Here is a 113022-nt window from a genome sequence, read left to right as displayed (position 1 = left end):
CAAAGCTGGGTCGCCGCCACCGGGCACAAGATCGTCATCATCTTCGAGGGGCGCGATGCCGCCGGCAAGGGCGGCGTGATCAAGCGCATCACCCAGCGCCTGAACCCGCGCGTCTGCCGCGTGGCGGCGCTGCCCGCGCCCAACGACCGCGAGCGCACCCAGTGGTACTTCCAGCGCTACGTGGCGCAACTGCCCGCCGCCGGCGAGATCGTGCTGTTCGATCGCAGCTGGTACAACCGCGCCGGCGTCGAGCGCGTGATGGGCTTCTGCTCCGACGAGCAGTACGAAGAGTTCTTCCGCTCCGTGCCCGAGTTCGAAAAGATGCTGGTGCGCTCCGGCATCCAGGTCATCAAGTACTGGTTCTCGATCACCCACGACGAGCAGCGCCTGCGCTTCCTCAGCCGCATCCACGATCCGCTCAAGCAGTGGAAGCTCAGCCCGATGGACCTGGAGTCGCAGCGCCGCTGGGAGGATTACACCAAGGCCAAGGAGACCATGCTCGAGCGCACCCACATAGCCGAGGCGCCGTGGTGGGTGGTGCAGGCCGACGACAAGAAGCGCGCGCGGCTGAACTGCATCCACCACCTGCTCACCCAGGTGCCCTATGCCGAAGTGGAGGCACCCACGGTGGTGCTGCCCGGCCGCGAACGGCATGAGGACTACGTGCGGCAGCCGGTGCCGAAGGAGATGATCGTGCCGGAGGTGTACTGAGAGGCGAGGGCCTGAACAGGCCCGTAACAACTGCGCACTGGCGCTTGCGGTGCCAGGCCGCAGCGCGTTTTGGCCTTGGCGATCACTCGCAAGACCGCATCCTGGTAACCAGGCGCCACGGTATAACGGCTCGGTGCGCGTACGCCGTCGGTGAGCGATAGCTTCCAACTCTTCTCGCCCAGTTCGAAGGCCATATACAGTTGACCGATGACTGCCCTATCCTGTCCTTGAAGGGCTGTGTCAGGCGCATTCATTTGCAGGCTCCTTTCATAAAACGGGTTCGTGAGGCTTCGTTTTACTTCAGGGGGCTTATCTGTCCAGCCCTTCCATAGTATCTAGGGTATCCACGGGGTGCGCCATCGGCCCCCTGGGGCAGACGGCTACCTATAATGAAAACGGCCACCTGAAAATACAAGAGTGGTCGTTATCGTGGAACTGCTAGTTTTCTGGGCGGCCATGCTAGCCGCCTATCTCCTGATGAAGCATGCCGGCTGCTTCAGCCAACCGGTGCTTTATCCCGACCTTGACCATCCCTTCCGCTACTGGTGGGCGCAACGGCTGGGGAGCCGGCCGCTACCGCCGGTTTTGCCGGATCACGGGCAACAAAAACCCCGGAGAGCCTGACGCTCTCGTCTACCCCTGAGCGTGTGATGCTTTTGCTACGATTGCCAAACATTGGCAAGGCGCCGTCAAGCCCGGAAGGGAGGGCAGTCGACGACATACCTGTCGGCCTGATGAGGCAATCGGCCTGAGGCTGCTCGACTTGTGATTTCCCCGACCTGCCGGTGAGTATCTAAAATACAAAGCGGATCTTCATTCTGTCAGGAGGTCATCATGCTCGCAGCATTCATCTTGGCGGCCGCGATTATTGCCCTGTACATTCTCGCCATCAGGGCTGAGTTTTTTCACAAGTCACCGCTTTACCCTGAACATGCGCATCCGCTTCACTACTGGTGGGACCGCCTGGCCCACCACAAGAAGTAGGCAGCCAGCCCGCCACCCGGCGGGCTTTTTGTTGCCCTCACTTCTTGAGCGATGCTATTGCCCGCTCGTTCCCTGAAGGAGGTCTGTATGTCGACGATCCGCGCATCCCTGATCCATGAACTCCACCCGACCCAACTCACGGTGGGCATGATTGAAGTGAATGACAAGAGGAAGCATCTGGCCTCGCTGAAGCCCGGGGAACAGCAAGCGTTCATGCAAGCCCATCCCATCCCGGCGGTCGACGGGCCAGGCGGCAAATTGTACATCACCGATCACCACCATCTCGGACGGGCTGCGCTTGAGGCCGGCGTCACAACCGGCTATTTCACGGTGGAGTCGGACCTGTCAGCCTGCGGGCCTGATGAATTCTGGGAAGAGATGGACAAGAACCTGTGGGTTCATCCCCTGGACGAGAACGGCATGCGGCACTATTACTCGAGCATTCCGCATCATCTGGAAAAACTGGTCGATGATCCCTATCGGTCCTTGGCTGGATATGTGCGCGATGCCGGCGGGTATGACAAGACGCCTACTGCTTTTGCCGAGTTCGTCTGGGCCGACTTCTTTCGTCGCTCCATTGCTGTCGAGGACTTGAAGGCTGACTTCCACGCGGCGGTGCAGCGCGCCGTGACGCTGGCCAGGGGCAAGCTGGCCATTGGTCTGCCGGGCTTTAAGGCGAAGTAGGCGATGGTTGAGTCAAAGACAAGCGAGGGAGCGGATGCCTGAAGAGTTCGAGGTGCGTGGCGCCCATGATGACGCGCTTGACCATGCTGCCGAGTCTGGGTCCTCCGACCAGTTCGCCGGCAGGATCGCGGTGATGACAGCAATTTTGTCGACTGTTGGGGCGGTGTTCGGGTATGAGGGCGGAGCGACCCAGAATGAGGCGCTGCTATTGAAGAACGAAGCCGCCATCCACAAGACCGAAGCGGCCAATCAATGGGCGTATTACCAGGCGAAGGGGCAGAAGGAAGCGATTGCCGAACTGGCCGCGCAGTTGCCCGGCGTCGATCGCGACAGGGCTATGCAGGACGCGCGGCGCTATGCAACGGAAAAGGAGCAGAGCCGCCTGAAGGCGGAAACACAAGAGAAGGCTGCGAAGGAAGCGGATGATGCCAGCGAGAGGACAGTGCACCGCCATCACCGGTGGGCGCAGGCATTGGTGGCCATGCAGATGGCAATTGCGATGGCGGCGATTACGATTCTCACTCGGCGCAGGTGGGCGCAAATGGCGTCGTATGGCATCGGCGTAGCTGGCCTGGTGCTTGGCCTGCTCGCCGTCCTTCGTGTATAGCTGCGATGCGCCTTTGCACGGGATCGGCGCCCAGGCGGTGCCCGTCATCCGATCAGGCGCGGCAGGCTAGTTGCCTTCGCAGACGATCGCCGTCAGGAACGGCGCCGCGCGCTCGACGCTGGCCCTGCTGCCGGCGGCCCTGAGCGATTTTCTGACCGAATCCATGCCTGCCACCACCACCACGCCGTAGAGTGGCTTGTCCGAGGGGGAACCGTCACCTGGCTTGAACAACGGCTCACCTCGCTGGTAGCCGAAGACGGCAAACACATCGTGATTGAATGCGGTCAGGCTGACATCGTGCGCTGGCCAGAAGGCATTGACCGAGTTGGGTTCGACATGCATCGGACTCGCTTCGATGAGGTGTTGTGCGCGCAACATCGAGAAAAACTGGCGGGGGGATTCGCCGCACGAGAGTGCCGAGTCGAGTGGCGCAGCGTGGGTGAGCGCCGGAATTGCCGCCAGCAAGATGCCAAGGACAGAATTTTTCATGGCGGCACTTTACCCGACTTGGCGCGCCGCCGCCGGGGGGGTCTTTCGCACGTGGCCATTTGGTTGGCGGGGCGCAGGTGGGGGGCTTTCCGCTCGCTTCGCATGCCCCTTGCCTGTGTTGACCGGAATTCCCGAAAAAAACCTACAGGGCGCCAGAAAAGCGAAAGGGGCTACAGGCTGGCGCGCTGTAACCCCTTGATATTCCTGGTGCCGAAGAGAGGAATCGAACCCCCGACCTTCTCATTACGAATGAGCTGCTCTACCGACTGAGCTACTTCGGCAACACGTTCCGGTGAACTGGAACAGCCCGCAATAGTAGCAGCGTTTTTTCGCCTTGTGAAGCCCTTTTGTGTCGCCCATGCCATCCGGCCGGGGCTCAAAGAGAACGGGGCGCTACCTGGGCGCCCCGTCTCATTGCCGTGCGGCCGGAATCAGGCCTTGCCTTCGGCTTCCAAGTGGTAGCGCGTGACCCGCTCCACTTCGTTCTTCGAGCCCAGGATCACTGAGACGCGCTGGTGCAGCTTTTCGGGCTGCACGTCCATGATGCGCTGGTGGCCGTTGGTGGCGGCGCCGCCGGCCTGTTCGACCAGCATGGCCATCGGGTTGGCTTCGTACATCAGGCGCAGCTTGCCGGGTTTTTCCGGCTCGCGTTTGTCCCACGGGTACATGAATACGCCGCCGCGGGTCAGGATGCGGTGCACGTCGGCGACCATCGAGGCGACCCAGCGCATGTTGAAGTTCTTGCCGCGCGGGCCTTCCTCGCCGGCCAGGCATTCGTCGATGTAGCGGCGCACGGGCGGGGCCCAGTGGCGCATGTTCGACATGTTGATAGCGAACTCCTTGGTGTCTTCCGGGATCGTCACATTGGAGTGCGTCAGCACGAAGCTGCCGGCCTCGCGGTCCAGCGTGAACATGTGCACGCCGTTGCCGACGGTCAGCACCAGGGTGGTCTGCGGGCCGTAGACGGCGTAGCCGGCGGCGACCTGGTGGGTGCCGGGCTGCATGAAGTCGGCGTCGGTCACGGTCTGGCCCGGCTTGGGCATGTGCAGCACCGAGAAGATGGTGCCGATCGAGACGTTGACGTCAATGTTCGACGAGCCGTCCAGCGGGTCGAACATCAGCAGGTACTCGCCCTTCGGGTAGCGGTTGGGAATCTCGTAGAACGATTCCATTTCTTCCGACGCCATGGCGGCAAGGTGGCCGCCCCATTCGTTGGCGTCGAGCAGCACTTCATTGGCGATCACGTCCAGCTTCTGCTGGGTTTCGCCCTGCACGTTGCCGGTGCCGGCCGAGCCCAGCACGCCGGCGAGGGCGCCCTTGCTGACGGCGTTGGAAATGGCCTTGCAGGCGCGCGCGACCACTTCGATCAGCAGCCGCAGTTCGGGCTGGATCGTGTTGTGCTTGCGCTGCTCCTCGACCAGGTAGCGGGTGAGGCTGATGCGAGTCATGGTTGGTTCTCCTTGGATGGCCGCAATTCTACATGCCCGGCCCCGCGGGGCCGGGCAAAGGGGGCGTTGGCGGGCCTCCCCTTGTGTCATGTCCGGCGCTCAGGCGGCCAGCGCCTTGCCGACGATCTCGCGCACGTCGCGCGACAGCGTGCTGCTGGCGCCCACGCGCTCCAGTTCGGCGCGCATGCGGTCACGCAGCGTCAGTTCGTATTTCTGCCAGCGGTCCATCACGCGCGCCAGGCGCGCGGCCACCTGCGGGTTGATGGCGTCGAGCGCCAGCACCTGGTCGGCCCAGAAGCGGTAGCCCGAGCCGTCCTCGGCGTGGAACTGCGCCGGGTTGCCGGAGCAGAAGCTGAAGATCAGCGAGCGCGCGCGGTTGGGGTTGCGCAGGTTGAAGGCGGGGTGCTCCATCAGCGCACGCACGGTGTCGATGGTGCGCTTGCCGGCGTGCGGGCCCACCTCGCCGCGCTGCATGCCTTGCAGCGAGAACCACTTGTCGATCACCAGAGGGTCGTCCTCGAAGCGCTCGTAGAAGTCCGTCAGCGCGTGCTCGCGGCCGGGGGCGAAGCTGTTGACCAGCGCCGACAGCGCGGCGAAGCGGTCGGTCATGTTGTCGGCGGCCTGGTATTGCTGCTCGGCCAGCGCCTGCATGGCGGCGTCGCCGCTGTCGGCCAGGTAGCCGAGCGCGAGGTTGCGCAACGCGCGTTTCGCGGCCGAGGTGGCGTCTGGCGAGTACGGCCCCGGCGTGGCATTGGCCTCGTAGGCGGCAAGCCAGTCGGCCTGCAGCGCGCGCGCCAGGCCTTCGCGCATGAACTGGCGCGCGCGGTGGATGGCGGCGGGATCGGCCACGCCCATGCGTTCGGCCAGGTAGGCCTCGGCCGGCAGCACCAGCGCCTGTTCGCGGAAGGCGGGGTTGAGCGTGTCGTCGGTCAGCACCGCGCGCATGGCCTGCGCCAGCGCGGGCTCGAGCTTGAGTTCGCGCCCGGCCTGCACGTCGGCCACCAGTTGCAGCAGCGCGCGCGTGGCCAGGCGCTGGCCGGCTTCCCAGCGGTTGAAGGCGTCGCTGTCGTGCGACAGCTGGAAGGTCAGCTGCGCGTCGGTGTATTCGGCATCGACGATCACCGGCGCCGAGAAATTGCGCAGCAGCGAGGGCAGCGGCGCCTCGGCGCCGCGCGGCAGGTTGATGAAGCGGAAGCTCTGCTCGGCCCGCGTGAAGTCAAGCACGCGCGTGGTCGCGCCAGGCGCGCTTTCGCCTTCAAGCTGCAGCGGCTGGTCCTTGCCATCCGCGCCAAGCAGGCCCACCGCGAACGGAATATGGAAGGGCTGCTTCTCGGGCGTGCCGGCGCGGGTCTCGATGCCGACCTTGGGGCAGCGCTGTGACAGCGTCAGCGTCAGGCTGCCGTCGTCGCCGTTCCAGTCCGTGCGCGCGCTCACCACCGGCGTGCCGGCTTGGCTGTACCAGAGCCCGAACTGGCTCAGGTCGCGGCCGTTGGCGTCGGCCATGGCCGCGCGGAAGTCGTCGCAGGCAACGGCCTGGCCGTCATGGCGCTGGAAGTACAGGTCCATGCCCTTGCGGAAGCCGTCGCGGCCGAGCAGGGTCTGGTACATGCGCACGACCTCGGCGCCTTTCTCGTACACGGTGACCGTGTAGAAGTTGTTGATCTCTTCATAGCTGTCGGGGCGCACCGGGTGCGCCATCGGGCCGGCGTCCTCGGGGAACTGCACCTGGCGCAGCACGCGCACGTCCTCGATGCGCTTGACCGCGCGGCCGGATTCCGAGCCCATCATGTCGGCCGAGAACTCCTGGTCGCGGAACACCGTCAGGCCTTCCTTGAGCGAGAGCTGGAACCAGTCGCGGCAGGTCACGCGGTTGCCGGTCCAGTTGTGGAAGTACTCGTGGCCGACCACGGCCTCGATATTGGCGAAGTCGGTGTCGGTGGCGGTCTGCGCGTTGGCCAGCACGTACTTCGTATTGAAGATGTTCAGGCCCTTGTTCTCCATCGCGCCCATGTTGAAGTCGCCCACGGCGACGATCATGAAGCGGTCCAGGTCCAGCTCCAGCCCGAAGCGGCGCTCGTCCCAGCGGATTGAATGGATCAGCGAATCCATGGCATGGCGGGTCTTGTCGAGGTCGCGCGGCTCGACCCAGACCTGCAGCAGCTTGTCCTTGCCGGAAGCGGACTGGATCCGTTCCTCGATGCATTCCAGCTTGCCCGCCACTAGTGCGAACAGGTAGGACGGCTTGCGGAACGGGTCTTCCCACACGGCTTCATGGCGGCCGCCGGGCAGGTCGCGCTGGCTCACCAGGTTGCCGTTGGACAGCAGCACCGGATACGCGGCGCGGTCGGCGCGCAGCGTGACGCGGTAGGTCGCCATCACGTCGGGGCGGTCCAGGAAGTAGGTGATGCGGCGAAAGCCTTCGGCCTCGCACTGGGTGAAGAAATTGCCGTTGGACACATACAGGCCCGACAGCGTGGTGTTGGCCGCGGGCTGGCACGCGGTGGTGATCTCCAGCGTGCCTTGCGCCGGCAGGCCGGGGACGGTCAGCGTGCCGCCGTCCTGGGTGGCGTTGGCGACCGGCTTGCCGTCCAGGCTGACGCCGATCAGTTCAAGCTCCTCGCCGACCAGCACCAGCGGTGCGTCGGGCGCGCCGGCCTGGCGCGCGAAGCGCAGCGTGCTGGTGACCACTGTGCGCTGGGGATCGAGCTCCAGCACCAGCTCGGCATGGTCGATGGCGAACGGCGGCGGGGTATAGTCCTTGCGATAGACGGTAACGGGCGTGTCGGTGCGCAGCATGGAAGGATCCTGTCTTCGGAAGACCGTTAGGAAAGAGGAGCGGCCAGGCGCGTGCAAGCGAAGCATGGCGCTGAAGTCCTCATTGTAGCCAAGGGGTCGAGGCACGGTCTGGCGGGGAGCGCACCAACGCGGCACGGGGAATTCCGCGCCGTCGGCGTGGTCTCAGAGACACGCAGGGTTTCAGTGGACAGAGAAAAGCGAGGTAGGTCTATGTGGCAGCGCGCAGGCGGTGTCGGCAAGGCAGGGGCGGCAGGCATTTGGCCGGGGCCGCGCGGGTGGTGGTGGGCGATGGCGCTGCTGGCGGCGCTGCTGCTGTCGGGATGCGCCAGCACCGTGACGACCGATGTCACGGCGTTCAGCCAGGCGGGCTGGCAGAACGATGCGCCGCGCACGTACAGCTTCGAGCGCAGCGCCGAGCAGGCGGCGCAACTGGACCGGCAGACCTATGAGCAGTGGCTGGCCACGGCGCTGACGGGGCTCGGTTTCGAGCAGGTGCCGGCCAAACAGGCGCGCTACCGCGTCAGTATGGACTATGACACCGCGCCCGGCCTCGTGCGCGTGGCCGAGACGGTCTACCCCGATTACGGCCCATGGGGCCCATATTGGGGGCCTGGCTACTACCGCCCGTGGGGGCCCTGGGGTCCGTGGGGCCCTTGGGGGCCGGGCTACTGGCCGCCGCAGACCGTGGTGCGCGATGTGCCGGTGACGTTCTCCAGCCTGCAGGTTTATTTCAAGGATGCGGCCAGCGGCAAGCGGGTCTACCAGGTCACCGCGCAGAACCAGGCCGAGAACGGCAGCCTGCCGGCGGTGATGCCCTACCTGATCCGCAGTGCCTTTACCGACTTCCCGGCCGAGAGCGGCCGTCCGCGCCGGGTGACGCTGGAGGTCGAAAAGAACGCAAAGTAGGGTCGCATTGCCTGGCCGCCACGGACCGGGCCAGGCGATGCGTGCGGATGCATGCAAAGGCATGCTTCTGCACCGGCATTGCATACCCAATGGTAAAAGCTGTTTAACTTGACCAATGGGTCCAAAAAATCCGCCTGCAGGGGGCGCCGGTGCTACTTTGCGCGGACGCGTGGGCTAGAATATCTGCTCGATTTTTCCGGCCTGTCTGCCGGAACCGTCAGTTTCGCTGCCAGACGTTGTCCTTCGCTGCGGGCCGCAAGTCTTGATGCGGGTGGAGGCGAATCATGGCGGGAGAGTGGCGCTTCCGGTCCGGGCCATTTTCCGGACGAGCCAATGAGCAGCAAGACCAGCGGTGATGCACCGCAACATGCCCCGAACAGTCCTGAAGCGCAACTGCGCCTCGCTGCGCTGGAGTATCACCGCAGCCCCACCAAGGGAAAGATCCAGGTAACCGCGACCAAGGCGCTGTCCAACCAGCGCGACCTGTCGCTGGCCTACTCGCCGGGCGTGGCCTATGCCTGCGAGGAAATCGCCAGGGACCCGGCCACCGCTGCTGAGTACACCTCGCGCGCCAACCTGGTGGCCGTGGTCACCAACGGTACCGCTGTGCTGGGCCTGGGCGACATCGGCCCGCTGGCCGGCAAGCCGGTAATGGAGGGCAAGGGCTGCCTGTTCAAGAAGTTCGCCGGCATCGACGTGTTCGACATCGAGCTCGACGCGCGCGACCCGGACAAGATCGTCGAGATCGTTGCCGCGCTGGAGCCCACGCTGGGCGGCGTGAACCTGGAAGACATCAAGGCGCCGGAGTGCTTCTATATCGAGCAGAAGCTGCGCGAGCGCATGAACATCCCCGTCTTCCACGACGACCAGCACGGCACGGCCATCATTTCGGGCGCGGCGCTGCTCAATGGGCTGAAGGTAGTTGGCAAGGATATCGGCAAGGTGAAACTGGCCGTGTCCGGCGCCGGCGCGGCGGCCATTGCGTGCCTGGACACCATGGTCGGCCTCGGCGTGAAGCGCGAGAACATCTCGGTGGTTGACTCCAAGGGCGTGATCTACGTTGGGCGCGACGCCAACATGGAAGCCAACAAGGCTCGCTACGCGCAGGACACCTCGGCGCGCACGCTGGCTGACATCGTCAACGGCGCCGACGTCTTCCTGGGCTGCTCTACCGCCGGCGTGCTGACCGCCGAGATGGTCAAGACCATGGCCGACAAGCCCATTATCCTGGCGCTGGCCAATCCCGAGCCCGAGATCCGCCCGGAAGTGGCCAAGGCCGCGCGTCCGGACTGCATCATCGCCACCGGCCGTTCGGACTACCCGAACCAGGTCAACAACGTGCTGTGCTTCCCGTATATCTTCCGCGGCGCGCTGGACTGCGGCGCCACCAAGATCACGGAAGCGATGAAGCTGGCCTGCGTCAAGGCCATCGCCGACCTGGCCGAGGCCGAGCTGAACGACGCCGTCGCCGCCGCCTACGGTGGCCGCGAGCTGAAGTTCGGCCCGGACTACATCATCCCGACACCGTTCGACCAGCGCCTGATCGAGAAGATCGCGCCGGCGGTGGCCAAGGCGGCCGAAGAGTCCGGCGTGGCCACGCGCCCGATCAAGGACCTGGAAGCCTATCGCCAGCAACTGACCCAGTACGTCTACCACACCGGCATGATCATGAAGCCGGTGTTCTCGGCCGCCAAGGCCGCGCCCAAGCGCGTGGCCTATGCCGAGGGCGAGGAAGAGCGCGTGCTGCGCGCGGTGCAGACCGTGGTCGACGAAGGCCTGGCCCGTCCGATCCTGATCGGCCGCCCGCACGTGATCCAGATGCGCATCGAGAAGGCTGGCCTGCGCCTGAAGCCGGGCGTGGACTTCGAGCTGATCAACCCCGAGGACGATCCGCGCTACCGTGCCTACCACGAGGCCTACCACGCACTGCGCGGCCGCGACGGCGTGACGCCTGACATGGCCAAGGTGGCGCTGCGACGCTCGAACACCCTGATCGGCACGATGCTGATGCACATGGGCGATGCCGACGCGCTGCTGTGCGGCACGGTGGGCCGCTTCGAGGCGCACCTTGAGCATGTGCGCGACGTCATCGGCCTGGCGCCGGGCGCGCATGTGTTTGCCGCGATGAACGCGCTGATGCTGGAAAAGCATACGCTGTTCATCACCGACACCTTCGTCAACGACGACCCGAGCGCGGAACAGCTGGCGGCCATTACCCAGCTGGCAGCCGAGGAAATCGCGCGCTTCGGCCTGCACCCGAAGGTGGCGCTGATGTCGCACTCGATGTTCGGCTCCTCTACCCGTCCGTCGGCGCGCAAGATGCGCGAGGCTGCGGGGATCCTGGCCAAGGTGGCTCCGCACCTGGAAGTGGAAGGCGAGATGCAGGGCGACGCTGCCCTGGACGAAGACGTGCGCCGCCACTTCCTGCCGTCGACCAAGCTTGCCGGCAGCGCCAACCTGCTGGTGATGCCGACGCTGGACGCTGCCAACATTGCCTTCAACCTGCTCAAGATCACGGGCGGGCAGGGCGTGACGGTGGGCCCGATCCTGCTGGGCGCGGCCAAGCCGGTGCACATCCTGAACCCGCAGGCCACCACGCGCCGTATCGTCAACATGACGGCAGTCGCCGTGGCCGAGAGCAACGCGCTGCGTTGATGCTGTGACAGGTGCGCCGACAGGCGCGCGCCATGCAAAAAGCCGGGTCGATGACCCGGCTTTTTGTTGCTTGCTGCCCCGCCGCATTCGCGCGGCAAGGGGCGGCTGGCATGGTGGCTACTGCAGCACGTTGTATTGCTCGCGCATGACCACGATGATCGATTTGGCTGCCGCCAGGTGGTGGCCCAGATTGTCGACGGACTCCTGCGGGAAATCGACCTCGGCGCTCCAATTGCATCCGGTATGGTCAGGCTGGTGCATTCGCACCGCGTGCAACTCGCATTCGCCGCACTCGGGGTTGTTATCAAGGCACTGGTTCAGGATGGCCATCAGTTCGGACCGGGTCTTCGCATATCGCCGCATGAGTCACCTCGCTCGCTATGGTTTTTGAGGCCTGGAACACCAATCTAGGAAGCGCAATGAGGCCATTCCAATTGAATCCACCTATGAAGTGCCGATGTTCGATCTGTCGTGCGTCTTGGCAGGGGATGGCGCAGTGCAGCATCGCAGAGGCGGATTCTTGCTTCGAGTGATGCGTACGCGGCAATGAAAAAGCCCGCCGGGAAGGCGGGCTTCAGGACTGCCGGTGAGGCGCTTACGTCATCAGAACTTGTGACGCACGCCCACGCCGAAGGTATCGCCGTGCTCGATGCCGGTGATCTTGTCGTAGTAATACGCGGCGTACACGTCGGTGCGCTTGGACAGGTTGTAGTCGTAGGCGACGGCAAACGTGTTGCGCTTGAAGTCAGCGGTCGAGTTCTGGGTCTTGTCGTAGGCGTAGGACGCCAGCACGTTGCCGGCTCCGATCGGCACCGAGGCGCCGACCTGGCCATTGGTGTGCTTGATGTCGCCGCTGGCGGCCGTGGTGGCCTTGGTCTTGATGTATTGGCCCTGGGCGAACAGCTTGACCACGTTGAAGTCGTACGTGACGCCGGCCTGGACGGCATCCTGGCGGCTGAAGCCCGCTGCCGACAGGTCGCTGGCAACCACCTCGAAGCGGACCTGCTGGTACGCGACGGTCGCGGCGAACGGCCCGTTGAAGTACATCAGGTTGCCGCCCCACTTGTTCTGGCCGGCAGCACCTGCCTTCTCGCCTGTGGAATAGATCAGGTTTGCGCTCAGGCCGCCGAAGCTCGGCGTGGAGTACAGCACCGAGTTGTTCCAGCCCGAGTCGCCGATGATGCCCGGATCGGCCACGCCATTGCTGGCGGCGCCGAAGTAGGTGTGGAAGATGGTCGGCGAGAATACGTACGAATCGATCAGCGGGTTGAACAGGATGGTCGAGATGAAGTACGGGGTCGTGTTACGGCCCAGCTTCAGCGTACCCAGCTTGTCATTCTGCAGGCCGACGTAGGCGTTGCGGCTGAACATCGAGTCGCCGTTGAAGCGGCCGCTGCTGCCGCTGTCCGTGCGGAAGAACCCGTTCAGGTCGAAGATGGCCTTGGTGCCGCCGCCCAGGTCTTCGGTGCCCTTGATGCCCCAGTAAGACGTCTGCATGCCGCCCGAATTGGCTACCCATGCGCGATCGCCCGAGCCCGGGTTCTTGACGCCGCCGACGAACATGTCAGCCTGGCCGTACAGCGTGACGCTGGACTGGGCCATGGCCGCGCCGGAAAAAAGGGTAGCCGCTATTGCCGCCAGCTTCAGGGCCGGCTTGTACTGCTTCTGCATTGTTAGACCTCCGTGGTTTGATCCTGCTTGGAACGTTGTGTACTGGGTCCCTGCCGGGTTCTTCTAATGTCTTGGTGCTTTTATTCGTGCCGCCTGGCTGGGCTCGGTTTGGTGGGCATTGGGGTGCCGGCGGCATCGGGTACAGCGTTTTTTGTTATACAGGTGGCGCGTTTTTTGGTCAGGCGGATACTAAGTCGTCAAGGCGGAACTGCGCAATGCGATGGATCTGGTTGATGCAAGATTGCAACTCTTGCTGCGGCGTGTTTTCAAGGCGGCGCGCAAACTCCGCGATGATCCCGTGGCGGTCATAGCCGCGCACGGCCAGGATGAACGGGAAACCGAACTTCTGGTTGTAGGCCGCGTTGAGTGACTGCAGGCGGTCGAATTCCTCAGGCGTGCACAGGTTCAGGCCGGCGCCGCTTTGTTCGCGCGTGGACTCGGCGGTCAGCTCGCCGCGCACGGCGGCCTTGCCGGCCAGTTCCGGGTGGGCGCGCACCAGCTTGAGCTGGGCCGCCTCGCCGGCTTCATCGACCGCCTTGCGCAGGGCCAGCGTGAGCGCTGCGCCATCGGCGAAGGGCCGTTGCGTGGCAGCGGTCTCGGCAAACCACGGCGAATGTTCGTAGATGCCGCCCAGCACCTGCACGAATTCCGCGACCGGCATGGTGTTGAGTTGGGCGATGGTGTAGGTCTGGCTCATGCTTGTTTCCGGGGAGTGTAGGGGTGGGTGTCGGCCCAGTGGCGGGCGATGTCGACACGGCGGCAGATCCACACCTTGTCGAGACCCTGCACGTAGTCGAGGAAGCGCTGCAGCGCGCGGAAGCGGCCCGGGCGGCCGAGCAGTCGGCAGTGCATGCCGATCGACAGCATCTTGGGGCTGTCCTGGCCGCTCGGGTCGCCTTCGTCGTACAGCACGTCGAACGCGTCCTTCAGGTACTGGAAGAATTGCTCGCCGGTGTTGAAGCCCTGCGGCGTGGCAAAGCGCATGTCGTTGGAGTCGAGCGTGTACGGCACCACCAGGTGCGGCTTTTTCTCGCCGCCGGTGACTTCGACCTCGGTCCAGAAGGGCAGGTCGTCGCCGTAGTAGTCCGAGTCGTACAGGAAGCCGCCGTGCTCCACCACCAGGCGGCGCGTGTTGGGACTATCGCGGCCGGTGTACCAGCCCAGCGGCATCTCGCCGGTCAGGTCCTTGATGATCTGCATGCCGATGCGCATATGCTCGCGCTCGGTGGCCTCGTCGATGCCCTGATAGTGGATCCAGCGCCAGCCGTGGCAGGCGATCTCGTGGCCCAGCTCGACGAAGGCGCGGGTCAGTTCCGGATGGCGCTGCAGCGCCATCGACACGCCGAAGATAGTCAGCGGCAGGCCACGCTTCTCGAATTCGCGCAGCAGGCGCCAGACGCCGGCGCGCGAGCCATATTCGTAGATGCCCTCCATGCTCATATGGCGGTCGGGATAGGCCGCGGCGCCGACGATCTCGGAGAGAAATTGTTCGGAGGCGGCGTCGCCGTGCAGCACGCAGTTTTCACCGCCCTCTTCGTAGTTGAGGACGAACTGCAGCGCAACGCGAGCGCCGCCCGGCCAGCGGGCGTGCGGCGGCCGGGCGCCGTAACCAATGAGATCGCGTGGATAGTTATCTTTTGTCATGTGTCTTTGCTTGCTTCAGGAAAACCTCCGGCACCGCCGCGCTGCCCGCAAGCGCCGGCCATCACGCAATGAATGTGCCAGTCGTGCCGGATACTTCGATACCGATGCTTCGCTTACTCCGTGCCGTGCGAGTTGGCGGCGGCGTTGCGCATGGCCTCTTCGCGCGACTGGATGCCGTTGTAGAACAGGTTCAGCGCCACGGCCACGATCGTGCCCAGCACGATGCCGCTGTGGGTGAACGGCACGGTCCACTTCGGCAGGTACTGGAAGAAGGTCGGCGCCAGCGTCGGGATCATGCCGAAGCCGATCGAGATGGCGACGATGAACAGGTTGTGGCGGTTGCGGTTGAAATCGCACGAACCCAGGATGCGGATGCCGGTGGCGGCGACCATGCCGAACATCACGATGCCGGCGCCGCCCAGCACGAACTGCGGCACCGAGGCCACCACGTGGGCCATCTTGGGGAACAGGCCGAAGGCGATCAGGATGATGCCGCCGGCGGCTGCCACATAGCGCGAGCGCACGCCGGTCACCGTCACCAGGCCCACGTTCTGCGAGAACGAGGTGTACGGGAAGGTGTTGAAGACGCCGCCGATCACCGTGCCCAGGCCGTCGGCGCGCAGGCCGCGGGTCAGGTCCTCGTTGCTCAGCTTCTTGCCGGTAATGTCCGACAGCGCCAGGAACATGCCGGTCGATTCCACCAGCGTGATCAGCATGACGATGCACATCGACAGGATGGCGGTCACTTCGAAAGTGGGAATGCCGAAGTGCAGCGGCGTGATGACGGCGACGAAGCTGGCTTCATTCAGGCCTTCGAACGACACCTTGCCCATGGCCATCGCCACCACCGTGCCGGCAATGATGCCCAGCAGCACCGCGCAGTTGGCCACCAGGCCGCGGCCGTACTTGGTCAGCAGCAGGATGATCAGCAGCGTCAGGCCGGCAATGCCCAGGTTGGTCAGGTCGCCATAGGCGAGGTTGGGCACATCCTTGACCACGCCATCGATCACGGCGCGGGTGGTGGGCTGGCCGCCGGCCGCCCAGTTGATGCCCACGCGCATCAGCGACACGCCGATCAGCGTGATCACCGTGCCGGTCACCACCGGCGGGAACAGTCCCAGCATGCGCCCCATCATCGGCGCAATCAGGATGCCGAAGATCCCCGAGGCGATCACCGCGCCATAAATGCCGAGCAGGCCGACATTGGGATCGGTGCCGATGGCGATCATCGGCGCCACCGAGGCGAAGGTCACGCCCATCATTACCGGCAGGCGGATGCCGAACTTCCAGAAACCAAAGGCCTGGATCAGCGTGGCCAGGCCGGCGGCGAACAGGTCGGCGTTGATCAGGAACGCCAGCTGGTCCTTGGGCAGCTTGAGCGCGCCACCGACGATCAGGGGCACGGCAACCGTGCCGGCGTACATCACCAGAACGTGCTGCAACCCGAGCGCGAGCAGGCGCCCGGAAGGCAAACGCTCGTTGGTGAGGTCCGTGGGGACCGTGGTGCTTGCGGAATTCATTGGTGCGTCTCCTCTCCTTTGGTTTGATGGGAACGCCACTGCCCTGGCCTCGGTCCTGGAGCCTGGAAGGTCTCCGGACCGTTATCTGCCTGTCGACTCAGCACTCTCGTTTCTCTGCCGGGTGCTGTTTGCCGCCAGGTCTGGCCTTGTATGCGGGGCAGGGCGGGTACACCGTGCTAGGTGGAGCGGCCTAGTACGCTGCGAAGATCGAAGTTGCCCGGCTCGTCGGGCTGCACGCGGTCGGCGCAGGCGCCAAGGTGGTGCTCCATGCGCGACTGGGCCAGCGCGGCATTGCCCTGTTCGAGTGCGTCGAGGATCTCTTCGTGTTCATCGAACGAGCACGCGTTGTTGCCCGGGGCTTCCACGCTGGCGATCATCAGCGTGGTGCGCGACACCAGCCGGCGCATCATGTTGACCAGCAGCGCGTTGCCCGACAGTTCCGCCAGCGCCGTGTGGAACTCGGCGGACAGGCGGATCCATTTGGGACGGTCATGCGTCAGGAAGGCCTGGCGCTCGCTGGCCACCATCTGGCGCAGCGGCGCGATCACGGTCTTGACGTCGCGCATGGCGGCGAGCTTTTCCAGCACCGCGCGCTCCAGCATCTGGCGCAGCTCGAACATGTCGTGCGCCTCGTCGGTGGACGGGCTGGCGATAAAGGCGCCGCGGTTGGGTTCCAGGTCGACCATGCCGTCGGCGGCCAGGTGCGACAGCACCTTGCGCACCGTGTGCCGCGCGGTGGCATAGATCTCGCAAAGGGAATGCTCGGTCAGCTTGGTGCGCGGTGGCAGCCGGTGCTCCATGATCGCGTCGTAGATCTCGTGATACATGCGCTCTTCGACCGAGCCCTTGCGTGCGGGCCTGGCGGGCTTGCCCGCCTGGATCTCAGTCAGTTCGGCGTCGACCTTGGTCTCGGCGTTGGCGGCAATCAGCTTCAGGCTCTTGGACATCGTGGCACCAGCAGTCAGGCAGGGCACCGCAAATCCTGGACATCAGGCCGCGGTGATCCAAAAATTGTTGACAATTATTTGGTTACTGCTTCAATATTGTCAACAAAACCGACTCAGGTTTTCGACAACTCAGGGAAATCCCTGAATTGCCAACCGGGTGGATGCAGGCGCATTGTCGCCACGCACCCACCCAGCGCCGGGATGCGTTACCAGACGTACCGAGCGGGCACCGTTCCCACAAAATGGTGCTAGTGAAGGCAGCGGCGCCCCTCACAACCCAATCGCCTAAGGAAAAACACGATGGGACGCTTGACCACCCATGTACTCGACACCGCTGCCGGCACGCCCGGCCAGGGCATGTCGATTACTCTCCATAAAATTGTCGACAATCGACGTGAAACCCTGAAGACAGTCGTGACCAACCACGATGGCCGCTGCGACCAGCCGCTGCTGGAAGGCGCCGACCTCGCCATTGGCGTGTACGAACTGGAATTCGCCGCGGGCGACTACTTCCGGGCGCAAGGCACGAAGCTGCCCGAGCCGGCTTTCCTGGACGTGGTGCCCCTGCGCTTCGGTATTGCCGATGTCAACGCGCACTACCACGTGCCCCTCCTGGTTTCGCCCTGGTCGTACTCGACCTACCGCGGCAGCTGAAGCGGTGGCATAGGGAAACAGGAGACAAGACATGGAAGGCTATATCCTCGACTGGGCCAATCTGCTGCTGCGCTGGGTGCACGTCATCACGGCGATCGCGTGGATCGGCTCCTCGTTCTATTTCGTCTGGCTCGACAACAGCCTGACCCGTCCTACCGATCCTGACCTGCAGGAGAAGGGTGTCGGCGGCGAGCTGTGGGCCGTGCACGGCGGCGGTTTCTACAACCCGCAGAAATACCTGACCGCGCCCAAGACGCTGCCTGAGAATCTGCACTGGTTCTACTGGGAGTCGTATTCCACGTGGATGACCGGCTTCGGCCTGCTGGTGGTGCTGTACCTGTTCAACGCCAGCACGTTCCTGATCGACAAGAACGTCTACGACATGTCTCCTGGCGCGGCGGTCGGCCTGGCGCTGTCCTACCTGGCCGCGGGCTGGGTGGTCTATGACGTGATCTGCCGCGTGTTCGGCAAGAGCGACAAGACCGTGGGCGTGCTGGTGGCGATCTACGTGGCCGTGGCGGCTTACGTGGCGTGCCACCTGTTCTCGGGCCGTGCGGCGTTCCTGCTGACCGGCGCGATGATCGCCACCATCATGAGCGCCAACGTGCTGGTGTGGATCATCCCGGGCCAGCGCAAGGTGGTTGCAGCGCTGCGCGCGGGCCAGCCGGTTGATCCGGTCCATGGCAAGAACGCCAAGCAGCGCAGCGTGCACAACACGTACTTCACGCTGCCGGTGCTGTTCGCGATGCTGTCGAATCACTACAGCATGACCTACAGCTACAAGTACAACTGGGCCGCGCTGATCCTGATCATGCTGGCCGGTGTGCTGATCCGCCAGTTCTTCATCCTGAAGCACAAGGGCAAGATCAACGTGGCCTGGCCTGCTGCCGGCGTAGCCGTGCTGGCCGTGGTGGCCGTGCTGATCGCGCCGCAGCCGCGCCCGACCGTGGCCAAGGCCGAAGGCGGCGACGCCGCTGCTGCCGCCACCGCCGTCAGCTTTGCCAAGGTGCAGGAAGTCGTGAACGCCCGCTGCGTGCAATGCCACGCCGAGCAGCCAAAGATGATGCCGACCGCAGCCAAGGGCATCAAGCTCGATACCGCGGAAGACATCAAGGCCCACGCCCAGCTGATCTACCAGCAGGCCGTGCAGCAGAAGGCCATGCCGCTGGGCAACGTGACGCAGATCACCGACGACGAACGCGCCCTGCTGGGCCAGTGGTTCGAAGGCGGCGCCAAGACCACCAACTAAGGGTGGCCTGATCTGAGCAGCATCAGGGCCGGCGCGTGCCGCCGGCCCGGGAAATCCGAGCATCGGTGATCGACGGTCCGGAGGGTTGTGCAGTTGGCAACCGTCAGTACCGGACCGGCGAGGGTTTGAACGGGGCCTTGTGCCCCGTTTTTTTTGCTTCTTCGCGGCCTATGCGGCAACCGCCCGCGTTCAGTGCCAGGCGCCCCTTACCCACATCCAGCCGCCGCCAGTGTCGTAGCGCCACACCCAGTGGCCGGGTACCCAGTAGGCATGCGGGGCGGGCGCCACGGTGATCTGCTCGATGATGACCGGGGGCATGGGCGGCACCGGCTGCTGCAGCCATTTGCCGTGCACCCAGAGCCAGTCATTGCCGGCCCACCGCCAGTGCCCGGGCACCCAGTTCCAGCCGTAGCCCGGTGCGGTGCCGCGGTCTTCGTGCACCGGCGCCGGCATGGCGCGCACCACCTGGCGCTGCGGCGCGGGTTCGCGCACGACCACGCGTTCCGTCACGCAGCCGGTCAGCGAGCAGGCGGCCACCAGTGCCACCAGCGCGGGCTTCCAGAGTTGGGGCAGGGGCCGCTGTGTGGGGCGGGTTGTGCTTGGCATTGCAGTTTCTCCTCGTTATGGAAGACAGGGCGTCCGTCGATGCGGATGGCTTCCATAACGGGCGAGTGCATGCCTGGCGGGACAGGGTGTTGTAAGGGCGTGTTACACCATCCCGCGGGTCAGCTTTCAGTTGTCTTTCATTTGCCGAAGTTGAGCAGCGCCAGCACGCCAAGCACCAGGAAGATTGCCGCAGCAATCTTGTGCACCAGCGCGATCGGCATCTTGTTGGCAAACTTGTCGCCAAGCAGAACCGCCGGGGCATTGGCGATCATCATGCCGAAGGTGGTGCCCGCCACCACGGGAATCACCGCGTCGCTGAAACGCGCGGCCAGCGCGACGGTGGCGATCTGGGTCTTGTCCCCCATCTCGGCAAAGAAGAAGGCGACGATGGTGGTGCCGAGGATGCCGAGGGCGCCCTTGACGGGCTTGGCCTGCTCGGCATCGTCGAATTTGTCGGGGATCAGCATCCAGCCGGCCATGGCGATAAAGCCCAGGCCCAGGATCCAGCGCAGCAGGCTTTCACCCAGCACATGTGTGATCCAGCCGCCAAGCGCGCCGGCAAAGCCGTGGTTGAACAGCGTGGCGATCAGGATGCCGAGGATGATGGGGACGGGCTTGCGGTAGCGCGCGGCCAGCACCAGCGACAGCAATTGCGTCTTGTCGCCCATTTCAGCAAGGGCGACGATGCCTGTGGAGACGAGGAAGGCTTCCATGTTTGTTTTGTGGGGTAACCGGGCCGCAATGCATCGCGAGATGCCAATGACGCACACCTTTCCCGGCCCTGCCAGAAAGGTATGGTCATCGGTCTCGCCAGGCTGGACGCTGCCGGGTCCGTATCACAACGGCCCAGGCGGGTCCGGAGCTGCGCACGCCATAACCGCAAGCGGTCAAGTCTGTTGACGTACGCCCCTGTCCCCCGGTGTCCGCATTGCGCGGCGCGGTGAGAGCAGGGCGGCTACTCCCCAATGGAAGCGGCAATTATAACGGCGGCGACAGCAGGCGTCCACCCGCCGCCGCAGGCAACCCTCAGGCCGGTACCGGCGCGTTGTCGCTGGTCTGGCGACCGCGGAAATCGGTCCAGCACAGCGCCTTGAAGTCATAGAGCTTGCAGCGGCGCGCGGTGTCGAAGTACCAGCGCCACGAGAAGTTCTCAATGATGATGCGGCCCGGCAGCGCGTGTTCCAGCAGTGCCTGGGCGCGCTTCAGGCGGTACAGCGGCACGCTCATGTCGACGTGGTGCGCGGTGTGTTCCATGATGTGGTGCAGCGCCGCGCCGATGCCGTGGCGGAAGCGCAAGTGCACGGTAGTGGAGACGAACGGTTGTGCCTTGGCCCACATGGCCTTGGTGTCGTACCAGGCCACGCTGGCATGGGTGTGGTGCACGTACAGCACGAAGCCGACGGTGACGTTCCATACCAGGAAGGGCAGCACAAAGCCCGTGCCGATCAGCATCCACACCGACTGCTCCGTGGCCAGCGCCAGGGCCGCCAGCGCGCCGATCCAGGCCAGCCCGAAGGCCGCAACCAGCAGGCAGTCGCCGACGAAGATCGGGCGGCGCGTGGTCATCTGGCGCTTGTTCGGGAAGAACAGCTTGCACCACCAGATCTCAACCAGGTAGTACAGGCCCGGACCGAAGCCGGTGCGGTAGATGCGCTCCATCACGCGGCGCCAGCGCGGCAGCGCGTTGAATTCTTCCAGGGAGTAAGGCGCCCAGACGAAGTCGAAGCCCTTCAGGTTGGTGTAGCCGTGGTGCACCACGTTATGGCCGACTTCCCACAGGCTGTACGGCGTCAGCGACGGCAGAAAGGTCAGCCGGCCCAGCCATTTGTTCAGGCCGCGGCGCGGCGTCAGGCTCTGGTGGCAGGCATCGTGGCCGATGATAAACAGGCGCGCGATGATCAACCCGGCCAGCACGCCCAGCGCCAGCTTGGCGGCCCAGTGCGGCGCCAGCACCACGCCGGCCAGCACGGCGCCGAACAGCAGATAGTCGAAGGCGAACAGCATCAGCGCGCGCGGCGTGCTGCGCTGGCCAAGCGGGATCAGCCAGCCGCGGATGATCTTGCGCGAGGGCAGCGGCGCGTCCGGCGCGATTGGCTCCGGAAGGGGGGCGTGATTGGGCGCGTGGTTGGCCGCGTCATGCGGGGCATGGGCGCGCGCAGGGGCGTGATCAGCGGATTGGTAAGCGGTCATGCAGAACCTTCTGATTGCGGTCGATGGGTATCGGTGCGCGGCAAAACAGAGCGGCCGCGGCGGAATCGCAAGGTTAGAAGGCTTTGTCGGAGACAGTCTTGACGGTCGTCAAGCCGGGGGGATGGGGGAAGCGGTAAAAGCGCGCCCGCCGCGTGGCGGCGGGCGGCTGCAAGCGGCGTGTGACGAATCAGGCGGCCGGCACGTGGGCAGCCTCGCCCATCACATAGACGCTGTCGATCAGGCGGTCGTCGCCCAGCATGGCAAAGGCGAACAGTTCCTCTTCCAGCGTTTCCGAGCGGTTGCTGCGGCGGGTGATCAGCGGCGTGGCCTTGGGGTCCAGCACGATGAAGTCGGCCTCGCAGCCAGCGCTAAAGCTGCCGACGCGCTCGGTCCAGCCCAGCGCCTCGGCCGCGGCGCGGGTGGCCAGGTAGAACATGCGCAGCGCGGTCAGGTAGTAGCCGCCCATGCGCGCCACCTTGTGCGCGGCGTTCATGGTGCGGAACATCGAGAACGAGGTGCCGCCGCCGACATCGGTGGCCAGCGTCACGTTCAGGCGGTTGGCGTCGGACTGGTGGAAGTCATAGAAGCCGCTGCCCAGGAACAGGTTGGAAGTGGGGCAGTGCGCCACCGCGGCGCCGCTGTCGGCCAGGCGCCGGCGGTCGTCCTGGTCCAGGTAGATGGCGTGGCCGTACATCGCGCCCGGGCGCAGCAGGCCGTAGCGGTCGTACACGTCCAGGTAGCTGCGCGCGTCCGGGAACAGCTCGGCCACCCATTTGACCTCGTCGCGGTTTTCGGCCACGTGGGTCTGGATGAAGGCATCCGGGTAGGCGCGCGCCAGCTCGCCGCAGGCGGCCAGCTGCGCCTCGGTCGAGGTCGGCGCGAAGCGCGGCGTGATGGCGTAGGCCAGGCGCCCCTTGTTATGCCAGCGCGAGAGCAGGTCGGCGGAGTCCTGGGCGCCGGTCTCGGCGGTATCGCGCAGGAATTCCGGGCAGTTGCGGTCCATCATCACCTTGCCGGTGACCATGCGCAGGTTGCGCGCCTCGCTCTCGGCGAAGAGGGCTTCGGCCGAGGCCTTGTGCACCGTGCTCCAGACCACCGCGCTGGTGGTGCCGTTGCGCAGCAGTTCCTCGGTGAAGAAGCCGGCCACGCCGCGCGCGTAGTCGGGGTCGGCAAAGCGGCGCTCTTCGGGGAAGGTGTAGGTGTCGAGCCAGTGCAGCAGGCCCGGCGACGGCGACGCGATCATGTCGGTCTGCGGGTAGTGCACGTGGGTGTCGATAAATCCGGGCACGATCAGCTTGCCGCGGTGGTCGACGATCTCGGCGTCGGCCGGAATGCGCGCGGCCAGCTCCGTGTAGTCGCCGGCCGCGGCGATGCGCCCGTTGGTGACGATCAGCACCCCGTCGTCCCAATACTGATACGCGTCCTCATGGAATTGCGGATCGCGCAGGAAATGCAGCACGCGGCCGCGAATGGCACGGGTGAGGGAGTCAGTCTTGGGGTTGGTCGTCATGGTTTGTCTCTTGTGACCGGCCCGCGCGGAACCGAAGGGTTCAGGCAGCGGGCCGGGCTATTGGCATGCGCCGCGCTCAGGCCGCTGGGGCTGTTGCGGGCGGGGACTTGGGCGGGGCCGACCAGAAATGGTCGACTTCCGCCAGGAATTCGGCCTTCTGCATGGCAGGCAGGAAGGCCGCTTCAAAGCTGTTGCGGGCAAGCTTGCGGGCGTCGGCCGCATCCAGCGGCAGTGCATCGAAGGTGGCTTCCCAGTTGGCGTTCATATAGCCGCCGAAGTAGGCCGGATCGTCCGAATGCAGCGTGATCATCACGCCCGCATCGAGCATGCGTTTGAGCGGGTGGTCGCGCAGGTCGGGGTAGACCTTGAGCTTGACGTTGGACAGCGGGCACACGGTCAGCGCCACGCGCTCGCGCGCCAGGCGTTCCACCAGCGCCGGATCGTCGATGGCGCGCACGCCGTGGTCGATGCGCTGCGCCTTGAGGATGTCGAGCGCGTCGGTGACGTACTGCGCCGGGCCTTCCTCGCCTGCGTGGGCTACCAGGTGCAGGCCGAGTTCGCGCGCCTTGGCGAACACGCGCGCGAATTTTTCGGGCGGGTTGCCTTTTTCCGACGAATCCAGTCCCACGCCGACAAAACGGTCGCGGTAGGGCAGCGCCGCTTCCAGCGTGGCAAAGGCGTCTTCTTCGGACAGATGGCGCAGGAAGCACAGGATCAGGCTGCTGGAGAAGTCGTATTCGGTGCGTGCCTGGGCCAGGGCGTCGGCGATGCCGTCGATCACCACGCCGATGGGCACGCCGCGCGCGGTATGGGTCTGCGGATCGAAAAAAATCTCGGCATGGCGGACGTTGTCGGCGACAGCGCGCTTGACGTAGGCCATGGTCATGTCGAAGAAATCTTCCTCGGTCAGCAGCACGCTGGCGCCGGCGTAGTAGATGTCCAGGAACGACTGCAGGTCGGTGAAGGCGTAGGCGGCGCGCAGCGCCTCGACGCTCGGATAGGGCAACGCCACCTGGTTGCGCTGCGCCAGCCGGAAGATCAGTTCCGGCTCAAGCGTGCCTTCGATATGCACATGCAGTTCGGCCTTGGGGGTGCGGCGGATCTGTTCCGCGAGCGCGGCATCGATGGTCATGGGGGGGCCTCGTTTCTGGGCTTATCTGTACCTGCCGGCGGGGCCGGCGGCACGGGTTCAGGGATGCACCGCCTCCGGGCGGCCCAGACGCAGCGCGGCAAGGCGCTGTTCGCGGACCTGGAGCAGCTGGGCGACGATGGCTACCGCAATCATAGCCGGAGCCTTGTCGGTAATCCCGGGAACCCCCATGGGGCATGTCATTTCCGCAAACCGGGCCGGGTCGATGCCGTGCTCGGCCATGCGGTGTTCAAAGCGCGCGCGCTTGGTCTTGGAACCGATCAGCCCGAAGTAGGCGAAATCGGTGCGCTTGAGGATTTCTTCGCACAGGGTCTGGTCCAGCGCATGGCTGTGCGTCATGACCAGGAAGTAGCTGCCCGCGGGCGCCTGCGCGACCACGGCCTCGGGGGTGTCGCTGGCCTCGGCCTCGACGTTGTCGGGTAGCCCGCCGGGGAACAGCGTGTCGCGCTCGTCGACCCAGTGCACGCGGCACGGCAGCGTGGCCAGCACCTTGACCAGCGCATGGCCGACATGGCCCGCGCCAAACAACACCACGTGCATGGTGTCGGGCACCAGTGTGTCGATCCAGCTGCCGTCGGCGTGCAGCGTCACGCCGGGGATGACGGCGTGGCTGTTGCCAAATGTGACCGCACCGCTGGCCGGGACGTGCCGCTGCAGCGAGCAGTGGGCGGCGAACTTGCGTTCCACCGCATCAAGCCACGCCAGGTCGGCTTCGCCGAGTACCTCGAACGCGAGTTGCACGACACCGCCACAGCACTGGCCCAGCGCGGGACCCAGCGGAATGCGCTCGATCCGGCGGGTTTCACCGCAGGCCAGCATCGCGCGCGCGATATCCATGCCGCGCCACTCCAGGTGGCCGCCGCCGATGGTGCCGACCAGGTCGTCGGCGCTGACCAGCATGCGGATGCCGGCTTCGCGCGGGGCCGAGCCCTTGACCTCGACAATGGTGACCATCGCCACCGGCACGCCGGCGCGCACCATGCGGGCGGCGTCGGCGAAGCGGAAGGGTTTGAGCGGAGCGTCCTGCATGTCGGGGGCCTTCTCGGTGTTGCTTGGTTGCTGCTTGATGCGGTCGTGCTGCCTGCACTACCTCATCGCAAGGGTGGCGCGCACCAGCTTCTTCCTCCGGCCCTTTGCCCGTCAACACGGCCAAGGGGGGAAAGTCCGGGGGTGCCCGCAGGCGCGCGCGTCCTGCGATCGTTCAGCCAGCTCAGGCTGGCTGCGCCGCGGCTTCGCGCACGGCGTCGACGGCGTCCAGGATCGCCTCGCTGGTGGCCGGGGCCTTTAGCGGCGGGTTGATGCGGTAGTCGCCGACGGCGGCCACGGCATCGCGGATCGCGAAGAACACCGAGAACGGCAGCAGCAGCGGCGGCTCGCCCACGGCCTTGGAACGGTGGATGCTGTCCTCGACGTTGCGGTTCTGGAACAGGCGCACGTTGAATTCCTCCGGGCAGTCGTTGACCGTCGGGATCTTGTACGTGGACGGGGCGTGCGTCATCAGCTTGCCGTCCTTGTTCCACCACAGTTCCTCGGTGGTCAGCCAGCCCATGCCCTGGATAAAGGCGCCTTCGACCTGGCCGATGTCCAGCGCCGGGTTCAGCGAGCGGCCGCAGTCGTGCAGCGCGTCGGCGCGCAGCAGCTTCCATTCGCCGGTGAGCGTGTCGACCAGCACCTCGGAGCACGCGGCGCCGTAGGCGAAGTAGTAGAACGGGCGGCCCTGCAGCTTGCTCTGGTCCCAGTGCAGCTTGGGCGTGGTGTAGAAGCCGTCGGACCACAGCTGCACACGCGCCACGTAGGCTTCGCGCGCCAGGTCGCCGAACGACATCCGCAACTCGCCCGCGCTGACCAGGTCATCGTTGAAGCGCACCTCGGACGGCTCCACGCCGCCCTTGCGCGCGGCAAACACGGCCAGGCGCTCGCGGATCTGGCGGGCGGCGTCCTGCGCGGCCTTGCCGTTCAGGTCGGCGCCGGTCGAGGCAGCGGTGGCCGATGTATTGGCCACCTTGCTGGTATCGGTCGCGGTCGCGCGCACGCGTTCCATGCGGATGCCCAGCTCGTGCGCCACCACCATCGCCACCTTGGTGTTCAGGCCCTGGCCCATCTCGGTGCCGCCGTGGTTCACCAGCACCGAGCCGTCGTTGTAGACGTGCACCAGCGCGCCGGCCTGGTTGAAGTGGGCCACGTTGAACGAGATGCCGAACTTCACCGGGGTGATGGCGATGCCTTTCTTCAGCACCGGGCTGGTGGCGTTGAACGCGCGCGTGGCCTCGCGGCGGGCGCGGTATTCGCTGCTTGCCACCAGTTCGTCGATCAGCTCGTGGATGACGTTGTCTTCCACGGTCTGGCCGTAGGGCGTGACGTTGTTCTCGGTCTTGCCGTAGAAGTTGGCGCGGCGCACGTCGAGCGAATCCTTGCCGACCGCGCGGGCGACGTTGTCCAGGATGTATTCGACCGCGAACGCGCCTTGCGGGCCGCCGAAGCCGCGGAAGGCGGTATTGCTCTGCGTATTGGTCTTGCCGCAGTAGCCGTCGATCTGCACGTTCGGCAGCCAGTAGGCGTTGTCGAAGTGGCAGATGGCGCGGGTCATCACCGGGCCCGACAGGTCGGCCGAGAAGCCGGCGCGCGACACCATCTCGACCTTGACGCCCTCGATATGGCCTTCGTCGTCATGGCCCACGGTGTAGTCGAACACGAAGTCATGGCGCTTGCCGGTAATCATCATGTCGTCGTCGCGGTCCGGGCGCAGCTTGACCGGGCACATCAGCTTCCAGGCGGCCAGCGCGGCGCAACAGGCGAACAGCGCCGACTGCGATTCCTTGCCGCCGAAGCCGCCGCCCATGCGGCGGCATTCGACCAGCACCTGGTGCGCATGCCAGCCCAGCATATGGCACACAGCGTGCTGCATTTCGGTCGGGTGCTGGGTCGAGCACCACACATGCATGCCGTCGTTCTCGCGCGGGGCGGCGTAAGAGATCTGGCCCTCCAGATAGAACTGCTCCTGGCCGCCCAGGTGGATCCTGCCGCTGTCCTGGTGGCTCGCGCCGGCGATGCGCGCGGCGGGCTCGCCGCGCGTCAGGTGCATCGGCGGCAGCACATAGCTGCCGGCCTCGTGCGCGGCTTGCGGCGACAGCACCGGGGGCAGGTCTTCGTAGTCGATCGCGCCCAAGCGTGCGGCGCGGCGTGCGGCGTCATGCGAGGTCGCCACCACGATAAAGATCGGCTGGCCGATGAACTGGACCACGTCGCGCGCCAGGATCGGGTCGTCGTGGATGATCGGGCCGCAGTCGTTGGTGCCGGGGATGTCGTCCACCGTCAGCACGCCGACCACGCCGGGCGCGGCACGCACCTTGTCGAGCGAGATCGACTTGATGCGGGCGTGCGCGCGGGTGCTCATGCCGAGCGCGGCGTGCAGCGTGCCGGCCAGCTCGGGGATGTCATCCGTGTAAGTGGCGGTGCCGGCCACGTGAAGGTGGGCGGATTCGTGCGGACGCGAGATGCCGACCTGCGGAACCTGTTCGGCGGTGGCGTCGAGCAGGAAGGGTTCGGTTTGCTTGTTCATGCCGATGCTTTCCTTTTTCTCTGGCTCAGGCCGTGGCGGTTTCAGTGGAGCCGGCGCCGATGGCGCGGACGTTGACGGCTGCCGCGGGCAGCGCTTCGGCGTTGGTTTCCAGCCAGAAGCGGTACAGCAGGTTGGCGGCACCGCGGCTGCGGTACGACGCGGTCGCGCGCATGTCGGACAACGGCGTGAAGTCCTGCGCCAGCGCGGTCATGCCGGCGCGGGCGGTGGCTTCGTTCCACGGCTGGCCGGTCAGGGCTGCCTCGGTGGCGGCGCCGCGCTTGGGCGTGGCGGCCATGCCGCCGAAGGCGATGCGGGCCTGCGTGACGATGCCGTCCTGCACGGTGATGCCGAATGCGGCACACACGGCGGAAATATCCTCGTCAAAACGTTTGGACAGCTTGTAGGTGCGGAAGTGCTGCGGGCCGGCCACCGGCACGCGCAGCGCGGCGACGAATTCGCCCGGCTGCATCGCGGTCTTCTGGTAGGCCAGGTACAGGTCTTCCAGCGGCAGCGTGCGGCGCGTCTCGCCATGCTGCAGCACGACTTCCGTGCCCAGCGCGATCAGTGCCGGCATCGAGTCGCCGATCGGCGAGCCGTTGGCGATATTGCCGCCCAGCGTGCCGGCATTGCGGATCGGCAGCGAGGCAAAGCGCTTCCACATCTCTTCCAGCTCGGGGTGCGCGGCGTTGAGCGCCGCGTAGGCCTTTTCCAGCGTCACGGCGGCGCCGATCTCGACCATGCCGTTGCGTTCCTCAATCTGGTTCAGGTCTTCCACCTGGCCCACGTAGAGCAGGTTGCCCAGCTCGCGGAACTGCTTGGTGACCCACAGGCCCACGTCGGTGCTGCCGGCCAGGATGCGGATATCCGGCTGCGCCGCCTTGATCGCGCCGAACTCGGCCGCGGTGCGCGGGGCAAAGAACTCCTGGCCCTGGGCGCGGTAGCGGAAGGTCTCGCCGCGCTTGAGGTTGCGCAGGGTGTCGGCGATCTGCTTCGGGTTGAGCTTGTCAGCCGTGGGGGCGGGCAGGGCCATCATGCGCTCGCCGGCGTCGATGATCGGGCGGTAGCCGGTGCAGCGGCACAGGTTGCCGGTCAGCGCGTCGCAGATGGTCTGGCGCGGGGGCGCCTCGCCACCGGGGGTGTGCTGCTGGTACAGCGCCCACAGCGACATCACGAAGCCGGGGGTGCAGAAGCCGCACTGCGAGCCGTGGCATTCGACCATGGCTTCCTGCACCGGGTGCAGGTTGCCGTCGGCCTGGCGCAGGTCCTCGACCGTGATCAGGGCCTTGCCGTCGAGCGTGGGCAGGAACTGGATACAGGCGTTGACCGCCTTGAATTCGACATCGCCGCCGTCCTGCAGCTCGCCGATCACGACGGTGCAGGCGCCGCAGTCGCCTTCGGCGCAGCCTTCCTTGGTGCCGGTGCAGCGCGCGTCTTCACGCAGGTACTGCAGCACGGTGCGGGTGACGGGGGCGTCGGATACTTCCTTGACCTGGCCGCGGTGGAAAAAGCGGATGGTTTGCGTCTCCATGGTCTTCTCTCTCTTGGTGATGGCGGAAACATAGCACCCTGGCCTTTCATGCAATATTCGGCCCAGGTGATATGCCCCATCAGCGGGCGCCACGGTCGGTGCGCCGCCGCACCGGGCGGCGCCCCCCTGGAGGGGGTGATTTGACCGCAAGTGGGGTGCCTGTCATACACTATGCGCCGTTCCCATCCCCCACGCCACCCATCCGGCCCCCGCCGGAGGGCCGCCATCGCCATGCACGGACGCGACCATCTCGATACATATTTGCTGCGGGTGCTTCACACCCTGCTGACCGAGCAGAGCGTGACCCGCACGGCCGTGCGTCTGGGCCAGTCCCAGCCCGCCATCAGCAATACCCTGAAGCGCCTGCGGGAGATCACCGGCGATGCCATTTTGGTGCGGGGCAAAAGCGGCATGGTGCCGACCGAGCGCGGCCGCGAACTGCTGGCGCTGGCCGAGCAGAGCCTGGCCGCGATGGATCGCATCGCGCGCCCGCCGCAGCAGTTCGACCCGGCCACCACCACGCGCACCTTCCACCTGGGCGCGCCGGACTACCTGGACGCCTTCTTCCTGCCCAATATCGTCGAGCGCGTGCGCCGGCTGGCGCCGGGCGCCAAGCTGTTCGTGCATCCGATGACATCGTCGTCGGACTTCCTGGACGACCTGGAGCAGGGGCAGCTGGATATCGTGGTCGGCAACTGGCTGTCGCCGCCGGAGCACCTGCATATCTCGCCGCTGTTCGACGACGAGGTGGTGTGCATGCTGGGCGCCCAGCACCCGCTGGCGCGCAAGGGACTGACCCTCAAGCACTACCTGGAGATGCCGCACCTGGCGCCCGCGCCCTATGCCTCGATGCAGCGCAGCATGATCGATCAGGCACTGGCCGAGCAGGGCTACAAGCGCAATATCCAGGTCACGCTGCCGTATTTCGGGCTGGTGCCGTATGTGCTGATGAAGACCGACATGGTCTTTACCACCGGCCGCCAGTTCGCCGCGCACTATGCGCAGTACCTGCCGATCCGCATGGTGCCGTCGCCGGTGTCCTTCCCGCGCATGCGCTTCTACCAGCTCTGGCACGAGCGCTGCCACGCGGCGCCGGATGTGATGTGGATCCGGCGGATGATCGCCGAGGTGGCGGCGGACCTGCCGCAGCTGCCAAGGCTGGAGGCTGAGGCGGGGTGAGCCATGGGAGGCGAGGGCACTGAACGTTTGAGGCTGGATCCGGATGCAGCAGGCTCTGCGGCTGCGGAGGCCCTGTACCAGTTGCTCCGGCATCGCCTTGCCGCAGTTCTGCCGGCCGATGCCGTCATTGAGCATGTGGGTGCCACGTCGGTCCGGGGCTGCCTGACGAAGGGCGACCTCGATATTTCGGTCCAGGTCAGTCGGGAAGCGTTTGCCGCGGCGGACCAGGCGCTGTCAGTGCTGTGCGAGCGCAACGTGGGCTCGGTGCGTACCGACACGTTTTCGGCGTTTCAGCGCGATGACCTGCGGCCACCTGTCGGCATCCAGCTGGTCGTCCGTGGGGCGCCGCTGGATGTATTCGTTCACTTTCATGACAGGCTGCGGGCAAATCCGGAACTGGTCGAGCGCTATAACGCGCTCAAGCGTTCGCATGAAGGCGTGGAGATGGACGCCTATCGGGCCGCCAAATCAGCCTTTATTGCGTCGATTCTGAGCGCGCCCGGCGAGGTGCCGGGCGCCGGCTAAGGCGTTTACCTGGCCTTGTAGTCCGGGAAAAACAACTGCTCCCCCTCCACCTTGTACCCTGCAATCGCGTCCTGCCCTTCCCTGGACGTGATCCACTCCACCAGCTTCATCGCATCGGTGTAGTTGGTGCCCGGGTGCCTGGCCGGGTTGACCGCGATGATCCCGTACGGGTTGAACATCTTCGGGTCGCCTTCGATGGCGATGGCCAGGCCGGTCTTGGCGCGATAGGCGCCGTAGGTGGCGCGGTCCGAAAGCGTATAGGCCGGCATCTGCGCGGCCATGGTCAGCACCTCGCCCATGCCCAGGCCGGCGTTGACGTACCACGGGTGGCCCTTGGGCTCGATGCCGAGCTGTTTCCAGTATTCCTTCTCCATCACGTCGGTGCCGGAGTTGTCGCCGCGCGAGATGAACTTGCTGCCGCTGCCGGACAGCTTGCGAAACCCGGCCAGCACGTCCTTGCCGCCTTTGACGCCAGCCGGGTCGCTGGCCGGCCCGACCACGATGAAATCGTTGTACATCACGTCGCGCCGGTTCACGCCGTAGCCGGCCGCAACGAAAGCGTCTTCCATCTTGCGGGCGTGCACCAGCAGCACGTCGACATCGCCCATCTCGCCCATCTTCATGGCCTTGCCCGAGCCCACGGCGATCACCTTCACGGTGACGCCCGACTTCTGCTCGAAGCGCGGCAGCAGGTACTTCAGCAGGCCCGAGTTCTCGGTGCTGGTGGTGGTGGCCAGCTTCAGTTCCCCGGCATGGGCCGCCGACAGCAGGCCAAGGCAGGCAGTCGCGACGAGATGGCGCACAGGGCGGCGCAGGCATTGGGCAAGGCGAGGCGACATGCGGTGGGCTCCTTTTAGTTATGTTCTAGCGGACATAATTGCTTTTGCCGTTGGATCTCATGGAGAATGCGGCAAAAGAACATAAGAATGGGGTAATCATTGTGGTGCAGCCAAGATCGACAAGTAAATATGCAGCGGGGAACATATGACCTTCCGCTTTGACCTGTTCCCGGTGATCGCGGCCGACGACAATCCGCGCGCCAACGGCAAGGTGTTCCAGCTGCTCAAGGCCGTGCGCGAGACCGGGTCGCTGCACCGCGCCGCGCGCGAGATCGGCCTCTCGTACCGTCATGCCTGGGGCGTGATGCGGACCTGGGAGGAGATGCTCGGGCGCAGCATGCTCGATATGGAGCGCGGGCGCGGCGCGTCGCTGACGCGCTTCGGCGAACGCCTGCTGCGCGCCGAACTGCGCCTGCGCGAATCGGTCGATCCGGTGGTGCAGAAGGCCATGGCGGACTTTATTGCCGAACTGGACGATGCCCAGCAGCCGCAGTCGCAGGTGCATTTCACCGGCAGCCATGACCCGGCGGTGGAGGTGCTGGCCGCCGCGCTGGGCGAGGCAAGAGCCCCGCTGCAGCTCGATACGGTGTTCTGCGGCAGCGTGGAGGGGCTGATCTGCCTGCAGGAGCGGCAGTCGGAACTGGCCGGGTTCTATGTCTCGCCGGTGCAGACCGCGGGCTCGGTCGCGCATGTGACGCTGCGCAAGTGGTTGCGGCCGGCTTCGGTGCGCCTGCTGCGGCTGGCCTGGCGCGAGCAGGGCCTGATCCTGGCGCCGGAGGTGGCGCGCGAGGTGCATGACCTGCGCGGCCTGGCGCGCACCCAGGCGCGTTTCGTCAACCGGCAGCGCAGTTCGGGCACGCGCATGCTGTTCGACCAGCTGCTGGCCGCGCAGGGCCTGTATCCGGACCAGATCGCCGGCTATGACGAGACCGAGTTCAGCAACGAGAAAGTGGCAGAAGCCGTGAACAGCGGCCGCGCTCAGGCTGGCTTCGGGCTGCGCATGAATGCCGAGGCCCTTGGGCTGGCCTTCGTGCCGCTGACGCGCGAGGCCTACTACCTGGCGCTGCGCAAGAACGACCAGACCGCCGGCTGGATGGCCGCGCTGCTGGCCTTGCTGGCCGATCCGGCCTTTGTCCGGCGCATCGAGGCACTGCCCGGCTACACCATGGCGGAGCCGGCGGGCATCCTGACACCACAAGAGGCGCTGCCGTGGTTCGGCCCGGACGGCAAGGAAGAAGGCTGAGGGCCATTCGGATCGCATGAAGCCGGCGGGCGCTGCGTTGCCCGGTCCGTATTACACTCCCTGCCAGGGCGCGCCATTGTCTGCAGTGGCCCGCGCCGGACCCTTGCAAGGAGCGCCATGCTGGAAACCGCAGCGCTGGCCGCGGGCATGTCCTGGGCCAGCGGATTTCGCCTCTACCTTGCCGTGCTGGCCGCCGGCGTGCTGGCGCGCCTGGGCTGGCTGGAGCTGCCGCCGGGGTTGCAGCCGCTGGAATCCTGGTGGGTGATCGGCGTGGCCGCGGCGCTGGCCGTGGCCGAATTCGTTGCCGACAAGGTGCCGGCGTTCGATAGCGTCTGGGACGGCATACATACCTTTATCCGCATCCCCGCCGGCGCGATCCTGGCCGCCGCCGCCTTCGGCCAGCTCGATCCACAGTGGATGGTCGCGGCCGGGCTGATCGGCGGCACGCTGGCAGGCACCGCACATGCAGTCAAGGCCGGCACGCGGGCGCTGATCAACGTGTCGCCGGAACCGTTCTCCAACTGGACGGCCTCATTCACTGAAGACCTGACCGCGACCGGCAGCCTGCTGCTGGCGTTCTTCCTGCCGGTGGTGTTCCTGGTGCTGCTGGTGGTCTTCCTGCTGGTGTCGGCGTGGCTGCTGCCGAAATTGTGGCGCGGCGTGCGCCGGCTGCATGCGAGCCTGCGCGGCAGGACGCAGCGGCCCGACATACCGCGCTAGCCTTCCGGCCTTTTTCATTATTCGACTGACCCGAGGCGCAGCGGCGCCAGGAACCAGGAACCACACCAACCGATGCCTTCCGAGTCCGCCATCGACGTCCCGAGCACTGCCGCCAACGCCACCAATGCCGCCGGCGCACGCCCCGCGCATGGCGGCAGCTTCTCCGCCTGGCGCCAGGCGCTGCGCATGGCCCGGCGCGACTGGCTGGCGGGCGAGCTCTACCTGCTGCTGTTCGCGCTGGTGCTGGCCGTGGCCGCGCTGACCAGCGTGGGCTTCATGGCCGACCGCATGCGGCTGGGCCTGGAGCGCGACGCGCGCCAGATGATCGCTTCCGACGTGCTGCTGGTGGCCGACCAGCCCTTCGATGCCGCCTTCGCGCGGCGGGCCGGCGCGGCCGGGCTGGCCGTGGCGCAGACCGTCACCTTCCCGAGCATGGCCACCGCCAGCGGCAAGGCGCGCGATGGCGCCGAGGCCCCCAGCCAGCTGGCCGCGCTCAAGGCGGTGACCGACGGCTACCCGCTGCGCGGCAAGCTCAGGGTGGCCAGCGCGCCGGGTGCGCCCGACGCGCCCGCCGAAGGCATTCCCGCGCCGGGCACGGTGTGGGTCGACGAGGCGCTGCTGGGCGCGCTGGGCGTTGCCGTGGGCGACACCCTGCGGCTGGGCAGCCGCAGCTTCCGCATCGACCGCATCATCACGCAGGAACTCGATCGCGGCACCGGCTTCATGAACTTCGCGCCGCGCGTGCTGATGCCGCTGTCGGACCTGGACAGCACCGGGCTGATCGGCTGGGGCAGCCGCGTGACCTACCGGCTGCTGGTGGCCGGCCCCGACGCTGCCGGCGCGGCTTTCCGGACATGGGCGCAGGACGAGATCGGACGCCGCAAGCTGCGCAATACCCGGATCGAGTCGCTGGAGTCGGGCCAGCCGCAGATGCGCGCGACGCTGGACCGCGCCGAGCGCTTCCTGTCGCTGGTGGCGGTGCTGTCGTCGATGATCGCCGCGGTGGCCATCGCCATGTCGGCGCGCCGCTATATGCAGCGCCACACCGATGCCTGCGCGGTCTACAAGTGCCTGGGGCTGTCGCGCGGGCAGATCTTGCACGCCTTCGGGCTGGAGTTCCTGCTGGTGGGCGCGGCTGGCGCGCTGGCCGGGGTGCTGCTCGGCTACCTCGCGCACTACGGGCTGCTGCTGTCGCTGGGCGGGCTGCTCAAGGTGTCGCTGCCGCAGCCGTCACTGCTGCCGGCGCTGGTGGGGGTGCTGGCCGGGCTTGTGCTGCTGGCCGGGTTTGCGCTGCCCCCGCTGCTGGCGCTGACTCGGGTCGCGCCGCTGCGGGTCCTGCGGCGCGATATCGGGCCGCCACCGGTGTCGGCCTGGGTGGCCTATGCGCTGGGCCTGGGCGCCTTTGTCGCGCTGCTGCTGGTGGCGGCGCGCGACCTGAAGCTGGGGCTGACCACGGCGGGCGGCTTTGTCGCCGCGGGCGTGGTCTTCGCCGTGCTGGCGCTGGGGCTGCTGACGCTGCTGTCGCGTCTGCTGCGGGGGCGCCTGCGGGGGCGCGGGGCGATGGGCTGGCGCTTTGCGCTGGCGGTGCTGGAGCGCCGCCGCGCAGTCACGGTGCTGCAGACCGTGGCGCTGGCGGTGGGCCTGATGGCGCTGCTGCTGCTCGGCATGACCCGCAATGACCTGATCGATTCGTGGCGCCAGGCCACGCCGGCCGATGCGCCCAACCGCTTCATCATCAATATCCAGCCGGACCAGCGCGAGCCGCTGCGCCACATGCTGGCCGGCGCGGGCATCAACGACCTGCTCTACCCGATGGTGCGCGGGCGCCTGACCCATATCGGCGAGCGCGCCATCCGCGGCGACAGTTTCGCGGACGGGCGCGCGCGCAACCTGGTCGAGCGCGAATTCAACCTGTCCTATACCGATGCGCTGCCCGAGGGCAACCGCGTGATTGCCGGCAACTGGTCGGACGGGTCCAACGGTTCCGAGGCCGGCGCATCGGTGGAAGAGGGCATCGCCAAGACGCTGGGCATCCGGCTGGGCGACACGCTGCGCTTTGACGTGGCCGGCCAGGCCGTGCAGGCGCGCGTGACTTCGCTGCGCAAGCTCGACTGGGGCTCGATGCGCGTCAATTTCTTCGTGATCCTGCCGCCGCAGGCGATGCACGGGCTGCCCGAAACCTACATCACCTCGTTCCACCTGCCGCCCGCCAGCGCAGCGCTGGGCAACCGGCTGATCGCGGCCTTCCCCAACATCACCGTGGTCAATACCGACCTGATCCTGCGCCAGATCCAGGACATCCTCGACCAGGTGATCGCCGCGGTGGAGTTCCTCTTCGTCTTTACGCTGGCTGCTGGCGTGACCGTGCTGTACGCGGCGTTGTCCGGCGCGCGCGACGAGCGCATGCGCGATGCCGGCCTGCTCAAGGCGCTGGGCGCCTCGGCCGCACTGGTGCGCCAGACCCAGTACGCCGAGTTCCTGGTGGTGGGCGGCCTGGCCGGCTTCCTGGCCAGCCTCGGCGCAATCGCAGTGGGCTGGGGGCTGTCGCAGTTCGTCTTCGATTTCCCATACCGCTTCAATGCCTGGATCGTGCCTGTGGGCGTGGTTTCTGGCATGCTGTGCGCTTTTGCCGGCGGCTGGCTGGGCCTGCGCGAAGTGCTGCGCCAGCCAGCGCTGGCGACCTTGCGTGATGCCTGAGGCAGCTTGCCCTGGCGCTGCAGACTGAGTGTGTGATGAGTACTGAATCCGACGATAAGCCCGGCACGGCCGAGGTGACCGCATTTGAACTGGTGGGCGGCGAGGCGCGCGTGCGCGAGCTGGTCGACCGCTTCTACGACCTGATGGACCTGGAGACCCAGTTCGCCGGGCTGCGCGCGCTGCACCCGCCTGCGCTCGACGGTTCGCGCGACAAGCTGTTCTGGTTCCTGTGCGGCTGGCTGGGCGGCCCCAACCACTTTATCGAGCGCTTCGGCCATCCGCGCCTGCGCGCGCGCCATATGCCGTTCGAGATCGGCGTGAGCGAGCGCGACCAGTGGATGCGCTGCATGGCGCTGGCGATGCAGGATATCGGCCTGTCCGAAGACCTGCAGTTGCGCCTGATGCAGGCCTTCTTCCAGACCGCCGACTGGATGCGCAACGTGGCGCGCTGAGGCGCGGCCGCTCCCTTTTCTCACCGAAAGGTTTCCCAGCCCATGACCGCCCAACTGCCCGAAGACGCCCTGCGGGTGCTCGATTTCTGGTTCGACCAGCCCGGTTCGGCCGCCTGGAATACCGAGCGCCCGCAATGGTTCACCAAGTCGGATGCCTTCGATGCGCAGATCCGCATGAACTTCCTGTCCGACTGGCAGGTCGCCTGCGACGGGGCACCGGACGACTGGTCGGTCACTCCCGAGGGCGCCTGCGCGCGCGTGGTGCTGCTGGACCAGTTCCCGCGCAACATGTTCCGCAACGATCCGCGCAGCTTTGGCAGCGATGCGCTGGCGCTGGCACTGGCCAGGCGCATCGTCGCCAGCGGCACGGACCGTGCGCTGCCCACGGACTACCACCGCATGTTCTGCTACATGCCCTTCGAGCATTCCGAGGCGCTGGCGGACCAGGACGAGTCAGTGCGCCTGTCGACGCAGTTGCGCGAGGCCAGCGGCGGGGTGGTCGATGTGGTGGATTGGGCCGAGAAGCACCGCGCGATCATCGCGCGCTTTGGCCGCTTCCCGCACCGCAATGCGCTGCTGGGCCGGCCCAGCACGGCTGAGGAACTGGCATTCCTGCAGCAGCCGGGCTCGTCGTTCTAAGCCGGGCCTGGCAGGCCCGGCGCGGCGCGCGCGCTCAGGTCTTGTCGCGCGCCGTTTGCCACTTGTCGACGCGCACGCGCGGCGCGGCCGCCAGTTGGCCAAGCAGGCCGGCGGGCGTGTCGGCCACATGCAGCAGGTCGGCATGCACCTGCTTCATGAAGCCTTGCTGCACGGCATGCGACAGGAAGCCCAGCAGGCCGTCGTAGAACCCGGCGATATTCAGCAGGCCCACCGGCTTGTCGTGGTAGCCCAGCTGCAGCCAGGTGAAGGTCTCGAACAGCTCCTCGAAGGTGCCGACGCCGCCCGGCATGGCGATAAAGGCGTCGGCGCGGTCGGCCATCATCTGCTTGCGCTCGTGCATATTGCGCACCACGTGCAGCTCGGTCAGGCCGCGGTGACCGACTTCCTTCTGCATCAGCGCATCGGGGATGATGCCGATGGCGCTGCCGCCATGTTCCAGCACGGCGTCGGCGACGATGCCCATCAGGCCCACCTTGCCGCCGCCGTAGACCAGCGCCAGTCCGCTTTCGGCCAGGGTGCGGCCGAGCAGGCGCGCGCCTTCGGCGTATTCAGGACGGTTGCCGGGGCTGGACCCGCAATACACGCAGACGGATTTCACTTCTGCTCCTTGGCCGCGTCGGCGGCTGCCTTGGCTGCGGCGTAGTCGCGCGCCAGCTGGTCGAATGCGTCCCGGGCCCGGCCACGCAGGTAGGGGGCCAGGACCGAGAAGATATGGTAGCTCGATCCGTGCAGATAGCCGCGGATCTGCTCGGGGTCGTTGTACTGGCGCGGATGCTGCACGAACTGGAACGACAGCCAGTAGGTGGCGATCACCACCATGTTGGTGCAGATGGCCTCGACCTGCTCGGGCGTGGCTTCCATCTCGCCGTCTTCGATGAACTGGCGGCAGATCTCGTGCGCAAAGCGCTGCTTCTGCTCGACGATGCGCTTGAAGTTGGTCTCCAGCATCCGGTTGCGCGCCAGCAGGTCGTTGATGTCGCGGTACAGGAAGCGGTAATTCCACAGGAACTCGGACATGTACTGCAGGTAGCCCCAGCTTTCGTCCAGGGTGGCCTTGTGGTCGTCCGGCATCTTCAGGCGGCGCTCCATCTCCTGCTCGAAGCGCACGAAGATGGAGTTGATGATGTCGTCCTTGTTGCGGAAGTGGTAGTAGAGATTGCCGGGGCTGATCTCCATCGCTTCCGCGATCGTGGTGGTGGTGACGTTGGGCTCGCCGACTTCGTTGAACAGGCGCAGCGCGACGTCGAGGATGCGGTCCCTGGTGCGGCGGGGGCCGGTTTGCGGTTTCGGTTCCATGGGCGTCCGGGCGATCGGTGCGATCAGTGAGTCGGGGGGCAGGGTAGCGATTATAAGCAATCGGCCTGCCTCACCCCGTTCTCCGCCCGCCCGGGGCCCCGGCCTAGTGCCGACCCGCGCCGGATCAGCCCGTCAGCGTCCGCACCCACCGCACCACGTGCGGCCCGGCGATGGTGATCCAGGTGCCGCCGCACAGCACCAGCGCCAGCATCACCGCGGCGCTGCCGAAATCCTTGGCGCGCTTGGACAGGCTGTGCCGTTCCAGCGAAATGCGGTCGATCGCGGCCTCGACGCTGGAGTTGAGCAGCTCCACGATCAGCACCACCAGCAGCGTGCCCAGCAGCAGGATGCGCTCGACCGCGCCCACCGGCAGCAGGAAGGCGCACGGCGTCAGGATCACCACCAGCGTCAGCTCCTGGCGGAAGGCGCTTTCCTCGAGCACCGCATAGCGCAGCCCGGACAGCGAATTGATGGCCGCGTGCCAGGCGCGCGCCAGGCCGCGGTTGCCCTTGTGGGGATTCTGCTCGATGGAATAGTCAGCGCTCTGCATTGCCTGCGGCGGCTTCTGCATTGGCGGGTCGGACGGCAGTTCCGGATGCGGTTTGGGCATGGGTTTGCGGGGCGGGTTGGGCCGCTGCGGTGTCACGGCCTGGCTTGTCGGCAGCGAACGGCCGCAGGTGGGCCAGGAACTGCTCGGAGGCGGCGCGCCACGAGAACCGCTCGGCATGGGCCCGGGCCGTGACGCGGTCGATGCGCAGCGCTTCCAGGCAGGCTTCGCGCAGGTCTTCGTGCATCACGCCCGCGGGGCTGTCGCCCAGCACATCGATCGGGCCGGTGACCGGATAGGCGGCCACGGGCAGCCCGCTGGCCAGCGCTTCCAGCAGCACCAGACCGAAGGTGTCGGTGCGGCTCGGGAACACGAACACATCAGCCGAAGCATACACCCGGGCCAGCTCGGGCTGGCTCAGCACGCCGAGGTAGTTGGCGCCCGGATAACGCGTACGCAGCGCCGGCAGGGCCGGGCCGTCGCCGACCACCCATTTGGAGCCGGGCAGGTCCAGCGCCAGGAAGGCCTCGACGTTCTTCTCCACCGCCACGCGGCCCACGTACAGGAAGATCGGGTGGGCGGTGTTGAGCACATTGGGGCGCTGCAGCGTGAACACGTCCAGGTCCACGCCGCGCGTCCACAGCACGGCGTTGGTGATGCCATAGTGACGCAGGTCGTCCAGCACCACCGGGGTGGGCGCCATCACGGACTGGGCCGGACCGTGGAACCAGCGCAGGAAGCGGTAGGTCCACGCCAGCGGCATGCCGAAGCGCGCCTGCACGTACTCCGGAAAACGCGTGTGGTAGGCCGTGGTGAAGGGCACCCGGCGGCGCAGCGCGTGACGCCGCGCGGCCAGGCCCAGCGGCCCTTCGGTGGCGATATGCAGGGCATCGGGGGCGAAGGCTTCGATGCGGCCCTGCACGCGCGCAGCCGGGAACAGCGACAGGCGGATCTCGGGGTAGGTCGGGCACGGCACGGTGCGGAATTCCAGCGGCGTGATCATGTCGACCGTGTGGCCCATGGCCTCCAGTTCGCGGCGCGTGGACTTGAGCGTGCGCACCACGCCATTGACCTGCGGTTCCCAGGCATCGGTGACGATCAGGATCTTCATGCAGCCTCCTCGGGCGCGGTGGAAGGGCAGTGCGGATGGGGCAAGGGTGGCAATGGGTGGCTGTCCGGTTTCAGCCAGCCACGGCGGCACGGCGACGGCGGCGCGTGGCCGGGGCCGGCGCGTCCAGCAGCGTGGTCCAGTAGACGATCTTCAGTTCGCCTTCGATGGTCTCGACCAGCGCCGACAGGCTTTCGACCCAGTCCCCGTCGTTGCAGTAGAGCTGGCCGTTGACCTCGCGGATCTCGGCCTTGTGGATATGGCCGCAGACCACGCCGTCGCAGCCGCGGCGGCGCGCCTCGTCGACCATCGCGCTTTCGAACGCGCCGATGTAGTTGACCGCGTTTTTGACCTGGTGCTTCAGGAACTGCGACAGCGACCAGTACGGGAAGCCCAGGCGCGCGCGCAGCCGGTTGAAGTGGCGGTTCAGCGCCAGGATCACTGTGTACAGCGAATCGCCCAGGTAGGCCAGCCAGCGCGCGTGCTGCACCACGCCGTCGAACAGGTCGCCGTGCACCACCCACAGCCGGCGCCCGGTCGCGGTGACATGCACCGCCTCTTCGCGCACGGTGATGTCGCCGAAGGCCATGCCGTCGAACTGGCGTGCGGCCTCGTCGTGGTTGCCGGGCACGTAGATCACTTCGGTGCCCTTGCGCGCCTTGCGCAGCAGCTTCTGCACCACGTCATTGTGGCTCTGCGGCCAATACCAGCCGCGGCGCAGCTGCCAGCCGTCGATGATGTCGCCGACCAGGTAGAGCTGCTCGGATTCGTTGTGCTTGAGGAAGTCCAGCAGGTAGTCGGCCTGACAGCCGGGCGTGCCCAGGTGGATGTCCGACAGCCAGATGGCGCGGTAGCGCTGGATCGGGTGCGGCTCGGGCGGGTAGGCCTCCTGCTGTTCGCGCTGGGGCGCCAGCGCGGCGGCGTCCAGGGCCGGCGCCATGAAGGCGGTCAGCGGCGCGGCGCTGTCGGGGCCGGTGGCCCAGTTGCTCTCAGGGCTGCGGCGCAGCCATTGCGTCAGTTGCGCGGCTTTCGACAGATACCCGCGGGCAGATCGGATTGCTTGCACCATGGCAGTCCCGGTTGCGGCGATGGCTGCATTCAGCCAGCCCGCGATGACGGTGCCGTGACGGAAACATGACTGACATATGAATCGTGGCGGAAGTGGGACAGCCAGCGACGGCGCAGGCGTCAGCGTGCGCGCGCGGCCAGCTCGGCCAGTGCGTCGAGCACCGCACGCACGGCGGTGGGATGGCGCAGCAGCGACACGTGGCCGATGCCGGACAGCGGGATATGCCCGGCGCCGTCGAGCCAGCCGGTGCAGGGCGGCCCGGAGATCGAATCATGCCAGCTGAAGACCGAGATCATGCGCGCCCGCAAGCGCGGCGTTTCCGCGGCGGCAAGCGCGCGCAGCCAGGGGCTGCCGCAACGCATCTGGCGCGCATTGCGGCCGCCGCCAAAGCGCGCCAGCGCGCTGCCGTGGTGCGGGCTGCCCAGCGTCACCACGCCGGCGCAGACGTCCTCGTCGCGGGCCAGTTGCAGCGCGGCGCGCGCGGCCAGCCCGCCCATGCTGTGGCAGACCAGCAGCGGTGCGCGCCCGGTCTCGGCCCGGATGCGCCGCATGGCATCCAGCAGCGCGTGCGCGTAGTCGTCGATATCGCCGAATATGGGTTCGAGGTCGATCCCCTGGCAGCGATAGCCGGCTGCGGCCAGCGCCGGCTGCATGTCGAGCCAGATGGCCTGTCCACAGGCATAGCCGTGCACCAGCAGCACCGGCGGGGCGTCGCGGCCGGGCCGGGCATCGGCCGTCGGCGCAAAGGGTGCGCGTGCCCGGAAGGGTTGCAGCCAGTCGAACATGCGCAGCACGGCCAGGCATTCCGCTGCGTAGCAGCGCAGTGCGTCGGGCAGGCGCAGCGGCCGCCGCGTGGCGGCGAGTTCAACGGGGGGCGCGGGCGGGTGATCGCCATGCCCGACCCACAGGCCGCGCCCGCTCAGGGCGAAGGCAAGGGCAATGCCGCTGGCGAAGCTGCCGAGGATCACAGCTACGCCGGCGCCGATCGCGCCAGGCCATGGCCAGCCGGCTGCGTGCGCCAGCCCGGCGGCAATGCCAAGCGCGGCGGCCGCCTGCAAGGCCACCGCAATGCGGCGGATGCCGGCGGCGCCCAGGCTCATGGCTTGGCGCGCAGGTCCGTGAGCCGCGTGCCGGCCAGGCGATCGTGCAGGAACTGGCGGCGCGGATCCAGCCACGCCAGCAGGATCCAGACCAGCAGGCCGGCGCACAGCACGCCTACGAACGGCCCCTTGACCAGGCCCAGCAGATGGCCGACCGCTGCCGACGGCGGCAGCCACAGCCACGCCAGCACGTAGCGCAGCGCCGCCTGCGGCCAGCGCGGCGGCAAGCCCGCGGCGTTCTCGACGCGCATGCGCCAGGTCTGCATGGCCAGGGTCTGGCCGTTGCGCTGCCAGAACCAGGTGAAATACAGCCCCATCACCAGGAAGCTCCACAGCTGGATCACCAGCGGCCCGTCCACGCCGAGCTTCTGCAGCAGCGGCCTCGCCAGCAGATAGGCGGCGGTCGATGCGCTCAGCACGCCGAACAGCAGCACGCCTTCATAGAGCATGCAGGCGATGCGGCGGCGCAGGGGCGGGGCGGCGGGGAGGGCGGCTGCGGCGGGGTTGGGATCGAGGATGGCAGCGGGCATGGAAGGCGAAGAAGGCTGGGCTGGCGCGGGGTCAGGCGGGGCCGGCTCTTGCTACGCTGGCCGGCGTGAAACGGCCATTATGCCAAATGGCTTGCAGACTACTGGTGCGTGGTCGCGTCCGAGGCCGCGGGCGCCGCGGCTTCTGTGGTGGGTTCGGCAGCGGTGGTGGCAGGTGCAGCCGGCGCAGGCGTGGCCGGCGCGGCAGCCGGCGCAGGCAATGGCGCCGACGCCGCGGCTGCAGTGGTGGCAGGCTGCGCCCGGGCTTCGCTGGCCGGCTTGCCGGCGCGGGCGGCCGAGGTGCTGGCAGCCTTCGGCTCGCGGCGCAGCTGGCGGCTGGTGTCGCTGGGCAGGCGCTTGCCACTGGGCAGCGCGCTGACGGCGCCGGGGCGACGCGGGACGCGATCGGCGGCGGCGAGCTTCTTCTTCTGCTCTTCAGGCAGTTGCTGGTACTTGTCCCAGGCCTCGGCCTTTTTTTCGGCCGGCAGCGAGCGTGTGATCTGGTAGTTCTCGCGCGCCAGCCGGCGTTGCTGCGGCGTCATCTTGACCCATTCCGCCATCCGCGCCTGCAACCGGGCCTGCTCGGCCGGGGAGAACTTCGGATAGCGCTCGGCGATGCGCAGCCACTTGTGGCGGTTCAGTTCGGGCAGGTTGTCCCAGAGCGGCTGCAGCGGTGCCAGGATGCGCTGGTTGACCGGGCTCAGGTCGGCCCAGGCTGGCCTGGCATTGGCGGCCTGAGCGGCGGCGGGGGAGGTGACTGCGGAAGCTCCCTGCGCATGCGCCGCGGGCGGCAGCAAGCCCCAGCAGGCGGCAGCGCCGGCGCTGGCGAGCAGCGCGGCCAGCCGGCGGCGCAGGGCGTCGGGGCGGAACATTGCGCGCGCCATGCTATTGCCCGCGCTTCAGGAAGACGTGGAAGCCCTCGTCGGCGTAGGCCGTAGGTGGCAGGTCGTCGAGCAGCATGGCGGCGTCGATGTCGGCCAGTTCCTCGATGCGCTTCTGTTCCTGCCAGTGATAGATGCCCATCAGGCCGGCGGCCAGCGCCACCAGCGTCCAGACCAGGCCGAGGCGGCGCAGCCAGGCACCGGCGCGGTGCAGCGGCGAGCCGTCATCTTCGTCAAACAGGGAAGCGTGCACGCCCGGCATGGCCAGTTGCGGCACCAGCACGGGCGCGGCGGCCTTCTTGCGAGCGACCGCGATCCGGCGCGCCGCTGCGAGCCGTTCGGAAAGGTCGGCCGGCAAGGCCTCGGTGCCGGCATCGAGTGCCGCCCGAACCTCATGGGCAAACCGGCGTTCGCTGATTTCTTTGTCGTTTCTGCTCATAGTCGGACCCCCCGTGCACGCAGTGCCTGCGCAAGGGTGTGCGTGGCACGGGAACAGTGCGTCTTGACGCTGCCTTCGGAACAGCCCATTACCGCGGCAGTTTCGGCAACGTCCATATCCTCCCAGTAACGCATCAGGAATGCCTGGCGTTGACGCGCCGGCAGCCGCTGGATTTCCTGCTCGATGATGTGCATGACCTGGGCGCGCTCGACCTTGTCGGCGCTGCTTTCGGCCGATTCGGAGCCCGCCTGTGCCTCAAGCGTCTCCAGCAGGTCGTTGTCGTCGCCGCCGTCGCGGTCGTCGCGCAGGCTGGAAAACAGCGAGACCCAGGTGTTGCGCACCTTCTGGCGGCGGAAATAGTCGTGGATCGTGTTCTGCAGGATGCGCTGGAACAGCGGCGCCAGCTCGGCGGCGCCCTTGTCGCCATATTTTTCGGCCAGCTTGATCATCGCGTCCTGGACAATATCCAGCGCGGCCTCGTCGTCGCGGACCGAGAACACGGCCTGCTTGAAGGCGCGGCGCTCGACGCTGGCAAGAAAATCGGACAGTTCCTGGTCGGTGGCCATTCAGGCGGTTGCGGCTTGTTACTGCGGGTCAAAATGCCCGGCTTTGGTGAATGTGCTGCGTACGGCCCGTGGCACATCCAAGGTGGTGCGATGCTAGCAAAAAAACGCCGCTCTGTACCACCTTGTATGCCGAGAAATACATTGCAGCGCGGAAAAGTCATGCCGCTTGTCCGGGAACTCCCCGATGCGCAGGGCATAAACAACCGTAGACCGCGCTGGTGCATTGCAGTATCATCGTCGGTTCACACGACATCAGTGGTTGTCTCATCCGGCCGCTTATGAGGCGGTCTTCCATGCAGACGCGCACCGCTTGAACCCGAGCCACAAGCCCGGCAGAGAGCATCCAAACAATTTTTTGCCGAAAATTGCAAAGGACTGAAATGAACATGCCCAGCGCGGAATTCTCCCACGCAGACAGCAATTCATCTGCCGCACCCGAAATGATCGGGGCGGAAATTCTCGTTCACGCACTTGCCGAAGAAGGCGTCGAGTACGTCTGGGGCTACCCCGGCGGCGCAGTGCTGTATATCTACGACGAGCTCCACAAGCAAACCAAGTTCGAGCACATTCTGGTGCGCCACGAGCAGGCCGCGGTCCATGCCGCAGACGGCTATGCACGGGCAACTGGCAAGGTGGGCGTAGCGCTGGTGACCTCCGGTCCCGGCGTGACCAATGCCGTCACCGGCATTGCCACCGCCTACCTCGACTCGATCCCGATGGTGGTGATCACCGGCAATGTGCCGACCCACGCCATTGGCCAGGACGCCTTCCAGGAGTGCGACACGGTCGGCATCACCCGCCCGATCGTCAAGCACAACTTCCTGGTGAAGGACGTGCGCGATCTCGCGTCGACCATCAAGAAGGCGTTCTTCATTGCCTCGACCGGCCGTCCGGGCCCGGTGGTGGTGGACATCCCCAAGGATGTCTCGCGCAATGCCTGCAAGTACGAGTATCCCAAGTCGATCGACATGCGCTCGTACAACCCGGTGAACAAGGGGCACTCGGGCCAGATCCGCAAGGCCGTGGCGCTGCTGCAGGGCGCCGAGCGTCCGTACATTTACAGCGGTGGCGGCGTGGTGCTGGCCAATGCCAGCGACGAGCTGCGCCAGCTGGCGGCGCTGACCGGCCACCCGGTGACCAACACGCTGATGGGCCTGGGCGCGTTCCCCGGCACCAGCAAGCAGTTCGTCGGCATGCTCGGTATGCACGGCACGTATGAAGCCAACATGGCCATGCAGAACTGCGACGTGCTGATCGCCATCGGTGCCCGCTTCGACGACCGCGTGATCGGCAACCCGTCGCACTTCACCTCGCAGGCGCGCAAGATCATCCATATCGACATCGATCCGTCGTCGATTTCCAAGCGCGTCAAGGTCGACATCCCCATCGTCGGCAACGTCAAGGACGTGCTGCAGGAACTGATTGCCCAGATCAAGGCCAGCGACATCAAGCCCAAGCGCGAGTCGCTCGCCAAGTGGTGGGAGCAGATCGAGCAATGGCGCTCGGTGGACTGCCTGAAGTACGACCGCAACTCCGAGATCATCAAGCCGCAGTATGTGGTGGAAAAGATCTGGGAACTGACCCACGGCGATGCCTTCATCTGCTCCGACGTCGGCCAGCACCAGATGTGGGCCGCGCAGTTCTACAAGTTCGACGAGCCGCGCCGCTGGATCAACTCCGGCGGCCTGGGCACGATGGGCGTGGGCCTGCCGTACGCCATGGGCATCAAGAAGGCGTTCCCGGAGAAGGAAGTCGTCACCATCACCGGTGAAGGCTCGATCCAGATGTGCATCCAGGAACTGTCGACCTGCCTCCAGTACGACACCCCGGTGAAGATCTGCTCGCTGAACAATGGCTACCTGGGCATGGTGCGCCAGTGGCAGGAGATCGAGTACGACAACCGCTACTCGCACTCCTACATGGACGCGCTGCCTGATTTCGTCAAGCTGGCCGAGGCCTACGGGCATGTCGGCATGCGCGTCGAGAAGACGGCCGACGTCGAGCCGGCGCTGCGCGAGGCGTTCCGCCTGAAGGACCGTACCGTGTTCCTGGACTTCCAGACCGATCCCACCGAAAACGTCTGGCCGATGGTCCAGGCGGGCAAGGGCATTTCCGAAATGCTGCTCGGCGCGGAGGACCTGTAATGCGACATATCATTTCGGTCCTGCTGGAAAACGAACCGGGCGCGCTGTCGCGCGTGGTGGGCCTGTTCTCGGCCCGCGGCTACAACATCGAGACGCTGACCGTGGCACCCACCGAGGATGCCTCGCTGTCGCGCATGACCATCGTCACCTCCGGCTCGGATGACGTGATCGAACAGATCACCAAGCACCTGAACCGCCTGGTGGAAGTGGTCAAGGTGGTCGACCTGACCGAAGGCGCGCACATCGAACGCGAGCTGATGCTCGTCAAGGTGCGCGCGGTGGGCAAGGAGCGCGAAGAAATGAAGCGCACCGCCGACATCTTCCGCGGCCGCATCATCGATGTCACCGAGAAGACCTACACCATCGAGCTGACCGGCAACGGCGTCAAGCTCGATGCGTTCCTGGACGCCATCGACCGCACCGCCATCCTTGAGACCGTCCGTACCGGCGGCTCGGGCATTGGCCGCGGCGAGCGCATCCTGAAGGTCTGACCGGGCCCCGGCTCACCCAAACGGCTTCACGCAGTATCCCCGGGGCGGCGCGATCCGGACGCACACGATGCGCCCGAGGATGCCGCCCCCCTCATACAAAAGACAGAGATTGAAGGAATCATCATGAAAGTGTTTTACGACAAGGACGCCGACCTCTCCCTGATCAAGGGCAAGAACGTCACCATCATCGGCTATGGCTCGCAGGGCCATGCCCACGCGCTGAACCTGAAGGATTCGGGCGTCAATGTGACGGTCGGCCTGCGCAAGAGCGGCGCGTCGTGGAACAAGGCCGTCAACGCCGGCCTGCAAGTCAAGGAAGTGGCCGAGGCCGTCAAGGGCGCCGACGTGGTCATGATCCTGCTGCCGGACGAGCAGATCGCCGACGTGTACAAGAATGAAGTGCATGCCAACATCAAGGAAGGCGCTGCGCTGGCCTTCGCCCACGGCTTCAACGTGCACTACGGTGCCGTGATCCCGCGCGCCGACCTGGACGTGATCATGATCGCGCCGAAGGCCCCGGGCCACACCGTGCGCGCCACGTACGCACAAGGTGGCGGCGTGCCGCACCTGATCGCCGTGCACCAGAACAAGTCCGGCGCCGCCCGTGACATCGCGCTGTCGTACGCCACCGCCAACGGCGGCGGCCGTGCCGGCATCATCGAGACCAACTTCCGCGAAGAAACCGAAACCGACCTGTTCGGCGAGCAGGCCGTGCTGTGCGGCGGTACCGTCGAGCTGATCAAGGCTGGCTTCGAAACCCTGGTGGAAGCCGGCTACGCGCCGGAAATGGCCTACTTCGAGTGCCTGCACGAACTGAAGCTGATCGTCGACCTGATCTATGAAGGCGGCATCGCCAACATGAACTACTCGATCTCCAACAACGCGGAATATGGTGAGTACGTCACCGGTCCGCGCGTGGTGACCGAAGAGACCAAGAAGGCGATGAAGCAGTGCCTGACCGACATCCAGACCGGCGAATACGCCAAGAGCTTCCTGCTGGAGAACAAGGCCGGCGCCCCGACGCTGATCTCGCGCCGCCGCCTGACGGCCGAGCACCAGATCGAAGAAGTGGGTGCCAAGCTGCGCGCGATGATGCCGTGGATCGCCAAGAACAAGATGGTCGATCAGTCGAAGAACTAAGCTGCATCGCTGTCTGATGGCCCGCGCCGCGCGGCGGCGGGCCGAAGCCGTTCAGCGTCCCGTGCCACGCCCTTCTATTATCAGGAGGGAGTCGCGGGGCCTGAACGGCTTTTTGTTATGCTTGTCAGACTTCGGGCAAGGCGTGCATTATCCTGCTCCGCGACCATGGAGCGCTGGCGGTGGCCGCAATCGTCGCTATTGCCGCTTTCCGTCCCGCCTTGCCATGGTCTTGTATCCACCGACACCTGTACTGCATGAACTATCCTCATCCGCTGATCGCCCGTGAAGGCTGGCCGTTCCTGGCCGGCGCCTTTGTCATCTCGCTGCTGGTGCACGCCAGCGCGGGCTTCTGGTGGGCGTTGCCGCTGTGGATCATCACGGTATTCGTGCTGCAATTCTTCCGCGATCCGCCGCGTCCGATCCCGTCGCAGCCCAACGCCGTGCTGGCCCCGGCCGACGGCCGTATCGTCGTGGTCGAAAAAGCGCAGGATCCGTACGCCGGCCGCGAGGCGCTGAAGATCAGCGTCTTCATGAACGTCTTCAACGTGCACTCGAACCGTGTCTCGGTCGATGGCGCGGTCGAGAAGGTCGAATACTTCCCGGGCAAGTTCGTCAATGCTGACCTGGACAAGGCTTCGACCGAGAACGAGCGCAACGCCGTGCTGATCCGGCGCGCGACCGACGGCCAGCTGGTGACGCTGGTGCAGGTGGCCGGCCTCGTGGCCCGCCGCATCCTGTGCTACACCAAGGTGGGCGACAACCTGTCGCGCGGCCAGCGCTACGGCTTTATCCGCTTCGGCTCGCGCGTGGACGTCTACCTGCCGCTCGATGCGCGCCCGCGTGTGACCATCGGCGAGAAGGTATCCGCCTCGTCGACCATCCTCGCCGAACTCGACGTGAAGTGAGCGGCGGCCTGACCGGAGGACTGTGATGGTTGCCTTCCATCGACGTAACAAGCGCAGCAGCAACGGCAACGTGACCCACCTGCGGCCGTTCCGCCATAACCAGCTGCGCGGCGCTGACGACGACTTCGACGACGAAGCCGGTGACGACCACGGCCACGATATCGTCTACCAGCGTCCGCGCCGGCGCGGCATCTACCTGCTGCCCAACGCGTTCACCACCGCGGCGCTGTTCGCGGGCTTCTTCGCCATCGTCCAGGCCATGAACATGCGCTTCGACGCCGCGGCCATCGCCATCTTCGCGGCGATGGTGCTGGATGGCATGGACGGGCGCGTGGCGCGCATCACCAATACGCAGAGTGCGTTTGGCGAGCAATATGATTCGCTGTCGGACATGACTTCGTTCGGGGTTGCGCCGGCGCTGGTGATGTATGAATGGATTCTGCATGACCTGGGCAAGTGGGGCTGGATCGCAGCGTTCGTCTACTGCACCTGTGCGGCGTTGCGTCTGGCCCGCTTCAACGCCAATATCGGCATCGTCGACAAGCGCTTCTTCCAGGGGCTGCCCAGCCCCGCGGCCGCTGCCCTGGTGGCCGGCTTCGTCTGGCTGGTGATCGACAACAAGCTGCCGGTCAAGGAGCTGTGGATGCCGTGGGTGGCCTTCGGCATTACGCTTTACGCCGGGTTGTCGATGGTGTCCAACGCGCCGTTCTACAGCGGCAAGGCGCTTGACGTGCGCTACCGCGTGCCGTTCGGCATGATGGTGCTGGTCCTGGTGCTGTTCGTGGTGGTTTCCACCGATCCGCCGGTGGCGCTGTTCGGCCTGTTCGTGATCTATGCGATCTCGGGCTATGTGCTGTGGGCCTGGCGGGCAATGCACGGCAAGCCCGCCATCGAGAAGAAGCAACGCGAGAACGGCGGCAAGGCTTCATAGGTTTTGCAGGCAGAAGGGCGCTAAGGCGCCCTTCATGCTTTGCGGGATTCACAATTGTTTTCATGCCACAGCCATCAGGGCGTGGCACTCTGCAGTGTTTTCCACTCACCGTCAGGAGGATGTCATGGGCATGTTCGACTTCATCAAGGAAGCGGGAGAAAAGCTGTTCGGCACCGGCGAGGCCAAGGCCGCGCAGGACGCCGCCGCGGCGGATGCGTCGGCGGAGAATGTCGATGCCGCCAATCGCGCCGCGGGCGATGCGATCGAGGGCTACATCAAGAAAATGGGGCTGGACGCGACCGGGCTGATGGTGCAGGTGGACGGCTCGCAGGGGCTGGTCACTGTGTTCGGCGTCGCGCCCGACCAGGCCACGCGCGAGAAGATCATCCTGTGCGCCGGCAATGTCGAGGGTGTGGACAAGGTCGAGGACAAGATGTCGGTCAATGTCGAGTCCGAGGAATCGACCTGGCATACCGTGGTCAAGGGCGACACGCTCTGGGCAATCTCCCAGGCCGCCTATGGCAACGGCGCCGAGTACAACAAGATCTTCGAGGCCAACACGCCAATGCTGAGCCACCCGGACAAGATCTACCCGGGCCAGAAGCTGCGCATCCCGCCCAAGGGCTGATCCGCGCCGATGGCACTCCCGGGCAAAATGGGCTAAACCCTGTATTGCACGGGCGTGCCAACTCGGCTATAGTCGCTGACATGATTTCGCGCCAAGTCCTAATCGCCCGCACCACCCTAGGTGGCCTACTAGGCCATCAGGTCGGGACGCGCGCACGCTAAGGACGGACTCACTCCCTTAGCGCGAAATCCGCAAGGAATTTCCAACGCCCCGGCCTGCTGCACGCACGCCGGGGCGTTTTGCATTCCACAGCCGTGGAGCGCGGAACAGGCGGTAAAGCCCCGGACGCAGCATGCCGGGGACAGCACACGATAAGCAATCAGGAGCTCCACAAATGTCTGACAAACTCATCATTTTCGACACCACCTTGCGTGACGGCGAGCAGTCGCCCGGCGCCTCGATGACCCGCGAGGAAAAGATCCGCATCGCACGCCAGCTGGAACGCCTGAAGGTCGATGTGATCGAGGCCGGTTTCGCCGCGAGCTCCAACGGCGACTTCGAGGCGATCCGCTCGATCGCGCAGGTGGTCAAGGACTCGACGATCTGCTCGCTGGCCCGTGCCAACGACAAGGACATTGCCCGTGCCGCCGAGGCGCTCAAGCCGGCCAACTCGTTCCGCATCCACACCTTCATCGCCACGTCCGCGCTGCACATGGAAAAGAAGCTGCGCATGACGCCGGACGAGGTGTACCAGCAGGCCCGCCTGGCGGTGCGCTTTGCGCGCCAGTTCACCGACGATATCGAGTTCTCGCCGGAAGACGGCAGCCGCTCGGACATGGACTTCCTGTGCCGCGTGCTGGAGGGCGTGATTGCAGAAGGCGCGACCACCATCAACCTGCCCGATACCGTGGGCTATGCCGTGCCGGAAGGCTATGCCGCGCTGATCCGCTCGGTGCGCGAGCGCATTCCCAACTCGGACAAGGCGATCTGGTCGGTGCACTGCCATAACGACCTGGGCATGGCCGTCGCCAACTCGCTGGCCGCCGTCAAGATGGCCGGCGCGCGCCAGGTCGAATGCACCATCAACGGCCTCGGCGAGCGCGCCGGCAACACCAGCCTGGAAGAGGTCGTGATGGCGGTGAAGACCCGCCGCGACTATTTCGACCTGGATGTCGGCGTGGATACCACGCAGATCGTGCCGGCCTCCAAGCTGGTGTCGCAGATCACCGGTTTCGTGGTGCAGCCGAACAAGGCCGTGGTGGGCGCCAACGCCTTCGCGCATGCCTCGGGCATCCACCAGGATGGCGTGCTCAAGGCGCGCGACACCTACGAGATCATGCGCGCGGAGGATGTGGGCTGGACCGCCAACAAGATCGTGCTGGGCAAGCTGTCGGGCCGCAATGCCTTCAAGCAGCGCTTGCAGGAACTGGGCATCGAGCTCGAGAGCGAGACCGAAGTCAATGCCGCCTTCACCCGCTTCAAGGAACTGGCCGACCAGAAGGCCGAGATCTTCGACGAGGACATTGTCGCCATCGTCTCGAACGAAGCCCAGCACGACGCCAACGAGCACTTCCGCTTCATCTCGCTGTCGCAGCGCTCCGAGACCGGCGAGCGCCCGCACGCACGCGTGGTGTTCAGCATGGACGGCCAGGAACAGAGCGGCGAGGGCGAGGGCAACGGCCCGGTCGACGCCACGCTGCATGCGATCGAGTCGCGCGTGGCCAGCGGCGCCGAGATGGTGCTCTACTCGGTGAACGCCATCACCGGCGGCACCGAGGCCCAGGGCGAAGTGACCGTGCGCCTGACCAAGGCCGGCCGCATCGTCAACGGCGTGGGCACCGACCCGGATATCGTCGCCGCCTCGGCCAAGGCCTACCTGGCCGCGCTGAACAAGCTGCACGACAAGGCTGTGCAGAAGATCAATCCGCAGATCTGACCAAGGCCTCTGCGTCAGACGGCGGAAGGCCTACCCGGCCTGAGCGTACGGACCAAGCCCGCCATCCCCGACCCGGGGATGGCGGGCTTTTTCATGTGCTCAGCGACGGCGCTCGGCGGGATCGTAGAGCGGGTCGGGCGTGATCTGGGTCTGGCGCAGGATGCCGGCGTCGTCGAAATAGAAGTTGAACAGCGACGGCCACATGTCTTCGTGGCGGAAGCGGTAGGACCAGACCTCGCGCCGCATCAGGGGGTAGTAGTCGACCGGCAGGCGCGTCATGCCGAAATGCTCGGCCACGTCCCGCTTGGTCCAGGTGTTGACCTGCGCCTTGTAGAGTTCGGGCGTCGACAGCATGTTGCGGAAGGCGGTCAGGTTGCCGCTGGGGTCGAAGTCGGCGCCATAGGCATACTGGCCCAGCGGCTGCTTGGAGTAGATCCAGCGCGAGGTCCCGTCGCGCAGCGGGAACACATCGGTGGGCGGGCCGAAGGCGGCCTGTACCGCGGCTTGCGGCTGGCCCACCAGCCTGGTGCCTTCCTGTGCCGGCATCAGCGTGGTGCAGGCGGACAGCATGGCGACCCCCAGCGCCAGCGTGAGCCGGCGAGCGCCGTTGGCGATGACAGGAATCATGGCAGGACCTCGGCCGATGCGTGGATGGGAATGCCGCAAGTGTAGTGCGGTCCCCGCCGTTTGTGCGCCGGGCGCTGCTTTTTGGGAGATATTCCTGCAACTTGCCTGTTTCCCCGGGGAACCGCGTGCCACTGGCCGGGCGCCATCGCATTTGCCGCCAGGCGGGGGCTGCCGTACCATCCAGCGCTTTCCGGGAGAGATGAATGAAGGTTGCGGCACGGTGGCGTGGATGGCTGGGCGGGTTGTTGCTGGTGGCAGCGGCGGGCGCGTCGGCCCAGGAGCCGATCCGGCTGGGCATGATCGACGGCTTGTCCGGCCCGTTCGCCAACGCCGGCGAGGCGGTGGTGCGCAACCTGCGCCTGGCGATCGACCGCATCAATGCGCGCGGCGGCGTGAAGACCGCCGAGGGCACGCGGCCGCTGGAGCTGGTCACCTTCGACAGCAAGGGCAATGTCGATGAAAGCCTGATCCAGCTGCGCGCGCTGACCGACAAGCGCATTCCCTTCGTCCTGCAGGGCAATAGCTCGGCCGTGGCCGGCGCGCTGGTGTCGGCCATCAACCGCCACAATGCGCGCCAGCCCGACGCGCGCGTGCTGTTCCTGAACTACTCGGCGGTCGATCCCAGCCTGACCAATGAGAACTGCAGCTTCTGGCACTTCCGTTTCGACGCCAGCGCCGACATGCGCATGCAGGCGCTGACCGAGGTGATCCGCCAGGACCAGACCGTGCGCCGGGTCTACCTGATCGACCAGGACTACAGCTTTGGCCACCAGGTGTCGCGTTCGGCGCGCGAGATGCTGGCGGCGCGCCGCCCGGATATCCAGATCGTGGGCGACGAGTTCCACCCGATCGGCAAGATCAAGGACTTCGCGCCCTATATCGCCAAGATCAAGGCGAGCGGGGCGGATGCGGTCATCACCGGCAACTGGGGCAACGACCTGACGCTGATGGTCAAGGCCGCGCGCGAAGGCGGCCTGCAGGCCAGGTTCTATACCTTCTACGGCAATGGCCTGGGCGCGCCGGCGGCGATGGGCGATGCCGGCGTGGGCCGCGTGCTGGCGGTGGCGGAATGGCACCCCAACGTGGGCGGCGCGGCATCCGACGCCTTCTATCGGCAGTTCCGCGCGCGCTATCCGGACCCCAGGGACGACTACGTCCACCTGCGCATGCAGATGATGGTGGAGATGCTGGCGCGCGCGATCGAGCAGGCCGGCTCCACCGATGCGGTCAAGGTGGCGCGTGCGCTGGAGAACATGCGCTACGTCAATGACTTCCACGAGGCCACCGTGCGCGCCGACGACCACCAGGTGCTGCAGCCGCTGTACGTGTCGGTGATGGAGCGGCAGGGCGGGGCGGTGCGATTCGACAACGAAGGCTCGGGCTATGGCTTCCGTACCGTGCGCAAGCTCAAGGCCGCGCAGACCACGCTGCCGACCACGTGCCGGATGGAGCGCCCCTGAGCCTCGGAACGTCCGGCCGGGCTGCCGGGTACTCCTGCCGGGGCTTTTCGGCTATAATCCGCGGCTGTCGTGATCGGGCCATCGGCCTGGTGGCGGCAGTAGCCAGTCAATACATGGCACGACGCATGCGGCGCATCCCGCGCTGTAGCGTTCGCAAGTGAAAGGAAATCATCATGGCAGTTGCCGATATCAACAAGTCCGAAGTCATCAAGCAGTTCGCACGTGGCGCCAACGACACTGGCAGCCCCGAAGTGCAAGTGGCCCTGCTGACCACCCGCATCAACGAACTGACCCCGCATTTCAAGGCCAACATGAAGGATCACCACAGCCGCCGCGGTCTGCTGCGCATGGTGAGCCGCCGTCGCCGTCTGCTGGACTACCTCAAGTCCAACGATGCCGACCGTTACCGCGCCCTGATCGAAAAGCTGGGTCTGCGCAAGTAAGGTTGCGTCCGATGGCAGCGCGATTCCAGGGTTTGCACGGTTTCGCGTGAGGCCTCGATGCCTGCTTCAGCATTGCTGGGGCAGGCATTTTGCATTTCTGGCGGGGTGAATCCGCCTTGCCCAGGGATGCAGGCAGTTGATGAAGTGATTTTCGCTTCACGCCGCCCGGCGAGCATTCTGATTCCCCGGGCGCCCGTTGCAGCAAGCTGCGCAACGGAGTAAGTTGTTCTTTTTGTTTTGAATACCCGGATCGGGCAAGGAACCAGGGCTTTGTGTCATTCCAGCGCGGCATCGGCATGCCGGTGCCGCGCTGGAATGGCATAGCACTTCCCTGCGACCGCGACCGTCAACCCGGCAGTTTGCCTGCGGCTGAGAACGCAGGCGTCGCAGGCCGCGCGCGAGTGATTGCGTAATTGCGCGGCCTGCACGCAAGTCAAGGAATGCAAATGTCCATGTTCAACAAGGTCGTCAAGGAATTCCAGTGGGGCCAGCACACGGTCCGCATGGAAACCGGCGAAATCGCCCGCCAGGCCGGCGGTGCGGTGCTGGTCGATGTGGAAGACACCGTGGTGCTGGCGACCGTGGTCGCCGCCAAGAGCCCGAAGCCGGGCCAGGACTTCTTCCCGCTGACCGTCGACTACATCGAGAAGACCTACGCAGCCGGCAAGATCCCCGGCGGCTTCTTCAAGCGTGAAGGCCGTCCGTCGGAAAACGAGACCCTGACCTCGCGCCTGATCGACCGTCCGCTGCGCCCGCTGTTCCCGGAAGGCTTCTACAACGACGTCCAGGTGGTGATCCACGTGGTCTCGCTGAACCCGGAAGTGCCCGCCGACATCCCCGCGCTGATCGGCGCATCGGCCGCGCTGGCCGTGTCGGGCATCCCGTTCAACGGCCCGGTGGGCGCCGCGCGCGTGGGCTACAAGGACGGCCAGTACCTGCTGAACCCGACCCGCTCGCAGATCGCCGCCTCGGACCTGGACCTGGTGGTCGCCGGTACCGAGCGCGCCGTGCTGATGGTGGAATCGGAAGCCAACCAGCTGTCCGAAGAGGTCATGCTGGGTGCCGTGGTCTATGGCCACGAGCAGATGCAGATCGCGATCAACGCCATCCATGAGCTGGTGCGCGAAGGCGGCAAGCCCGAGTGGGACTGGGCCCCGGCCGCCAAGAACGAGCCGCTGATCGCCAAGGTCACCGAAGTGGCACTGCCGCTGCTGCAGGAAGCCTACCAGCTGCGCCAGAAGTCGGCCCGCAGCCAGAAGCTGAAGGAAGTGTCGGCCAACGTGGCCGCCGCACTGGAAGCCGCCGGCGTCCAGGCCGACAAGGTGGAAGTCGGCAACATCATGTTCGACCTGGAAGCCAAGATCGTCCGTGGCCAGGTCCTGAGCGGCGAGCCGCGCATCGACGGCCGCGACACCCGCACCGTGCGCCCGATCGAGATCCGTTCGTCGGTGCTGCCGCGCGCGCACGGCTCGGCGCTGTTCACCCGCGGCGAGACGCAGGCGCTGGTGGTGGCCACGCTGGGCACCAAGAGCGACGAGCAGATCATCGACGCGCTGGCCGGCGAATACCGCGACCGCTTCATGCTCCACTACAACATGCCCCCGTTCGCCACCGGTGAAACGGGTCGCGTGGGCAGCCCGAAGCGCCGCGAAATCGGCCATGGCCGCCTGGCCAAGCGCGCACTGATCCCGGTGCTGCCGAAGGACGATGAATTCGCCTACACCATCCGCCTGGTTTCGGAAATCACCGAGTCCAACGGCTCGTCGTCGATGGCTTCGGTCTGCGGCGGCTGCCTGGCACTGATGGACGCCGGCGTTCCGGTCAAGGCGCACGTGGCCGGCGTGGCCATGGGCCTGATCCTGGAAGGCAACAAGTTCGCCGTGCTGACCGACATCCTGGGTGACGAAGACCACCTGGGCGACATGGACTTCAAGGTGGCGGGTACCGACAACGGCATCACCGCGCTGCAGATGGACATCAAGGTCCAGGGCATCACCAAGGAGATCATGCAGGTCGCGCTGGCGCAGGCCAAGGAAGGCCGTCTGCACATCCTGCACAAGATGCAGGAAGCGATGGGCCATGCCCGCACCGAGCTGTCGGCGCACGCGCCGCGTATGATCACCATGAAGATCCATCCGGACAAGATCCGCGAAGTGATCGGCAAGGGCGGCTCGACCATCCAGGCGCTGACCAAGGAAACCGGCACCACCATCGACATCCAGGAAGACGGCACGATCACGATCGCGTCGACCTCGACCGACGGCATGGCCGAAGCCAAGCGCCGCATCGAAGGCATCACCGCGGAAGCCGAAGTGGGCAAGATCTACGCCGGCACCGTGCTGAAGCTGCTGGACTTCGGCGCCATCGTCAACATCCTGCCGGGCAAGGATGGCCTGCTGCACATCTCGGAAATCGTCAACGAGCGTGTGAAGGACATCAAGGACTGGCTGAAGGAAGGCCAGCATGTCCGCGTCAAGCTGATCCAGGCTGACGAGAAGGGCCGCCTGCGCCTGTCGCTGAAGGCCGCGCTGGCCGAAGAGGGCGGCAGCATCAGCCCGATCAACGCTGGCGAAGCCGCCGCCCCGGCTGCTCCGGCCGAAGGCTCGGAACAGCAGTAAAGTCAGCGGGGCAGGACTGCCCGCAGGCGCTGCCGCAAGGTGGCGCCGCCGGAAAAACGGCTGGACGATGTCCAGCCGTTTTTTTGTTTACACTGCCGGCAACCCTATCGAGCCAAGGCTCACACCGACCCTGGCGCGACGCATCGTCGAACCGCGCCAAGACAAGTACAAGGAGCAGAGCAGCATGCAAGCCATCGAGATCCGCGAATACGGTGCCCCCGAAGTCCTCCAGCTGGCCGAGCGGCCCGACCCGGTGCCGGGCGCGGGCGAGGTCCTGATCCGCGTGGCGGCCGCCGGCGTCAATCGTCCGGACGTGTTCCAGCGCACTGGCAACTACCCGGTGCCGCCGGGCGCGTCGGACCTGCCCGGCCTGGAAGTGGCGGGCGTGGTGGTGGGCGGCGACCTGTCGCATGCCGACAACCGCTTCGGCCTGAATGTGGGCGACCGCGTCTGCGCGCTGGTGCAGGGCGGTGGCTACGCGCAGCTGTGCACGGCGCCGCTGGCGCAGGTCCTGCCCGCGCCGCAAGGCCTGAGCGATATCGAGGCCGCGGCGCTGCCGGAGACCTTCTTCACGGTCTGGAGCAATGTGTTCGACCGCGGCTACCTGGGCCAGGGCCCGCGCGGCAAGGATGAAACCCTGCTGATCCAGGGCGGCTCCAGCGGCATCGGCACGACCGCGATCCAGATCGCCAAGGCGCTGGGCTACAAGGTGTTCGTCACCGCCGGCACCGACGAGAAGTGCAAGGCCTGCGAAGACCTGGGTGCCGATCGTGCGATCAACTACAAGACCCAGGACTTCGTTGCCGAGGTGGCCGCGCTGACCGGCGGCAATGGCGTCGACGTGATTCTCGACATGGTTGCCGGCCCGTACCTGGCACGCGAGCTGAAGTGCATCGCCGACGATGGCCGTATCGTCATCATCGCGCTGCTGGGCGGTGCCAAGGCCGAGATCCCGCTGGGCGATATCCTGCGCCGGCGCATCACCGTGACCGGCTCTACGCTGCGTCCGCGCCCGGCATCGTTCAAGGGCAAGATTGCCGCGGCGCTGCATGAGCAGGTGTGGCCGCTGCTGGCCGCGGGCAAGATCAAGCCGGTGATCCACCAGGTGTTCCCGGCTGCGCAGGCAGCCGACGCGCATCGCCTGATGGAGTCGAGCGAGCATATCGGCAAGATCGTGCTGACCTGGTAAAGCGCAGCGCCCGTTGCGTGTGGCCAATGCTGCCGCCCGCCGCCATCGGGCGGCGGTAGCGCCGTGCCCCTGCCACACGCTACAATAGCGGGTTTGATTTGGGAGGGGCACTTCGTGAGACAAAAGCTCGTCATCGGCAATTGGAAGATGCATGGCAGCCTGGCTGCAAACGCAGCGCTGCTGGAGGGAATCAAGGCTGGCGCGGCCAAGGCGATGCTGGCGGTCTGCGCGCCGTTCCCCTATCTTGCACAATGCCAGGCGTTGCTGAATGGCTCGCAAGTGGCCTGGGGTGCACAGGATGTGTCGGCCGAGGCGCGCGGCGCCTTTACCGGCGAAGTGGCCGCGTCGATGCTGGGTGAGTTTGGCTGCACGTATGTGCTGGTTGGTCACTCGGAGCGCCGCACCTATCATGGCGAAACCGACCAGACCGTCGCGGCCAAGGCGCTGCGCGCGCTGGAATTCGGCATCGTTCCGGTGGTCTGCGTGGGTGAGACGCTGGCCCAGCGCGAGGCGGGCGAGACCGAGGCCGTGGTCGGCAGGCAGCTGCAGGCCGTGCTGGAGGCGCTGACGGTGGAGCAGCTGAGCCGCGTGGTGCTGGCCTATGAGCCGGTCTGGGCGATCGGCACCGGCAAGACTGCCACCAGCGAGCAGGCGCAGGCGGTGCACGCCTTCCTGCGCGTCCAGGTTGCCGCGCGCGACGCGGGCGTGGCCGAGCGCATGGCCATCCTGTACGGCGGCAGCGTCAAGCCGGACAATGCGGCCGAACTGTTTTCCATGACCGATATCGACGGGGGCCTGATTGGCGGCGCCTCGCTGAAGTCGGAAGATTTTCTCGCGATCGGCAACGCCTGAATGCCGGCCGTTCCGATCGACCGATCAAGCAAGTAACCAGCCAGTAAGGCTTATTTAAATCAAATGGCAATCTTCAAGACATTGTTGGTGGTGCTGCAGGTGTTGTCGGCGCTGGGCGTGATTGGCCTGGTGCTGATCCAGCATGGCAAGGGCGCCGATGTAGGCGCGGCATTCGGTTCGGGCGCCTCGGGCAGCCTGTTCGGTGCCACCGGCTCGGCAAACTTCCTGTCGCGCACCACTGCCGTGCTGGCCACGCTGTTCTTCGTCTGCACGCTGGCGCTGACGCTGCTGGGCAATTACAAGCCCGCTGCGTCACTGGGCGTGATGGGCGCGGCGCCGGCGTCCGCGCCCGCCGTGGCCGGCGCATCGGCTCCCGCCGCAGCTCCGGCTGCCGCTGCTGGCGCTTCGGCACCCGCAGCCCCCGCTGTACCGAAATAATCCGATTGCCTTGCGGCGGATTCCTAAGTTTTTTTGCAGTTGTGCGTTGAACAAAGCAAGAAATTTGGGTTAGAATGCAAGGCTTGAAACGATTCCCCAGCGATGGGTTCCGAGCAAAGACGAAAGCCTCTGCAAAGGACCTGAAGGGCCTGAAAACCCGGCGCCAGGCAATATGTTTCTCCCCCAGCCGACGTGGTGAAATTGGTAGACACGCTATCTTGAGGGGGTAGTGGCGAAAGCTGTGCGAGTTCGAGTCTCGCCGTCGGCACCAAACAACTTGATCGGAGTCCCTGGCTCGGGCAATGCACCCGGGCGTGGGCTCCGGCAGTCCGCAAGGCGGCGCGCCATGAGGCTTATGGCTTAGCGCCTGGGGTGGGCAACAGGACGCCGCTTCAGCTGGTGCTGTTGACAACATTCCAGATAAGGCTGGCCGTACCTTGAATCTCGAAGCCTACTTCCCCGTTCTCATCTTCATCATCTTCGGTGTCGTGCTTGGCGTGGCACTGATGTCGATCGGTCGGATCCTCGGTCCGAACAAGCCCGATCCCGCGAAGCTGTCGCCGTACGAGTGCGGCTTCGAAGCGTTCGAGGACGCGCGCATGAAGTTCGATGTGCGCTACTACCTCATCGCCATCCTGTTTATCCTGTTCGATCTCGAAACCGCCTTCCTGTTTCCCTGGGGTGTTGCCCTGAGGGAAATCGGCTGGCCGGGTTTCATCGCCATGGGCGTGTTTCTGCTGGAATTCATCGTGGGCTTCGTCTACATCTGGAAAAAGGGCGCGCTCGATTGGGAGTGATGTGAAATGGCAATCGAAGGCGTTCTCAATGAAGGCTTCGTCACGACTACCGCTGACAAGCTGATCAACTGGACCCGCACCGGGTCGCTGTGGCCGATGACCTTTGGCCTGGCCTGCTGTGCTGTGGAAATGATGCATGCCGGCGCCGCGCGCTATGACCTGGACCGCTTCGGCGTGGTGTTTCGCCCGTCGCCGCGCCAGTCGGACGTGATGATCGTGGCCGGCACGCTGTGCAACAAGATGGCCCCGGCGCTGCGCAAGGTCTACGACCAGATGGCGGAACCGCGCTGGGTGATCTCGATGGGCTCGTGCGCCAACGGCGGCGGCTACTACCACTATTCGTACTCGGTGGTGCGTGGCTGCGACCGTATCGTGCCGGTGGATATCTACGTGCCGGGCTGCCCGCCGACGGCCGAGGCGCTGATCTACGGCGTGATCCAGCTGCAGAACAAGATCAAGCGTACCAACACCATCGCGCGCAAGGGCTGAAATGGCGAAGCTCGACATCCTGAAGGCCGCGCTCGAGAAAGCTCTCGGCAAGCGCGTGCAGAAACTGATCGAGGCGACCGGCGAACTGACGCTGATCGTCAAGGCCGACGACTACCTGGAAGCTGCCCGCATCCTGCGCGACGATCCGTCGCTGCGCTTCGAGCAGCTGATCGACCTGTGCGGCGTGGACTATTCCGACTACGGCGACGGCGCCTGGGACGGCCTGCGCTTTGCCGCGGTCTCGCAGCTGCTCTCGATCACCCACAACTGGCGCCTGCGCGTGCGCGTGTTCGCGCCGGACGATGATTTCCCGGTGCTGCCGTCGGTGATCGACGTGTGGAACGGCGTCAACTGGTTCGAGCGCGAGGCCTTCGATTTCTACGGCATCGTGTTCGACGGCCATCCGGACCTGCGCCGCATCCTGACCGACTACGGTTTCGTCGGCCATCCGTTCCGCAAGGACTTCCCGGTTTCCGGCTTTGTCGAGATGCGCTACGACCCGGAACAGAAGCGGGTCATCTACCAGCCGGTGACGATCGATCCGCGCGAAATCACGCCCCGCGTGATCCGCGAGGAAAACTACGGCGGCTTGCAGCACGGATAACGCGCCATGGCAGATATCAAGAATTACACCCTGAACTTCGGCCCGCAGCACCCGGCCGCGCACGGCGTGCTGCGCCTGGTGCTGGAACTGGACGGCGAAGTCATCCAGCGCGCCGACCCGCATATCGGCCTGCTGCACCGTGCCACCGAGAAGCTGGCCGAGCAGAAGACCTGGATCCAGAGCGTGCCGTACATGGACCGCCTCGACTATGTGTCGATGATGGTCAACGAGCACGCCTACGTGATGGCGATCGAGCGCCTGCTGGGCCTCGAGGTGCCGATCCGCGCGCAGTACATCCGCGTGATGTTCGACGAGATCACCCGCCTGCTGAACCACCTGATGTGGATCGGCGCGCATGCGCTGGACGTGGGCGCAATGGCAGTGTTCCTGTACGCCTTCCGCGAGCGCGAGGACATGTTCGACATGTACGAGGCGGTGTCGGGTGCGCGCATGCACGCGGCCTACTACCGTCCGGGCGGCGTGTATCGCGACCTGCCTGACACGATGCCGCAATATCGTGCCTCCAAGGTACACAACGAGCGTGCCATCAAGGCCATGAACGAGGCGCGTTCGGGCTCGCTGCTGGACTTCATCGAGGACTTCACCAACCGGTTCCCGAAGTACGTCGACGAATACGAGACGCTGCTGACCGACAACCGGATCTGGAAGCAGCGCCTGGTGGACATCGGCGTGGTCAGCCCGGAACGTGCGCTGCAGATGGGCTTTACCGGCCCGATGCTGCGCGGTTCGGGCATCGAGTGGGACCTGCGCAAGAAGCAGCCGTACGAGGTGTACGACAAGATGGACTTCGACGTGCCGGTGGGCGTGGGCGGCGACTGCTATGCGCGCTACCTGGTGCGCGTGGAAGAGATGCGCCAGTCCAATCGCATCATCAGGCAGTGCGTGGAATGGCTGCGCCGCAACCCGGGCCCGGTGATCACCGATAACCACAAGGTGGCACCGCCCTCGCGCGTGGACATGAAGTCCAACATGGAAGAACTGATCCACCACTTCAAGCTCTTCACCGAAGGCATGCATGTGCCCGAAGGCGAAGCGTACGCAGCGGTGGAACACCCGAAGGGCGAGTTCGGTATCTACGCGATCTCGGACGGCGCGAACAAGCCGTACCGCCTGAAGATCCGTGCGCCTGGCTTCCCCCACCTGGCCGCGCTCGATGAAATGGCCAAGGGACACATGATTGCTGACGCGGTAACGATCATCGGCACGCAAGACATCGTCTTCGGCGAGATCGACCGCTAATCACGGGCCGCCGGCCCGGACGACGATCCGGGCGCTTTCCGCGGTGCTCCCCAGGGGAGCGGGCGGAAGACCCGCGGCGGACCGGTAGGGCCTCAGGCCTGCCGGCGGAACGGGCAGCGACGGCTGCAAACCTGCGGAAGGGGACGCCCGGTGGCGCTGCCTTTCGCCGTTTTACTGCAATGACCATGCTATCAGCAGAAGCTCTCAAGGAAATCGATCGCGCGATCGCGAAGTATCCGGCCGACCAGAAGCAGTCGGCCGTGATGGCGGCGCTTGCCGTGGCGCAGGGCGAGGTGGGCTGGGTTTCCCCCGAAGTCATGCAGTTCGTCGCCAACTATCTCGAGATGCCGCCCGTGTGGGTGGAAGAGGTGGCGACCTTCTACAACATGTATGACACCAAGCCGGTGGGCAAGTACAAGCTCACCGTCTGCACCAACCTGCCGTGCGCGCTGTCGGGCGGCGACCGGGCTGGCGACTACCTGAAGCGCAAGCTCGGGATCGACTACAACGAAACCACTGCGGATGGCTGCTTCACGCTGAAGGAAGGCGAGTGCATGGGCGCTTGCGGCGATGCGCCGGTGATGATCGTCAACAACACCCGCATGTGCAGCTGGATGAGCGACGACAAGCTCGACGTCCTGGTCGACGAGCTCAAGGCCGAGGCTGCCAAGGGGGGCAAGTAACATGACCTGTCTGCACGACCGCCATATCCAGCCGCTGATCCTGGCCGGCCTGGACGGCAAGAACTGGCACCTGGAAGACTACGTCAAGCGTGGCGGCTACCAGCAACTCAAGCGCATCCTGAACGAGAAGATCTCGCCCGAGCAGGTGATTGCCGACGTCAAGGCCTCGGGCCTGCGCGGCCGGGGCGGTGCGGGCTTCCCGACCGGCCTGAAGTGGAGCTTCATGCCGCGCACGTTCCCGGGTCAGAAATACCTGGTCTGCAACACCGATGAAGGCGAGCCTGGCACGTTCAAGGACCGCGACATCATCCGCTACAACCCGCATGCGCTGATCGAGGGCATGGCCATCGGCGCGTACGCGATGGGCATCACCGTGGGCTACAACTACATCCACGGCGAGATCTGGAACGAATACAAGATCTTCGAGGATGCCCTCGAAGAAGCGCGTGCTGCCGGCTTCCTGGGCGACAACATCCTGGGTTCGGGCTTCAGCTTCCAGCTGCATGCCCACCACGGTTACGGCGCCTACATCTGCGGCGAGGAAACCGCGCTGCTGGAATCGCTCGAAGGCAAGAAGGGCCAGCCGCGCTTCAAGCCGCCGTTCCCGGCCAGCTTCGGCCTGTACGGCAAGCCGACCACCATCAACAACACCGAAACGTTTGCCGCGGTGCCGTTCCTGCTGGCAGTCGGCCCCGAGAACTACCTGAAGATGGGCAAGCCGAACAACGGCGGCACCAAGATCTTCTCGATCTCGGGCGACGTCGAGCGTCCCGGCAACTATGAGATCCCGCTGGGCACGCCGTTCGCCAAGCTGCTGGAGCTCGCCGGCGGCATGCGTGGCGGCAAGCGCATCAAGGCGGTGATCCCGGGCGGCTCGTCGGCGCCGGTGGTGCCGGGCGACCTGATGATGGCGTCCGACATGGACTACGACTCGATCGCCAAGGCCGGCTCGATGCTGGGTTCGGGCGCGGTGATCGTGATGGACGAGACGCGCTGCATGGTCCGCTCGCTGCTGCGCCTGTCGTACTTCTATTTTGAGGAATCGTGCGGCCAGTGCACGCCGTGCCGCGAAGGCACCGGCTGGCTCTACCGCATGGTCAATCGCATCGAACACGGAGAGGGGCGCCAGGAAGACCTGGACCTGCTCAACAACGTCGCGGAAAACATCATGGGCCGCACCATCTGCGCGCTCGGCGATGCCGCGGCGATGCCGGTCCGCGGCATGCTCAAGCACTACTGGAAAGAGTTCGAATATCACGTCGAACACAAGCAGTGCATGGTTCCGGCCTACATCTAAGCGTGGCAGAACATGGTTGAACTAGAGATCGACGGCAAGAAGGTTGAGGTTGCTGAAGGCAGCCTGGTGATGGAAGCGGCCCGCAAGCTGGGCACCTACATCCCCCACTTCTGCTACCACCGTAAACTGTCCATCGCGGCCAACTGCCGCATGTGCCTGGTCGAGGTCGAGAAGGCGCCCAAGGCGCTGCCTGCCTGCGCCACGCCGGTGACCCCTGGCATGAAGGTCTTCACCAATTCGGAGAAGGCGGTCAAGGCGCAGAAGTCCGTGATGGAATTCCTGCTGATCAACCACCCGCTCGACTGCCCGATCTGCGATCAGGGCGGCGAATGCCAGCTGCAGGATCTGGCCGTGGGCTACGGTGCTTCGGAGTCGCGCTACAAGGAAGAAAAGCGCGTGGTGTTCCACAAGAACGTGGGCCCGCTGATCTCCATGGAGGAGATGACCCGCTGCATCCACTGCACCCGCTGCGTGCGCTTCGGCCAGGAAGTGGCCGGCGTGATGGAGCTGGGCATGCTGGGCCGCGGCGAGCACTCTGAGATCACCACCTTCGTCGGCCAGACCGTCGATTCGGAACTGTCGGGCAACATGATCGACCTGTGCCCGGTCGGCGCGCTGACCAGCAAGCCGTTCCGCTACTCGGCCCGTACCTGGGAACTGGCCCGCCGCAAGTCGGTGTCGCCGCACGACGGCCTGGGCGCGAACCTGGTGGTGCAGACCAAGAACCAGCGCGTGATGCGCGTGCTGCCGCTGGAAAACGAAGACATCAACGAGTGCTGGATCTCCGACAAGGACCGCTTCTCGTATGAAGGCCTGAACAGCGCCGACCGCCTGACCCGCCCGCTGCTGAAGCAGGGCGGCGAGTGGATGGAAACCGACTGGCAGACCGCGCTGGAATACGTGGCCAACGGCCTCGCCAGCATCAAGCGCGACCACGGCGCCGACCAGATCGCCGCGCTGGCCAGCCCGCACAGCACGCTGGAAGAACTGTTCCTGCTGGGCAAGCTGATGCGCGGCCTGGGCAGCGACAACGTCGACTTCCGCCTGCGCCAGTCCGACTTCTCGGCCGCGCTCAAGGGCACGCCGTGGCTGGGCATGCCGGTCGCCGACGTGACCACCCTGCAACGCGTGCTGGTGATCGGCTCGTCGCTGCGCAAGGATCATCCGCTGCTGGCCTCGCGCCTGCGCCAGGCCACCAAGAAGGGTGCCCGCGTGACCGTGCTGGGCGCCGGCGGTGAAGACCTGCTGATGCCGGCAACCCGCATCGACGTGGCACCGTCGGGCTGGACCGCCGCACTGGCCGGCGTGGCCCGTGCCGTGGCCGCCGCCAAGGGCGTGGCCGCCCCGGCCGGCACCGACGGTTTCGACGGTGGTGATGCTGCCGCCAAGCTGGCCGAAGCGCTGCTGTCGGGCGAGCGCCGCGCGGTGTTCCTCGGCAACGAGGCCGTGCGCCACCCGCAGTTCTCGGCGCTGCACGCGCTGGCACAGTGGATCGCCACGGAAACGGGCGCCACGCTGGGCTTCCTGACCGAAGCCGCCAATACCGTCGGCGGCTATGTCGCCGGCGCGCTGCCCAGGCAGGGCGGCGCCAATGCGCAGGCCATGCTGGACACGCCGCGCAAGGCCTACATCCTGCTGAACACCGAACCCGAGTTCGACGCCGCCGACCCGCGCAAGGCGCTGGCCGCGCTGGCCCAGGCCGGCACGGTGGTGGTGCTGTCGCCGTTCCGTTCGGAAGCGGCCATGCAGTACGCCGACGTGATCCTGCCGGTGACGCCGTTCACGGAAACCGCCGGCACCTTCGTCAACTGCGAAGGCAAGCCGCAGAGCTTCAACGGCGTGGTGCGCGCCCTGGGCGAGTCGCGTCCGGGCTGGAAGGTGCTGCGCGTGCTGGGCAACCTGCTGGACGTGGCTGGCTTCGACTACGAAACCGCCGAGTCGGTGCGTGCCGAAGTGCTGTCGGCTCCGGTCGATGCACTGCTGGACAACGGCACCGATGCGCCGATCCGCGTCAGCGCCGCGGGCGCCAACGGCATCGAGCGCATTGCCGATGTGCCGATCTACCACGCCGACCCGATCGTGCGTCGCGCCGAGTCGCTGCAGCTGAGCGCTGCCGCACGCCGCGCCATGCAGATCGCACTGCCGGCCGACCTGTTCGCCAGGCTTGGCATCCAGTCCGGCGATCCGGTGCGGGTCACGCAAGGGCAGGGCAGCGTGGTGCTGCCGGCCGTGCTCGAAGCCACGCTCCCGGCCAACACCGTGCGCGTGCCGGCTGCGACGCCGGCGGCCATGAGCCTGGGCGCGATGTTCGGCGCGGTCACCGTAGAGAAGGCCATTGACCTGGCGCCGGCCACCGGCACCGTGGCCACGGCGTAAGAACAAGAGCGAGAAGAAGACATGATTGACTGGATTACCTCGCAAGGGCAGGGCGCGCTGGGCGCGTACTGGACGCCGCTGTGGATCCTGATCCGCGCCGTGCTCATCGTGGTGCCGCTGCTGCTGTGCGTGGCTTACCTGATCCTGTGGGAGCGCAAGCTGATCGGCTGGATGCACGTCCGCCTTGGCCCGAACCGCGTGGGCCCGCTCGGCCTGCTGCAGCCGATTGCCGACGTGCTGAAGCTGCTGCTGAAAGAAGTGATGATGCCGACGCAGGTCAGCCGCGGCATGTACCTGGTCGCGCCGCTGATGGTGCTGATGCCTGCCGTTGCGGTCTGGGCCGTGATTCCGTTCCAGGCTGATGTGGTGATGGCGAACGTCAACGCCGGCCTGCTGTACGTGATGGCGATCAGCTCGGTCGGCGTCTACGGCGTGATCCTGGCCGGCTGGGCCTCGAACTCCAAGTACGCCTTCATCGGCGCCATGCGTGCCGCGGGGCAGATGGTGTCGTATGAAATCGCCATGGGCTTCGCGCTGGTGACGGTGCTGATGGTTGCCGGCAGCCTGAACCTGTCGGCCATCGTCAACGGCCAGAACACCGGCTACTTCGCCGACATGGGGATCAACATCCTGTCGTGGAACTGGCTGCCGCTGCTGCCGATGTTCGTTGTCTACTTTGTCTCGGGCGTGGCCGAAACCAACCGCCACCCGTTCGACGTGGTGGAAGGCGAATCGGAAATCGTGGCCGGCCACATGATCGAATACTCGGGCATGGCCTTCGCGCTGTTCTTCCTGGCCGAGTACATCAACATGATCATCATCTCGACCATGGCCGCGTTGATGTTCCTGGGCGGCTGGGCGCCTCCGTTCTCGAGCATGGTCACCAATGCGATCCCCGGTTTCTTCTGGCTGCTGATCAAGGTATTCCTGCTGCTGTCGGTCTTTATCTGGCTCCGCGCCACGTTCCCGCGCTACCGCTATGACCAGATCATGCGCCTGGGCTGGAAGGTGTTCATTCCCCTGACCGTTGCGTGGCTGATCATCGTGGCGATCTGGATCAAGTCGCCCTGGAACATCTGGCACTGAACAGCCAAACGAAGGTGCGCGCCGCTGCGCGCGCCGCTGGAAATACTAGGAAGCAATCGTCATGCTGCTCGCCATCAAGGACTTCTTCAACAGCCTGCTCCTGAAGGAACTCTTCAAGGGCATGGCCGTGACCGGCCGCTATCTCTTCGCGCGCAAGATCACCGTCCAGTTTCCGGAAGAGAAAACGCCGATCTCGCCGCGTTTCCGCGGCCTGCACGCGTTGCGCCGCTACCCCAACGGGGAAGAGCGCTGCATCGCATGCAAGCTGTGCGAGGCGGTGTGCCCGGCGCTGGCCATCACGATCGAGTCGGACTCGCGTGCCGACGGCACCCGCCGCACCACGCGCTACGACATCGACCTGACCAAGTGCATTTTCTGCGGTTTCTGCGAAGAGGCCTGCCCGGTCGACGCCATCGTGGAAACGCAGATCCTGGAGTACCACGGCGAGAAGCGCGGCGACCTGTACTTCACCAAGGACATGCTGCTGGCAGTGGGCGACCGCTATGAGCCGCAGATCGCCGCGGCCAAGGCTGCCGACGCCAAGTACCGCTAAGCCGAACCACCGGCCGGAAGTTTCGGCCAGAAGTACCGCCGGTTGGCGGCTGCCGCAAGTAGCAGACCTGGCAGCCGCCGCCACCGAATTTGAATGCGGCCCCTGCAATGCAAGGGGCCAATGCAAGGATGCCGCAGGAGCGGGCCACCCGAGGGGGCGGCTTGCGCCGGACGGCCCAGAGAGGATCCGATAGGGACCATGGAACTCACGACCACCATCTTCTACGTCTTTGCGCTGGTGCTGGTGCTCTCCGCACTGAAAGTCATCACTGCGAAGAACCCGGTGCATTCCGCACTGTTCCTTGTGCTGTCGTTCTTCACGGCCGCGGCGATCTGGATGCTGCTCAAGGCGGAATTCCTCGCCATCCTGCTGGTGCTGGTTTATGTCGGCGCAGTGATGGTGCTGTTCCTGTTCGTGGTGATGATGATCGATATCGACATCGAGCACCTGCGCCGCGATTTCTGGACCTACGTGCCGATGGCATCGATCGTCGGCGCGCTGATCATCGCCGAGATGGCGATCGTGCTGGTGCGCAACTTCATCGGCACCACCACGCCGGTGGTGGCCGCCGGTTCGCAGGACCCGGGCTACTCGAACAGCGCTGCGCTCGGCAAGCTGATCTACACCGACTACATCTACGCCTTCGAAGTGGCCGGCATCATCCTGCTGGTGGCGATCATCGCCGCCGTGGCGCTGACCCTGCGCCGCCGCAAGGACGTCAAGGCACAGGATGTATCGGCGCAGCTGCGCACCCGCCGCGAGGACCGCGTGCGCCTGGTGCCGATGCAGTCCGAAGGCCAGACCCAGCAGACGGAAGCCGCGGCTGCCGCCAATAAGAACTAAAGCCCGGAGAAATCGCTGTGCTCTCTCTCGCTCATTTCCTCGTGCTCGGTGCGATCCTGTTTGCGATCAGCATCGTCGGCATCTTCCTGAACCGCAAGAACGTGATCGTGCTGCTGATGGCGCTCGAACTGATGCTGCTTGCGGTGAACATCAACTTCGTCGCCTTCTCGCATTACCTGGGCGACCTCGCTGGTCAGGTTTTCGTTTTCTTCATCCTCACGGTGGCCGCCGCCGAGTCGGCAATCGGTCTCGCCATCCTGGTTGTGCTGTTCCGCAACCTGGATACGATCAACGTGGACGACCTGGACACCCTCAAGGGCTGATCCGTGGCGCACTACGTAGATACCCAAGACTCACCGACCGCACACCACTAAGCGTCCTATGGCAACCACGCTCAACCCCAACCTGCTGCTTGCGATTCCGCTGGCGCCGCTAGTCGGCTCCGCGATCGCCGGCCTGTTCGGTACCAAGTTCTTTGGCCTGTTTTCCTCGGAGTCGCGCGGCGGCCGGATCGTGGCCCACACCTCGACGATTCTCGGCGTGGCCATTGCCTTCGTGCTGTCGGTGATGGTGCTGCTCGACGTCATGAACGGCGCCGGCTACAACGGCACCGTCTACGAGTGGATGGCCATCGGCAGCCTGAAGATGGAGGTCGGCTTCCTGGTCGACTCGCTGACCGCGATGATGATGGTCGTGGTGACCTTCGTCTCGCTGATGGTGCACATCTACACCGTCGGCTACATGGAAGGGGACCCCGGCTACAACCGCTTCTTTTCCTACATCTCGCTGTTCACCTTCTCGATGCTGATGCTGGTGATGAGCAACAACTTCCTGCAGCTGTTCTTCGGCTGGGAAGCGGTGGGCCTGGTGTCGTACTTGCTGATCGGCTTCTGGTACACCCGCCCGACGGCCATCTTCGCCAACCTGAAGGCATTCCTGGTCAACCGCGTCGGCGACTTCGGCTTTATCCTGGGCATCGGCCTGCTGCTGGCCTACGCCGGCAGCATGAGTTACACCGACGTATTCGCCGCGCGCGAGCAGCTGGCAACCGTGATCTTCCCGGGCACCGACTGGCTGATGATCACCGTGGCCTGCATCTGCCTGTTCATCGGCGCGATGGGCAAGTCGGCGCAGTTCCCGCTGCACGTCTGGCTGCCTGACTCGATGGAAGGCCCGACCCCGATCTCCGCGCTGATCCACGCGGCAACGATGGTGACCGCCGGCATCTTCATGGTTGCCCGCATGTCGCCGCTGTTCGAGCTGTCGGATACGGCGCTGTCCTTCGTGCTGGTGATCGGTGCGATCACGGCGCTGTTCATGGGCTTCCTGGGCATCATCCAGAACGACATCAAGCGCGTGGTCGCGTACTCGACCCTGTCGCAGCTGGGCTACATGACCGTGGCGCTGGGCGCTTCGGCCTACTCGGTGGCTGTGTTCCACCTGATGACGCACGCGTTCTTCAAGGCGCTGCTGTTCCTGGGCGCGGGCTCGGTCATCATCGGCATGCACCACGACCAGGACATCCGCAACATGGGCGGCCTGCGCAAGTACATGCCGATCACCTGGATCACCTCGCTGGTGGGTTCGCTGGCGTTGATCGGCACGCCGTTCTTCGCCGGCTTCTACTCCAAGGACTCGATCATCGAGGCCGTGGCCGAGTCGCATATCGCCGGTTCGGGCTTTGCGTACTTCGCCGTGCTGGCCGGTGTGTTCGTGACCGCGTTCTACTCGTTCCGCATGTACTTCCTGGTCTTCCATGGCAAGGAGCGCTGGGGCCAGAACCATGTCCACAAGCACCATGAAGGCGATCATGAGGACGAGGAAGTCTCGCACGACCATCACCATGGCCTGGCCGCCGGCGAGAAGCCGCACGAGTCGCCGTGGGTGGTGACCCTGCCGCTGGTGCTGCTGGCGATCCCGTCGGTGATCGTTGGCGCGATCGCGATCGAGCCGATGCTGTTCGGCGAGTTCTTCAAGCACGGCGTGGCCTTCAAGGACGTGATCTTCGTCGGCGAGAACCACCACGCCATGGAAGAACTGAAAGAAGCGTTCCACGGCTGGGTGCCGATGGCGCTGCACTCGCTGACCACCCCCGTGCTGTGGCTGGCCATCGCTGGTGTGGTGCTGTCGTGGTTCTTCTACATGAAGCGCCCGGACATCCCCGAGGCCATCAAGAACCGCTTCTCGGGCCTGTACAAGCTGCTCGACAACAAGTACTACATGGACGCCATCAACCAGGTCGTGTTCGCCCGCGGCGCACGCCTGCTCGGTACCGGCCTGTGGAAGGGCGGCGACCAGGGCCTGATCGATGGCCTGTTGGTCAACGGCGCGGCGCGCGTGGTGGCTTCGTTCGCCGCCGCCAGCCGCTACCTGCAGTCGGGCTATATCTACCACTACGCATTCGCGATGATCGTCGGCATGCTGGTGCTGCTGACGCTGACGGTCACGGGCGTGATCGGCACCAAGTGATAGGCACCAAGTAAGGAAAACAAGGAAATGGTTCTGTCTTTCTCAATCTGGCTGCCTGTCTTTTTCGGCTTGCTGATCCTGGCCTTCGGCTCGGACCGCAGCCCTGGCTTCGTGCGGTGGATGTCGCTGTTCGGCTCGATCGCCAGCTTCGTCGTCACGCTGCCGCTGGTGTTCCACTTCGACCGCGCCTCCGCGGCGATGCAGTTCGTGGAGAAGGCGAACTGGATCGAACGCTTCAACATCCACTATCTGCTGGGCGTTGACGGCATCTCGATGTGGTTCGTGGTGCTGACCGCCTTCATCACGGTGATCGTGGTGATCTCGGCCTGGGAAGTGATCACCGAGCGCGTGGCCGAGTACATGGCCTCGTTCCTGATCCTGTCGGGCCTGATGGTCGGCGTGTTCTGCACGCTGGACGGCATGCTGTTCTACGTGTTCTTCGAGGCCACGCTGATCCCGATGTACATCATCATCGGCGTCTGGGGCGGCCCGAACCGTGTCTATGCCGCGTTCAAGTTCTTCCTGTACACGCTGGCGGGCTCGCTGCTGACGCTGATCGCGCTGCTGTACCTGTACAACAAGACCGGCACCTTCGACATCCTGCAATGGCACCAGGCCAAGCTGTCGATGAACGAGCAGATCGCGCTGTTCATTGCCTTCTTCGTCGCCTTTGCAGTCAAGGTGCCGATGTGGCCGGTGCACACGTGGCTGCCCGACGCCCACGTGGAAGCACCGACCGGCGGCTCGGTGGTGCTGGCCGCCATCATGCTGAAGCTGGGCGCCTACGGTTTCCTGCGGTTCTCGCTGCCGATCGCGCCTGACGCCAGCCATTACCTGGCCCCGTTCATCATCACCATCTCGCTGATCGCGGTGATCTACATCGGTCTGGTGGCCATGGTGCAGGCCGACATGAAGAAGCTGGTGGCGTACTCGTCGATTGCCCACATGGGCTTCGTCACGCTGGGCTTCTTCATCTTCAGCGACATCGGCGTGGAAGGCGGCATCGTGCAGATGATCTCGCACGGCTTTATCTCCGGCGCGATGTTCCTGTGCATCGGCGTGCTGTATGACCGCGTGCACTCGCGCCAGATCGCCGACTACGGCGGTGTGGTGAACACCATGCCGAAGTTCGCCGCGCTGTCGGTGTTCTTCGCCATGGCCAACTGCGGCCTGCCGGCCACCTCGGGTTTCGTCGGCGAGTTCATGGTGATCCTGGGCGCAGTCAAGTTCGACTTCTGGATCGGCCTGCTGGCCGCTACCGCCCTGATCCTGGGCGCCGCCTACTCGCTGTGGATGGTCAAGCGCGTGATCTTCGGTGATGTCGTCCACCAGCACGTGCGCGAGCTGGCCGACCTGAACAAGCGTGAGTTCGTCATGCTCGGCCTGCTGGCCATCATGACGCTGTACATGGGCCTGCACCCGAAGCCCTTTACCGACGTGATGCACGCGTCCGTGGTGAACCTGCTGTCCCACGCGGCACAGTCCAAGCTGTAATCGGGGAGAGAAATCAACATGCAACCGTCCTCGACACTCGGCCCCGTGGCGCCGATTATTTTCCTGGCGATCGCCATCGGCGCGGTCAACTGGATCGACCTTGCGCGCGGCAAGGGCAAGCAAAGCGTGGCCTATCCGCTGTCGCTGCTGGCCACGCTGGTGCTGACCGTCTGGTTCGGCCTGAATGCGGCCGCCGGCGAGACGCACTACGCGTTCGCCAACCTGGTCGTGATCGACCCGATGGCAAACGTGCTGTCCGCGTTTTGCTCTGCCGGCCTGTTCGTGACGCTGGTCTACACGCGACGCTATCTGGCGGATCGCGACATGTTTGCCGGCGAGTTCTACCAGCTCGCACTGTTCACGCTGGGCGGCCAGATCGTGATGATCACCGGCAACAACTTCCTGACCCTGTACTTGGGCCTGGAACTGCTGTCGCTGTCGTCGTACGCACTGGTGGCACTGCGCCGCGAATCGCGCGTGACCTCGGAATCGGCGATGAAATACTTCGTGCTGGGCGCGCTGGCTTCGGGCTTCCTGCTGTACGGCATCTCGATGATGTATGGCGCCACCGGTTCGCTGAACCTGGGCGAGGTGTTCCGCGTGGTCGAGTCGGGCCGCGTCAACACCACCATGCTGGCCTTTGGCGTGGTCTTCATTGTCGCCGGCCTGTCGTTCAAGCTGGGTGCCGCGCCGTTCCACATGTGGATTCCGGACATCTATCAGGGTTCGCCGACCGCGGTGACGCTGCTGATTGCCGGCGGCCCGAAGGTAGCAGCCTTTGCGCTGTTCATCCGCGTACTGGTGGAGGGTCTGTTGCCGCTGGCCAGCGACTGGCAGATGATGCTGGTCGTGCTTTCCATCATCTCGCTGGCCATCGGTAACCTGACCGCCATCGTGCAGAGCAACCTGAAGCGGATGCTGGCGTACTCGACCATCTCGCACATGGGCTTCGTGCTGCTGGGCCTGCTGTCGGGCGTGGTGGCCAACAAGGCTGACGGCGCCGCCGATGCGTACAGCTCGGCGATGTTCTACTCGGTGACCTACTTGCTGACCACGCTGGGCACCTTCGGCATCATCCTGCTGCGCACCAGCAAGGGCTTCGAGGCCGAGACGCTGGAAGACCTGAAGGGCATGTCGCGCCGCAACCCGTGGTTTGCCTTCCTGATGCTGGTGATGATGTTCTCGCTGGCCGGCATTCCGCCGACCGTGGGCTTCTACGCCAAGCTGGCGGTGCTGGATGCGGTGATCAAGGCCGGCATGACCTGGCTGGCCGTGGTGGCGGTGATGTTCTCGCTGATCGGCGCGTTCTACTACCTGCGCATCGTCAAGCTGATGTACTTCGATGCGCCCGCCGGCGAAGAAGAGCTGGAAGCCACCTTCGGCCTGCGCTCGATGCTGAGCGTGAACGGCGCCGCGGTGATCCTGCTGGGCCTGTTCCCGGCCGCGCTGATGAACCTGTGCTACCAGGCCATCCGCGCGACCCTGGGTTCCTGATCCGCCACGCACCATGAGCGCATCCGCAAGCGGCTGGTTTGTCATCCTGCTGGCACTGATCAGTGCGAACCTGCCGTTTGTGAATCAGCGCCTGTTCGTGGTGATCCCGCTGCGGCAGGCGCGCAAGCCGCTGTGGCTGCGGCTGCTGGAGCTGATCGTATGGTTCGCGGTGGCGGGTGCCGCCGGCTTTGCGGTGGAGGCCAGCCTTGGCGGCGCCTTCCCGCAGGGCTGGCAGTTCTACGCCATCACCGCCTGCATGATGCTGGTGTTTGCCTTCCCCGGCTTCACCTGGCAATACCTCGTCAAACACCGCACGGCCTGAAGCCGGTCTTGTCGGCGCCGGGCCCTGCCTGATCCGGAGCGTCCATGACCGACAAGATCCAACGCGGTACCCCGTTTCCCGCAGCATCCGCTGAACTGCCCGAGAACGACGACGCACTGAAGGAAGTGTGCGTGGCCTCGGCGACGGTCCATCGCGGCAAATTCCTTACCCTCAAGCAAGACATCGTCAGGCTGCCGGACGGCAAGCAGACCGGGCGCGAGTACGTGGTCCACCCGGGCGCGGTGATGATGATCCCGCTGTTCAGCGACGGCACCGTGCTGATGGAGCGCCAGTTCCGCTATCCGATCGGCGAAGTGATGCTGGAATTCCCTGCCGGCAAGCTCGATCCCGAAGAGGGCGCGCAGCGCTGCGGCGAACGCGAGCTGCTGGAGGAAACCGGCTACCGCGCGGCGCGCTGGGACTACCTGACGCGCATCCACCCGGTCATCTCCTATTCCACCGAGTTCATCGACGTCTTCCTCGCGCGCGACCTGACGCACGGCGAGGCGCAGCTCGACGACGGCGAATTCCTGGAAACCTTCATCACGCCGGTGGGGCAGGTGATCGACTGGGTCCGCAGCGGCCGCATCACCGACGTGAAGACCATCATCGGCGCCTTCTGGCTGGAAAAAGTGATCTCGGATGCCTGGCAGCCGGGCGAACAGCTGCTGCCGCGTTAAAAGGCCCCAGGCCGTATAGTGAGTGCTGGGCCGCACGGATTCTGCGCCGTGCGGCTGTTACGAACGGTCGTTCTAAAAAATTTAGCACGACCGTTCACAAAATTTCGATTCGCGGATAATATAGCTTTTGACGGGCTGGAAAGATCATGAAGGTGCTCGACCTGCGCTGCGCGCATGACCATCGTTTCGAGGGCTGGTTTGCCTCGGAGGAAGATGCGCAGTCGCAAATCTCGCGTGACCTGGTCCAATGCCCGGTCTGTGGCGACCATGCCGTTTCGCGGCTGCCGAGCGCGCCGCGCCTGAACCTGTCGGGCGCGACCGCGCGCGAAGGCAGCGCCAGGCCGGCGCAGCCGGCTGCCGCACCGGTGACACTGCAAGCGCTCTACATGAAAGCCGTGAAGCAGGTGCTGGCACAGACCGAGGACGTTGGCGACCGCTTTGCCGAAGAGGCAAGGCGCATGCACTATGACGAGGCGCCGGAACGCGGCATTCGCGGTTCGGCCTCGGCGGAGGAGGTGCAGGCGCTGGCGGAGGAGGGCATCGAGACTTTCCCGCTCGTGGTGCCGGATGCGCTGAAGCAGACGGCTCACTGAATTGCGTCCTGTGCCCGTTGCTGTCGGCGCATGACGTGCAGGCAGAACGAACCGCCGGCGGCCCCACGCCAAGCCGGCACCACTGGAGACGGGCATGGATCTCAACTACTCGGCGTCCGACAACGCCTTCCGCGAGGAAGTGCGTAGCTGGCTCGAAGCCAACTTGCCGGCGGATATCCGCAGCAAGATTCTCAACCACCGCCGTCCGAACCGCGACGACCTGGTGCGCTGGCACAAGACCCTCGCCGGCAATGGCTGGTCGGCACCGCACTGGCCGGTCCAGTACGGCGGCACCGGCTGGAACGCCACCCAGCGCCATATCTGGGACGAAGAGAATGCCCGCGTCGGCGCGCCCGGCGTGCTGCCGTTCGGCGTGGCGATGGTCGCGCCCGTGATCATGAAGTACGGCAGCGAGCAGCAGAAGTCGTACTATCTGCCGCGCATCCTGGACTGCACCGACTGGTGGTGCCAGGGCTATTCGGAGCCGGGCTCGGGTTCGGACCTGGCCTCGCTGAAGACCCGCGCCGAGCTGACTCTGGACGGCAAGCACTACATCGTCAACGGCCAGAAGACCTGGACCACGCTCGGCCAGCACGCCGACATGATCTTCTGCCTGGTGCGCACCGATCCCGAAGCCAAAAAGCAGGAAGGCATTTCGTTCCTGCTGATCGACATGAAGACGCCCGGCATCACCGTGCGCCCGATCATCATGCTCGACGAAGAGCATGAGGTGAACGAGGTCTTCTTCGACAACGTCAAGGTGCCGGTGGAAAACCGCGTCGGCGATGAGAACAAGGGCTGGACCTACGCCAAGTACCTGCTCGGCCACGAACGCACCGGCATTGCCCGCGTGGGCAATTCCAAGCGCGAGCTGGGCTTCCTCAAGCGCGTGGCGCGCCAGCAGCAGAAGAATGGCAAGCCGCTGCTGGAAGATCCGGTGTTCGGCGCCAAGGTGGCCGCGCTGGAAATCGAACTGATGGCGCTGGAGATCACCGTGCTGCGCGTGGTGTCGAGCGAAGCCGCCGGCAAGGGCCCCGGCCCGGAAGCGTCGATGCTCAAGATCAAGGGCACCGAGATCCAGCAGTTGCTGACCGAACTGATGGTGGAAGCCGTCGGCCCCTACGCCCAGCCGTTCGATACCGCCTACCTGGAGTGCGAGACCGAGCACGCCGTAACCGGCTACGACGACGCCGCGCCGCTGGCCGCCTACTACTTCAACTATCGCAAGACCTCCATCTATGGCGGGTCCAACGAAATTCAGAAGAACATCATCAGCCAGATGATTCTGGGGCTGTGAGGAGACACGCAACATGAACTTCAATCTCAGCGACGAACAGAAGCAGCTGGCCGACGCCGTCCGCCGTTTCATCGACAAGGACTACGGCTTCGAGTCCCGCAAGAAATTCTACGAAAGCGCCGCCGGCTATGGCGAGTCCGCCTGGAGCTCGCTGGCCGAGCTCGGCCTGACCGCGCTGCCGGTGCCGGAAGCGCAGGGCGGTTTCGCGGGCAAGGCCCTGGACATGATGGTGGTGCAGCAGGAACTGGGCCGCGGCCTGATCGTGGAGCCGTACCTGGCGACCGTGGTCGGCGCCTACGCCCTGGGCCTGGCCGGTGGTCAGGATGCGCTGCTGGAGCAGGTTGCCGGCGGCGAACTGAAGCTGGCCGTATCGTTCAATGAGCCGCAGGCGCGCTATGAACTGAACAATGTGCACGTCACCGCCCGCGACGGCAAGCTCAACGGCCGCAAGGTCGTGGTGGTGCACGGCGCCCAGGCCGATAAGCTGATCGTGTCGGCCCGCAGCAGCGGCGCCGAGGCCGACCAGGACGGCATCTCGCTGTTCCTGGTGGACGCGAAGGGTGCCGGCGTCAGCATCCAGGACTACCGCACCATCGACAACCTGCGCGCGGCCGATATCACCTTCCAGGATGCCCCGGCGCAACTGCTGGGCGATGCCGGCAAGGCCTTCCCGCTGATCGAGCAAGTGGCCGACTACGCCTCCGTGCTGCTGTGCGCCGAGGCCGTGGGCGTGATGGATACGCTCAATGCCGCCACGCTGGAATACGCCAAGACGCGCCAGCAGTTCGGCGTGCCGATCGCGCGCTTCCAGGCGCTGCAGCACCGCATGGTGGAGATGTTCATCCACGCCGAGCAGTCGCGTTCGATCACGCTGCTGGCCGCTGCCCGCTTCGAGGAAGCGACGCCGGAAGAGCGCCGCCGCTATGTCTCCGCCGCCAAGGCGCGCGTGGGGCAGGCAGCGCGCACGGTCGGCCAGGAGGCGGTGCAGATCCACGGCGGCATGGGGGTGACCAATGAACTGCCGGCCGCGCACATGTTCAAGCGGCTGACGCTGATCAACACCACCTTCGGCGACGTGGACCACCACCTGGGCAGGTTTGCTGCCCAGCCAGGGTTCCAGGAAGCTGCCTGATCCTGGCCAGTCCAGTCAAAACCGCGCTGTCGTCCAGGCGCGGTTTTTTTCTTTGGGGGCCGTTAGGGGCGGGTTCGGCAAATACGGACGCCGGCTTCAAACGGCCATGCGATTATTGTCCCAATCACTACAGAGAGACAACCGATGCTGTATTTCGAGGACTTTGCAGTCGGCAGCCGCCGTGAACTCGGCTCCTACCTCGTCACAGAGGAAGAGATCCTGGCCTTTGCCCGCCAGTACGATCCGCAGCCGTTCCATATCGACAAGGAGGCCGCCGCCAAAAGCATCTATGGCGGCCTGATCTCCAGCGGCTGGATGACGTGCTCGATCATGATGCGCCTGCTGGTGCTGAGCACCACCGGCAAGTCCGCCAGCATGGGCTCGCCGGGCGTGGACGAGATCCGCTGGCTCAAGCCGGTCCATGCCGGCGACACGCTCAGCGTCGTGCTCAATGTGCTGGATACCCGGCCGTCGCAGTCCAAGCCGGACCGCGGCGTGGTGCATACCCAGTGGGAAGCCACCAACCAGCGCGGCGAACTGGTCTGCACCGTCAAGGGCATGGGCATGTACGGCCGCCGGCCCGCGTAAGAACACCTAACCGTCACGAGGAGACTATCGACATGCGTACCATCGCAACGCTGGAAGAACTGGAAGGCCTGCAGGGCCAGGAAGTCGCGGTCAGCGACTGGATCGAGGTGACCCAGCAGCAGGTCAACCAGTTTGCCGACGCCACCGGCGATCACCAGTGGATCCACATCGACGTGGAGCGGGCGAAGAAGGAGTCGCCCTATGGCGGCCCCATCGCCCACGGCTTCCTGACGTTGTCGCTGCTGCCCAAGTTCATGCACAACGCGCTGAGCATGCCATCCAAGATCGGCGTCAACTACGGACTGAACCGCGTGCGTTTCACGGCACCCGTGCCAGTGGGCAGCAAGCTGCGCGCGCGTATCAAGTTGCTGAAGGTCGAGCGCCTTGACCCGCTGCCGAACTCGCCCGAGCTGGTGGGCGCGCAGTCCACCTGGGAAGTGACGGTGGAACGGGAGGGCAGCGACCGCCCGGTGTGCATCGCCGAGTCGATTACCCGCCGCTACGGGTGACCTGCGACGCAGTTTGATGCGGTGCGACAATATGCCACACGGCCATGTCGCACCCTGGAAGGCCGCGTAAAGCGCGGCTTTCTGCATATTTATAGTTAATTTTGTGATGTTGACGTGGATCCAGGCCAATTTGATGCGCCAGTGCGTTGATTGTCCGTTTAGCTGAACAGTGTGTTCTGTGGCGTTGGGTTTACCCCTAATGTTGCGTTGCGGTACAGTCGCGCCCACGATGTTTTACGTGTTGCGCTCCCCGGCCGAAAACCGCGCCTGCCATGAAGGCAGGTCCGTCGGGAAGTGCAAAAACCTCGTATTCCAACGCTACCCGGCCGCTGTACTTAGCCGGGACCGTTCGCGGTTTCGGCCAGGTGCCGCAGCGCCGGCAAGGTCCTACAGGGCCAGCAGCGCGCGCAGTCAGTTGTCCTTCCGTGTTCATGGCGTTGCAAGGCCGCATGGTCCCCCGGCGCTCGATTCGCCGCCAGACCGCAACGCCAGCTAAGGACACGTCCTTCCGGTTTTCCCTCAGCCCCACGCCTCTTGCGCGAGCATCAGGCGGTTTAGCCACGCTTTTGCCCGAAGCGCGGTGTAACCAAACCAGTCGTGACATGAAGAAACCCATACTGCCGCGTTGGACGCGGTGCCTTCCCTGCCTTGGCCTGCTCCTGCTCGCCGGCTGCAACCTGACGCTGCTCGACCCGAAAGGGCAGGTCGGCGTCGACATCAAAGGCATCATCCTGATTGCCACCTGGCTGATGCTGCTGGTGGTGCTCCCGGTGATCGTCCTGACACTGGTGTTTGCCTGGAAGTACCGCGCCAGCAATACCTCGGCACGCTATGAACCCGACTGGTCGCACTCTACCGCGATCGAAGTGGTGGTGTGGCTGATCCCCTGCCTGATCATCATTGCGCTGGGCATCATCACCTGGAAGTCCTCGCACGACCTGGACCCGTACAAGCCGCTCGAATCCAGCAAGAAGCCGGTCACCGTCGAGGTGGTGGCGATGAACTGGAAGTGGCTGTTCATCTATCCGGAACTGAAGATCGCCACGGTCAACCAGATCGCCTTCCCGGTCGACACCCCGGTGAACTTCAAGATCACCTCGGATGCGATCATGAATTCGTTCTTCATCCCGCAACTGGGCAGCCAGGTGTACGCCATGGCAGGGATGGAGACCAAGCTGCACCTGATCGCCAACCATGCCGGCACCTATGACGGCGTGTCCGCCAATTACAGCGGCGGTGGCTTCTCGGGCATGAAGTTCAAGGCGATGGCCATGTCGAACTACGAGTTCGACCAGTGGGTCGCCAAGGTTCGCGCCTCGTCCACCGAACTGGGCGTTGAAGGCTACAAGACGCTGGCACAACCCAGCGAGCAGGAGCCGGTCACGTACTACGGCAAGGTGGAAGACCAGCTCTTCCACAACGTCCTGCACAAGTACATGGGCCACAGCGGCGCCGCACTGGCCGCCGACGGGTTCAAGGGCGGCCCGATCTGCACGTCGCGCAACACCCTCGGTGAAGAGCAGCTGTCCATGACCACGCCGGCCAAGCAGCCGGTGCTGGGCGCGCAATCCTAGGAGCAATGATGTTTGGCAAGTTGAGTTTGTCGGCGATTCCGTTTCATGAGCCGATCATCATGGTCGTTCTGGCCGGCGTCGCCCTGGGCGGTGCCGCGCTGCTAGGCGCGATCACCTATTTCAAGAAGTGGGGCTACCTCTGGAACGAGTGGTTCACCTCGGTCGACCACAAGAAGATCGGCGTGATGTACTGCCTGGTCGCCCTGATCATGCTGCTGCGCGGCTTTTCCGACGCGATCATGATGCGCGCCCAGCTGGCGCTCGCCACCAATGGCGCGACCGGCGTCCTGCCGCCAGAGCACTACGACCAGATCTTCACCGCCCACGGCGTGATCATGATCTTCTTCGTGGCCATGCCGCTGATGACCGGCCTGATGAACCTGGTCGTGCCGCTGCAGATCGGCGCGCGCGACGTGGCCTTCCCGTTCCTGAACACGCTGTCCTTCTGGCTGTTCGTGTCGGGCGCCATGCTGGTCAACATCTCGCTGGGCGTCGGTGAGTTCGCTAAGACCGGCTGGCTGGCCTATCCGCCGCTGTCGGGGCTGGACTACAGCCCGGGGGTAGGGGTGGACTATTACCTCTGGAGCTTGCAGATCTCAGGCCTGGGCACCTTGCTGACCGGCGTGAACTTCCTGGTGACGATCCTGCGCATGCGCGCGCCTGGCATGACGCTGATGCGCATGCCGGTGTTCACCTGGACCGCGCTGTGCACCAACGTGCTGATCGTGGCCGCCTTCCCGGTGCTGACCGTGACCCTGGCGCTGCTGGGCCTGGACCGCTACCTCGGCATGCACTTCTTCACGAACGAAGGTGGCGGCAACGCCATGATGTACGTGAACCTGATCTGGATCTGGGGCCACCCTGAGGTGTACATCCTGATCCTGCCGGCGTTCGGCATCTTCTCGGAAATCATCTCGACCTTCTCGGGCAAGAAGCTGTTCGGCTACAAGGGCATGGTGTACGCGACCGCCGCCATCATGGTGCTGTCGTTCGTCGTGTGGCTGCACCACTTCTTCACGATGGGCTCGGGCGCCAACGTCAACGCGTTCTTCGGCATCACCACCATGATCATCTCCATCCCGACCGGGGTGAAGATCTTCAACTGGCTGTTCACCATGTACCGCGGCCGCGTACAGATGACCTCGCCGGTGCTGTGGACCCTGGGCTTCATGGTCACCTTCGTGATCGGCGGCATGACCGGCGTGCTGATGGCCGTGCCGGCTGCTGACTTCGTGCTGCACAACAGCCTGTTCCTGATCGCCCACTTCCACAACGTGATCATCGGCGGCGTGCTGTTCGGCTACCTGGCCGGCATCACCTACTGGTGGCCGAAGGCGTTCGGCTTCAAGCTGAACGAGCGCCTGGGCAAGTGCGCCTTCTGGTGCTGGCTGGTGGGCTTCTACTTCGCCTTCATGCCGCTGTACGTGCTGGGCCTGATGGGCATGACCCGTCGCCTGAACCACACCGACAACCCGGCCTGGACGCCGTGGCTGTACCTGGCCGTGGTCGGCGTGGTGTTCGTGGCGCTGGGCATCTTCTTCCAGGTGCTGCAGATCGTCGTGTCGATCCGCGACCGCAAGAAGCTGGCCGACGTGACTGGCGACCCGTGGGGCGGCCGCACCCTGGAGTGGGCGACCTCGTCGCCGCCGCCGTTCTACAACTTCGCGCACACCCCGGTGGTGCGTGACCTGGACGCGTTCGCCGACATGAAGGCCCGTGGCGAGACCCTGCCGACCGAAGGCTACGAGAAGATCCATATGCCCAGGAACACGGGCGCGGGCTTCATCATCGGCGTCTTCAGCCTGGTGTTCGGCTTTGCCCTGACCTGGCATATCTGGTGGCTGGTCGTGGTTGGCCTGGTGGGCATGATCTGGGCGTTCATCCACCGCAGCAACGACGACCACATCGACTATTACGTGCCGGCCACCGAGGTCGAGCAGATCGAAACGCGCCATCTGCAGCGCATTGCTTCGCAGGCCTAAGAACCATGTCGACTCAAGTCCTAGACCGCATCCCCGCGCAGGCAGGCGCCTCGGCTCATGCCGACGCGCACGGCCATGACCACGCGCACCACGATACCAGTGCCAATACGGTGTATGGCTTCTGGATCTACCTGATGAGCGACTGCATCATCTTCGCCGGACTGTTCGCGGCCTTCGCCGTGCTGCGCGGCGAACTGGCAGGCGGCCCGTCGGCGAAGGAGCTGTTCGAGCTCAACTACGTGCTGGTGGAGACCTTCATCCTGCTGTTCTCCTCGATCACGTACGGCATGGCGATGATCTCGCTGCAGAACCGCAGCCTGAGCCGCGTGATGGTGTGGCTCGGCATCACGTTCCTGCTGGGCCTGGGCTTCATGGCGATGGAAATCAACGAGTTCCATCACCTGATCGCCGAAGGCGCCGGCCCGGGCCGCAGCGCGTTCCTGTCGTCGTTCTTCACCCTGGTCGGCACTCACGGCCTGCACGTTGCCAGCGGCATGCTGTGGATGATCGTGCTGATGTGGCAACTGTCGAAGAAGGGCATCACCCCGACCCTGACCAAGCGCCTGACCTGCCTGTCGCTGTTCTGGCACTTTCTGGACGTGGTCTGGATCGGCGTGTTTACCGTGGTCTACCTGATGGGACATCTGTGATGGCACAACACAACGCACCGGCGGCGCACGGCGCCCACGATTCGCACGCGCATGACAGCCACGCAGGCGGCCACGCCAGCTTCAAGTCGTACGCGATCGGCTTCATCCTGGCCGTGATCCTGACGGTGATCCCGTTCAAGATCGTGATGGACGGCACCATGGACAAGGGCACCATGCTCTGGATCATCCTCGGCATGGCCGTGGCCCAGATGCTGGTCCACCTGAAGTACTTCCTGCACCTGGACTCGTCGTCCGGGCAGCGCAGCAACGTGATCGCGCTGCTGTTCACGGCGCTGATCCTGGTGATCGTGGTGGCGGGTTCGCTGTGGATCATGCACAACCTGAACGCCAACATGATGGTGATGTAAGGACTGGCGTCCTGGCATAAAAAAGGGGCCCCTCGCGGGGCCCCTTTTTCATTGGTGCGCCAACTGGCCGGATCACGGCTTGAACGTATCCCCCAGCACCACCCCTTCGCGGCGCGGATCTGCGCCGCCGACCAGCGTGGTCGAGCTGCCGATGGTGGTGCGGATGATCGCGCTCAGGCCGCTGGACTGCGCCGCGATGTTCACGGTGTGCCCCAGGTTGCGCAGGCCCTTGACCAGCGGGTCGTTGTCGCCCGGCTGGCCGCCGGCCGGCGTGCTGGTATCGACATTGGGATGCTCGCCGCCGACGATCATGGCCGAGCCGGCGCCGTTGGAGCCGCCGAAGTCGATCATCGACACCGCCTGCTGCGCGTCCATGCCCCAGTCCAGCGATGCCACCAGGGTCTTGGCCACGTACTGGATGATGGTGGCGCCGCCCGGCGAACCGGTGGTCATGTAGAAGTCCCCGCGCGTGCCGTCGGCATTGCGCTTGAACACCAGCGTCGGCGCCATCGAGCTGCGCGGGCGCTTGCCCGGCTGCAGGCGGTTGGCCACCAGCACGCCGCCGGGCGCGGGATCGGCATTGAAGTCGGTCAGCTGGTTGTTGAGCAGGAAGCCGTTAGTCATGTGGTACGAGCCCAGGCCGGCCTCGATGGTGGTGGTCATCGACACCACGTTGCCGTACTTGTCATGCAGCGACAGGTGGGTGGTGCCGTGCTCGTCCACGGAGGATGGCGCCAGCGGCACGTTGCCAAGGTTGCCCGCTGCCACCGGCGTGGTCATCGAGCCGACCGTGCTGATCAGGTCGGCGCGCTGGCGCAGGTAGGGCTTGTTCACCATGCTTTCCCAACTGCCGCCCGGCAGGCCGATGAAGTCGGTGTCGGCCACGTACTTGTTGCGGTCGGCATAGGCCAGGTGGCCGGCTTCGCCAAGCAGGTGCGCGCCGAGCACGCTGGGCCGGCCGCCGTTCTTGTCCACCAGCGTGGGCGCATAGCGCGACATCTCGTAGTTCTCGACAATGCCCAGGATTTGCGCCACCGCGATGCCGCCCGACGACGGCGGCGGCATGCCGCACACCTCGTACTGGCGATAGGTGGTGCAGACCGGCTTGCGCGACTTGGCCTGGTAGTTGGCCAGGTCGCTCAGCGTGGTCACGCCGGCCGTGGTGTTGCCGTCATAGGTGGTCTGGATCTTGTCGACGATGGCCTGCGCGATCGGGCCGTTCTTGTAGAACGCGTCCGCGCCGCCGACGGCAACCGCGGTGAACACATTGGCCAGCGCGGGATTCCTGATGATGGTGTTGACCGCACGCGGCGTGCCGTCGGCATTCAGGAAGTAGGCGGCCATCTCGGGGTCGCGCTTGATGTTGGCAACGGTCGCGGTGCCGGTGATCGCGGCGGCCATGCGCGGCGGAATCGCGAAGCCATCGGTGGCCAGCTTGATCGCGGGCATGAACAGGTCCTTCCACGCGGTCTTGCCGTGCTCGCCGTGGGCCAGTTCCAGCACGCGCAGCGTGCCGGGCGTGCCGATCGAGCGGCCGCTGCGTATGGCAGTGGGGGTGGGCGTGGTCTGGTCGGTCGCGGACTTCCAGCGCAGGTAGTTCTCGTCGGCGCCTGCGGGGGCCATCTCGCGGCCGTCGTAGGCCGTGACCTGTTTGGTCGCGGCGTCGTAATACATGATGAAGGTGCCGCCGCCGATGCCGGACGACTGCGGTTCCACCAGGTTCAGCACCATCTGCGCGGCCACCGCGGCATCCACGGCGGTGCCGCCGGCCTTCAGCACGTCGCACGCTGCCTTGGTGGACATCGGGTTGTTGGTCACCGCCATATAGGTCTTGCTATAGACCGTGGACTTTGGCGCATAGCCGGTGGCCTGCTCCGGCGCGTTGGGGTCGCCCGGCAGCACCACGGCTTCGCCACCAGTGGTGCCGTCCAGTTCGCAGCCAGCGGTCGTCGTGGACAGCGGCTGGGCCGGTGGATCGTCGCCGCCGCCGCCGCAGGCGCCCAGCGTCAGGGTGAGCACCGCCAGCGCCAGCGTGGCCAGGCGATGCGTCGAATGCGGCAGGGGCTGGCGTGGCGGTCGCGGATCGGTGGGTGAAGCGTTGGGATCGGCAGCGTACGGCATGGTTTTTCCTTTTTCTAGTGGGCCCGGGAAATGCGCGGCCGCGTCGTGCAGGGATGGACGTCGGCCAATGTGCACCGTAATCCTCTAAGGCAAGCACCTTAATCGTTGAATGTACTGATTTACATGCATTCGAACTCTGGGTTAAGCGACTACTTAATTTCCTGAGGCGTCCGCCGTCTCCGCGGGGCACGGCGCCACGATGGAGCAGGCAGTGTCCCGATCCCGGGCGCGATGCACCGCGATCGACCCCATTTCCCTGCGCGCACAGTTGCAGTGCGAATCCTTCGTGCACGGCCTTGGTGCGCACACTGTCCGTGGGCCGGGTTTGCCCAGCCATGCCGCTTGTGGCCGTGCGCGGGCCGGCAGCGCGCCATGGCACGCTAGTTGCAGAAGCATCCTCCGGGGAGCGTAGTCCCTAACCAACACGACAAACGGGAGCTGCAAAATGCAACGACGTGACATGCTGAAGCTGTCGGCGATAGCCGCCGCGGCGATGATCGGTACCAGCCCGCTGGCGCTGGCGCAGTCCAAGGAGCCGATCAAGGTCGGCATCCTGCATTCGCTGTCGGGCACCATGGCCATTTCGGAGACGTCGCTGAAAGACGTGGCCCTGATGACCATCGACGAGATCAACAAGAGCGGCGGCGTGCTGGGGCGCAAGCTGGAGCCGGTGGTGGTGGACCCCGCGTCGAACTGGCCGCTGTTTGCCGAGAAGGCGCGCCAGCTGGTCAGCAAGGACAAGGTCGCGGTGACCTTCGGCTGCTGGACCTCGGTGTCGCGCAAGTCGGTGCTGCCGGTCTATGAGGAACTGAATTCGCTGCTGTTCTATCCGGTGCAGTACGAGGGCGAGGAGATGTCGAAGAACGTCTTCTATACCGGTGCGGCGCCCAACCAGCAGGCGATCCCGGCGGTGGAATACCTGATGAGCAAGGAAGGCGGCGGCGCCAAGCGCTTCTTCCTGCTGGGCACGGACTATGTCTATCCGCGCACCACCAACAAGATCCTGCGCGCCTTCCTGAAGAGCAAGGGCGTGGCCGACAAGGACATCGAAGAGGTCTACACGCCGTTCGGCCACAGCGACTACCAGACCATCGTCGCCAATATCAAAAAGTTCTCGCAGGGCGGCAAGACCGCGGTGATCTCCACCATCAACGGCGACTCCAACGTGCCGTTCTACAAGGAACTGGGCAACGCCGGGCTGAAGGCCAAGGACGTGCCGGTGGTGGCATTCTCGGTGGGTGAGGAGGAGCTGCGCGGCATCGACACCAAGCCGCTGGTGGGCCACCTGGCCGCATGGAACTACTTCATGTCGGTCAAGAACCCCGAGAACGAAGCCTTCAAGAAGCAGTGGGCGGCATGGGTCAAGGCCAACAACCTGCCCGGCGGCGACAAGCGCGTGACCAATGACCCGATGGAAGCCACCTACGTGGGCATCCATATGTGGGCGCAGGCCGTGAAGAAGGCCGGCACGACGGACACCGACAAGGTGCGCGCCGCCATGTACGGCCAGACCTTCAAGGCACCGGACGGCTTCACGCTGACCATGGGCGAGAACCACCACCTGTACAAGCCCGTGATGATCGGCGAAGTGAAGGGCGACGGCCAGTTCTCGGTGGTGTGGAAGACGCCGAAGGCCGTGCGCGCGCAACCGTGGAGCCCGTTCATCGCGGGTAACGAGGGCAAGCCGGACAAGGTGATGTAAGCCGACACAGTCCGCTCGCCGGCGACGGCTCCCTGCCCCCGCATGCCGGGGGAGGGAGCGCGTCGACTCCCATCCTGCAGCTAACAAGAACAAGGCGCACCTAAGCGCCACTACTGTCGCCAGCCTCTATGCGTCATCCTTTTCCGATCACCGCCATGTCATGGCTGCGTGCCATGCTGGCAGCGCTGCTGCTGGCCGCGGCGCCCTGGGCCGCGGCGCTGACGCAGGCCGACCTGAAGCCGCTGGCCGAAGACGACTTCGACGCCAAGACCGCGGCCCTGACCACGTTGGCCAAGGCCCCGCCCGAACAGGCCGGCCCGATCCTGAAGGCCCTGCAGGACGACGCGCTGCAATACGCGCCATCGGTCGGCATGGTGCGCCAGGATGGCGGCAAGACCGTCGATGCCATCACCGGCAAGCCCGTCGCGGTGAAGGCCGACGAGCTCGAATCCCTGACCCTGAACAACAGCCTGCGCGCGCTGGTCGACAGCGCCGCCAGCAGCATGCTGCTGCAGTCGCCCGATATCGCGGTGCGCGCGCAGGCCATCGCCACGCTGCGCAACCAGCCCGAGAGCGCCTCGCGCGCGGCGGTCGAAGCCGCGCGCAAGAACGAGGCCGATGCCGGCCTGCGCACCAGCCTGGACGTGATCTGGGCTAACCTGGTGCTGGCCGGGCCGGCTGACCCCGCAGCGCGCGATGCGCGGCTTGAAGCCATCCGTATCCTCGGCAGCGACAGCAACCCGCAGAGCCGCCAGAAGCTGGCGCCGCTGATGGAGCGCGACAGCGCTGGCAACTATCGCGAGCCCGACGCCGCCGTGCGCCTGGCCGCGCAGCAGGCGCTGGACACGTTGCGCGGCGACCAGCGCCGCGCCGAGCTGATCGGCAACCTGTTCGCGGGCCTGAGCCTGGGCAGCGTGCTGCTGCTGGCCGCGCTCGGGCTGGCCATCACCTATGGGTTGATCGGCGTCATCAATATGGCGCACGGTGAATTCCTGATGATCGGCGCCTATGCCACCTATGTGGTGCAGTCGCTGTTCCGTGCCTACGCGCCGGGGGCGTTCGACTGGTACCTGCCGGCGGCACTGCCGGCCTCGTTCCTGGCGGCAGCCGTGGTCGGCTTCGTGCTGGAGCGGCTGGTGCTGCGCCACCTGTACGGCCGCCCGCTGGAAACGCTGCTGGCCACTTTCGGCGTGAGCCTGCTGCTGATGCAGGCGGTGCGCACGCTGTTCGGCGCGCAGAACGTCGAAGTGGCCAACCCGGCGTGGATGAGCGGCGGCATCGAATGGATGCCGGGCCTGGTGATCCCGTATAACCGCATCGTCATCATCCTGTTCGCGCTAGCGGTGGTGGCGGTGGCATGGGCCGTGCTGAACCGCACGCGGCTGGGGCTGTTCGTGCGCGCCACCACGCAGAACCGCACCATGGCGGCCTGCGTCGGCGTGCGCACCTGGAAGGTCGACAGCTACGCCTTTGCCTTTGGCGCCGGCATTGCCGGGCTGGGCGGCTGCGCGCTGTCGCAGATCGGCAATGTCGGCCCGGACCTGGGCCAGGCCTACATCATCGATTCCTTCATGGTGGTGGTGCTGGGCGGGGTGGGGCAGCTGGCGGGCACCATCGTCGGCGCCTTCGGGCTGGGCCTCATCAACAAGTTCATCGAGCCGTTCTATGGCGCGGTGCTGGCCAAGATCTTTGTCCTGGTGCTGATCGTGCTGTTTATCCAGAAACGGCCGCAGGGACTATTCGCGCTCAAGGGGCGCAGCGCGGAGGCATGATGCAGCGATTCCAATCGAATTCTCCGGCCACGCCGTTCCGGCTTGCCGTGCCCGAGCGCCAGGCGCTGTTCTCGCGGTGCGGGTGGCTGGTGCTGGTGGCGCTGACGGTGATCGTCGCCATCGGCGTGCCGGTGTGCGCGCTGGTCTTGCCCGAGGGCCATCCGCTGCACCTGTCGGCCTATGCGCTGACGCTGGTCGGCAAGATCATGTGCTTTGCGCTGGCGGCGATCGCGCTGGACCTGGTGTGGGGCTACTGCGGCATCCTGAGCCTGGGCCACGGGCTGTTCTTCGCACTGGGCGGCTACGCCATGGGCATGTACCTGATGCGTGCGATCGGCCGCGAAGGGGTCTACAAGAGCGACCTGCCGGACTTCATGGTGTTTCTCGACTGGAAGGAGCTGCCGTGGTTCTGGCATGGCACCGAGCACCTTGGCTACGCGCTGCTGCTGGTGGTGCTGGTGCCGGGCGTGCTGGCATGGCTGTTCGGCTTCTTTGCCTTCCGCTCGCGCATCAAGGGCGTGTACCTGTCGATCATCACGCAGGCGATGACGTATGCGGCGATGCTGCTGTTCTTCCGCAACGAGACTGGCTTCGGCGGCAACAACGGCTTCACCGACTTCAAGCGCATCGCGGGCTATGCCATCGCCGCGCCGCAGACGCGCGCGGCGCTGTTCGTGCTGACCTTCCTGGCGCTGCTGGCGGGCTTTATCGCCTGCCGCTACATCGTCACCTCCAAGCTCGGCCGCGTGGTCACCGCGGTGCGCGACGCCGAGATGCGCGTGATGTTCTCCGGCTACAACCCGCTGGGCTACAAGCTCTTTGTCTGGACCTTCTCGGCCGTGCTGTGCGGCATCGCCGGGGCGCTGTACGTGCCGCAGGTGGGCATCATCAACCCTGGCGAGATGTCGCCCGGCAACTCGATCGAGATGGCGGTATGGGTCGCGGTGGGCGGGCGCGGCACCCTGATCGGGCCGATCATTGGCGCGTTCCTGGTCAATGGCGCCAAGACGCTGTTCACCGCGCACTTCGCCGAATACTGGCTGTTCCTGCTGGGAGCGATGTTCGTGCTGGTAACGCTGTACCTGCCCGATGGCGTGACCGGCCTCTGGCAGCGCCTGCGTGAACGGCGCGCACCCGCCGCACCGCAACCAGCAGAACCTGTTTCAGCGCCTGCCGTGGCGGGCCGCACCGGAGGTGAAGCATGAACGCCGCACTCCAGCATGGCCAGGCCGAAAGCGGTGACGCCACCGGCCTGGGCCGCATCGTCGAGCCCGGCACCATCGATGTCTCGCACGGGCCGATCCTGTACCTGGAAGACCTGACCGTGCAGTTCGACGGCTTCCGCGCGCTGAACAAGCTGACCTTGTCGATCGACCATGGCGAGCTGCGCTGCGTGATCGGCCCCAACGGCGCGGGCAAGACCACCATGATGGACGTCATCACCGGCAAGACCGGCCCGCGCAACGCCAATGTCAGCGGGCGCGTGTTCCTGGGCCAGACCATCGACCTGATGCGGATGACCGAGCCGCGCATCGCCCAGGTGGGCATCGGCCGCAAGTTCCAGAAGCCGACGGTGTTCGAGCAGCATGCGGTGTGGGAGAACCTGGAGCTGGCGATGAAGGCCGACAAGCGCTGGTGGTCGTCGCTGCGCGCGCGGCTGACGGCAGAGGGCCATCGCCGCATCGAGGAAACGCTGGCGCTGACCGGGCTGGAGGCCGAGGCCTACCGGCCCGCCGGCCTGCTTTCACATGGGCAGAAGCAGCGGCTGGAGATCGGCATGCTGCTGATGCAGCAGCCGCAGCTGCTGTTGCTGGACGAGCCGGTCGCCGGCATGACCGATGAAGAGACCATGCAACTGGCGGCGCTGCTCAACGGCCTGCGCGGCAGCTGCTCGATGATGGTGGTCGAGCACGACATGGAGTTCGTCGCCGCACTGGCGGGAGACGCCGGCCAGGTCACGGTGCTGGCGGAAGGCAGCGTGCTGGCCGAAGGCACGCTCGACAGCGTCAAGCGCGACGAGCGCGTGATCGAATCCTACCTGGGAAGATAAGCATGCTGCAGGTCAATGCACTGAATCAGTTCTACGGCGGCAGCCATATCCTGCGCAATGTCAGCTTCGACGTGCCCGCCGGCAAGCTGACCACGCTGCTGGGGCGCAACGGCGTGGGCAAGAGCACGCTGCTCAAGTGTCTGATGGGCGTGGTGCCCACGCGCAGCGGCAGCATCCAGTGGGCGGGACAGGCGCTGGAGAAGAAGGCGCCGTATGAGCGCGTCTCGGCCGGGCTGGCCTATGTGCCGCAGGGCCGGGAGATCTTCCCGCGCCTGACGGTCGAAGAAAACCTGCTGATCGGCGCGGCCAGCCGGGCGCGGCCGTCGGGCGTGCCGGACCGGATCTACCAGCTGTTCCCGGTGCTGCGCACCATGCGCCTGCGCCGTGGCGGCGACCTGTCGGGTGGCCAGCAGCAGCAACTGGCGATCGGCCGGGCGCTGATGAGCGAGCCGGGCCTGCTGATCCTGGACGAGCCCACCGAAGGCATCCAGCCCTCCATCATCCAGGACATCGGCCGGGCGCTGCGCCTGCTGGTCGACGAGTTCGGCATGACGGTGCTGCTGGTCGAGCAGTACTACGAGTTCGCGCGGCATATTGCCGACCACTACGTGGTGATGAGCCGCGGCGAAGTGGTGGCGCGGGGTGCCGGCGCCAGCATGGAGCAGGACGGCGTGCGGGAGCTGATCGCCGTGTAAGGCAGGCCAGCCGCAAGGCCGGGGACCGTCGGTAATACGCGTCGGTAACACGCGTCACTAACACGCCGCTTCCGCCCAGGCGGGCGGCGCGCTATGATTGCCTGCAACTCCCGCCATTGCGCGCGCCCCTCCGCCGGCTTTCCTTGCCATGCGTCACCCCGATTTCCCTTCCGCCCTCGCCGTGCCCGCCGCATGGCAGGCCACCCTGCGGCTGCGCTTTGCGCAGCGCGGCGAACGCACCGCGCTGACCGAGCGGCGTCACCAGGGGCCGCTGCTGGTGCAGAAGCCGCTGTATCCGGAAGGCGGCATCTGCCACGCGGTGATCCTGCATCCGCCTGCGGGGGTGGCGGGCGGCGACAGCCTGGATATCGACGTGACCGTGGAGGCTGGCGCGCACGCCGTGCTGGCCACGCCCGGCGCCACCAAGTGGTACAAGTCGCTCGGCCGCGAGGCAGCTCAGCACGTGCGCCTGACGGTGGGCGCGGGCGCGCGGCTGGACTGGCTGCCGCAGGAGAACATCGTCTTTGACGATGCGCGGGCACGTATCTCGACGGTGCTCGACGTGGCGCCGGGAGGCAGCGCCATCGGCTGGGATGCGGTGGTGCTGGGCCGGCAGGCGTCGGGCGAGCAATGGGCCAGCGGCGCGCTGTGGCTGGATACGCGCATCGGCGCCGGTGAACGCGCGCTGTGGATCGAGCAATCGCATCTTGAAGCGGCGTCGCCGCTGCGCACCGCGGTGGGCGGGCTCGATGGACTCAACGTGCTGGGCACGCTATGGGCAGTGGGCGAGGGCGCCACGCAGGACCTGGCCGAATCGCTCGCCGAGCGGCTGCCCTATACGCCGGAGCTGCGCGCCGGCGTGACCTGCCTGGCCGCCAGCGGCCAGTCGATGCTGCTGCTACGTGTTCTGGGCCGGCAGATGGAAGCCGTGCGCCACGTCATGGTCGACAGCTGGCAGGCGCTGCGCATGCCGATCCACGGTGTTGCGGCGCGGCCGCTGCGGCTGTGGGCCACGTAGGCAGCCAAGAGACAACACGACACAAGAACCAGGAACAAGAGATGGAACTGACGCCGCGAGAGAAAGACAAGCTGCTGATCTTCACCGCCGCGCTGCTGGCCGAACGGCGCAAGGCACGCGGGCTCAAGCTCAATTACCCGGAAGCGGTGGCGCTGATCACCGCCGCCATCATGGAGGGCGCGCGCGATGGCCGCACCGTCGCCGAGCTGATGCATGAGGGCACCACCGTGCTGAGCCGCGAGGACGTGATGGATGGCGTGGCCGAGATGATCCCCGAGATCCAGGTCGAAGCCACCTTTCCAGACGGCACCAAGCTGGTGACCGTCCACCATCCCATTGTCTGAACACGATCGATCCCGATTTGATCCCGACAACAAGACCAACCCGAGAGCCGACATGAACCGTACCGCCTGCCTGCGCCTTGCCCTGGGCACTTCCATGACCGTTGCCGCCGGCGCCGCATTGGCACATCCCGGCCACGATGCCGCCACCGTCAGCGCCAGCCTGTGGGCTGGCCTGGCGCACCCGTTCACCGGCGCCGACCACCTGCTGGCGATGGCGGCGGTAGGGGTGTGGAGCGCATTGATCGCCCGCTCGGCCGCCGATACGCTGCGCCTGCCGCTGGCCTTCGTGGCGCTGATGCTGGTGGGGGCTGCGCTGGGGCTGTCCGGTGTGGCGCTGCCGGCAGTCGAGCCGATGATCGCCGCTTCCTTGCTGGTGATCGGCCTGCTGCTGGCGCTGCGCGCGAAGCTGCCGGCGTGGGCCGGCACGCTGCTGGTCGGCGGCTTTGCCGTTTTCCATGGATATGCCCACGGCGCGGAACTGCCCGCCACTGCGGGCGCGCTGCCTGCGGTGCTGGCCTATGTAGGCGGGTTTGCCCTCGCCACCATGGCGTTGCACCTGCTGGGCATCGGCGCCGGCACACTGCTGCGCCGCCACGCCGGCTGGCTGGCACGCGTGGCGGGTGCGGGCGTGGCGCTGTATGGCGCCGGCCTGCTGGTAGCCTGAGGAGGACCGCCATGATCCCCGGTGAACTGATGCCCGCCGACGGCGAGATCGAACTGAATGCCGGCCGCGCCACGGTCAGCGTGACGGTGGCCAATACCGGCGACCGGCCGATCCAGGTCGGCTCACACTTCCATTTCTACGAGACCAATACCGCGCTGGCCTTCGACCGCGAAGCCGCGCGCGGCTTCCGCCTGAATATCGCCGCCGGCACTGCGGTGCGCTTCGAGCCCGGCCAGACACGCACGGTGGAACTGGTGGCGCTGGACGGCGACCGCATCGTCTACGGCTTCAACGGCAAGATCATGGGAGCGCTGTGATGGCAAAGATCTCCAGGCAGGCCTATGCCGAGATGTTCGGCCCGACCACCGGCGACCGCCTGCGGCTGGCCGATACCGGGCTCATCATCGAAGTCGAGAAGGACTTCACCATCTACGGCGAGGAAGTGAAGTTCGGCGGTGGCAAGGTGATCCGCGACGGCATGGGGCAGAGCCAGCGCATGGCGAAGGATTGCGTCGACACCGTCATCACCAATGCGCTGATCGTTGACCACTGGGGCATCGTCAAGGCCGATATCGGCCTGAAAGGGGGGCGCATCGCGGCGATCGGCAAGGCCGGCAATCCGGATATCCAGCCGGGCGTGACCATCGTGGTCGGACCGGGCACCGAGGTGATCGCGGGTGAAGGCATGATCGTCACCGCCGGCGGCATCGACAGCCATATCCACTTTATCTGCCCGCAGCAGATCGAAGAGGCGCTGATGAGCGGCGTCACCACCATGATCGGCGGCGGCACCGGCCCGGCCACCGGCACCTTCGCCACCACCGTGACGCCGGGGCCGTGGCACATGGAGCGCATGCTGCAGGCGGCCGACGCCTACCCGATGAATATCGGGCTGCTGGGCAAGGGCAACGCCAGCCAGCAGGGGCCGATCCTCGAGCAGGTGGAAGCCGGCGCCATCGGCCTGAAGCTGCACGAGGACTGGGGCACCACGCCGGCGGCGATCGATACCTGCCTGTCGGTGGCGGACGCGACCGACACCCAGGTGGCGATCCACACCGACACGCTCAACGAAGCCGGCTTTGTCGAGGCGACCATCGCCGCCTTCAAGGGCCGCACCATCCATACGTATCACACCGAGGGCGCGGGCGGCGGCCATGCCCCCGACATCATCAAGGTTTGCGGCGAGGCCAACGTGCTGCCGTCGTCGACCAATCCGACGCGCCCGTACACGGTCAACACGCTGGACGAGCACCTCGACATGCTGATGGTGTGCCACCACCTGGACCCGTCGATCGCCGAGGACATCGCCTTCGCCGAAAGCCGCATCCGCCGCGAGACCATCGCCGCCGAGGACATCCTGCACGACCTGGGCGCGTTCTCGATGATCTCCAGCGACTCGCAGGCCATGGGGCGCGTCGGCGAGGTCATCATCCGCACCTGGCAGACCGCGCACAAGATGGCGGCGCAGCGCGGCAAGCTGCCGGGCGATCCCAACGATGCGCGCGGCGGACATGACAATTTCCGCGTCAAGCGCTATGTCGCCAAGTACACGATCAACCCGGCGCTGACGCACGGCATCGCCCATGAAGTGGGCTCGGTCGAAGTCGGCAAGTGGGCCGACCTGGTGCTGTGGCGCCCGGCGTTCTTCGGCGTCAAGCCCAGCCTGATCTTGAAGGGCGGCATGATCGCCGCGGCGGCGATGGGCGACCCCAATGCATCGATCCCGACGCCGCAGCCGGTGCACTACCGGCCGATGTTCGCGTCCGCCGGCGGAGCGCTGCACCGCTCGTCGCTGACCTTTGTGTCGCAGGCGGCGCTGGCGGCTGGCGTCGGCGAGCGCTACGGCCTGGCCAAGACGCTGTCGGCGGTGCGCGGCACGCGCACGGTGAGCAAGCGCGACATGGTGCACAATGACTGGCAGCCGCATGTCACGGTCGACCCGGAGACCTACCAGGTCGTCGCCGACGGCCAGCTGCTGACCTGCGAGCCCGCTACCGAGCTGCCCATGGCGCAGCGCTATTTCCTGTTCTGACTGGCCGGGGCAGGCGCCCCGGATCGCCCATGCTGAAGATCGACAAATCCCTGAGCGCCCCGCACGGCATCGCACCCGTGCTGGTGCGCCGCGCGCCCAAGCTGGTCCTGCCCTTCGCCGAGCGCAGCAAGAGCCGCCTGCGCGCGCTGCTCGACAACGGCGACGAAGCCGCGCTGTTCCTGCCGCGCGGCACCGTGCTGCGCGGCGGCGACCTGCTGGTGGCCGAAGACGGCAGCTTCGTGGAAGTCCAGGCCGCCGCTGAAGCGGTGCTCGAAGTGCGCGCGGAAGATCCGCATGCGCTGATGCGCGCGGCCTATCACCTCGGCAACCGCCATACGCCGGTGGAGATCGGGCGCGACTACCTGCGGCTGGAACACGACCCGGTGCTGGCCGACATGCTGCAGCGGCTGGGCGTGCGCGTGGAGCGGGCCGAGCTGCCGTTCGAACCGGAGGCGGGAGCCTATGGGGGCGGGCACAAGCATGGGCACGATGCGACGTTTGCGGAGGACTATGCGGCGGCGCAGGCGGTGTTTCAGGAGCATCATGGGCACGAACACGGGCATTCGCATGACCATGCCCACAATCACGGCCACGCGCATTCCCACTCCCACGATCACGGTGATCCGCACCATGTCCACGACGAGCACTGTGGGCACAAGCATTGATTGCATGGCATGACCGGCCTTGCCCAACTCATCTCGCTGCTCCACCTGGCATCGCCCTCCCTGCCGATCGGCGGCTTCAGCTATTCGCAGGGCCTTGAGGCAGCGATCGAATGCGGCAGCGTGCACGATGCGCAGACCGCCGAGCGCTGGATCCGCGACAACCTGCTGCAGGTGCAGGCGCAATGCGAAGCGCCGCTGTGGCTGCTGGTGCAGCGCCACTGGCAAGCCGGCGACGCCACGCAAGTCGGGGTCTGGAACGACTGGTTCCACGCCACGCGCGAGACTTCCGAGTTGCGGCTCGAGACCGAGCAGATGGGCTGGTCGCTGGCGAGGCTGATTGCGCAGATGGAGTGGGGTACGCCCGCGCTGCGTGATGCGCTCGCGGCCCTGTCGCCAGTCTGCCTGCCGACCGCATTCACGGCCGCTTGCGTGGCGCTGCAGATTGATGCCCGCGGCGGCCTCGCTGCCTACTGCTTCAACTGGGCCGAGAACCAGGTCGCCGCCGCGATCAAGGCGGTGCCGCTGGGCCAGGTGGCGGGGCAGCACATGCTGCGGCGCCTGCATGGCGCGGTGCTCGACACGGTCGACGAAGCCACACGCCGCGCCGACGCCACGCCGCCGCAACTCTCCACCCTTTCCCCGATGCTGGGCCTGCTTTCCGCGCGCCACGAAACGCAGTACTCCCGGCTGTTCCGATCCTGAACCGACTTCGCACCATGACCCTGGCCCGTACCAAGAAGAACCCTCCGCTGCGCGTCGGCGTCGGCGGCCCGGTTGGCTCCGGCAAGACCACGCTGCTGGAGATGCTGTGCAAGGCGATGCGCGACCGCTATGACCTGGTCGCCATCACCAACGACATCTACACCAAGGAAGACCAGCGCCTGCTGACCATCTCCGGCGCGCTGCCGGCGGAACGCATCATGGGCGTGGAAACCGGCGGCTGTCCGCACACCGCGATCCGCGAGGATGCCTCGATCAACCTGGAAGCCGTCGACCGCATGCTGGCGCGCTTCCCGGATGCCGATGTGGTCTTCATCGAGTCCGGCGGCGACAACCTCGCGGCGACCTTCAGCCCAGAACTTTCTGATTTGACGATCTACGTCATCGACGTAGCCGGCGGTGAGAAGATTCCGAGAAAGGGTGGGCCGGGCATTACCAAGTCCGACTTGCTGGTGATCAACAAGACGGACCTGGCGCCCTATGTGGGCGCATCGCTGGAGGTGATGGAAAGCGATGCGCGCAAGATGCGCGGCGCCCGGCCGTTCGTGATGGGCAGCGTCAAGTCCGGGCAGGGCCTGGACGAGGTGATCCGCTTTATCGAACGGCAGGGCATGCTGGGCGTCTAGCCGCCGTCGCTGCCATCGGCATCGGGCGCGCTCTTGGCGCCGGTGCCGGCGTGCGTCAATGCCGGGCGGAAGCTGCCCTTGCCCGCCAGCGCCCGTGCCACTGCGGCCACCAGGTTCAGCTCGGGCTCGGTCAGCTCCGCCATGTGGCGCACGGTGGCCTCGATGGCCGCGCGCTGGCGGTTGCCGAAGGGCGCGCGGGATTGTTCCACCTGCAGCTGGCTGGCGTCGTGGCGGCTGAAGTCGAGCATCTCCGAGGACGGCACGGCGAGTGTCTCGGCCAGCCTGCAGATGTTGGCCAGGGCGAGGTTGCGCTTGCCGCTTTCAATGCCGCTCAGGTACGAGCGTGACAGTCCGCTTTCGAGCGACAGGGTCTCCTGGGACCAGCCCCGTTGCTTGCGTAGCCAGGCAAGATGCAATCCGAATAGTCTGAGATTTCGAGAAGTCATGAGGTCGTGAATGGATCGGAGTGGTCTGAGGCTAAGGGTTTGACCTTGAGGCCACGACAACTTATCCTCTTCCTCACTATCGGTGTCCGATCCGCAAACTAAGGGGTGCGCCAGACAATATGGCGCGGCACGATGGCATCAACCGGACGGCCTGTATTGCATGGCCGCGCCAAACGGGCTATTGCGCAATGCTGCGTGTCACGCTGCCAGGCGTGCGCGGTGCTGCGCGGACAGGCGCCTTGCGCGCTGTCGCCCTGCTGGGGGATTGCCATGCAGATCTTCACGCTGTTCGAGGCGCGGATGCGCGCCCTCCATGCCGACCGCCACGCGCCGTCGGACTTCATTCCCGGATTCCAGGCCCGCGTGCTTGCCGCCGCTGCCGGCCTTGGCAGTACCTGTGACTACGTCTTTCTTTGCGCCGGCGAGATCCAGCCAGAATTTTCAGCGAATTGCCATGAGTGGTGGGGCTGCCTGCGCGGCGGCCTGCGGCTGTCGTCGCCCGGGCGCGGCTGCCTGCTGCTGGGCGGCGGCGAGTTGTTCGCGCCTGCTCCCGGCGTGCCGATGCAGGTGCGGGCCACGGTCGACACCATCCTGGTACGCGCGGTGCCGCAAGACCTGCCCGATGCGTCGCGGCCGGTGGCGCTGCCCGCGGGTGGCTGGCATTGCGCGCTGGGCGGTATTGCCGCGGTCGGCGCCGATGGCCCCGAGGGCATGGAGGGCCTGCATGTGTTGCCGGCCGATGTGTTGCTGGCGCAGGGCAGACATGCGGAGCAGGGGATGCGTCCGGAATTCATCCAGCTCGACCCGTCGGACGATGACTGGGCACAGCGGCTGCAGGCGCGCGGGCTGCGCTGGGCACTGTGCTACCGCGGTGCCATCGGCCTGCACTGGCATGGCGCGCTGGCGCGGGTCGGGGGCGACATGGCCTTCCTGCAGCCCGGCACGCTCTACGCGCCGGAGCGGCATGAGTCATGCCGGCTCGATGTGCTGTTGCCGGGCACCGGACTGCTGTGCTGCTTCGGTCCGGGCGATGCACCGGAGGAGGGTGTTGCCGCGCGCGGCGGCCGGCGCGCTGACGGGCAGGCTGTCGTGCGCCATGCGCTGGCGCTGGCCTGATGGCCGGCGCGTTGGTGTCGCGTTATGGTCGCGTCGGCGGGTAAGCAGACTGCCGGGGCCAACGCCCCGGCGGTTGCCGCGCGGCGTTCAGTGCCGCTTGTACTGGGTGGCGCCGAACAGCACTTCGCGTGCCTTGTCGTCCTGCAGCGCCTTGCGCGCGCTGGCCAGCACTTCCACGCCGCGCTTGACCGCGGGGCGCTCGGCGATCTCGTTGAACCAGCGCTTCAGGTGCGGGTAGTCGTCCAGCTCCATGCCCTGGTTCTGCCAGTTGCGCAGCCACGGGAAGGTGGCAATGTCGGCGATGGTGTACTGCTCGCCTGCCAGGTACGCGTGCCTGGACAGCTGCGTGTCGATCACGCCGTACAGGCGCTTCGCTTCATTGGTGTAGCGGTTGACCGCGTACTCGATCTTCTCGGGCGCATAGATGCGGAAGTGGTTCGCCTGGCCCAGCATCGGGCCCACGCCGCCCATCTGGAACATCAGCCACTGCAGGGTCTCGTACTTGCCGCGCACGTCCTCGGGCAGGAACTTGCCGGTCTTGCCGGCCAGGTAGAGCAGAATGGCGCCCGATTCGAACAGCGAGATCGGCTTGCCGTCCGGTCCGTCAGGATCGACGATGGCGGGGATCTTGTTGTTGGGGCTGATCTTCAGGAAGTCCTCGCCGAACTGGTCGCCGGCGCCGATGTTGATCGGGTGGACCTTGTACTCCAGTCCGCACTCCTCCAGCATGATGTGGACTTTGTGGCCATTGGGCGTGGCCCACGTGTAGACGTCGATCATCGCAAAAGATCTCCTGGCTGCTGTCATTGTGGTGGCCACATCAGTCACTGACGTGGCGAACCGGGCGATTTAAGCACAGAAGAAAAAAACGCGCAGACGGGCTGCGCGTTTTCCATACTGCGGGAAGGGCTGGAACACCAGGGGCCGAAGCCCTTGCCAGGCGGTCAGAATCCGCGTGCCACCGGCATCTTGATGTCGTCCGGATTGATATTCATGTGCTTGGCCAGCTCCAGCTTGGCGATGGCGTTGCGGTGCACCTCGTCCGGACCGTCGGCCAGGCGCAGCGTGCGCTGGTGCGCCCACCAGTTGGCCAGCGGGAAGTCGCTGGAAACGCCGGCCGCGCCGTGGACCTGGATGGCCCAGTCGATCACCTTCAGCGCCACGTTCGGGGCGATCACCTTGATCATGGCGATCTCGGCCTTGGCCACCTTGTTGCCCACGGTGTCCATCATGTATGCCGCCTTGAGCGTCAACAGGCGCGCCATCTCGATCTCGCAGCGGGCTTCGGCGATGCGCTCCTGCGTCACGCCCTGGCTGGACACCGGCTTGCCGAAGGCCACGCGCGACAGCGCGCGCTTGCACATCAGTTCCAGCGCGCGCTCGGCCACGCCGATGCTGCGCATGCAGTGGTGGATGCGGCCCGGGCCGAGGCGGCCCTGCGCGATCTCGAAGCCGCGGCCTTCGCCGAGCAGGATGTTCGCAGCCGGCACGCGCACGTTCTTCAGTTCGATCTCCATGTGGCCGTGCGGCGCGTCGTCGTAGCCGAACACCGGCAGGAAGCGCTTGATGGTGATGCCCGGGGTATCGGCCGGCACCACGATCATCGACTGCTGCTCATGGCGGCCAGCATCGGGATTGGTCTTGCCCATCACGATGTAGACCTTGCAGCGCGGGTCGCCCGCGCCCGACGACCACCACTTGGTGCCGTTGATCACGTAGTGGTCACCGTCGCGCTCGATGCGGCATTCGATATTGGTCGCGTCCGACGAGGCCACGGCCGGTTCGGTCATCAGGAAGGCCGAGCGGATCTCGCCGGCCAGCAGCGGCTCGAGCCACTTGTCCTTCAGTTCCTCGGACGCGTAGCGCTCCAGCGTCTCCATGTTGCCGGTGTCGGGGGCGGCGCAGTTGAAGACTTCGGCCGACCAGGGCACCCGGCCCATGATTTCGCACAGCGTGGCGTATTCCAGGTTCGACAGGCCTTGCGGGGCGCGCGGCGAGCGCGGCAGGAACAGGTTCCACAGGCCGGCCGCGCGTGCCAGCGGCTTGAGTTCCTCGATCACCTTGGTCGGCACCCAGGCGTTGCCGGCGCGGCGGTTGGCGTCGATCTCTTCGGCGAAACGCTTTTCGTTCGGGTAGATATGCTGGTCGAAGAAGGCCAGCAGCTTGGCCTGCATTTCCTTGACCTTCGGGCTGTACTCGAAATCCATGTGGTCTCCTCGCTACGGAATCAGTGGACGCCAGGGTGGGCGGCGGCGCCTCGTTGGCCTTGGCAGGCCTCGGCATCAGTGCGGCATGGGCTGATGGAATGCACTCTATCTGAAAGCTGGTAATAAGAAAAATGAATTTTCTGGATTTGTCGATATCAATTTCCTGCATTCCATGCCAGAATCCCCAGCATGCAGCTCGCCCGCATCGACCTCAATCTCTTCGTGGTGTTCGACGCCATCTACAGTGAAGGCAGCATCACTGCGGCCGCGCGTCAGCTCAACCTGACGCAGCCCGCGGTCAGCCATGCGCTGGGCCGGCTGCGCACGCTGTTCGACGACCCGCTGTTCGAGCGGCGCGGGCAGGGCATGGCGCCCACGCCGCTGGCGCGTTCGCTTGCCGCCGAGGTGCGCGGCGCGCTGCAGTCGTTCGCGCGCACGCTGCAGGATACGCCGCACTTCGATCCCACCAACACCGTGCGCCGCTTCACCATCGGCATGCGCGATGCGCTGGAGTCCACGCTGCTGCCGCCGCTGATGAGCCGCGTCACGGCGATGGCGCCGCACGTGGAAATCGCCGCGATCCGCTTCGACCGGCGCGAGATGGAGTCCGAGCTGCTGGCCGGCACCCTGGACGCCGCGCTGGACATCCTGCTGCCAGTCTCGCCCGCGATCCACCATGCGCCGTTCATGGCCGATCCGATGGTGGTGCTGGCGCGGCGCGACCATCCGCTGGTGAAGAAGGAGCTGACGCTGGAGCGCTACCTCGCGGCCGAACACGTGCATGTGTCGTCGCGCCGCCGCGGTGCCGGGCTGGAAGACCAGGCTCTGCACCGCATGGGCCTGACGCGGCGCGTGCGGCTGCGCTGCCAGCATTACGCGGCCGCATGCCGCGTGGTCAGCTGCACCGACCTGCTGGCCACGCTGCCGCTGCGCTATGCGCGCATCGCCAATGAACCGTATGCCAACCGCGTTCTGTCGCTGCCGTTCAAGGTGCCGTCGCTGGAGCTGCACCTGTACTGGCACGCCGGCGGCGAGAACGACGGCGCCAACCGCTGGCTGCGCGAGCAACTGATGGCGGTGATGGCCTCGCTCGGCACCGGCATGGCGGACGTGGCCACCGCCGGGTAGTGTCCTGAGCAGCACGCTAATGCACCCAGGTGCGGCGCGCGCGGGTCACACGTAAGCAATTGTTCGCGGGCTAGACCCTTGGGGTCGGCGCCCCTACCATCGTCCGGTCTTTCTGCCCCCGGCACCCCCGCCGCGAGCCCGTCCTGCACGGCGCACGCGCGGGTTGTCGCGCCGGTTGTCCGCGACGTCGGATCCTTCGGGCAGCCGCCTTGCTCCGAACACCACCACGACGACTCAGACCGATGACCGGGAAACGCTTGCCTGCCGATTGCCAACCGAAGCTGCCGCGCCGCGCGCAGCACACCACGCTTGTCCTGGGCACTCTCTGTACTGCCGCCGTACTGGCGCTTGCCGCCTGCGGCGGTGGCGGCGACGGTACTTCCGGCAACGCCGCGCCGAGCGGATCTGCCCAGTCTGGCGGGCAAGCCAGCGCGCCGGCAGGCGGCCAGACCGGCTCGACGTCCCCGACATCCTCCACGGGCCCCACGACCGCCACGGCTGGTTCCTGCTATACCGTCAGCGGGCCGGCGCCCGCGGCTGCGGCGGGCAGCGGCATCTCGCTGCTGCCGGCGCGCGGCAGCGCGGTCGGCAACTACCGCGTGCTGGATGAGCCGCGCTCCGCGGGCCTGTGCTACGCGAACTATCGCCGCGAGCAGGTGGGCCTGCCGCCGCTGGCGGCGCGCGACCCGCTCAATACCACCGCGCAGAGCCACACGGACTATATGCTGGCCAATGCCACGCTGACGCACGACGAAATCAGCGGCAAGCCGGGCTACACCGGCGCCACCGCCAATGACCGCATCCAGGCCGCCTATCCGACCGATGCCACCGCGGAAGTCGTGGCGGGCGCCAACCGCTGGACCTCGGTCGCCAATGCGCAGCTGTCGATGCAGCCCAAGGATGCGCTAGTGTCGGACCTGGTCGACGCGCCGTTCCACCGCGCCGCGCTGCTGGGCAGCTACGGCTCGGCCGGCAGCGGCTATGCCGAATGGGTAGGTGCCAATGGCAGCGGCACCTCGGCCAACTATTACCAGACCATCGACCTGGCCGACCGGTCCAAGGCCGGCAGCGATAACCAGATGGTGGCCTATCCGTTCAACGGCCAGAGCGATGTGCCGGTCAACTGGGTCAATACGGAAAGCCCCAACCCGGCACCGGGCTACCAGAACAGCACCATGGGCTACCCGGTTTTGCTGCAGGCGATCAATACCTCGCTGCAGTTCGACGCCGACAACTTTGTCATCACCGATGCGCAAGGCAACAACGTCAACTGCATCAAGGTCGACAGCCGTTCGTCGGGCCTGAGCAGCGACGCGAGTGGCCTGGCCATCTGCACGCCTGTGGCGCCGCTGGTCAGCCAGCAGCGCTATTCCGTGCGGGTCACCGGCCGGCTGGGTTCGCAGCCGGTGGACCTGAGCTGGTCGTTCACCACGCGCTGACCATCGCGCCAGCGACCATGCTGGCGACCACGCAGGGCGGGCTCATCGCGGCGCGTCCTGCGGCATCTCCCTGCGCAGTTCGATCCGCACCTGGCCAGGCGCCAGCGTGCGGTCGGCCTGTACGGCATAGGGCACCGGCGGGCGCTGTGCGGCCGGCATCGATTGCCAGAGCCGTTCCGCCCATTCCCTAATTTCCGCATTGTCCGGCTCGGCTGCCCACAGCCTGAGCGGGGTCCCCGTGCCCAGGCGCGTCGCCATGGCCGCGGGATCGTCCTGTGTCGATACGGTCATGGCGTGCACAGCGGACGCAGCGACCGCAGCCGGCGCGCGCGCAGCCATTGCCGGCGGGGCGGCCTGGCGGGCAAATCCGGCCTGCGCGGCAGGTGCTGGCAGCGGTGGCGGTGCTGGCGCGGCTTCCGCCAGGACGGCGTCGGCGGGTGCCGGCGGCACCGCGGCAAGCGCCGGTGCCGCTGGTGCCGCTGGTGACGGGGCCTGGGTGAATTGCGCCGATGCCTGGCTGTCCATGACGGATTCGCGCGCCGCGCTGCGCTCGGCTGGCATGCTGCTGCGGGGCTCGTCCTCGCTCGCCGGCGCGCGCCGTGCCTCGCGCCTGGGGGGCGGGGCGGCTTTGGCCGCGGGCGGTGGCGGGTTTGCCGGCGCTGCGGCTGCTGCCTCTGGCGAAGGTGCCGGTGACGCTTCTGTCGAGGGCGCCGGCGCCGGAGCGGACATCTCCGATGTAGGCACCGGCATCAGCGCGCCATCGTCGATCTGCCGCAGCACGATGCTGGTGGTCAGCCCGGCCACCGCAGCGACACTGGCGACAAGTCCAAGCGAACGCCACCACCGGCGTGCGCGCGCGGCGCGCGTGAGGCTGGACCGGGCGGCTTGCTGTGCGGCGTTCGGGGCTGTCTCCTGCTCGGATGCCGTGGCCTGCGCTTGCAGCCACGCGCTGGCAGCCGGGCTGACTGGAGCGCCAAGGACAACCTCTGCCGCTTCGCCGGACGCCACGCGGGCCAGTGTGGCATCGCGCCGCACCGCCTGTGCCGCCTGCAGGCGCGCGGCTTCCTCCAGCACGGCGGCGGCAAGCGTCGGCGGGGCAGGGAAGGGCAGGCCCGTCGCACTGGCGCGGCGCAGGTCGGCCTCTTGCTGCGCCGCGCGCGCTGCGGCGTGTACCGAAGCCGCCAGCGCATCCGACGGCGCGTAAGCGGGCAACGCCCTCAGAAGTGCCGAGAGCCGGTCCTCGCCTGCGATAAAACGGTCGGCGGCGCTCATGGCCACGTCTCCTGCGAGTCCGGCGCGCTGCCGGCCAGGTCCCCGCGCATGCGCGCAAACGCATAGCGCAGCCGGCTCTTCACTGTCTCGAACTTCTCGCCGAGCATCTGCGCAATCTCTTCGACGCTCATGTCGCTGAAGAAGCGCAGCACCACCACCTCGCGCTGCGCCACGGGCAACTGCAGCAGGGCGCGGTGCACGTGGTGCGCGTGCTGGCGCAGCTGCAGTTCCGCTTCCGGCGACAGGTCGTCGGCCGGCAACTCCGCTGGCTGGTCGTCCAGCGCCTCGCGCTGGCGCGCATCGGCGCTGCGCACCTGGTCGAGCCAGGTATTGCGGGCGATCTGGAACAGGAAGGTGCGGAAGGCCGCGCTCGGCTGGTAGTCGCCGCAGCGGGTCATCAGCTTGACCCAGGTTTTTTGCGCGATGTCCTCGGCCTCGCCAGGATTGCCCTGGCACAGCCAGGCCACGTAGTTGTAGAGGCCGGCGTTATGGCGGCGAAAGAGTTCAGCGACGGGCTGCTCGATGATGCCGCCCGCGACCAGCACCATCAGGTCGTGGTCGGGCAGCGCGGACAGCGCCGCACCTGGCGTGGCGGGCGCGGCGGAAGGAGCGGGGTCGGGTGCCTGCATGCGCCCGAGTATAGGAGAGCGCAAGGCGGCGCGACAGTCCGCCGCGCCGCCTTGCGCCGACTCGCGGCCCGGGGCGGTATCAGCGTGCCGCACGCTCGGCCGGCCCGCCGCCGGTGGCGCTGGCCGGACTTGCCGTGGCCAGGCTCTGTGCCAGGTCCACCAGCTTGAGGAACTCACCCCGGTAGCCGAAACGGTCCGCACCGCGCGCGCCCTGGGCCAGCGCGCGGGCATCGGCGTAGCGCCAGTCGCCCGTGAACTTGCCGCCGCGCAGCACCTGGCCAAAGCCGGCCACCGCCGCGGCAAAGCGGAAGTCGTCATCGCCCTGCGCCAGCGTGCGGATGGCCTGCCGGGCGACGATGACGTCCATCAGCTGGCTGGTGCTGGCGGCAGGCAGCTTGTAACGCAGCTTGACGTGCGCCAGTTCGCCGTCGCGCGCCGGCGCGGGCGCGGCCTGCTGGTAACGCAGCGGATCGACCAGCCCGGGCTGTCCGGCCAGCGTCAGCTCATACAGCGCCGTCACGGTATGGCCCGCGCCGATATCGCCGGCATCGACCTTGTCGTTGTTGAAGTCCTCGCGTGCCAGCATGCGGTTCTCGTAGCCGATCAGGCGATATTCCTTCACCGTGGCCGGGTTGAATTCCACCTGGATCTTCACGTCGCGGGCGATGGTGGCCAGCGTCGAGCTGATCTCGCTGACCAGCACCTTGTTGCCTTCCATCAGGTTGTCGATATACGAGTACGCACCGTCGCCGGCATCGGCCAGCTGCTCCATCAGCTGCTCGTTGTAGTTGCCGGTGCCGAAGCCGAGCGTGGACAGCGATACGCCTGACTTGCGCTTCTCTTCCACCATGCTCTTGAGCTGCCGGAAGTCGGTCACGCCCACGTTGAAGTCGCCATCGGTGGCCAGCAGCACGCGGTTGATGCCGCCGGCGATATAGCTCTGCTGCGCGGCCTGGTAGGCCAGCGCGATGCCGCTGGCGCCGGCGGTGCTGCCCCCGGCCACCAGTTGGTCGATGGCGGCACTGATGGCGGTCTTGTCGCTGCCCGGCGTGGGTGCCAGAGCCACGCGCGTGCCGCTGGCGTAGGTAACCAGCGTGATGCGGTCCTGCGCGCGCAGCTGGTTCACCAGCAGCTTGAGCGAAGACTTCAGCAGCGGCAGCTTGTCGGGCGAGTTCATCGAGCCGGACACATCCACCAGGAACACCAGGTTGGCGGGCGGCAGCGCGCCGCTGGCCATGTCCTTGCCCTTGATGCCGATGCGCAGCAGCACATTGGCGGGATGCCAGGGCGCGGGTGCCAGCGCCGTGTGCACGGCAAACGGGCGGCCGTCGGCAGGCTGGGCGTAGTCATAGGGGAAGTAGTTCACCAGTTCTTCCACGCGCACCGCATCGGCCGGCGGCACGCGTCCGGCATTGAGCATGCGCCGCATATTGCTGTAGCTGCCGGTATCGACATCGATGCTGAAGGTGGACACCGGCGCCTGTGCCACCAGCCTGACGCCGTTTTCCTCGATGGCGCCATAGCGTTCGCGCTCGGCCGGCGCTGGCGCGGGCAGGTAGTAGGCGGGTGGCATGGCCACCATGGCGCGCGCGTGCATTTCCATGGCGGGCGCGGCCTGGCCTGCCTTGGCGGCCTGGTCGTAGGCTGGCGCCGGGGCCGGGGCCGGGGCCGGGGCAACCGCCGGTGGCACCGGCTGCGATGTCTGCTGGGGAAGCGACGGCGAATGGCCGCCGCAGGCTGTCAGTGCCAGCGCCAGGGCGGCGGCAAGGCTGGCAAGAAGGACCGGTGCGCGAAGTTGCATGTTGTTCTCCTGGGAGGCCGCGGGCGGAGCGCCGGCATGACGGCCTGTCGATGAAACGGGCCAGGCGCGCCGGCGGGGTTAAGGCAGGTGAAATATTTTTCGGGACCGCGATGGCTAGCCCGGTGTGGAGGGAATTCGACTTTCGCGTTTCCCCGGACGCCCCGATCGCCACTACAATCGTTCGATCCTTCCCCCAGGAGATATCGGATGGCTCACCCTGACCTCTCTTCGATGGCTTGGCGCGGCGCGCTGGCCCTTGCCCTGTCGGCGCTGCTAGGTGCCTGCGGTACCCAGGGCGGAGGGACTGCCGCGCCGTCGGCCGCGACACCGCCTGGCGCGATGCCGCCGGCCCCGGAAGTTGCTTCCGGCTATCGCCCGGGCATGTCCACGGTCTACGCGCAGCGCCACATGGCTGCCGCGGCCAACCCGTTGGCCACCGAGGCCGGGCGCACCATCCTGCGCCAGGGCGGCTCGGCCATCGATGCCGCCATCGCCATGCAGGCCGTGCTGACGCTGGTCGAGCCACAGGCCAGCGGCATTGGCGGTGGCGCCTTCATCATGTTCTGGGACGGCAAGCGTGTGCAGGCCATTGACGGCCGCGAGACGGCCCCGGCCGGCGCTACCGAAAATCTGTTCCTGCGCGCCGACGGCAAGCCGATGGAATTCAGCGAGGCGCAGATCGGCGGGCGTTCGGTCGGCACGCCGGGCGTCATGCGCGCGCTGGAACTGGCGCATCGGCAGCATGGTCGCCTGCCGTGGGCCAGGTTGTTCCAGCCCGCCATCGACCTGGCGGAGAAGGGTTTCCCGATTTCGCCGCGGCTGTACACGCAGGTGACCGCGGACAAGTTCCTGGCCAGCTCGCCGGAGATGGCCGCCTATTTCCTCGACGCACAGGGCAAGCCCAAGCCGGTCGGCACGGTGCTCAAGAATCCGAAGCTCGCGCAGACGCTGCGGGATATCGCCCGCCGCGGCGCCGGCGTGCTCTATAGCGGACCTATTGCGCAGGATATCGTCGCCAGGGTGAACGGCAGTGCCAATGCCGGCTCGCTGTCGCTGGCGGACCTGCGCAACTACAAGGCCAAAGCGCGCGAGCCGGTCTGCACCGACTACAAGCGCTGGAAGGTCTGCGGCATGCCGCCGCCGTCTTCGGGCGGCATTGCCATCGCGCAGATCCTCGGCGCGCTGCAGGCGCTCGAAACAAAGGATCCCAGGTACGCACTGGCAGCGCTCAAGCCGCAAAGCGTGAGCACGCCCGCGGCCATGGAAGCAAATCCTGACGCGGTGCACGCGATGGCCGAAGCCGACCGGCTTGCCTTCGCCGATCGCGGCTTGTACGTGGCCGATACGGATTTCGTGCCGGTCAACGTGGCCGGGCTGCTCGATCCTGACTATCTGGCGACGCGCGCAGCGCTGATCGCTGACAACAGCATGGGCAAGGCCCAGCCGGGCGTCCCGCCGGGTACCACAGTGGCGTTTGCGCCCGACCGGTCACCGCCGCGCCTTTCCACGTCTCAAATTGTTGCGGTGGATGACCGCGGCGGCGCGGTCTCGATGACGACGTCCGTGGAAGCCTATTTCGGTTCCCACCTGATGGTGCGCGGCTTCATGCTGAACAACCAGCTGACCGACTTCTCCTTCGTGCCGAGCGAGCACGGCAAGCCGGTGGCCAACCGCGTAGAGCCGGGCAAGCGCCCGCGTTCGTCGATGGCGCCGACGCTGGTGTTCGACCGCGAGAGCGGCCAGTTGGTCGCCACGGTCGGCTCGCCGGGCGGCTCGCAGATCATCGAGTACGTGTCCAAGACCCTGGTCGGCATGCTGGACTGGAACATGGACGTGCAGGCCGCCATCGGCATGGCCAACTTCGGCAGCCGCAACGGCCCGACCGAAGTGGAAAAGGGGCTGGTGTCGCCGGCGCTGGTGCAGGCGCTGCAGCAGCGCGGCCACCGGGTGGCGGAGATCGAGATGACCAGCGGCACGCAGGCCATCATGCGCAAGCAGGGGCCTGACGGCAAGGTGAGGTGGGCTGGCGGTGCGGATCCGCGGCGGGAAGGGGTGGCGCTGGGGGATTGAGGCAGGGCGGCGCTACATGCTGCGATGTCTTTCAAGCACCAAGGGCGTGCTCCCTCTCCCGCTTGCGGGAGAGGGTTGGGGAGAGGGCGGGCGTGTCGACGAAGTAAAGCGTGTCGGTATGCCGGTGCCTGCCCTCTCCCCCGGCCCCTCTCCCGCAAGCGGGCTTGCCTTTACCCACAACTTCCGGCGGCTTACTCGTTTTTCTGGAAGATCCGATACATTTCGGTGATTTCGTGCAAAACGAGGAAGCCGCGCCAGAGGACAGTA

At 66.0% G+C, this 113022-nt stretch carries 106 protein-coding genes, 2 tRNA genes, 1 pseudogene and 1 riboswitch (1 of these 110 only partly in view); of the genes and pseudogenes, 71 read left to right on the top strand and 38 right to left on the bottom strand.

The window, feature by feature from the left end:
* Window positions 1-711: the 3' portion of a polyphosphate kinase 2 gene (gene ppk2 / locus DN412_RS14870; RefSeq protein ID WP_115212326.1), read on the top strand. 207 nt of this gene lie to the left of the window's left edge; 711 of the gene's 918 nt are visible here — the last part of the coding sequence; its start codon lies beyond the left edge, outside the window; its stop codon occupies window positions 709-711.
* Between the two features lie 23 nt (window positions 712-734).
* Here ppk2 and DN412_RS14865 read toward each other — a convergent pair.
* Window positions 735-965: pseudogene (locus DN412_RS14865) on the bottom strand (IS110 family RNA-guided transposase); the annotation flags it as partial.
* 580 nt (window positions 966-1545) lie between these two features.
* On the opposite strand from DN412_RS14865, the gene DN412_RS43395 reads away from it, so the two are divergent.
* The 3 genes from DN412_RS43395 to DN412_RS14850 all read left to right on the top strand — a co-directional run bounded on the left by DN412_RS43395 (window position 1546) and on the right by DN412_RS14850 (window position 2986).
* Complete coding sequence (locus DN412_RS43395) at window positions 1546-1695, top strand: hypothetical protein (RefSeq protein ID WP_161564001.1); 150 nt, start codon at window positions 1546-1548, stop codon at window positions 1693-1695.
* A gap of 87 nt (window positions 1696-1782) precedes the next feature.
* Window positions 1783-2379: a ParB-like protein gene (locus tag DN412_RS14855; protein ID WP_115212324.1), complete on the top strand. Its 597-nt coding sequence runs from the start codon at window positions 1783-1785 to the stop codon at window positions 2377-2379.
* Between the two features lie 34 nt (window positions 2380-2413).
* The gene (locus tag DN412_RS14850; RefSeq protein WP_115212323.1) at window positions 2414-2986 is read left to right on the top strand and encodes a DUF4337 family protein; all 573 of its coding nucleotides are present in this window, start codon (window positions 2414-2416) and stop codon (window positions 2984-2986) included.
* A gap of 66 nt (window positions 2987-3052) precedes the next feature.
* Here DN412_RS14850 and DN412_RS14845 read toward each other — a convergent pair whose 3' ends face one another.
* The 4 genes from DN412_RS14845 to pepN all read right to left on the bottom strand — a co-directional run bounded on the left by DN412_RS14845 (window position 3053) and on the right by pepN (window position 7719).
* Window positions 3053-3475: a hypothetical protein gene (locus DN412_RS14845; RefSeq protein ID WP_133303050.1), complete on the bottom strand. Its 423-nt coding sequence runs from the start codon at window positions 3473-3475 to the stop codon at window positions 3053-3055.
* Window positions 3476-3680: 205 nt separating this feature from the next.
* A tRNA-Thr gene (locus DN412_RS14840) sits at window positions 3681-3756 on the bottom strand.
* Window positions 3757-3906: 150 nt separating this feature from the next.
* Window positions 3907-4923, bottom strand: coding sequence for a class 1 fructose-bisphosphatase (locus tag DN412_RS14835; RefSeq protein WP_078195673.1), 1017 nt, complete (start codon window positions 4921-4923; stop codon window positions 3907-3909).
* A 99-nt stretch (window positions 4924-5022) separates the two neighbouring features.
* The gene (pepN, locus tag DN412_RS14830) at window positions 5023-7719 is read right to left on the bottom strand and encodes an aminopeptidase N (RefSeq protein ID WP_115212321.1); all 2697 of its coding nucleotides are present in this window, start codon (window positions 7717-7719) and stop codon (window positions 5023-5025) included.
* Between the two features lie 288 nt (window positions 7720-8007).
* Between pepN and DN412_RS14825 the strand changes: the two genes are divergently transcribed.
* Both DN412_RS14825 and DN412_RS14820 read left to right on the top strand, forming a co-directional pair.
* Window positions 8008-8625, top strand: a complete 618-nt coding sequence (locus DN412_RS14825) for a DUF4136 domain-containing protein (RefSeq protein WP_115212320.1) — start codon at window positions 8008-8010, stop codon at window positions 8623-8625.
* Window positions 8626-8958: 333 nt separating this feature from the next.
* Window positions 8959-11280, top strand: coding sequence for an NADP-dependent malic enzyme (locus DN412_RS14820; protein WP_115212319.1), 2322 nt, complete (start codon window positions 8959-8961; stop codon window positions 11278-11280).
* 117 nt (window positions 11281-11397) lie between these two features.
* Here the strand turns inward: DN412_RS14820 and DN412_RS14815 are convergent, their stop codons facing one another.
* From DN412_RS14815 to DN412_RS14790, 6 genes are all read right to left on the bottom strand, one after another.
* Window positions 11398-11643 (bottom strand): hypothetical protein, encoded by a 246-nt coding sequence (locus DN412_RS14815; protein ID WP_078195677.1) that lies wholly within the window; start codon window positions 11641-11643, stop codon window positions 11398-11400.
* Window positions 11644-11883: 240 nt separating this feature from the next.
* A complete protein-coding gene (locus DN412_RS14810; protein WP_115212318.1) occupies window positions 11884-12951 on the bottom strand; it encodes a porin in 1068 nt (355 codons plus the stop codon).
* 178 nt (window positions 12952-13129) lie between these two features.
* Window positions 13130-13648 carry a 2-oxo-4-hydroxy-4-carboxy-5-ureidoimidazoline decarboxylase gene (uraD, locus tag DN412_RS14805; protein ID WP_115212317.1) on the bottom strand — a complete coding sequence of 173 codons (519 nt, stop codon included), beginning with the start codon at window positions 13646-13648 and terminating at the stop codon, window positions 13130-13132.
* Window positions 13645-14595 (bottom strand): allantoinase PuuE, encoded by a 951-nt coding sequence (puuE, locus tag DN412_RS14800; RefSeq protein ID WP_115212316.1) that lies wholly within the window; start codon window positions 14593-14595, stop codon window positions 13645-13647. The genes uraD and puuE overlap by 4 nt, the downstream gene beginning before the upstream one ends.
* A 113-nt stretch (window positions 14596-14708) precedes the next feature.
* Window positions 14709-16115, bottom strand: a complete 1407-nt coding sequence (locus DN412_RS14795) for a nucleobase:cation symporter-2 family protein (RefSeq protein WP_115212315.1) — start codon at window positions 16113-16115, stop codon at window positions 14709-14711.
* 176 nt (window positions 16116-16291) lie between these two features.
* The gene (locus DN412_RS14790; RefSeq protein ID WP_115212314.1) at window positions 16292-17062 is read right to left on the bottom strand and encodes a GntR family transcriptional regulator; all 771 of its coding nucleotides are present in this window, start codon (window positions 17060-17062) and stop codon (window positions 16292-16294) included.
* A gap of 300 nt (window positions 17063-17362) precedes the next feature.
* Here DN412_RS14790 and uraH point away from each other — a divergent pair, with 300 nt between their 5' ends.
* The gene (gene uraH / locus DN412_RS14785; protein ID WP_078195683.1) at window positions 17363-17716 is read left to right on the top strand and encodes a hydroxyisourate hydrolase; all 354 of its coding nucleotides are present in this window, start codon (window positions 17363-17365) and stop codon (window positions 17714-17716) included.
* A 31-nt stretch (window positions 17717-17747) separates the two neighbouring features.
* On the top strand, window positions 17748-18965 hold the full coding sequence (locus DN412_RS14780; RefSeq protein ID WP_115212313.1) for a urate hydroxylase PuuD: 1218 nt from the start codon (window positions 17748-17750) through the stop codon (window positions 18963-18965).
* Between the two features lie 189 nt (window positions 18966-19154).
* Here the strand turns inward: DN412_RS14780 and DN412_RS44040 are convergent, their stop codons facing one another.
* The 8 genes from DN412_RS44040 to xdhA form a co-directional block, all read right to left on the bottom strand.
* Window positions 19155-19571 carry a hypothetical protein gene (locus DN412_RS44040; protein WP_208647606.1) on the bottom strand — a complete coding sequence of 139 codons (417 nt, stop codon included), beginning with the start codon at window positions 19569-19571 and terminating at the stop codon, window positions 19155-19157.
* A 137-nt stretch (window positions 19572-19708) separates the two neighbouring features.
* A complete protein-coding gene (locus DN412_RS14770) occupies window positions 19709-20284 on the bottom strand; it encodes a TMEM165/GDT1 family protein (RefSeq protein ID WP_115212312.1) in 576 nt (191 codons plus the stop codon).
* Window positions 20285-20348: 64 nt separating this feature from the next.
* Window positions 20349-20558, bottom strand: a riboswitch (yybP-ykoY riboswitch).
* Window positions 20559-20597: 39 nt separating this feature from the next.
* Complete coding sequence (locus DN412_RS14765) at window positions 20598-21761, bottom strand: fatty acid desaturase (protein WP_115212311.1); 1164 nt, start codon at window positions 21759-21761, stop codon at window positions 20598-20600.
* 187 nt (window positions 21762-21948) lie between these two features.
* A complete protein-coding gene (gene guaD, locus DN412_RS14760; protein WP_115212310.1) occupies window positions 21949-23271 on the bottom strand; it encodes a guanine deaminase in 1323 nt (440 codons plus the stop codon).
* Between the two features lie 76 nt (window positions 23272-23347).
* A complete protein-coding gene (locus DN412_RS14755) occupies window positions 23348-24403 on the bottom strand; it encodes an adenosine deaminase (protein WP_115212309.1) in 1056 nt (351 codons plus the stop codon).
* A 57-nt stretch (window positions 24404-24460) separates the two neighbouring features.
* On the bottom strand, window positions 24461-25450 hold the full coding sequence (gene xdhC, locus DN412_RS14750) for a xanthine dehydrogenase accessory protein XdhC (protein WP_115212308.1): 990 nt from the start codon (window positions 25448-25450) through the stop codon (window positions 24461-24463).
* A 181-nt stretch (window positions 25451-25631) separates the two neighbouring features.
* A complete protein-coding gene (gene xdhB / locus DN412_RS14745) occupies window positions 25632-27980 on the bottom strand; it encodes a xanthine dehydrogenase molybdopterin binding subunit (protein ID WP_115212307.1) in 2349 nt (782 codons plus the stop codon).
* A gap of 25 nt (window positions 27981-28005) precedes the next feature.
* Entirely contained in the window at window positions 28006-29508 is a 1503-nt protein-coding gene (gene xdhA, locus DN412_RS14740; RefSeq protein ID WP_115212306.1) for a xanthine dehydrogenase small subunit, read from the bottom strand.
* A gap of 231 nt (window positions 29509-29739) precedes the next feature.
* Between xdhA and DN412_RS14735 the strand changes: the two genes are divergently transcribed.
* The gene (locus DN412_RS14735) at window positions 29740-30687 is read left to right on the top strand and encodes a LysR substrate-binding domain-containing protein (RefSeq protein ID WP_115212305.1); all 948 of its coding nucleotides are present in this window, start codon (window positions 29740-29742) and stop codon (window positions 30685-30687) included.
* Between the two features lie 3 nt (window positions 30688-30690).
* Entirely contained in the window at window positions 30691-31212 is a 522-nt protein-coding gene (locus DN412_RS14730; RefSeq protein ID WP_115212304.1) for a GrpB family protein, read from the top strand.
* 5 nt (window positions 31213-31217) lie between these two features.
* Here DN412_RS14730 and DN412_RS14725 read toward each other — a convergent pair whose 3' ends face one another.
* Complete coding sequence (locus DN412_RS14725) at window positions 31218-32051, bottom strand: ABC transporter substrate-binding protein (protein ID WP_115212303.1); 834 nt, start codon at window positions 32049-32051, stop codon at window positions 31218-31220.
* Window positions 32052-32196: 145 nt separating this feature from the next.
* Here DN412_RS14725 and DN412_RS14720 point away from each other — a divergent pair, with 145 nt between their 5' ends.
* The 5 genes from DN412_RS14720 (at window position 32197) to DN412_RS14700 (ending at window position 37802) form a co-directional block, all read left to right on the top strand.
* Window positions 32197-33294: a substrate-binding domain-containing protein gene (locus tag DN412_RS14720; RefSeq protein ID WP_115212302.1), complete on the top strand. Its 1098-nt coding sequence runs from the start codon at window positions 32197-32199 to the stop codon at window positions 33292-33294.
* Window positions 33295-33411: 117 nt separating this feature from the next.
* Complete coding sequence (locus DN412_RS14715; RefSeq protein WP_115212301.1) at window positions 33412-34014, top strand: DUF4126 domain-containing protein; 603 nt, start codon at window positions 33412-33414, stop codon at window positions 34012-34014.
* A gap of 72 nt (window positions 34015-34086) precedes the next feature.
* Window positions 34087-36711 carry an ABC transporter permease gene (locus tag DN412_RS14710; protein ID WP_115212300.1) on the top strand — a complete coding sequence of 875 codons (2625 nt, stop codon included), beginning with the start codon at window positions 34087-34089 and terminating at the stop codon, window positions 36709-36711.
* 35 nt (window positions 36712-36746) lie between these two features.
* On the top strand, window positions 36747-37163 hold the full coding sequence (locus DN412_RS14705; RefSeq protein ID WP_115212299.1) for a group II truncated hemoglobin: 417 nt from the start codon (window positions 36747-36749) through the stop codon (window positions 37161-37163).
* 42 nt (window positions 37164-37205) lie between these two features.
* A complete protein-coding gene (locus tag DN412_RS14700; protein WP_115212298.1) occupies window positions 37206-37802 on the top strand; it encodes a DUF924 family protein in 597 nt (198 codons plus the stop codon).
* A 34-nt stretch (window positions 37803-37836) separates the two neighbouring features.
* Here DN412_RS14700 and DN412_RS14695 read toward each other — a convergent pair whose 3' ends face one another.
* From DN412_RS14695 to DN412_RS14650, 10 genes are all read right to left on the bottom strand, one after another.
* Window positions 37837-38421: an LOG family protein gene (locus DN412_RS14695; protein ID WP_115212297.1), complete on the bottom strand. Its 585-nt coding sequence runs from the start codon at window positions 38419-38421 to the stop codon at window positions 37837-37839.
* Window positions 38418-39119 (bottom strand): TetR/AcrR family transcriptional regulator, encoded by a 702-nt coding sequence (locus DN412_RS14690; RefSeq protein ID WP_115212296.1) that lies wholly within the window; start codon window positions 39117-39119, stop codon window positions 38418-38420. Before DN412_RS14690 ends, DN412_RS14695 begins: the two co-directional genes overlap by 4 nt.
* Window positions 39120-39243: 124 nt before the next feature.
* On the bottom strand, window positions 39244-39729 hold the full coding sequence (locus tag DN412_RS14685; protein ID WP_078195703.1) for a diacylglycerol kinase: 486 nt from the start codon (window positions 39727-39729) through the stop codon (window positions 39244-39246).
* A complete protein-coding gene (locus DN412_RS14680) occupies window positions 39656-40777 on the bottom strand; it encodes a glycosyltransferase family 4 protein (protein WP_115212295.1) in 1122 nt (373 codons plus the stop codon). The genes DN412_RS14685 and DN412_RS14680 overlap by 74 nt, the downstream gene beginning before the upstream one ends.
* A gap of 70 nt (window positions 40778-40847) precedes the next feature.
* On the bottom strand, window positions 40848-41843 hold the full coding sequence (locus DN412_RS14675; protein ID WP_078195705.1) for a UDP-2,3-diacylglucosamine diphosphatase: 996 nt from the start codon (window positions 41841-41843) through the stop codon (window positions 40848-40850).
* A 119-nt stretch (window positions 41844-41962) separates the two neighbouring features.
* The gene (locus tag DN412_RS14670; RefSeq protein WP_115212294.1) at window positions 41963-42943 is read right to left on the bottom strand and encodes an esterase/lipase family protein; all 981 of its coding nucleotides are present in this window, start codon (window positions 42941-42943) and stop codon (window positions 41963-41965) included.
* Window positions 42940-43473, bottom strand: coding sequence for an RDD family protein (locus tag DN412_RS14665; RefSeq protein WP_115212293.1), 534 nt, complete (start codon window positions 43471-43473; stop codon window positions 42940-42942). The genes DN412_RS14670 and DN412_RS14665 overlap by 4 nt, the downstream gene beginning before the upstream one ends.
* Before the next feature lie 98 nt (window positions 43474-43571).
* Entirely contained in the window at window positions 43572-44354 is a 783-nt protein-coding gene (locus DN412_RS14660; protein WP_115212292.1) for a DUF3106 domain-containing protein, read from the bottom strand.
* A gap of 1 nt (window position 44355) precedes the next feature.
* Complete coding sequence (locus tag DN412_RS14655) at window positions 44356-44790, bottom strand: DUF3619 family protein (RefSeq protein ID WP_078195709.1); 435 nt, start codon at window positions 44788-44790, stop codon at window positions 44356-44358.
* Entirely contained in the window at window positions 44787-45356 is a 570-nt protein-coding gene (locus DN412_RS14650) for an RNA polymerase sigma factor (protein WP_115212291.1), read from the bottom strand. The genes DN412_RS14655 and DN412_RS14650 overlap by 4 nt, the downstream gene beginning before the upstream one ends.
* Window positions 45357-45736: 380 nt before the next feature.
* Between DN412_RS14650 and DN412_RS14645 the strand changes: the two genes are divergently transcribed.
* The 7 genes from DN412_RS14645 (at window position 45737) to DN412_RS14615 (ending at window position 53471) form a co-directional block, all read left to right on the top strand.
* Window positions 45737-47500, top strand: coding sequence for an acetolactate synthase 3 catalytic subunit (locus DN412_RS14645; RefSeq protein WP_115212290.1), 1764 nt, complete (start codon window positions 45737-45739; stop codon window positions 47498-47500).
* Window positions 47500-47991, top strand: coding sequence for an acetolactate synthase small subunit (ilvN, locus tag DN412_RS14640; RefSeq protein WP_010809144.1), 492 nt, complete (start codon window positions 47500-47502; stop codon window positions 47989-47991). The genes DN412_RS14645 and ilvN overlap by 1 nt, the downstream gene beginning before the upstream one ends.
* A gap of 123 nt (window positions 47992-48114) precedes the next feature.
* Complete coding sequence (gene ilvC, locus DN412_RS14635) at window positions 48115-49131, top strand: ketol-acid reductoisomerase (RefSeq protein ID WP_115212289.1); 1017 nt, start codon at window positions 48115-48117, stop codon at window positions 49129-49131.
* 254 nt (window positions 49132-49385) lie between these two features.
* The gene (locus tag DN412_RS14630; RefSeq protein ID WP_115212288.1) at window positions 49386-50036 is read left to right on the top strand and encodes a phosphatidylserine decarboxylase; all 651 of its coding nucleotides are present in this window, start codon (window positions 49386-49388) and stop codon (window positions 50034-50036) included.
* 25 nt (window positions 50037-50061) lie between these two features.
* Entirely contained in the window at window positions 50062-50967 is a 906-nt protein-coding gene (pssA, locus tag DN412_RS14625) for a CDP-diacylglycerol--serine O-phosphatidyltransferase (protein ID WP_115212287.1), read from the top strand.
* A gap of 124 nt (window positions 50968-51091) precedes the next feature.
* Window positions 51092-51595, top strand: a complete 504-nt coding sequence (lysM, locus tag DN412_RS14620) for a peptidoglycan-binding protein LysM (RefSeq protein ID WP_078195715.1) — start codon at window positions 51092-51094, stop codon at window positions 51593-51595.
* Window positions 51596-51929: 334 nt separating this feature from the next.
* Window positions 51930-53471, top strand: coding sequence for a 2-isopropylmalate synthase (locus tag DN412_RS14615; RefSeq protein ID WP_115212286.1), 1542 nt, complete (start codon window positions 51930-51932; stop codon window positions 53469-53471).
* Between the two features lie 99 nt (window positions 53472-53570).
* On the opposite strand, the gene DN412_RS14610 is transcribed toward DN412_RS14615, so the two are convergent.
* Window positions 53571-54098 carry a hypothetical protein gene (locus DN412_RS14610; protein WP_115212285.1) on the bottom strand — a complete coding sequence of 176 codons (528 nt, stop codon included), beginning with the start codon at window positions 54096-54098 and terminating at the stop codon, window positions 53571-53573.
* Between the two features lie 203 nt (window positions 54099-54301).
* Between DN412_RS14610 and DN412_RS14605 the strand changes: the two genes are divergently transcribed.
* The 32 genes from DN412_RS14605 to cyoD all read left to right on the top strand — a co-directional run bounded on the left by DN412_RS14605 (window position 54302) and on the right by cyoD (window position 86238).
* A complete protein-coding gene (locus DN412_RS14605; RefSeq protein ID WP_115212284.1) occupies window positions 54302-55558 on the top strand; it encodes a branched-chain amino acid ABC transporter substrate-binding protein in 1257 nt (418 codons plus the stop codon).
* 173 nt (window positions 55559-55731) lie between these two features.
* Window positions 55732-56001 (top strand): 30S ribosomal protein S15, encoded by a 270-nt coding sequence (gene rpsO, locus DN412_RS14600; RefSeq protein WP_010809136.1) that lies wholly within the window; start codon window positions 55732-55734, stop codon window positions 55999-56001.
* A 446-nt stretch (window positions 56002-56447) separates the two neighbouring features.
* Window positions 56448-58619: a polyribonucleotide nucleotidyltransferase gene (pnp, locus tag DN412_RS14595; RefSeq protein ID WP_115212283.1), complete on the top strand. Its 2172-nt coding sequence runs from the start codon at window positions 56448-56450 to the stop codon at window positions 58617-58619.
* A 184-nt stretch (window positions 58620-58803) separates the two neighbouring features.
* The gene (locus DN412_RS14590; protein WP_115212344.1) at window positions 58804-59808 is read left to right on the top strand and encodes an NAD(P)H-quinone oxidoreductase; all 1005 of its coding nucleotides are present in this window, start codon (window positions 58804-58806) and stop codon (window positions 59806-59808) included.
* Between the two features lie 114 nt (window positions 59809-59922).
* Window positions 59923-60660: a triose-phosphate isomerase gene (gene tpiA / locus DN412_RS14585; RefSeq protein WP_115212282.1), complete on the top strand. Its 738-nt coding sequence runs from the start codon at window positions 59923-59925 to the stop codon at window positions 60658-60660.
* Window positions 60661-60723: 63 nt separating this feature from the next.
* Window positions 60724-61098, top strand: coding sequence for a preprotein translocase subunit SecG (secG, locus tag DN412_RS14580; RefSeq protein WP_115212281.1), 375 nt, complete (start codon window positions 60724-60726; stop codon window positions 61096-61098).
* 186 nt (window positions 61099-61284) lie between these two features.
* A tRNA-Leu gene (locus DN412_RS14575) sits at window positions 61285-61369 on the top strand.
* A 166-nt stretch (window positions 61370-61535) separates the two neighbouring features.
* Window positions 61536-61895: an NADH-quinone oxidoreductase subunit A gene (locus tag DN412_RS14570; RefSeq protein WP_078195723.1), complete on the top strand. Its 360-nt coding sequence runs from the start codon at window positions 61536-61538 to the stop codon at window positions 61893-61895.
* 6 nt (window positions 61896-61901) lie between these two features.
* Window positions 61902-62384 (top strand): NuoB/complex I 20 kDa subunit family protein, encoded by a 483-nt coding sequence (locus DN412_RS14565; protein WP_011297145.1) that lies wholly within the window; start codon window positions 61902-61904, stop codon window positions 62382-62384.
* A gap of 1 nt (window position 62385) precedes the next feature.
* The gene (locus DN412_RS14560) at window positions 62386-62988 is read left to right on the top strand and encodes an NADH-quinone oxidoreductase subunit C (RefSeq protein WP_078195724.1); all 603 of its coding nucleotides are present in this window, start codon (window positions 62386-62388) and stop codon (window positions 62986-62988) included.
* A 6-nt stretch (window positions 62989-62994) separates the two neighbouring features.
* Window positions 62995-64248 (top strand): NADH-quinone oxidoreductase subunit D, encoded by a 1254-nt coding sequence (locus DN412_RS14555; RefSeq protein WP_115212280.1) that lies wholly within the window; start codon window positions 62995-62997, stop codon window positions 64246-64248.
* A gap of 185 nt (window positions 64249-64433) precedes the next feature.
* On the top strand, window positions 64434-64931 hold the full coding sequence (nuoE, locus tag DN412_RS14550) for an NADH-quinone oxidoreductase subunit NuoE (protein WP_115212343.1): 498 nt from the start codon (window positions 64434-64436) through the stop codon (window positions 64929-64931).
* Window position 64932: 1 nt separating this feature from the next.
* The gene (nuoF, locus tag DN412_RS14545) at window positions 64933-66228 is read left to right on the top strand and encodes an NADH-quinone oxidoreductase subunit NuoF (protein WP_115212279.1); all 1296 of its coding nucleotides are present in this window, start codon (window positions 64933-64935) and stop codon (window positions 66226-66228) included.
* 12 nt (window positions 66229-66240) lie between these two features.
* On the top strand, window positions 66241-68604 hold the full coding sequence (gene nuoG / locus DN412_RS14540; protein WP_115212278.1) for an NADH-quinone oxidoreductase subunit NuoG: 2364 nt from the start codon (window positions 66241-66243) through the stop codon (window positions 68602-68604).
* A gap of 21 nt (window positions 68605-68625) precedes the next feature.
* Window positions 68626-69690 carry an NADH-quinone oxidoreductase subunit NuoH gene (gene nuoH / locus DN412_RS14535; RefSeq protein WP_078195728.1) on the top strand — a complete coding sequence of 355 codons (1065 nt, stop codon included), beginning with the start codon at window positions 68626-68628 and terminating at the stop codon, window positions 69688-69690.
* Window positions 69691-69751: 61 nt separating this feature from the next.
* Window positions 69752-70243, top strand: a complete 492-nt coding sequence (nuoI, locus tag DN412_RS14530; RefSeq protein ID WP_078195729.1) for an NADH-quinone oxidoreductase subunit NuoI — start codon at window positions 69752-69754, stop codon at window positions 70241-70243.
* Between the two features lie 198 nt (window positions 70244-70441).
* Window positions 70442-71086, top strand: coding sequence for an NADH-quinone oxidoreductase subunit J (locus tag DN412_RS14525; RefSeq protein WP_078195730.1), 645 nt, complete (start codon window positions 70442-70444; stop codon window positions 71084-71086).
* A gap of 17 nt (window positions 71087-71103) precedes the next feature.
* Complete coding sequence (nuoK, locus tag DN412_RS14520) at window positions 71104-71409, top strand: NADH-quinone oxidoreductase subunit NuoK (protein ID WP_018005450.1); 306 nt, start codon at window positions 71104-71106, stop codon at window positions 71407-71409.
* Between the two features lie 58 nt (window positions 71410-71467).
* On the top strand, window positions 71468-73555 hold the full coding sequence (gene nuoL / locus DN412_RS14515) for an NADH-quinone oxidoreductase subunit L (RefSeq protein WP_115212277.1): 2088 nt from the start codon (window positions 71468-71470) through the stop codon (window positions 73553-73555).
* A 27-nt stretch (window positions 73556-73582) separates the two neighbouring features.
* Window positions 73583-75049 carry an NADH-quinone oxidoreductase subunit M gene (locus DN412_RS14510; protein ID WP_115212276.1) on the top strand — a complete coding sequence of 489 codons (1467 nt, stop codon included), beginning with the start codon at window positions 73583-73585 and terminating at the stop codon, window positions 75047-75049.
* Between the two features lie 18 nt (window positions 75050-75067).
* Window positions 75068-76543 carry an NADH-quinone oxidoreductase subunit NuoN gene (nuoN, locus tag DN412_RS14505; protein ID WP_115212275.1) on the top strand — a complete coding sequence of 492 codons (1476 nt, stop codon included), beginning with the start codon at window positions 75068-75070 and terminating at the stop codon, window positions 76541-76543.
* Window positions 76544-76556: 13 nt separating this feature from the next.
* Complete coding sequence (locus DN412_RS14500; RefSeq protein ID WP_078195734.1) at window positions 76557-76865, top strand: DUF2818 family protein; 309 nt, start codon at window positions 76557-76559, stop codon at window positions 76863-76865.
* A gap of 44 nt (window positions 76866-76909) precedes the next feature.
* Window positions 76910-77545 carry an NUDIX domain-containing protein gene (locus DN412_RS14495; protein WP_115212274.1) on the top strand — a complete coding sequence of 212 codons (636 nt, stop codon included), beginning with the start codon at window positions 76910-76912 and terminating at the stop codon, window positions 77543-77545.
* Window positions 77546-77691: 146 nt separating this feature from the next.
* On the top strand, window positions 77692-78138 hold the full coding sequence (locus DN412_RS14490; protein ID WP_115212273.1) for a DUF1178 family protein: 447 nt from the start codon (window positions 77692-77694) through the stop codon (window positions 78136-78138).
* 94 nt (window positions 78139-78232) lie between these two features.
* Window positions 78233-79435, top strand: a complete 1203-nt coding sequence (locus DN412_RS14485; RefSeq protein WP_115212272.1) for an acyl-CoA dehydrogenase family protein — start codon at window positions 78233-78235, stop codon at window positions 79433-79435.
* 13 nt (window positions 79436-79448) lie between these two features.
* Complete coding sequence (locus tag DN412_RS14480; protein WP_115212271.1) at window positions 79449-80567, top strand: acyl-CoA dehydrogenase family protein; 1119 nt, start codon at window positions 79449-79451, stop codon at window positions 80565-80567.
* A gap of 144 nt (window positions 80568-80711) precedes the next feature.
* Complete coding sequence (locus DN412_RS14475) at window positions 80712-81155, top strand: MaoC family dehydratase (protein WP_115212270.1); 444 nt, start codon at window positions 80712-80714, stop codon at window positions 81153-81155.
* A 32-nt stretch (window positions 81156-81187) separates the two neighbouring features.
* Window positions 81188-81664 (top strand): MaoC family dehydratase, encoded by a 477-nt coding sequence (locus tag DN412_RS14470; protein ID WP_078195740.1) that lies wholly within the window; start codon window positions 81188-81190, stop codon window positions 81662-81664.
* Between the two features lie 602 nt (window positions 81665-82266).
* Window positions 82267-83238: a ubiquinol oxidase subunit II gene (gene cyoA / locus DN412_RS14465; protein WP_115212269.1), complete on the top strand. Its 972-nt coding sequence runs from the start codon at window positions 82267-82269 to the stop codon at window positions 83236-83238.
* An 8-nt stretch (window positions 83239-83246) separates the two neighbouring features.
* Window positions 83247-85220 carry a cytochrome o ubiquinol oxidase subunit I gene (gene cyoB, locus DN412_RS14460; protein ID WP_115212268.1) on the top strand — a complete coding sequence of 658 codons (1974 nt, stop codon included), beginning with the start codon at window positions 83247-83249 and terminating at the stop codon, window positions 85218-85220.
* A 5-nt stretch (window positions 85221-85225) separates the two neighbouring features.
* Entirely contained in the window at window positions 85226-85870 is a 645-nt protein-coding gene (gene cyoC / locus DN412_RS14455) for a cytochrome o ubiquinol oxidase subunit III (protein WP_078195742.1), read from the top strand.
* Complete coding sequence (gene cyoD, locus DN412_RS14450) at window positions 85870-86238, top strand: cytochrome o ubiquinol oxidase subunit IV (RefSeq protein ID WP_115212267.1); 369 nt, start codon at window positions 85870-85872, stop codon at window positions 86236-86238. The genes cyoC and cyoD overlap by 1 nt, the downstream gene beginning before the upstream one ends.
* Window positions 86239-86310: 72 nt before the next feature.
* Here the strand turns inward: cyoD and DN412_RS14445 are convergent, their stop codons facing one another.
* The gene (locus DN412_RS14445; protein ID WP_115212266.1) at window positions 86311-88359 is read right to left on the bottom strand and encodes a gamma-glutamyltransferase family protein; all 2049 of its coding nucleotides are present in this window, start codon (window positions 88357-88359) and stop codon (window positions 86311-86313) included.
* Window positions 88360-88804: 445 nt separating this feature from the next.
* On the opposite strand from DN412_RS14445, the gene urtA reads away from it, so the two are divergent.
* From urtA to ureG, 13 genes are all read left to right on the top strand, one after another.
* Window positions 88805-90061 (top strand): urea ABC transporter substrate-binding protein, encoded by a 1257-nt coding sequence (gene urtA / locus DN412_RS14435; protein WP_078195744.1) that lies wholly within the window; start codon window positions 88805-88807, stop codon window positions 90059-90061.
* A 155-nt stretch (window positions 90062-90216) separates the two neighbouring features.
* Entirely contained in the window at window positions 90217-91833 is a 1617-nt protein-coding gene (gene urtB, locus DN412_RS14430; RefSeq protein ID WP_425267418.1) for an urea ABC transporter permease subunit UrtB, read from the top strand.
* Window positions 91833-93038: an urea ABC transporter permease subunit UrtC gene (gene urtC / locus DN412_RS14425; protein ID WP_115212263.1), complete on the top strand. Its 1206-nt coding sequence runs from the start codon at window positions 91833-91835 to the stop codon at window positions 93036-93038. Before urtB ends, urtC begins: the two co-directional genes overlap by 1 nt.
* A complete protein-coding gene (gene urtD, locus DN412_RS14420) occupies window positions 93035-93883 on the top strand; it encodes an urea ABC transporter ATP-binding protein UrtD (protein WP_010809104.1) in 849 nt (282 codons plus the stop codon). The genes urtC and urtD overlap by 4 nt, the downstream gene beginning before the upstream one ends.
* 2 nt (window positions 93884-93885) lie before the next feature.
* Complete coding sequence (gene urtE, locus DN412_RS14415) at window positions 93886-94578, top strand: urea ABC transporter ATP-binding subunit UrtE (RefSeq protein ID WP_078195748.1); 693 nt, start codon at window positions 93886-93888, stop codon at window positions 94576-94578.
* 148 nt (window positions 94579-94726) lie between these two features.
* Entirely contained in the window at window positions 94727-95596 is an 870-nt protein-coding gene (locus DN412_RS14410) for an urease accessory protein UreD (protein WP_115212262.1), read from the top strand.
* 41 nt (window positions 95597-95637) lie between these two features.
* Entirely contained in the window at window positions 95638-95940 is a 303-nt protein-coding gene (locus tag DN412_RS14405; protein WP_013956041.1) for an urease subunit gamma, read from the top strand.
* A 52-nt stretch (window positions 95941-95992) separates the two neighbouring features.
* Window positions 95993-96604, top strand: a complete 612-nt coding sequence (locus DN412_RS14400) for a HupE/UreJ family protein (protein ID WP_115212261.1) — start codon at window positions 95993-95995, stop codon at window positions 96602-96604.
* A gap of 11 nt (window positions 96605-96615) precedes the next feature.
* Complete coding sequence (locus tag DN412_RS14395) at window positions 96616-96921, top strand: urease subunit beta (RefSeq protein WP_018313224.1); 306 nt, start codon at window positions 96616-96618, stop codon at window positions 96919-96921.
* On the top strand, window positions 96918-98636 hold the full coding sequence (gene ureC / locus DN412_RS14390) for an urease subunit alpha (protein ID WP_279635191.1): 1719 nt from the start codon (window positions 96918-96920) through the stop codon (window positions 98634-98636). Before DN412_RS14395 ends, ureC begins: the two co-directional genes overlap by 4 nt.
* A 29-nt stretch (window positions 98637-98665) precedes the next feature.
* The gene (gene ureE / locus DN412_RS14385; RefSeq protein ID WP_115212259.1) at window positions 98666-99301 is read left to right on the top strand and encodes an urease accessory protein UreE; all 636 of its coding nucleotides are present in this window, start codon (window positions 98666-98668) and stop codon (window positions 99299-99301) included.
* 9 nt (window positions 99302-99310) lie between these two features.
* Complete coding sequence (locus tag DN412_RS14380) at window positions 99311-100003, top strand: urease accessory protein UreF (RefSeq protein ID WP_115212258.1); 693 nt, start codon at window positions 99311-99313, stop codon at window positions 100001-100003.
* A gap of 14 nt (window positions 100004-100017) precedes the next feature.
* On the top strand, window positions 100018-100647 hold the full coding sequence (ureG, locus tag DN412_RS14375; protein ID WP_114134020.1) for an urease accessory protein UreG: 630 nt from the start codon (window positions 100018-100020) through the stop codon (window positions 100645-100647).
* On the opposite strand, the gene DN412_RS14370 is transcribed toward ureG, so the two are convergent.
* Entirely contained in the window at window positions 100644-101093 is a 450-nt protein-coding gene (locus DN412_RS14370) for a helix-turn-helix domain-containing protein (RefSeq protein WP_115212257.1), read from the bottom strand. The two genes, ureG and DN412_RS14370, sit on opposite strands and share 4 nt — an antisense overlap.
* Before the next feature lie 195 nt (window positions 101094-101288).
* On the opposite strand from DN412_RS14370, the gene DN412_RS14365 reads away from it, so the two are divergent.
* Complete coding sequence (locus DN412_RS14365; RefSeq protein WP_244222653.1) at window positions 101289-102209, top strand: hypothetical protein; 921 nt, start codon at window positions 101289-101291, stop codon at window positions 102207-102209.
* Window positions 102210-102296: 87 nt separating this feature from the next.
* On the opposite strand, the gene DN412_RS14360 is transcribed toward DN412_RS14365, so the two are convergent.
* Together DN412_RS14360 and DN412_RS14355 are read right to left on the bottom strand one after the other, a co-directional pair.
* Complete coding sequence (locus tag DN412_RS14360; protein WP_115212256.1) at window positions 102297-102989, bottom strand: glutathione binding-like protein; 693 nt, start codon at window positions 102987-102989, stop codon at window positions 102297-102299.
* A gap of 164 nt (window positions 102990-103153) precedes the next feature.
* Complete coding sequence (locus tag DN412_RS14355) at window positions 103154-104416, bottom strand: acyl-CoA dehydrogenase family protein (RefSeq protein ID WP_115212255.1); 1263 nt, start codon at window positions 104414-104416, stop codon at window positions 103154-103156.
* 189 nt (window positions 104417-104605) lie between these two features.
* Between DN412_RS14355 and DN412_RS14350 the strand changes: the two genes are divergently transcribed.
* Both DN412_RS14350 and DN412_RS14345 read left to right on the top strand, forming a co-directional pair.
* The gene (locus DN412_RS14350; protein ID WP_078195757.1) at window positions 104606-105544 is read left to right on the top strand and encodes a LysR family transcriptional regulator; all 939 of its coding nucleotides are present in this window, start codon (window positions 104606-104608) and stop codon (window positions 105542-105544) included.
* Window positions 105545-105786: 242 nt separating this feature from the next.
* Window positions 105787-106983 carry a CAP domain-containing protein gene (locus tag DN412_RS14345; protein WP_115212254.1) on the top strand — a complete coding sequence of 399 codons (1197 nt, stop codon included), beginning with the start codon at window positions 105787-105789 and terminating at the stop codon, window positions 106981-106983.
* Window positions 106984-107025: 42 nt separating this feature from the next.
* On the opposite strand, the gene DN412_RS14340 is transcribed toward DN412_RS14345, so the two are convergent.
* The 3 genes from DN412_RS14340 to DN412_RS14330 form a co-directional block, all read right to left on the bottom strand.
* The gene (locus DN412_RS14340) at window positions 107026-108255 is read right to left on the bottom strand and encodes a hypothetical protein (RefSeq protein WP_115212253.1); all 1230 of its coding nucleotides are present in this window, start codon (window positions 108253-108255) and stop codon (window positions 107026-107028) included.
* Window positions 108252-108884 carry a sigma-70 family RNA polymerase sigma factor gene (locus DN412_RS14335; protein ID WP_115212252.1) on the bottom strand — a complete coding sequence of 211 codons (633 nt, stop codon included), beginning with the start codon at window positions 108882-108884 and terminating at the stop codon, window positions 108252-108254. Before DN412_RS14335 ends, DN412_RS14340 begins: the two co-directional genes overlap by 4 nt.
* Before the next feature lie 79 nt (window positions 108885-108963).
* A complete protein-coding gene (locus DN412_RS14330; RefSeq protein ID WP_115212251.1) occupies window positions 108964-110685 on the bottom strand; it encodes a vWA domain-containing protein in 1722 nt (573 codons plus the stop codon).
* A 207-nt stretch (window positions 110686-110892) separates the two neighbouring features.
* Here DN412_RS14330 and ggt point away from each other — a divergent pair, with 207 nt between their 5' ends.
* Window positions 110893-112755: a gamma-glutamyltransferase gene (gene ggt, locus DN412_RS14325; protein ID WP_115212250.1), complete on the top strand. Its 1863-nt coding sequence runs from the start codon at window positions 110893-110895 to the stop codon at window positions 112753-112755.
* Window positions 112756-113022 lie beyond the last annotated feature (267 nt).

Origin of the sequence: Cupriavidus lacunae, from assembly GCF_003353055.1 — a bacterium.
GTDB lineage: Bacteria > Pseudomonadota > Gammaproteobacteria > Burkholderiales > Burkholderiaceae > Cupriavidus > Cupriavidus lacunae.
This window is presented reverse-complemented; position numbering and strand designations above follow the sequence as displayed.

Bases quoted from the DNA above. Each gene is read 5' to 3' on its own strand.
- DN412_RS14340 (WP_115212253.1), bottom strand. From the start codon at position 108,255: ATGAGCGCCGCCGACCGTTTTATCGCAGGCGAGGACCGGCTCTCGGCA.
- DN412_RS14735 (WP_115212305.1), top strand. From the start codon at position 29,740: ATGCACGGACGCGACCATCTCGATACATATTTGCTGCGGGTGCTTCAC.
- urtA (WP_078195744.1), top strand. From the start codon at position 88,805: ATGCAACGACGTGACATGCTGAAGCTGTCGGCGATAGCCGCCGCGGCG.
- nuoG (WP_115212278.1), top strand. From the start codon at position 66,241: ATGGTTGAACTAGAGATCGACGGCAAGAAGGTTGAGGTTGCTGAAGGC.
- DN412_RS14555 (WP_115212280.1), top strand. From the start codon at position 62,995: ATGGCAGATATCAAGAATTACACCCTGAACTTCGGCCCGCAGCACCCG.
- DN412_RS14780 (WP_115212313.1), top strand. From the start codon at position 17,748: ATGGAAGGCTATATCCTCGACTGGGCCAATCTGCTGCTGCGCTGGGTG.
- uraH (WP_078195683.1), top strand. From the start codon at position 17,363: ATGGGACGCTTGACCACCCATGTACTCGACACCGCTGCCGGCACGCCC.
- DN412_RS14615 (WP_115212286.1), top strand. From the start codon at position 51,930: ATGTCTGACAAACTCATCATTTTCGACACCACCTTGCGTGACGGCGAG.
- DN412_RS14370 (WP_115212257.1), bottom strand. From the start codon at position 101,093: ATGACTTCTCGAAATCTCAGACTATTCGGATTGCATCTTGCCTGGCTA.
- DN412_RS14495 (WP_115212274.1), top strand. From the start codon at position 76,910: ATGACCGACAAGATCCAACGCGGTACCCCGTTTCCCGCAGCATCCGCT.
- DN412_RS14395 (WP_018313224.1), top strand. From the start codon at position 96,616: ATGATCCCCGGTGAACTGATGCCCGCCGACGGCGAGATCGAACTGAAT.
- DN412_RS14725 (WP_115212303.1), bottom strand. From the start codon at position 32,051: ATGTCGCCTCGCCTTGCCCAATGCCTGCGCCGCCCTGTGCGCCATCTC.
- DN412_RS14605 (WP_115212284.1), top strand. From the start codon at position 54,302: ATGAAGGTTGCGGCACGGTGGCGTGGATGGCTGGGCGGGTTGTTGCTG.
- DN412_RS14705 (WP_115212299.1), top strand. From the start codon at position 36,747: ATGAGTACTGAATCCGACGATAAGCCCGGCACGGCCGAGGTGACCGCA.
- cyoC (WP_078195742.1), top strand. From the start codon at position 85,226: ATGTCGACTCAAGTCCTAGACCGCATCCCCGCGCAGGCAGGCGCCTCG.
- DN412_RS14765 (WP_115212311.1), bottom strand. From the start codon at position 21,761: ATGACCGCTTACCAATCCGCTGATCACGCCCCTGCGCGCGCCCATGCC.
- uraD (WP_115212317.1), bottom strand. From the start codon at position 13,648: ATGAGCCAGACCTACACCATCGCCCAACTCAACACCATGCCGGTCGCG.
- cyoA (WP_115212269.1), top strand. From the start codon at position 82,267: ATGAAGAAACCCATACTGCCGCGTTGGACGCGGTGCCTTCCCTGCCTT.
- DN412_RS14360 (WP_115212256.1), bottom strand. From the start codon at position 102,989: ATGATCGACGTCTACACGTGGGCCACGCCCAATGGCCACAAAGTCCAC.
- DN412_RS43395 (WP_161564001.1), top strand. From the start codon at position 1,546: ATGCTCGCAGCATTCATCTTGGCGGCCGCGATTATTGCCCTGTACATT.
- DN412_RS14835 (WP_078195673.1), bottom strand. From the start codon at position 4,923: ATGACTCGCATCAGCCTCACCCGCTACCTGGTCGAGGAGCAGCGCAAG.
- rpsO (WP_010809136.1), top strand. From the start codon at position 55,732: ATGGCAGTTGCCGATATCAACAAGTCCGAAGTCATCAAGCAGTTCGCA.
- guaD (WP_115212310.1), bottom strand. From the start codon at position 23,271: ATGACGACCAACCCCAAGACTGACTCCCTCACCCGTGCCATTCGCGGC.
- secG (WP_115212281.1), top strand. From the start codon at position 60,724: ATGGCAATCTTCAAGACATTGTTGGTGGTGCTGCAGGTGTTGTCGGCG.
- DN412_RS14485 (WP_115212272.1), top strand. From the start codon at position 78,233: ATGGATCTCAACTACTCGGCGTCCGACAACGCCTTCCGCGAGGAAGTG.
- DN412_RS14770 (WP_115212312.1), bottom strand. From the start codon at position 20,284: ATGGAAGCCTTCCTCGTCTCCACAGGCATCGTCGCCCTTGCTGAAATG.
- DN412_RS14500 (WP_078195734.1), top strand. From the start codon at position 76,557: ATGAGCGCATCCGCAAGCGGCTGGTTTGTCATCCTGCTGGCACTGATC.
- xdhA (WP_115212306.1), bottom strand. From the start codon at position 29,508: ATGGAGACGCAAACCATCCGCTTTTTCCACCGCGGCCAGGTCAAGGAA.
- puuE (WP_115212316.1), bottom strand. From the start codon at position 14,595: ATGACAAAAGATAACTATCCACGCGATCTCATTGGTTACGGCGCCCGG.
- DN412_RS14670 (WP_115212294.1), bottom strand. From the start codon at position 42,943: ATGAGCCTGGGCGCCGCCGGCATCCGCCGCATTGCGGTGGCCTTGCAG.
- DN412_RS14350 (WP_078195757.1), top strand. From the start codon at position 104,606: ATGCAGCTCGCCCGCATCGACCTCAATCTCTTCGTGGTGTTCGACGCC.
- DN412_RS14810 (WP_115212318.1), bottom strand. From the start codon at position 12,951: ATGCAGAAGCAGTACAAGCCGGCCCTGAAGCTGGCGGCAATAGCGGCT.
- nuoE (WP_115212343.1), top strand. From the start codon at position 64,434: ATGCTATCAGCAGAAGCTCTCAAGGAAATCGATCGCGCGATCGCGAAG.
- pssA (WP_115212287.1), top strand. From the start codon at position 50,062: ATGGTTGCCTTCCATCGACGTAACAAGCGCAGCAGCAACGGCAACGTG.
- DN412_RS14330 (WP_115212251.1), bottom strand. From the start codon at position 110,685: ATGCAACTTCGCGCACCGGTCCTTCTTGCCAGCCTTGCCGCCGCCCTG.
- DN412_RS14560 (WP_078195724.1), top strand. From the start codon at position 62,386: ATGGCGAAGCTCGACATCCTGAAGGCCGCGCTCGAGAAAGCTCTCGGC.
- pnp (WP_115212283.1), top strand. From the start codon at position 56,448: ATGTCCATGTTCAACAAGGTCGTCAAGGAATTCCAGTGGGGCCAGCAC.
- DN412_RS14475 (WP_115212270.1), top strand. From the start codon at position 80,712: ATGCTGTATTTCGAGGACTTTGCAGTCGGCAGCCGCCGTGAACTCGGC.
- nuoH (WP_078195728.1), top strand. From the start codon at position 68,626: ATGATTGACTGGATTACCTCGCAAGGGCAGGGCGCGCTGGGCGCGTAC.
- DN412_RS14490 (WP_115212273.1), top strand. From the start codon at position 77,692: ATGAAGGTGCTCGACCTGCGCTGCGCGCATGACCATCGTTTCGAGGGC.
- DN412_RS44040 (WP_208647606.1), bottom strand. From the start codon at position 19,571: ATGCCAAGCACAACCCGCCCCACACAGCGGCCCCTGCCCCAACTCTGG.
- DN412_RS14470 (WP_078195740.1), top strand. From the start codon at position 81,188: ATGCGTACCATCGCAACGCTGGAAGAACTGGAAGGCCTGCAGGGCCAG.
- DN412_RS14820 (WP_115212319.1), top strand. From the start codon at position 8,959: ATGAGCAGCAAGACCAGCGGTGATGCACCGCAACATGCCCCGAACAGT.
- nuoN (WP_115212275.1), top strand. From the start codon at position 75,068: ATGCAACCGTCCTCGACACTCGGCCCCGTGGCGCCGATTATTTTCCTG.
- DN412_RS14650 (WP_115212291.1), bottom strand. From the start codon at position 45,356: ATGGCCACCGACCAGGAACTGTCCGATTTTCTTGCCAGCGTCGAGCGC.
- DN412_RS14675 (WP_078195705.1), bottom strand. From the start codon at position 41,843: ATGGTGCAAGCAATCCGATCTGCCCGCGGGTATCTGTCGAAAGCCGCG.
- DN412_RS14335 (WP_115212252.1), bottom strand. From the start codon at position 108,884: ATGCAGGCACCCGACCCCGCTCCTTCCGCCGCGCCCGCCACGCCAGGT.
- ilvN (WP_010809144.1), top strand. From the start codon at position 47,500: ATGCGACATATCATTTCGGTCCTGCTGGAAAACGAACCGGGCGCGCTG.
- nuoL (WP_115212277.1), top strand. From the start codon at position 71,468: ATGGCAACCACGCTCAACCCCAACCTGCTGCTTGCGATTCCGCTGGCG.
- nuoI (WP_078195729.1), top strand. From the start codon at position 69,752: ATGCTGCTCGCCATCAAGGACTTCTTCAACAGCCTGCTCCTGAAGGAA.
- DN412_RS14795 (WP_115212315.1), bottom strand. From the start codon at position 16,115: ATGAATTCCGCAAGCACCACGGTCCCCACGGACCTCACCAACGAGCGT.
- DN412_RS14355 (WP_115212255.1), bottom strand. From the start codon at position 104,416: ATGGATTTCGAGTACAGCCCGAAGGTCAAGGAAATGCAGGCCAAGCTG.
- DN412_RS14685 (WP_078195703.1), bottom strand. From the start codon at position 39,729: ATGCCCAAACCGCATCCGGAACTGCCGTCCGACCCGCCAATGCAGAAG.
- DN412_RS14565 (WP_011297145.1), top strand. From the start codon at position 61,902: ATGGCAATCGAAGGCGTTCTCAATGAAGGCTTCGTCACGACTACCGCT.
- DN412_RS14510 (WP_115212276.1), top strand. From the start codon at position 73,583: ATGGTTCTGTCTTTCTCAATCTGGCTGCCTGTCTTTTTCGGCTTGCTG.
- DN412_RS14610 (WP_115212285.1), bottom strand. From the start codon at position 54,098: ATGATTCCTGTCATCGCCAACGGCGCTCGCCGGCTCACGCTGGCGCTG.
- DN412_RS14845 (WP_133303050.1), bottom strand. From the start codon at position 3,475: ATGAAAAATTCTGTCCTTGGCATCTTGCTGGCGGCAATTCCGGCGCTC.
- cyoD (WP_115212267.1), top strand. From the start codon at position 85,870: ATGGCACAACACAACGCACCGGCGGCGCACGGCGCCCACGATTCGCAC.
- DN412_RS14345 (WP_115212254.1), top strand. From the start codon at position 105,787: ATGACCGGGAAACGCTTGCCTGCCGATTGCCAACCGAAGCTGCCGCGC.
- DN412_RS14855 (WP_115212324.1), top strand. From the start codon at position 1,783: ATGTCGACGATCCGCGCATCCCTGATCCATGAACTCCACCCGACCCAA.
- ggt (WP_115212250.1), top strand. From the start codon at position 110,893: ATGGCTCACCCTGACCTCTCTTCGATGGCTTGGCGCGGCGCGCTGGCC.
- DN412_RS14720 (WP_115212302.1), top strand. From the start codon at position 32,197: ATGACCTTCCGCTTTGACCTGTTCCCGGTGATCGCGGCCGACGACAAT.
- DN412_RS14700 (WP_115212298.1), top strand. From the start codon at position 37,206: ATGACCGCCCAACTGCCCGAAGACGCCCTGCGGGTGCTCGATTTCTGG.
- DN412_RS14655 (WP_078195709.1), bottom strand. From the start codon at position 44,790: ATGAGCAGAAACGACAAAGAAATCAGCGAACGCCGGTTTGCCCATGAG.
- DN412_RS14645 (WP_115212290.1), top strand. From the start codon at position 45,737: ATGAACATGCCCAGCGCGGAATTCTCCCACGCAGACAGCAATTCATCT.
- lysM (WP_078195715.1), top strand. From the start codon at position 51,092: ATGGGCATGTTCGACTTCATCAAGGAAGCGGGAGAAAAGCTGTTCGGC.
- DN412_RS14850 (WP_115212323.1), top strand. From the start codon at position 2,414: ATGCCTGAAGAGTTCGAGGTGCGTGGCGCCCATGATGACGCGCTTGAC.
- DN412_RS14825 (WP_115212320.1), top strand. From the start codon at position 8,008: ATGGCGCTGCTGGCGGCGCTGCTGCTGTCGGGATGCGCCAGCACCGTG.
- DN412_RS14660 (WP_115212292.1), bottom strand. From the start codon at position 44,354: ATGGCGCGCGCAATGTTCCGCCCCGACGCCCTGCGCCGCCGGCTGGCC.
- xdhC (WP_115212308.1), bottom strand. From the start codon at position 25,450: ATGCAGGACGCTCCGCTCAAACCCTTCCGCTTCGCCGACGCCGCCCGC.
- urtB (WP_425267418.1), top strand. From the start codon at position 90,217: ATGTCATGGCTGCGTGCCATGCTGGCAGCGCTGCTGCTGGCCGCGGCG.
- cyoB (WP_115212268.1), top strand. From the start codon at position 83,247: ATGTTTGGCAAGTTGAGTTTGTCGGCGATTCCGTTTCATGAGCCGATC.
- DN412_RS14400 (WP_115212261.1), top strand. From the start codon at position 95,993: ATGAACCGTACCGCCTGCCTGCGCCTTGCCCTGGGCACTTCCATGACC.
- xdhB (WP_115212307.1), bottom strand. From the start codon at position 27,980: ATGAACAAGCAAACCGAACCCTTCCTGCTCGACGCCACCGCCGAACAG.
- DN412_RS14590 (WP_115212344.1), top strand. From the start codon at position 58,804: ATGCAAGCCATCGAGATCCGCGAATACGGTGCCCCCGAAGTCCTCCAG.
- DN412_RS14730 (WP_115212304.1), top strand. From the start codon at position 30,691: ATGGGAGGCGAGGGCACTGAACGTTTGAGGCTGGATCCGGATGCAGCA.
- ilvC (WP_115212289.1), top strand. From the start codon at position 48,115: ATGAAAGTGTTTTACGACAAGGACGCCGACCTCTCCCTGATCAAGGGC.
- urtE (WP_078195748.1), top strand. From the start codon at position 93,886: ATGCTGCAGGTCAATGCACTGAATCAGTTCTACGGCGGCAGCCATATC.
- DN412_RS14380 (WP_115212258.1), top strand. From the start codon at position 99,311: ATGACCGGCCTTGCCCAACTCATCTCGCTGCTCCACCTGGCATCGCCC.
- DN412_RS14710 (WP_115212300.1), top strand. From the start codon at position 34,087: ATGCCTTCCGAGTCCGCCATCGACGTCCCGAGCACTGCCGCCAACGCC.
- DN412_RS14790 (WP_115212314.1), bottom strand. From the start codon at position 17,062: ATGTCCAAGAGCCTGAAGCTGATTGCCGCCAACGCCGAGACCAAGGTC.
- DN412_RS14680 (WP_115212295.1), bottom strand. From the start codon at position 40,777: ATGAAGATCCTGATCGTCACCGATGCCTGGGAACCGCAGGTCAATGGC.
- nuoF (WP_115212279.1), top strand. From the start codon at position 64,933: ATGACCTGTCTGCACGACCGCCATATCCAGCCGCTGATCCTGGCCGGC.
- DN412_RS14815 (WP_078195677.1), bottom strand. From the start codon at position 11,643: ATGCGGCGATATGCGAAGACCCGGTCCGAACTGATGGCCATCCTGAAC.
- DN412_RS14480 (WP_115212271.1), top strand. From the start codon at position 79,449: ATGAACTTCAATCTCAGCGACGAACAGAAGCAGCTGGCCGACGCCGTC.
- urtC (WP_115212263.1), top strand. From the start codon at position 91,833: ATGCAGCGATTCCAATCGAATTCTCCGGCCACGCCGTTCCGGCTTGCC.
- pepN (WP_115212321.1), bottom strand. From the start codon at position 7,719: ATGCTGCGCACCGACACGCCCGTTACCGTCTATCGCAAGGACTATACC.
- DN412_RS14445 (WP_115212266.1), bottom strand. From the start codon at position 88,359: ATGCCGTACGCTGCCGATCCCAACGCTTCACCCACCGATCCGCGACCG.
- DN412_RS14690 (WP_115212296.1), bottom strand. From the start codon at position 39,119: ATGGAACCGAAACCGCAAACCGGCCCCCGCCGCACCAGGGACCGCATC.
- urtD (WP_010809104.1), top strand. From the start codon at position 93,035: ATGAACGCCGCACTCCAGCATGGCCAGGCCGAAAGCGGTGACGCCACC.
- DN412_RS14410 (WP_115212262.1), top strand. From the start codon at position 94,727: ATGCGTCACCCCGATTTCCCTTCCGCCCTCGCCGTGCCCGCCGCATGG.
- DN412_RS14715 (WP_115212301.1), top strand. From the start codon at position 33,412: ATGCTGGAAACCGCAGCGCTGGCCGCGGGCATGTCCTGGGCCAGCGGA.
- DN412_RS14525 (WP_078195730.1), top strand. From the start codon at position 70,442: ATGGAACTCACGACCACCATCTTCTACGTCTTTGCGCTGGTGCTGGTG.
- DN412_RS14665 (WP_115212293.1), bottom strand. From the start codon at position 43,473: ATGCCCGCTGCCATCCTCGATCCCAACCCCGCCGCAGCCGCCCTCCCC.
- DN412_RS14405 (WP_013956041.1), top strand. From the start codon at position 95,638: ATGGAACTGACGCCGCGAGAGAAAGACAAGCTGCTGATCTTCACCGCC.
- ureG (WP_114134020.1), top strand. From the start codon at position 100,018: ATGACCCTGGCCCGTACCAAGAAGAACCCTCCGCTGCGCGTCGGCGTC.
- DN412_RS14630 (WP_115212288.1), top strand. From the start codon at position 49,386: ATGAACTATCCTCATCCGCTGATCGCCCGTGAAGGCTGGCCGTTCCTG.
- DN412_RS14755 (WP_115212309.1), bottom strand. From the start codon at position 24,403: ATGACCATCGATGCCGCGCTCGCGGAACAGATCCGCCGCACCCCCAAG.
- ureE (WP_115212259.1), top strand. From the start codon at position 98,666: ATGCTGAAGATCGACAAATCCCTGAGCGCCCCGCACGGCATCGCACCC.